The sequence below is a fragment of the Achromobacter sp. AONIH1 genome (genome assembly GCF_002902905.1).
Taxonomy (GTDB): domain Bacteria; phylum Pseudomonadota; class Gammaproteobacteria; order Burkholderiales; family Burkholderiaceae_B; genus Achromobacter.
In genome coordinates this window covers 3558230-3667987 of record NZ_CP026124.1, presented here as the reverse complement: position 1 = coordinate 3667987, position 109758 = coordinate 3558230, and the positions used below count along the sequence as shown (strand labels likewise).

The window sequence follows — 109758 nt, the reverse complement described above, 5'->3', positions numbered from 1 at the left end:
TCTTGGTGGTCTTCTTGGTCAGGATGTGACGCTTGAACGCCTGACCACGCTTGATGGATCCGCTGCCGCGAACCTGAAAGCGCTTTGCGGCGCTTTTCTTGGTCTTCATCTTGGGCATGTTGATTCCCTAAACTAAACACTGATTGTTGATTTACATGACGCCAGGTGCCTGACGGCGCCGTGAGCCAGATAAGCCAGACCGGCCTGCCCGCGACGGAATCGAATCCGAAGCCAGGCAAATCCGGGCTTGCTGCCCAGGGCGGCGCGACAAGACTTGTCGAACCTGTTGCCACTTCTGTGGTACTGCTCTGGTATCGCCTTCCAGCGATCACTGCTGCCTGCGCGCGGGGCATTAATCCCGGGGCATTAACCCCAGGGCATTAACCCCAAAGCCAGGCCATGCTCGAAAGCATGTTTCGCAGCGCTTTTCCCCCATGCGCGAAGCCCAAAGGCAGCTCGCGCGCACGCCAGATCCGGGAAAGCCTTTGATTATATGGCGATTTCCGGGCTTTTGTCGAATCGGATAAGGGATCACCCTGCAATGGCGAGCCAGATCCGGATGCCATATGTCCCTGGATTTCACCAAACCCTCCCTCTCCTCTCACTCCGCCCGGTACTGCACCGCCTGCGCGACATGCCGGGCGCCCAGCCGTTCCGCGCCCTCCAGGTCGGCGATCGTGCGCGCCACCCGCAGCGTCCGGTGCAGCACGCGGGCCGAGCCGCGCAGGCGGCGCATGGCTTGCCGCAGCAACTCCCGCCCGCTCTCGTCCAGCGCGCAATGACAGTCCAGCTCCGCGCCGGCCAAGGCCGCGTTGGGCTTGTCCTGACGTTCCAATTGCCGCCCACGGCAGGCCAGGACCCGCTCGCGCACCGCCGGCGAGGCCTCCCCCGGCGGCCCGTCCAGGTCTTCCGGGGCCACCGGCGGCAAGCGCAGATGCAGGTCGATGCGGTCCAGCAAGGGGCCGGAGACGCGGCCCGCGTAGCGCGCCACCTGATCGGGCGTGCAGGCGCAGGCCCGCGCCGGATGTCCGCGCCACCCGCAGGGGCAAGGATTCATGGCCGCGACCAGCTGGAAGCGGGCCGGAAACCGCGCCGTGCGCATGGCCCGCGAGATCAGCACCCGGCCGGTTTCCAGCGGCTCGCGCAGCGATTCCAGCGTGCGTCGGTTGAATTCGGGCAGTTCGTCCAGGAACAGCACGCCGTGATGCGCCAGGCTGATCTCTCCGGGCCGGGGATGGGTGCCGCCACCCACCAGCGCCGGTACGGACAGGGAATGATGCGGCGCCCGGAATGGCGGCTGCCCCGCGGGCGCCTGCGCATGACCGGCCAGCGCCGCCACGGCAGCGGCCTCCAGCGCCTGCGTGCGCGACAGCGGCGGCAACAGGCCCGGCAGCCGCTGCGCCAGCATGCTCTTGCCCGCCCCCGGGGGCCCCACCATCAGCAGGCTGTGACCGCCGGCGGCCGCCACCTCCAGCGCGCGCCGCGCCGCCGGCTGGCCGCGCACGTCGGACAGGCAAGGCACGGGCGGCGGCTCAGGCCAGGGCGCCGGCACCGCGTCGGGCAAGGCATGCGCGCCCGTGATGTGCGCCGCTACGTCCGCCAGGCTGCGAGCCGACAACACCCGCAGGCCGGGCACCCAGGCCGCCTGCTCCGCGCTGCCGGCGGGCAGGACGAGCGTCGCGTCGGGCTGATCGCGCGCCACGCCCAGCGCGATCAGCAGCGGCGCCGTGACAGGCGTCAGCGCGCCGGTCAGCGACAGCTCGCCCGCCAGGACCAGGCGCGCCAGTATGGACTCGGACGCCGGCATGGCGGGCGGCTTGCCGCCCGCGTCGCCTGCGGATGGCGGCCCCGGCAACTGCCCCGATGCCAGCAACAGCCCAAGCGCGATCGGCAGGTCGAAGCGGCCCGATTCCTTGGGCAGGTCGGCCGGCGACAGGTTGACGGTGATGCGGCCGGCAGGAAACTCGAAGCCGCTGTTGATGATGGCGGCGCGCACCCGTTCGCGGCTTTCCCGCACGCCAGCATCGGGCAGGCCGACCACATTGAAGCCCGGCAGTCCCGGGCCGAGATGGGTCTCGACCCGCACGACATGGGCATGAGCGCCGCTGAGCGCGCGGCTGGCGAGTACGGCAAGGGACAAGGCGGCCTCCGATCACGGTCAGCGGCAGGCCAGTATGCCCAAATGCCGACGGCCGCCCGAAGGCGGCCGTGCTGGAAATATCCCGCCCTTGCAGGGCGGACCCTGCCTGAACCTACTTGCTCAGAGCCGACAGGCGCTCTTCCAGTTGCTGCACCTGCGCCGCCAACTGGTCGACGCGGGCGCGGGTGCGCGCCAGCAGATCGGCCTGCACGTCGAATTCCTCGCGCGTGACGAGGTCCATCTTGGTGAAGGCCTGGGCCATCATCGCGCGCACGTTCTTCTCGACATCCGCGGCGGGACTGCGTGCGATCAGGTCGGAAATGTTCTTCTGGATGTCTTCCATCCATTGGGTGCGGGAATTCATGGCAGTACTCCTTGTTGTTGCCTGGCTGGCTCCAGTGTAGTGCGTCCGGACGGACTGCGCCCACCGGCGCGGGCATGGCGCAATGGGCCTCGCCGGCCCTGCGCGGATCCGACGCAAAAAAAAGGGCGGACCGCATGCGGTGACCGCCCACAAAGCACAGGAGAAAACCGGGCCGCCTCGCGGCAGCCCCCTACCAACATCGTTACGGGCAGCCCATCTGGGTGGCCGATTGCGCGAACAGGTCGCTGGCCTGCTTGCACTGGGCGGCAAGCTGGGTCTTGTCGGTGACGGCGGCCCACTGCGCCTTGGCGGCTTCCATCTGCTGCTTGAAGCTGGCCACGGCCGGATTGCCATTGCCCAGCTTGTCCATGCAAGCGTTGACCTTGGCGACGTAGGCTTCGCATTCGGCGGGCGTGGCGGCCGACGAGGAAGGCGCCGGCGTCGTGGCGGCCGGCGGCGTGGTGGAAGACGACGATGCGGGAGCCGACGTGGACGGCGCCGCAGGCGTGGCGGCCTTGTCGTCCTTCTTGTCGCAACCCGCCATCAGGACGGCGGCGGCAGCCAGCGCGAGAATGCCCAGGGTCTTGCGTTCGATATTCATGAATTCCTCTTTCTTGCTTGTTTCTTGTAGAGAGGGCCGCCACGCCGGACGCCTTGTGCGGCCCCATTCAAGCCCGTGTCAGGCACAGGCTGGATCCGATTCTTGAGCAGGCGCGTTGCGGCCACAAGCGGCTGCGTGTAAACCCTCGTATCAACGCTTGGCCCCAATTTCCATACATCGGGAATACCTGAAACCCGCCCGGCAAGGGCCCGGCCGGCGCCACGCGCGCGCCTCGCGGCGACGGGCTTTCTGCCCGCCACGCCGCGCCCGGCCTAGCGGCCGCCGTTGCATCAAAGCCCGCCCGCATGCCCACGGCGCGATGAATCGCAACAGTGGCCCGGGCATATCGTCATAACCCGTCAAGGCACCCGCGAAGCTGCAATTGGCAACAACCAGCGCGCCGGAAACACGTTTGGTTTCATCCCTCACCCCGCTCGCCGCCATGCACCACTTCGAGGCTGACAGTCGTGCGTCGACGCACTATATTGGTGCAGCCAGGCACAAGCTGCGCGCCTGCGCGCCCTCTTTCCGGGTATCTCCGGACATGGCATGGAACTTGCTTGATTGACGAGGCCAACGTGCAACCATGAGAGGAAATGCCATGAAACTCATCATCGCCATCATCAAGCCCTTCAAGCTCGACGAGGTGCGTGTGGCTCTGTCCGGAATCGGGGTCCAGGGCCTCACGGTTACCGAAGTCAAAGGTTTCGGCCGCCAGAAGGGCCATACCGAGCTCTACCGCGGCGCTGAATACGCCGTCGACTTCCTGCCCAAACTGCGCGTCGAAGCCGCCGTGCCCGACCACCTGGTCGACCAGGTGATCGAGGCCATCGAAATGGCCGCCCGCACCGGCAAGATCGGCGACGGCAAGATCTTTGCCGCCCCGCTGGAACAAGTGATCCGTATCCGCACAGGCGAAGCGGGCGAAGCCGCGCTGTAAACAACTAAAGCAAGATTCATCGGAGCCTGAAAAATGGATAAAGCAGATATCTCCTGGTTGCTCGTCTCTACCCTGCTTGTATTGATGATGGCAGTGCCCGGCCTGGCGATGTTCTATGGCGGCCTGGTACGCAGCAAGAACGTGCTCTCGGTGCTGCTGCAAGTGCTGTGTACCTTCGTGCTGGGCCTGGTGCTCTGGTTCATCTACGGCTATTCCCTCGCCTTCACCGAAGGCAATGCCTTCTTCGGCGGATTGTCGCGCGCCTTCTTCTCCGGCATGTTCACGCCCGCGGACGGCAAGTACGCCATGTCGAACTCGCTCACCGAGCTGCTGTTCGCCTCGTTCCAGGCCACCTTCGCCGGCATCACCTGCGCGCTGGTTGTGGGCAGCTTCGCCGAACGCGCCCGCTTCTCGGCGGTGCTGGTCTTCACGGTGATCTGGTTCACCTTCGCCTACGTGCCCATCGCCCACATGGTCTGGTTCGCGTCCGAAACCGCGCCCGGCCTGCTCAATGCGCGCGGCGCGCTGGACTTCGCCGGCGGCACGGTGGTGCACATCAACGCCGGCGTGGCCGGCCTGGTCGGCGCCTATGTGATCGGCAAGCGCGTGGGCTACGGCCGCGAAGCCATGCAGCCGCACAACCTGCCCATGACCTTCGTCGGCGCCGCGCTGCTGTGGGTGGGCTGGTTCGGCTTCAACGCCGGCTCGGCCCTGGCCGCCAACGAAAACGCCACGCTGGCCTTCTTCAACACCATGATCGCGACCGCCGGCGCCGTGCTGGCCTGGCTGATCACCGAATGGAGCATCAAGGGCAAGCCGTCCATGCTCGGCGCGGCCTCGGGCGCGGTGGCCGGCCTGGTCGGCATTACCCCGGCCGCCGGCCTGGTGGGTCCTGCAGGCGCGCTGGTCATCGGCGTGATCGCCGGCGTCGTCTGCGTCTGGGGCGTGAATGGCCTGAAGCGCATCCTGCGCGCCGACGACTCGCTGGACGTGTTCGGCGTGCACGGCGTGGGCGGCATCGTCGGCGCGCTGCTGACCGGCGTGTTCAATGCCCAGGCCCTGGGCGGCCCCGGCCTGGCCGAGCCCGGCATGATCGCTCATCAGCTCTGGGTGCAGCTCGAAGGCGTGCTGCTGACCATCGTCTGGTCCGGCGTGGTGGCCCTGATCGCCTACAAGATCGCCAACGCCCTGTGCGGCCTGCGCGTGCCGGAAGACCAGGAGCGCGAAGGGCTGGACGTCACCAGCCACGGCGAATCGGCGTACCACAGCTGATCCGACCCGCCCGGCGAGCGCCGGGCGTAGCGCAGACAAGAAAGCCCGGAACCTTGCGGTTCCGGGCTTTTTCATTGGGAAGGCCCCGCGCCAGGGAGGCGCCGCAGGCGCCTCCGAAACAGGATCAGCCTGGTCCGAGGGCGTCCAGGTCCACCGGCAAGGCGCGGTTCAACGCGCTGGCCACCTTGATCCGCAAGGCATTGGAATGGGCGCGGCGCACTTCGCGCTTGACGTCCAGCAACTGCTGCGGATGCATGGAGAACTCGGTCAGGCCCAGGCCCAGCAGCAGCCGGGTCATGCGCGAATCGCCCGCCATCTCGCCGCAGACCGCCACCGGCTTGCCGGCGCGCTCGCCGGCGTTGATGGTGTTCGCGACCAGGCGCAGCACCGCCGGATGCAGCGGGTCGTACAGGGACGCCACGTCGTGGTCGCCGCGGTCGATCGCCAGCGTGTACTGGATCAGGTCGTTGGTGCCGATGGAAAGAAAATCCAGCGCCTGGGCAAAAGGCTCGATGGCGATGGCGATGGCCGGCACCTCGACCATGGCGCCCACTTCCATATGGGCCGCATAGGCCTGGCCGCGCGCGTCGAGTTCGCGCCGCGCGGCCTCGATGGCGGCCTTGGTGGCGACCACTTCGTGCATATGGGCGATCATCGGGATCAGCAGCCGCACCGGCCCGTGGGCCGAGGCGCGCAGGATGGCGCGCAATTGCGTGGCGAACATCTCGGGGCGCGCCAGGCAGTAGCGGATGGCGCGCTGGCCCAGCGCGGGGTTGGTGGCCACGGTGGCCTCGCCGTCCAGCGTCTTGTCCGCGCCGATATCCAGCGTGCGGATGGTGACGGGACGGCCCGCCATCACCTTCACCACCGAGGCATAGGCTTCGTACTGCTCTTCCTCGCCCGGCAGGTCCGCGCGGCCCATGAACAGGAACTCGCTGCGGAACAGGCCGATGCCGTGCGCGCCGGACGCCAGCGCCAGCGCGGCCTCCTCGGGCAGTTCGATATTGGCGTGCAGCACCACGTCGATGCCGTCCAGCGTGACCGAGGGCACGTCGCGCAGCAGGCTAAGCTCGGCGCGCTCGTCGGCATAGGCGGACTGGCGGCGGCGGTATTCCTGCAGGATGCGCGGCGAGGGATTCACCACCACGGCGCCCGACGCGCCGTCGATGATCAGCGTGTCGCCATCGCGCACCAGCTCGCGCACATTGCCCAGGGCCACCACCGCCGGCACGCCCATGCTGCGGGCCACGATGGCGGTATGGGACGTGGGGCCGCCCAGGTCGGTGACGAAGGCGGCGAAGCGGCCGCCACGCAGGCGCAGCATGTCGGCGGGAGAAATATCGTGCGCCACGACGATCAGGGCTTCGTCGCCGTCCACATGGCCCATGTCCGGCAGCATGGCGGACGTGCCGGCCAGCACATGCAGCACGCGCTCGATGACCTGGCGCACGTCGGCGCCGCGCTCGCGCAGGTACTCGTCCTCCATGGCGTCGAACTGCTGGCCCAGGATCTGGCCCTGCGTGGTCAGCGCCCATTCGGCGTTGTAGTGCCGCTCGGCGATCAGCGCCAGCGTCTGCTCGGCCAGCAGCGGGTCGCCCAGCAGCAGGCTGTGAACGTTGAGCATGGCGCCCAGCTCGCGCGGGGCGTCGGCCGGCAGGGTGTCGGCCAGCAGCAACAGTTCCTGCTGCGCGTCGGCCAGCGCCTGGGTCAGGCGGCTGCTTTCGGCGGCGATATCTTCCGGCGCGATGCGGTAATGCGCCACTTCCAGCGCCGCGGCGCCCATGACCACGGCGCGCCCGATGGCGTAACCGCGAGCCACGCCCTTGCCGTACAGACAGACGACGGGGCTGGCAGCGCCAGCCCCGGACGGGACGTCCCCCTGGGACGTGACGGACCCGGCCCGGGCAGCACCCGAGCCGGCCGGTTCAGGGGACGTTCTATTCCTGCTCACCGAATTTGCTGTCAAACAGGGTTTCGATTTCAGCAAGCGCCAGCTCGGCGTCGGCGCCGGAGGCTTCCAGACGGACCGTCACGCCCAGACCGGCGGCCAGCATCATGACGCCCATGATGCTCTTGGCATTGACGCGCTGCGCGCCGCGCGAAATAAAGATCTCGCTGGAGAACCTGCTGGCCAGCTGCGTCAGTTTGGCGGCCGCCCGGGCATGCAGGCCCAGCTTGTTGCTGATGACGATATCGGTATTGGGCATAGGGATCTTGGTGTCTGCGGCTGTCCGGTATCAGTGTCGGTCGCGGCGGGATGGCCCGCCGCGCGCCGGCTGAAATATTACGCCCGAATGATAGGGCATATTCTTAGCCGTCAGTCTACACGCAAGACGCCCTGCACTCCCCCCGCCAGCGCTTTTTCGCGCGTCTCGGCCAGCGGCAGATTGCGATAGGTCAGCGCCAGCAGCAGCATCGGCGTGTTCAGGCCGGCCAGCACGCAGCACTGGATGCCCTGGGCCTGGGCATCGGCCACCGCGCGCTTGGCGATGTTGGCCGGGGTGGCGCCGATCAGGTCGGTCAACACCAGCACGCCGCCGCCCAACTCCTGGTCCAGGATGTCCTTGAGCACGGCCGGCGCCAGGTCATCAGGCAGGTCTTCCGGCTGGATGTCGTGGATGGCCAACATGCCGTCCAGGTTGCCCATCACGTGGCTGGCGCAATCCCGCATCGCGGCGCCGAGCGGCGCGTGGACAACGATAACAATACCCGTGGTCATGGCAGCAATCCCGCGGCCTCAGGCCGCTGCTTTCTCGAGCGCCTGCGCGAACATGCCGGCGACGTCGAAGCCGGTCTGTTCGGCGATCTCCACGAAACAGGTGGGGCTGGTGACATTGACCTCGGTGACGTAGTCGCCGATGACGTCCAGGCCGACCAGCAGCAGGCCGCGGGCGGCCAGCTTGGGCGCCACCGCCTCGGCGATCTCGCGGTCGCGCGGCGACAGCGGCTGGGCCACGCCACGTCCGCCGGCCGCCAGGTTGCCGCGCGTTTCGCCGGCCAGCGGGATGCGGGCCAGGCAGTACGGCACGGGCTCGCCGCCGATCAGCAGGATGCGCTTGTCGCCCTTGACGATCTCGGGGATGTAGCGCTGCGCCATGATGGTGCGCGCGCCGTTGTCGGTCAGCGTTTCCAGGATGGCGTTGAGGTTGGGATCCTTGGGCTGCAGCCGGAACACGCCGGTGCCACCCATGCCGTCCAGCGGCTTGACGATCACGTCCTGGTGCTTGTCGTGGAAGGCTTTCAGACGGGCCATGTTGCGGGTCACCAGCGTGGGCGCGGTGAACTCGCTGATTTCGGTGATGGCCAGCTTTTCCGGGTGGTTGCGGATGGCCGCGCCGGTGTTGAAGACCTTGGCGCCCTGCTGCTGGGCGTATTCCAGCAGATGGGTGGAATACACGTATTCCATGTCGAAGGGCGGATCCTTGCGCATGACGACCGCGCCCAGATCGGCCAGGCGCACATCCCGGGCCTCGGCTTCGCGCCACCAGTCATGGCCGTGCAGGTCCGCCCCGTCGACCAGCTCGATGGGCGTGGCCACGGCGCGGACGGCGCCTTCCTCGATATACAGGTCGCCCTGCATGGCCACGCTGAGCGTATGCCCGCGCGCGACCAGCGCGCGCATCATGGCGACCGAACTGTCCTTGTACGCCTTCAAGAGCGGCAAGGGATCCAAAACGAACAAAACGTGCATCGCGACACCCTGAACGGACGCCGCCTTCCCTCGCGGGAAGGCGGCTTGATTGCCACATCGTAGCGCAGAGCCGCCCAATAAGCGAACCCGCCGGTCGTCCTGGCGGACGCGGCGGGTTCGTGACTTGCATTCGGGGCTGCCCCGGCCGGCTCCGAGCCGGCGTGAAACGCCGGTCGGGAACGTCGACCAGAAACGCGCCGACCCGAAACGCCAGAGCCTCCCCGGAGGGAGGCTCTGTGGGACTCAGGCGGCCGATTCGGCCTTGCCCGCAGGGGCGGCCTTCTTCTTCGGCGCCAGCACCATGACCATCTGACGGCCTTCGAGCTTCGGCATGGCTTCGACCTGGGCCAGTTCGACCAGATCGTCGCGCACGCGCTCAAGTACCCGCATGCCCAGTTCCTGGTGAGCCATTTCACGGCCACGGAACCGCAGCGTCACCTTGGCCTTGTCGCCTTCCTCGAGGAAGCGGCGCAGGTTGCGCAGCTTGACCTGGTAGTCGCCCTCGTCGGTGGCAGGACGGAATTTGACTTCCTTGACCTGGATGACCTTCTGCTTCGAACGAGCTTCGGCTTGACGCTTCTGCTCTTGGTACTTGAACTTACCGTAGTCCATCAAACGGCAGACCGGCGGTTCGGCGTTCGGCGCGATTTCCACCAGATCCACGTCGCTTTGCTCGGAAAGACGGAAGGCGTCGGCGATCTTGACGATGCCCAGCTGTTCTCCGTCCAGACCTATCAGGCGCACCTCGGGGACGCGGATTTCACCGTTGATGCGATTGGCTTTTTCAGTGGCGATGTTGAAAGTTCCTATAAATGTTAAACAGCGCTGCTGTCGGGGTGAACAACGTCGCGGCGGGTGGAGACGTCCTCGGACAGGCGCGCGACGAAGTCGTCGAAGGCGATTGCGCCGAGATCCAGTCCGCCCAGGCCGCGTACGGCGACGGTGCCATTTTGCTTCTCCTTGTCGCCGACGACGAGGATGTACGGCACCTTCTGCAGGCTGTGCTCCCGGATTTTACGAGTGATTTTTTCACCGCGCAAATCCGATTCAACCCTAAAGCCTTGTTTTTTCAGGCTTTGCGCAATTTGAGCCGCATAATCAGCCGAAGGCTCGGAAATGCAGCACACCACGGCCTGCACCGGAGCCAGCCAGGGCGGCATCGCGCCGGCGTGGTTTTCGATCAGCATGCCGATGAAACGCTCGAGCGAACCCAGGATCGCGCGGTGCAGCATGACCGGCGGACGGCGCTGGTCGTTCTGGTCCACATACTCGGCGCCCAGGCGCACGGGCATGGAGAAGTCGACCTGGATCGTGCCGCACTGCCAGTGGCGGCCGATGGCGTCCTTCAGCGTGTACTCGACCTTGGGGCCGTAGAAGGCGCCCTCGCCCGGCGAGATCTCGAATTCGCAACCGGTGCGGCGCAGGCTTTCCATCAGCGCCGATTCGGCCGTGTCCCAGACCTCGTCCGAGCCGATGCGCTTCTCGGGACGCGTGGCGACCTTGTACAGCACCTCGGTGAAGCCGAAGTCGCGGTAGACCTTCTGCAGCAGGGCCGTGAAATCGGCGCACTCGTCCTGGAGCTGTTCCTCGGTACAGAAGATGTGGCCGTCGTCCTGGGTGAAGCCGCGCACGCGCATCATGCCGTGCAGCGAGCCGGACGGCTCGTTGCGGTGGCACTGGCCGAACTCGCCGTAGCGCAGCGGCAGCTCGCGGTACGAGTGCAGGCCGGCGTTGAAGATCTGCACGTGGCCGGGGCAGTTCATGGGCTTCAGGCCGTAGACGCGGTTCTCGGACTCCGTCGTGAACATGTTTTCACGGTAGTTGTCCCAGTGGCCCGTCTTCTTCCACAGCGAGATGTCGAGAATCTGCGGCGCCTTCACTTCCTGGTAGCCGTTGTCGCGATAGACGCCGCGCATGTACTGCTCGACCTGCTGCCACAGCGCCCAGCCCTTGGGGTGCCAGAAGATCAGGCCGGGGGCCTCGTCCTGGAAATGGAACAGGTCGAGTTCGCGGCCGATCTTGCGGTGATCGCGGCGCTCAGCCTCTTCCAGCATGTGCAGGTAGGCGTCCTGCTCGTCCTTGGTGGCCCAGGCCGTGCCGTAGATGCGCTGGAGCATCTCGTTCTTGCTGTCGCCGCGCCAGTAGGCGCCGGCCACCTTCATCAGCTTGAAGACCTTGAGCTTGCCCGTGGACGGCACGTGCGGGCCGCGACACAGGTCGATGAACTCGCCCTCGCGGTACAGGCTCAGCGTCTCGTTGGACGGGATCGAGGCGATGATCTCAGCCTTGTACTTTTCGCCAATGCCCTTGAAGAATTCGACGGCGTCGTCGCGCGACCATTCCTCGCGCGTCACAACTTCGTCCTTCTTGGCCAGCTCGGCCATCTTCTTCTCGATGGCGGCCAGGTCTTCCGGCGTGAAGGGGCGCTTGTACGAGAAGTCGTAGTAGAAGCCGTTGTCGATCACGGGGCCGATGGTGACCTGCGCGTCCGGGAACAGCGACTTGACCGCGTAGGCCAGCAGGTGCGCCGTGGAATGGCGGATCAGGTCCAGGCCGTCGGCGTCCTTGGCGGTGACGATGGCCAGGCTCGCATCGGACTCGATGCGGTAGCTGGTGTCGACCAGCTTGGACTCGGCGCCGTCGAACGCCACGCGGCCGCCCAAGGCGGCCTTGGCCAGGCCCGTGCCGATCGACTGCGCGACGTCGGCGACCGTGACCGGCCCCGGATACTGGCGCTGCGAACCATCGGGCAATGTGATCTGTACCATCGGGAGTGCTTCCTGGGTTCTGAAAACGAAAGAGGTATGCGGAAAACGCGGAAACGAAAAACGCGGCCTATGCCGCGTTTTCTGGATTTGTCTTGCTATGAGCTTTACCGCCGACTTGCCACGGTGAAACCCGACGCACGAAAAAACTTAACGCGACATAGGGCGAAAGTTCCAAGTAGTAGTTCGTGCCTGCGGGAAAAACATGATGTCGGGACCGCTTGGGGGCTTGGACTCGGTTTGGTGCTTGGACCCGTTTGGGGCTTGGACTCGGATTTGTCCTGCCTGGACCCATCCTGAGTAGGACGTCGCCGATTGTAGCACCGTTCGCGCGCATTTCGTGACATTTGCGCGACAGCGCCGGCGCCAAGGCCCGCCCTGCCCGCCCCTATCCCGCCCGCTTCACTTGCCCTGGCCCACCTTGCCAGCGCCCGTCTTGCGCAGCGGCGCCAGCAGGGAAGCCAGCCCGTTATGGTCCAGCTCGTGCATCAGCGCCAGCAGCCGGCCCAGCTCGCCGGGCGGAAAGCCCTTGCGCGCGAACCAGGCCAGGTACGGCCCGGGCAGGTCGGCGATCAGCCGGCCCTGGTACTTGCCGAAAGGCATGGTCCGCGTGACCAGCAGCGACAGCAGCTCCGGATCCATCAGGCCCCACCCCCGGCCGGGAAATCGATGGCGGCGGCCGGCAGCGCCTGGATCCGCACGCCGAAACTGCTGATCGCCGGCAGCGTGGCATTGTGGTGCTCGCGGATGCGGGCGCCGGGAGCATGCGGCTTGTCGTGGGTGGTGTGGGCGTCGGCCGCCAGCGTCACGGGAAAGCCCAGCCCGGCCGCGCGGCGCACGGTGGTGTCCACGCAGAACTCGGTGGCATAGCCGCAGATCACCAGGCGCGACGCGCCAGCCGCCTCCAGCTCGTCGGACAGGGTGGTGCGCAGGAACGAGTCGGGCGTGGTCTTGCGCACGCGCCGGTCGCCGGGCGCCGGCGTGAGCCGTAAATCCAGGTCCACGCCAGGCTGGCCGGCGGCCATCGCCCCGTCGCGGGTTTCGTGCTGGACGTAGATGACCGGCGCGCCGGCGGCGCGGGCGCGGTCGGCCAGCGCATTGATGCGTTCGAGCACAGCGTCGGCATCGGCCGGCGGCGGCGAGGTCTCGAACAGGGCGCGTTGCACGTCGATCACGATCAGGGCGGCAGACACGGCGGCTCCATGGGCGATAAAAAGGAAGGGGCTAGTCTACCTTGCGCCGACGCATCGGCAGGCCGGCGACGGCGATGCGCCGATGGTGCCGGCGGCGCGATACGCCAACGCCATCAGCCCTGCCAGCCCCGCCAGCCCCGCCAGCCCCGCCAGCCCCATCAGCCACAATCAGCCACGCCGCCCGCCGGCGGCCAGGTGCGCGCGTAGATCCAGAAGTGGCGCGATGCGCCGGCGACCTCGCGATAGGCGTGCAACAGCCCCTCGCGCTGGAAGCCGCAGCGTTCCAGCACCCGCAGCGAAGCCTGGTTGGTGTCGAGCACCGTGGCCTGGATGCGGGCGTAGCCCAGGTCCCGCAGGGCCCACTCGGCCAGCTTGCGGCAGGCCTCGCTGGCGACGCCCCTGCCCCAATACGTCGGCGCCAGGTCGTAGGCGATCTCGGCGCGCCGGTGCGGAATGGAGATTTCGTTCAGGCCGATCGTGCCGACCAGCCTGTCGTCCGGCCCGGCGATCGCCAGCCGCATGCTGTTGGAACGCGCCGGCTCGGCATAGGCGCGGATCAGCGCCGACAGCGTGGCCGGGCCATCGAGCCGCCAGCTGGTGTGGCGCGTCACTTCCTCCAGGCGCAGGTAGTCGTGCCAATCATCGGCATCGGCCTCGCGCATGGCGCGCAGGCGCAGCCCGGGCAGGTCCAGCGCGGGCAGGTTCAGGTCGTATCGTTCAGGGGGATAGGGGCGCATCGGGTTCGGCGGACTGGCGCGGCGCCAGGGCCGCGACATGGCGCAGCTTATCAGGGTTGCGCACCATGTAGACCGCCACGATCCGGCCATCCTGGATGTCCAGCGATATCGAGCGCGGCAGGCCGTCGGCCTCGGTGCCCAGCACGGCGGGCATGCCGTTCAGGCGCACCACGGCCGCGCCCAGCAGCTTGCCGCCCGGCTTGCCCGCGATGCCGGCGAAGAAGCGCGCCACCTTGTCGCCGCCCATGACCGGTCGCAGCGTGGCGGCCTTCTTGCCGCCGCCGTCCGAGTGCAGCACGGCGTCGTCGGCCAGCAATTGCCGCAGGGCGCCCAGGTCGCCTTCGCGCGACGCCTGCAGGAAGGCCTCGGCGATGCGCAGGCCGTCCTGCTCGGTGGCCGCGAAGCGCGGCCGCGCCTCGCGCACGCGCTCGCGCGCCCGCAACGCCAGCTGTCGGCAGGACGCCTCGTTGCGTCCCAGCGTCCGGGCGACCTCCGAGTAAGGCTGGTCAAAGACATCGTGCAGCAGGAAGGCGGCGCGTTCGGGCGCCGACAGCCGCTCCAGCGCCAGCATCAGCGCCACCGACAGATCGTGCGCCAGCGCGCCCTCGCCCAGCCCGCCGTACAGGCCGGCGTCGGGCAGCGGCTCGGGCAGCCACGGGCCGACGTATTCCTCGCGGCGCGCGCGGGCCGATTTGATGTAGTCCAGGCACAGGCGGGTCACGGTGCGCGACAGGTAGGCGCGCGGCGCGTCGACCTGCGCTCGGTCGACATCGCGCCAGCGCAGCCAGGCTTCCTGCACCATGTCCTCCGCCTCGGACCATGAGCCCAGCATGCGGTAGGCCAGTCCCTGCAAAACACGGCGATGGGGCTCGAAATCGGCGACGGCGTCGCCTGCGGTCAATGCGCTCATGCTGGGCGTCGGCCTTCAGTCTTTGGGATGCACGGAACGGAAACCGACGGCGATGCGGTTCCAGCCGTTGATCATGTTGATGACCAGCGTCAGGTTAACCCGCTCCTCTTCGCTGAAGTGGCGGGCCAGTTCGTCGTAGTCGGCGTCGGGCGCGCCGGTGTCCGCCAGCCGGGTCAGCGCTTCAGTCCAGGCCAGGGCGGCGCGCTCGCGGCCGGAATACAGCGACGACTCGCGCCAGGCCGGCAGCAGGTAGATGCGCATCTCGGTCTCGCCCAGCTTGCGGGCGTCGCTGCAATGCATGTGGATGCAATAGGCGCAGCCATTGATCTGGGAGGAACGGATCTTGACCAGCTCGATCAGGCTTTTTTCCAGGCCGCAATGCTCGGCGGCCTCGGTCAGGGCCAGCATGGCCTTCACGGCCTTGGGCGCGGCGGTATAGGGATTCAGGCGGGCGATGCTCATGATGGTCTCTCTCTGCTCATGCGGTTGGAAAAGGGATCGGGCGTCCGTTGCGAAGCGCCGTCGTGCATAAGACGAGACAGCCGGCGGCCGCGTGACAGCCGGCCGCCGGAAAATTGTAAAAGTTATCGCCGCGACGGCGCCGCCCCGCCGCCGCCATGGACGCCCGCGATACCCGGCCCTAGCCTTCCTCGACGATGCGCGGCTCGCACAGCACCGGGAAATTCACCGAATTGGCGATGTAGCAGAAGTGATGCGCGCGCTCGTGCAACGCGGCGGCCAGCGCGGTGTCCGCCCCCGGCGCCACGCCGACGACGGGACGCAGCACCACCCGCGTGAACGCCCCGCCGCGCTCGGGATCCTCGGCCATCAGGCCCTCGGCCTCGTCGCGGTACGACAGCACGCGCACGCCCTCGACGGCGCACAGGTGCAGATACCAGAGCTTGTGGCAGGCCGATAGCGACCCGACCAGCAGGTCTTCCGGATTCCAGCGCGTCCGGTCGCCGCGAAACGCGGGGTCGGATGAGCCGGGGATGTCGGGCTTGCCCTCGGCCTGGATCAGGTGGTTGCGCGAATAAGACTTGTAGTCGGACGTGCCGGAGCCGGTGTTGCCGGTCCATTCCACGCGGACGAGGTAGCGGTGTTCGCCGTTCATTGCGATGATGCGCCTGTCGGATGAAGGGCAGGACAGCGTAATGCACGCCTCCGCGCGCCGTCTCGCGTCTTACATCCGGTTTCAGCGGCCCGCGGCTTCCATCCGTATCGTGGGCCGGTTTTGCCAAACAGGAGCTCGCCATGATGATCAAGACCACCCTGACCTGCGCCCTGACGCTAGCCTTCCTGACCGCCTGCGCTCCGTCGCGCAACGCCGCCCCCGTGGACAGCCACACGGCGCGCGACTCGCTGGACTGGGCCGGCAGCTACGAAGGCGTGCTGCCCTGCGCCGACTGCCCGGGCATCCGCACGCGCGTGACCCTGTCCGACAACGGCCGCTACGAAAAGCAGACCCAGTACCTGGACCGCCAGCCCCAGCCCGAAGTCGTGGCCGGCACCTTTTCGTGGGAATCCGACGGCAGCACCATCCGCCTGGACGCCTCCGGCGACAGCCAGCGCTACTTCGTCGGCGAAAACCAGCTGACCCAGCTATACCGTGACGGCACCCGCCCCACCGGCCCGCTGGCGCCCCACTACGTACTACCCCGCATGAGATAGCCGCCCCAAAGCGCCCGCGTGCTCCTCAGGAGTGCATGCCTGCGGGCCGCAAGAATGAGCCCGCCCCGCAAGACGCTGCCCCAAAGCGGGATGCCACGGATCCGGCTCCGCCGGTCCGTAGGCATGCCCCTGGGGGAAGCGCGCAGCGCTTCGGGGGGCCTCATTCAGTGGCTGATCATCCAGGGGCGGGAGCCGGCGAAAGATTTGGCGCCGTCCGCCGCCACCCGGGTCTTGCCGGACTTGCGTCCGCCCGAGCAGCAGCCGCAGTTCATGCCGTGGCCGGCGCGCGAGCTGCGCGGCTCGTTGGCGCTGCGTTCGTTCGCCGCGCGCGCCCGGTTCACCGCCGACGACAGCGCCGAGATGGCCGGCGCGCCGCCCACGATGCGTTCCGAGGACGCGCCGCATTGCGGGCAGTCGGCGGGATCGCGCCACTGCGCCAGCGGCCGCAGCGCCGAGAACTCGCCGCAGCCGCCGCAGGCATAGTCATAGATGGGCATGATGCGGGCTCCTAGCGATCGCGCGACAGCGGCATGTCGACGCCACCCTTGATGTGCTTCACCGGCCCCGAGGCCGAGGGCTGGATGTCGAAATCGAAGATCTCGGTCGGCAGCCACAGCGTGGCGCAGGAGTTGGGAATGTCCACCACCCCGCTGATATGGCCCTGCACCGGCGCGCAGCCCAGGATGGAATAGGCCTGGGCGCCGGAATAGCCGAACTTCTTCAGGTATTCGATGGCGTTCAGGCAGGCCTGGCGATAGGCCACGTTCACGTCCAGATAGTGCTGCTTGCCCTGCTCGTCGACCGAGATGCCTTCGAAGATCAGGTAATCCTTGTAGGTCGGCGTGATCGGGCTGGGCTTGAAAATGGGATTGCGGATGGCGTACTTGTCCATGCCGCCCTTGATCAGCGACACGCGCATGTGGACCCAGCCGGCCATCTCGATGGCGCCGCAGAAGGTGATTTCGCCGTCGCCCTGCGAGAAGTGCAGGTCGCCCACCGACAGGCCGCCGCCCTTGACGTAGACCGGGAAGAACACGCGCGCGCCGCGCGAGAGGTCCTTGATGTCGCAGTTGCCGCCGTGCTCGCGCGGCGGCACCGTGCGCGCGCCCTCGGCCGCCGCGCGATCGCGGTCGGCGCCCTGCAACGCGCCCATGTGCGCGGTCTTGGGCGCGGGCGGGTTGGCCAGCGGCGGCACACGGTTCGGATTGGTGTCGATCAGCGCCTGTTCGCGCTTGTTCCAGTCGTCCAGCAGCTTCTGGTCGGGCAGGCAGCCGATCAGGCCGGGATGGATCAGGCCGGCGAAATTCACGCCCGGAACGTGGCGCGAGGACGTGAACATGCCGTGGAAATCCCAGATGGATTTCTGCGCGTGCGGAAAATGATCGGTCAGGAAGCCGCCGCCATTGTTGCGGCTGAAGAAGCCGTTGAAGCCCCACAGGCTGTCGGGCTTGGCGCCGATGTCCAGCAGGTCCACCACCAGCAGGTCGCCGGGTTCGGCGCCCTCCACGCCCACCGGCCCGGACAGGAAGTGCACGGTGGACAGGTCCACGTCGCGCACGTCGTCGGCGCTGTCGTCGTTCTTGATCGCGCCGCCGGTCCAGTCATAGGTTTCCAGGACGAAGTCGTCGCCGGGCTTGACCCAGACCGCCATCGGAATATCCGGATGCCAGCGGTTGTGGATCTGCTTGTTCTCGTAGGGGGATTGGGCCAGGTCGACCTTGATGAGCGTGTCGGTCATTCTCTTTCATCTCCAGCGTGGGCGTTGATAAAACAGAACTGTCTGTCCAGGATCATCCAGTCGGACGGCGCGGGCGCGCCGCGCGGATCCTTGACATGTAAAGCAAGGTAGACCAGTTTCGGGTGGAGGTAAACCGTGTTCGGGCCGATTTCGATCAGGGGATTCCTGGGGTTGCCTATATCGCCTGCTTGCCCACCGCAGGCAATGCGAAAAACCAGCGTGTCAAGGGATTCCCACCTATCAAGAATGAGGATGGAGCCATGTCCTTCGAGGCGGCAAGATGTAGCCGGATGACTACAAAGTTTCTTGCGCCTTCGTAGCCATATGGCTACACTTCTTTTCGTAGCCTAATGGCTACAAGAATCACGGACCAGGAAACGCACATGACAGTCATCGACTATCAAAAGGCGAGGCCAGGAACCCGTGAAAGAACTCCGCAGCACCCAAGCCTATGATGACTTCGAAGCCCGCCTGAAGGACAAGGTCGGCAAGGCGCGAATACAAGCACGCATACAGCGACTGGCCCTCGGAAACCCAGGCAGATGCCGGCATCAGGAAAAGGGAGTCTCTGAATTGAAAATTGATTTCGGTCCCGGCTATCGGGTGTATTTCACCGAACGCATCGCGGGAACCATCGTCATCCTACTTGCAGAAGGAGATAAATCGACCCAGGACGCCGATATCAGGATGGCGCTACGCCTGGTCGACAAACTGGACTGGAATTTCTGAAAACCAGACGGCTGCCGTCAACGCCGTTGAAGCTGCCAGCATCGCCCCCTTCAACTGTCGCTCCACAGGGAGCCCCCCATGCGCAAACTGACGACACGGAAATACGACATCGCGGAGCGCCTGAAAACGCCCGAGGAAATGGCGCTTTACCTGGACGCATGCATCGCCGAAGGCGATGCGGCGCTGATTGCCAAGGCGCTCGGCGATATCGCGCGCGCCAAGGGCATGACCCAGGTCGCGCGGGACACCGGGCTGTCACGCGAGAGCCTGTATAAAGCGCTGTCCGGGGAGCGCGCCCCCGACTTCAGCACCATTCTCAAGGTCTTGCGCGCGCTTGGCCTGCGCCTGCATGCCACCCTTGCCTGAGCGCTGCATGGCAGCCCAGTTATGATGCAGTCCCCGAACCCGGCGCGCCCTTTCCTGTTGCGCCCTTCCGCCTGTCCATGACCGCATCCCGCCTCCTGTCCGCCGCCCTGCTGCTCGCCGCCTTCTCCAGCTCGGCTGCCGCCGAAGACTGCGTCGCGGCCTTCGATTCCGCGCAGTCGGACTACCGGCGCGCCCAGTCGGCGCAGGACGCGCTGGAAGCGACGCGCGGCGGCAAGCTCGACGGCACGCTGTGCCAGGGACGGCTGGACCTGCTGGACCTGCGCTTCGAACTGGCCGACCGCTACGAAGTCTGCGCGCGCGATGGCGGAACCTTTCCCGCCGACACGGCGGGCGCGATGGATCGGGAAGCCGGCATGCTGGCTTCGCAGAAATCCGACTGGATCAAGGTCTGTGGCCCGCTCATGAAGTAGCCGGCGCAGGCCGCGCCGCGACCGCGACGGGCACGGACCGCCGCAGTCGATATGCGACAATGGCTGCTCCATTCACCGCCGGGAGCGCCCCCGCCATGAACCTCTAAGCCTTCCTCCGATCCGTCCTTGCCGCCGGCAGCCCGCCGCGTCCGCAAGGCCCGTTCATCGTCAGGAGCGCTTCATGGCCCACGCACCCCACGCGCCCGCGCCGGCGCGGCCCCTTTCCTCTGCCCAGCAATCCCGCGCGCCGCTCGCGGCGACTTTCCATATCAGCCTGCGCCACGTCAGCCATGCGCTGCCCGACGGCCGCATGCTGCTGGAAGACGCCAGCCACGCTTTCGGCGTGGCGCGCCACGGCCTCATCGGGCGCAACGGCGCGGGCAAGACGCTGCTGCTGCGACTGCTGCTCGGCGAACTGCCTGCGCAATCCGGCCGCATCGAGCGTCGCGGACGCATCGCCGCCGTGCCGCAGTCCCTGCCCGCCGGCCCGGGCGTCACGCTGGCGGATGTGGCGGGCATGACGCCCGCGCTGCGCGCCCTGGCGCGCATCGAGGCCGGCACCGGCAGCCAGGCCGACTTCGACCTGATGGATGGCCGCTGGCGCGTCCGCGAGGAATGGCCGCGCATGCTGGCGGACGCCGGTCTGCCGGCCTGGCCGCCGGAACGGCCGGCAAGCGCCGTCAGCGGCGGCGAACTGACCCGCGTGGCGCTGGCCGGCGCGCTGGCGCAAGGCGCCGACGGACTGCTGCTGGACGAGCCCACCAATCATCTGGACGCCCGCGCCCGGGGCTGGCTGATGGACAGGCTGACCACCTGGCGCGGCGGCCTGATCGTCGCCAGCCATGACCGGACCCTGCTGGACACGATGTCGGACATCGTGGCGCTGGAACGCGGCGCGCTGGCCGGCCACGCCGGCAACTACAGCGCCTATCGCAGGCACCATGAACAGCAGGCCGCCTCGGCCGATGCCGCGCTGACCCACGCCCGCGCCGAACGCGATGCCGGCCTGCGGGCACTGCGCCAGCGCCACGACGCCGAGCAGCGACGCGGCGCGCGCAATGCGCGGCAGGCGCGCGACGCAAATCAGGCGCCCATCCTGCTGGGCATGAAGAAGGCCAGCGCTGAACGGCACGCCGGCCGCGAGCGGCTGCGCATGCAGGCCGCCGCCCAGGCGCTGGACGCCGCCGTGCGGCAGGCGGCCGCCAAGGTCGCGCCCGCCGCCGCCATCGCGCTCGCCCTGCCCGAAACCGCCGTGCCGGCCGGCCGCCGCGTGCTGCATCTGGAGGCGGCGACCCCGCCCTGGCCCGCCGGCGCGCCAGCCCTGTCGCTGAACCTGTCCGGCCCCTTCCGGCTGGCCCTGCAAGGCCCCAATGGCTGCGGCAAGAGCACGCTGCTGGCCATGCTGGCCGGCGAACTCGCGCCCCTCGGCGGGCGCTGCGAGGTCGGCGTGCCGACGGCCATCCTGGACCAGCGTGCCTCGGCGCTAGGCGATGCCGAGACGCTGCTGCAAGCGCTGGACCGGCTCGGTGCACGGTTGCCCCAGGGCGAATTGCGCAGCCGGCTTGCCCTGCTGGGCCTGGGCCCCGCCCAGGTGGATGCGCCAGCGGCCCGGCTCAGTGGCGGCGAAAGGATCAAGGCGGCGCTGGCCTGCGCGCTGTGGCGGCGGGAGCCGGCGCAATTCCTGCTGCTGGACGAACCCACCAATCATCTGGACCTGGCGTCGGTGCAGGCGCTGGAGGAGGCGCTGTCCGGCTATCCCGGCGCGCTGGCGGTGGCCTCGCACGACGCGGCCTTCCTGGCGGCGCTGCGGCCCACGCATCGGCTCGCCTGGGAAAACGGGAGATGGACGGACGCAACGGCGGCGCCGGCATGACCCAAGCCGGCACGGCGCCGGCCTGACGCCGGGTAATCCCGAATGCCCTGACAGCAACGAATCGTTAATAATTCGCTAACGTTTTGTCATCGATCCCTTGCTGTCCGCCGTACCCCATGCCTGCTTCCCGTCGGGACGCCATCGTTTCCTCCTCCCATCTCGCTTCTTCCTCCCCCGAGCTGTCCGAGGTGGAGTTCGGCCTGATCATCGCCTCGCACGCCTTCAACCGCTGGATGGTGCGTTGCATGGCCTGTGCCGGCCTGCCCGAGCTGACCTCGCTGGACATCCTGGTCCTGAACCACGTGTTCCATCGCGGCCGCGGCAAGAAGCTGGCCGACATCTGCTTCACGCTCAATGTCGAAGACACGCACCTGGTGAACTACTCGCTCAAGAAGCTCGAGCGGCTGGGCGTGGTGCGCGGCGTCAAGACCGGCAAGGAAGTGATTTATTCCACCACCGACGAAGGCGCCGCGGCGATCCGGCGCTATGCCGAGGTGCGCGAGCAATGCCTGGTCAAGCCCTACATCGATTCGCCCGCCGCGGACGAGGCCAGCCATCAGCTGGCCAACACCCTGCGCGCGCTTTCCGGCCTGTACGACCAGGCCGCGCGCGCCGCCACCTCGCTGTGAGATTCCACGTTGTCTAGCTCCACTGCCTACCCTGCCGCCCCGCTGCTGTCCGTGCGCGGCGTATCGGTCGACTTCAATACCGACAACGGCGTGTTCCGCGCGGTCGAGAACCTGGACTTCGACGTGCGTCCCGGCAAGACGCTGGCCATCGTCGGCGAGTCCGGCTCGGGCAAGTCGGTCACGTCCATGGCCATCATGCGGCTGACCGACTACACCAACGGCCGCATCGCCTCGGGCCAGATCCTGTTCCGCGACGGCGCCGGCCAGGAGATCGACCTGGCGCGGGCGTCCGAGGAGCGCATGCGCGCGATTCGCGGCAACGACATCGCCATGATCTTCCAGGAGCCGATGACCTCGCTGAACCCGGTGTTCACGGTCGGCGACCAGATCATCGAGGCCATCATGCTGCACCAGCAGCTTTCGCGCGGCGCCGCCCGCAAGGCCGCGCGCGCGCTGCTGGAAAAAGTGCGCCTGCCCGACGCCGAGGCATTGCTGGACCGCTATCCGCACCAGCTGTCCGGCGGCATGCGTCAGCGCGTGATGATCGCCATGGCCCTGTCCTGCCAGCCGCGCCTGTTGATCGCCGACGAGCCGACCACCGCGCTGGACGTCACCATCCAGGCGCAGATCCTGAACACCGTGCGCGCGCTGCAGCGCGACCTGGGCACCGCCGTGATCTTCATCACCCACGACATGGGCGTGGTGGCCGAGATGGCCGACGACGTGGTGGTGATGCTGCGCGGCAAGAAGGTCGAACAGGGCACGGTGGAAGAGATCTTCCGCGCGCCCAAGCACCCCTATACCCGCGCCCTGCTGGCCGCCGTGCCGCGCCTGGGCAGCCTGACCGGCCGCGACCTGCCGCTGCGCACGCCGCAGACCGTGCTGGAGGACGGCGAGCTGCGCGAAGTGGGCGAGACCCGCGACCAGGACACCGCCCGCTACGACGAGCCGGTGCTGCGCGTGGAAAAGCTGACCACGCGCTTTGACGTGGGCCACAACCTGTTCGGCCGCGTCACGCACCGCGTGCACGCCGTCGAGGAAGTCAGCTTCGACGTCTATCCGGGCGAGACGCTGGCTCTGGTGGGCGAATCGGGCAGCGGCAAGTCCACCATCGGCAAGACCCTGCAGCAGCTGATCGCGCCCACCGGCGGCGCGGTGCGCTACAACGGCCAGGACATCTTCTCGATGGACAGCGCCGGCCGCCAGCGGCTGCGCCAGGAGATCCAGTACATCTTCCAGGATCCCTATGCCTCGCTGGACCCGCGCAAGACCGTGGCCTTCAGCATCGCCGAACCGATCCGCACGCACGGCCTGCTGTCGGACGAGGCCGCCATCGCGCGCCGCGTCGGCGAGCTGCTGGAACAGGTGGGCCTGAAGCCCGAGCACGCCGCCCGCTATCCGCATGAATTCTCGGGCGGCCAGCGCCAGCGCGTCTGCATCGCGCGCGCGCTGGCCAGCAACCCCAAGCTCATCATCGCCGACGAATCGGTGTCGGCGCTGGACGTGTCGATCCAGGCGCAGATCCTGAACCTGCTGATGGACCTGCAGAAGGACCGTGGCCTGTCCTACCTGTTCATCACCCACGACATGGCGGTGGTGGAGAAGGTCAGTCACCGCGTGGCGGTGCTGTACCTGGGCCAGATCGTGGAACTGGGCACGCGCCGCCAGATCTTCGAATCGCCGCAGCACGCCTACACCCGCAAGCTGCTGGCCGCCGTGCCGGTGGCCGAGCCGGGCCGCCACATCGACACCTCGCTGATCGAAGGCGAGATCCCCAGCCCGGTGCGCCGCGTCGGCGACGAGCCGGCCATCATTCCCCTGGCCGAGTTCGCGCCCGGCCACCTGGTCGCCCGCGCGGCCTGATTCCCTTACGTCAGCACATTCCCCGTCCCTGGAGGCGACCATGCATTTCCTCAGCAAGACCTTCTCCGCCACCGCGCTGGCCCTGGCCCTGGGCGCCGCCCTGCCCGCCGCGCACGCCGCCGGCACGCTCAACGTGGCCATCAACCAGGATCCGGGCAGCTGGGACCCTATCGACACCTTCGTGACCTTCTGGGGCTCGGTGGGCAGCAACCTGTACGACGGCCTGACCATGCGCGGCGCCGACCTGAAGCTGCAACCCGGCCTGGCCACCAAGTGGGAATACCTGGACGACAACAAGCGCCTGCGCTTCACGCTGCGCCAGGGCGTCAAGTTCCATAACGGCGAGCCCTTCAACGCCGATGCGGTCAAGTTCACCTTCGACCGCCTGCTGGGCGCGGAAGGCGCCAAGGGTCCACAGAAGTCCAACTACGACTCGATCGGCGAGGTGAAGGTCGTGGACGAGAACACCGTCGACTTCATCCTCAAGCAGCCGGACCCGGTGCTGCTGACCAAGCTGGCCGGCTACGGCGCCATGATCGTGCCGCCCAAGTACATCCAGGAAAAGGGCGAGGACAACTTCAACACCCACCCGGTCGGCACCGGCCCGTTCAAGTTCGAGAGCTACCAGCCCAAGGTCAACGTGACCCTGGCGCGCAACGACGAATACTGGGGCGGCAAGCCCAAGCTGGACAAGGTGGTCTATCGTTTCATCGGCGAGCCCGGCACCCAGGTCGCCGAGCTGCAGGCCGGCCGCGTCGACATCGCCACGCTGATCCCGCTGGGCCTGATCGAGACCGTGAAGAAGTCCGGCAACGCCGACGTCATCTCGACCGGCGGCCCGGTGGCTTTCGCCCTGCGCTACAACACCAAGACCGGCATCACCAGCAACCGCGACGTGCGCCGCGCGCTGATCATGGCCGTGGACCGCGACGCCATCGTCAAGCAGCTGCTGCTGGGCCAGGCCAAGACCATCGCCAGCTTCCAGGGACCGCAGTCGTTCGGCTACAACCCCGAGCAGAAGCCCCTGCCCTTCAATCCCGCCGAAGCCAAGAAGCTGCTGGCCGCCGCCGGCGTGAAGCCGGGCGCCACGGTGCAGATCGACGTGCGCGGCAGCGACTCGAACTTCCGTGAAGTGGCCCAGGCCGTGTCCGGCTACCTGCAGGCCGTGGGCGTGCGCGCCACCATCAAGCCGTATGAGACCGGCGTGCTGCTCAACGACATCATCCCCGGCGGCAAGACCGGCGAAATGTGGCAGAACCAGTGGGGCGGCTGGACCTATGACTACGACAACACGGCCTACCTGATGTATCACACGGGCCAGAAGTGGAACCCGTACGACAACGACGCCAAGCTCAACACCATGCTGGAAGCGCAGCGCACCGTCTACGACGTGAAGAAGCGCGAAGCCATGCTGCAGGAAATCGCCGGCTACGTGGCCGACCAGGCCCTGGAGCTGCCGCTGTACAGCCTGAACACCATCGTCGGCGTGAACAAGCGCGTCAAGGACCTGGAAGTGCCCGGCGACATCCGCTTCCGCTTCCTGAACACCTCGGTTGACTGAGCGCCGCCCTGGCGCTGACTTGAAGCATTAACCCCACCGACCCGCCCCGGCGCAAGCCGGGGCGGCGCCTTATGACCGGATTTCTCATCAAACGCGTGCTGCAGGCGGTCTTCGTGATCGTGGCCGTCACGCTGCTCGTTTCCTATGCCGTGCGCCTGACCGGCGACCCCGCGCTGATGCTCAGCCAGGGCTCGGGCAGCGTCACCGAGCAGGACCTGGCCAACATCCGCCAGGCGCTGGGCCTGAACCGCCCGTTCCACGAACAGTACCTGTCCTACATGCAGGGCCTGCTGCACGGCGACTTCGGCCGCAGCTTCATGGGCGGCACCCCGGTCGCCAAGCTGATCGGCGACGCGCTGCCCGCCACGCTGATGCTGGCCTTCAGCTCGCTGATCGCCTCGATCCTGATCTCGCTGCCGCTGGGCATCCAGGCCGCCATCAAGCGCGGCAAGCCCACCGACCAGGCCATCCGCATCCTGTCGCTGGTGGGACTGTCGTTCCCCAACTTCTGGCTGGCGCTGATGCTGGTGCTGCTGCTGTCCATCACCTTCCCGCTGCTGCCGCCCTCGGGCTGGAGCGGCCCGGCCAGCCTGGTGCTGCCGTCGCTGACCATGGCCATCATCCTCAGCGCCACCAACATCCGCCTGGTGCGCACCACCATGCTGGAAACGCTGTCGGCGCAGTACATCATGGTCGCGCGCAGCAAGGGTCTGAAGGAGCGCGTGGTGCTGTACAAGCACGCGCTGCGCAACTGCGCGATTCCGCTCATCACCTACCTGGGCCTGCAGTTCGGCGGCCTGATCGGCGGCATCGTGGTCATCGAGATGGTGTTCAACTGGCCCGGCCTGGGCACGCTGGCGTTCGACGCCATCTCCGGCCGCGACTACCCCGTGCTGCAGGGCACGGTCACGGTGCTGGCCGCCGTCATCGTCCTGGTCAACCTGATCGTCGACATCGCCTACGGCATCGTCGATCCCCGTATCCGCACGCGCTGAGCCCCATGCAGACCACTACCACCACCGTCGCCCCCAAGGCCGCCAAGCCGCGCAGCCGCTACCGCTCGCTGGAGTTCGTGCTGGGCGCCTGCCTGACCGGCGTCATGATCCTCCTGGTGCTGGCCTCGGGCTGGCTGTTCCCCGACGGCGGCGAATCCATGGACCTGGCCGCCCGCCTGACCGCGCCCTTCGCCAGCGCGGCCCACCCCTTCGGCACCGACCCGCTGGGCCGCGACGTGCTCGCCCGCGTCATCGTCGGCGGCAAGATTTCGCTGCTGGTCGGCTTCGCCTCGGTGCTGGGCGGCGCGCTGCTGGGCATCATCATGGGCCTGATCTCCGGCTACTACCGGGGCTTCTGGGACATGATCGTGATGCGCTTCGCCGACGTGCAGCTGGCGCTGCCCTTCATCCTGGTGGCCATCACGTTCATCGCCATCCTGGGCGGCGGCCTGTTCAACGTGATCTTCTTCATGATCATCTCGCAATGGGTGCAGTACGCGCGGCTGGTCCGCGCCCAGGTGCTGGCGCTGCGCGAACGCGAGTTCGTGCTGGCCGCGCGCGCCTTCGGCGTGCGCGACCTGGCCATGATCCGCCACCACATCGTGCCCAACCTGCTGGGCCCGCTGGTCATCCTGATGACGCTGAACGTCGCCAACAATATCCTGCTGGAAAGCAGCCTGACCTTCCTGGGCCTGGGCGTGGATCCCATGATCCCGAGCTGGGGCGGTATGCTTGCCGACGGCCGCACCTACATGCAGACCGCATGGTGGGTCAGCGTCTTCCCCGGCTTGGCCATCATGCTGACGGTGCTGGGCCTGAACCTGCTGGGCGACTGGCTGCGCGACCGCCTCGATCCCACCGGCAAGGCCTAGGCCTCCAAGGAACACACGCATGTCATTGCTGGACAAAACATTCGACCGCACGCTGGACGCCTGGACCCACGCCTACATGGCGCCGGCCTGGCGCGGCGCGCACCTCGAGGGCTGGCTGTTCGAGGACGCCCAGGCGCGCCGCGCCGCCGAGGCCCGCCTGGCCCAGGCCGGCGTGCAGGCGCGCTTTCGCAGCGCCTACAAGCCGCTGCTGCATTACTTCCTGGAAGAGGTCGAGCGCGACGGCCTGGTCGCCGCCGAGATCCGCTATCCCCTGCACGAACACGCCCAGGCCAAGCGCTTCACGCTGGAGGCCTATCCACTGGTCGCCCTGCTGGACGGCGTGCGCGTGACACTGCAGCCCGGCGCGTCCGACCTGCACTATGACGTCGACCTGCGCTACGCCGACGGCCGCGAGATCCAATCGCGCGTGTTCGCGCCCAACCAGCTCGGCCATGCGCCGGACGGCGTGGCCGAACTGTCGCCCACCGGCTGGCTGCGCGTGCGCGACGCCGCCGGCGAGACCCGCGTCGACGCCGCCCAGGCCACCGAGTACCAACTGGCGTTCCGCGCCGCCGTCGACGCGGTGCGCAACCATGCCTGGGGCGCCCACGAACCCTACTTCGAGCGCCTGGAGATCCGCGTCGACCTGCCAGGCATCGACTTCGCGCTGCCGGTCGACGAGGAAATCGTCAGCACCTACGAGGCGCTGCACGAGGACCTGTACTTCTCGCTGCTGGAACACTTCCAGCAGCATTCCGGCCGCCCGCCCGGCGACCGCGGCCTGCAGCCCGGTCAGATCATTCCCGACGTGCGCCGCCACGACGGCGCCGCGCGCGTGCGCATCTCGGTCGAAGCCTTCACGCCCATATCGGCGGTCGCGCCCGCCCTGCCCGGCTTCCCGCTGGCGCAGGCGCGCGAGCCACTATCGGCGGCGCAGATCGCCGGCTGCATGGCGGCCCTGGGCGGCGACACGTTCCAGGCCACCTCGCGCCAGGGCCGGCCGGTGCTGGGCACCTACCTGCGCGGCCCCGGTCCCGCCGTCTTCATTTCCGGCGCCCAGCACGCCAACGAAACCTCCGGCGTGGTCGGCGCGCTGCGCGCGGCGCAGGCGCTGGCCGCCAGCGGCAAGGGCCACTTCGCGCTGATCGCCGCCGAGAATCCGGACGGCTACGCCCTCTTCGCGCGCCTGCGCGAGCAGCATCCGCGCCACATGCTGCACGCCTCGCGCTACAGCGCGCTGGGCGACGACATCGCCTACCGCGAGCGCGCGCCGTTCTTCGAGCGCGACGGCCGCCACCAGGCGCACGCCATCAGCGGAGCCCAGCTGCACATCAACCTGCACGGCTATCCCGCCCATGAATGGACGCGCCCCTTGTCAGGCTACCTGCCGCGCCATTTCGAGCTGTGGACCATCCCGAAAGGCTTCTTCCTGGTGCTGCGCCACCACCCCGGCTGGGGCGAACGCGCGCGCCGGCTGATCGAGGGCGTCACGGCCCGGCTGGCCCGCAACGTGCCCGGGCTGGTGGAATTCAATGCCCGGCAGCTGGAACTGTTCCGCGCGCATGCGCTCGAAACCGGATTCGCGGTAATGAACGGCATCCCGGTGCAGGTCACGGAAACGGACCGCGAGGAATTGCCCATGGCGCTGATCTCCGAGTTTCCGGATGAAACCGTCTACGGCGACCGCTATGTTTTCGCGCATACTGTCCAGATGGAAACCGTGCTGGCGGCAACCGACATCTATCGTTCAGGGCTTTAGCGACACGCGACACGGCGCCGACCGGCCGGCGCCCGACATACAGAATCAATAAGAAAATGAACATCCGAGAACGCAACCACGGCGACGATCTGGCCCTGGTGGACATCTGGCTCAGGTCCGTCCGCGCCACCCATGCCTTCCTGACCGAAAAGGACATCCAGGCGCTGTACCCGCAGGTGCTCAACGTGCGCCTGCCCGCCGTGCGGGTCTGGGTCTGTGAGGACGAGGCCGGCGAGATCGCCGGCTTCATCGGCCTGAAGGGCAACAAGGTGGACATGCTGTTCGTGGACGCCAGCAAGCGCGGCAAGGGCGCGGGACGGCGCCTGCTGAATTTCGCGCTCTCGCTGCACGGCTCGCTGCAAGTCGACGTGAACGAGCAGAATCCGCAAGCCATCGGCTTCTACCGGCACTACGGCTTCGTCGACGTCGGCCGCTCGGAACACGACGAGGCCGGCCAGCCCTTCCCCATCATCCACATGAAACTGGCGGGCTGAAACCCGCCGGCGGTCTTGCGCCAAGACGCGCCGCTCCCTCGCGGCCCGATCAGGCTGTGCTGCCGGGCGGATGCGCCCGCAAGCCTGCGCGGGACCACACGCTAGGCCTCGGGATGACGCGCCTTCCAGGCCTTCAGCTCGTCGCGATAGCGGTCCATCGCCTCGTTGTAGAGGTCGTACACACAGGGTATGCAGCCGCTGTTGCAGCATTCCTCGGGCGCGGGCGCCTCGGGAGGAACGGGCGGCGGGTCCTGGTCGATCGGGGGTACGGCGCGGATGTTCATGACGGAATGTTAGCGCTCCGGCGCGGCGCCGCCAGGCTTGCCGCCCAGGTCCGCGCCGGTTGAGACAGACTCGCCCTCCTGCCATTGCCCCCGACCCAGTTCATAGCGCAGCTTGGGTTCACCCGTGACGGAAGACGCCTGGCCCGCGCAGCGCAAGCCGGCCTTCTCCAGCACACGGCGCGAGGCGCCGTTCGACGCCAGCACGGTCGCCGTCATGCTGGACAGTTCCAGCAAGCCGAATCCCATGGCCACGAGCGCGCGGGCGATCTCTCCGGCATAGCCCAGGCCCCAGGCCGAAGGCACGAAGGCGTAGGCGATCTCCGCCACGGACGCGCCATCACGGGCCCCGGCCTCGGACGCGACACGCTTGAGTCCGGCGCGGCCAATCAGCGCGCCGCTGCCGCGCTCATTCAGCACATACATGCCGAAACCATGCCGGGACCAATGCTCGGTGTTCTGCAACAGATAACGCCGGCTGGCCGCCGTATCGCGCGTGCCGCCCATGGTGGCCATCAACGCCGCGTCGGCGTGCATGGCGGCCACGAAAGCACCGTGCGTCCCGGTCATGCGCGTGGCGCGCAGGCGCTCGGTGACGAAGGCGTCGGGCAACCCCGTCCGCGTTGCGCCCTCAGCCATGTCCTGCGCCTTCATGACCACCTCAGCCCCAGCATGCTCCAGCGCACGTCGCCGCGATCCAGCATGTCCCCGCGCGTGCCCAGATGATGGCTGGACAGCCCGTGGCGCGCGGCCAGCGCGATGGTCTCGGCAGCCGACACGTCGAACATGCGACGGCCCGGCGGCACCGGGCCGTGGCGCAGCGTCATCAGGATCTGGCCGCCCGGCGCCAGCAGCCCGGCCAGGCTGGCCATGCCTGCGACGCGCTCGTCCTCGTCCAGATGCATCCAGACCGCCGTCAGCATGATCAGGTCATAACGCTCGCCACGCGCCCGCAGGCCGTCCAGGCCGGGCAAGGCATCATCGCTCCACGCCAGTCCCGGCACGTCATGGCGGCGCTGGCCTTCGGCGCGCAGCTCGGCGGTGGGTTCAACCGCGATCACCTGGTGGCCCATGCGCGCCAGCGCCGCGGCGTCCCGGCCCGAGCCGGCGCCGATGTCCGCGATGCGGGCCGGCGCCGGCGGGATCAGGTGGGCCACTTCGGCGTGCACGTCGGCAAAGCTGATGCTCTCGTAGCGCTCGGCCAGGGCCATGGCGTGCTCGCCATAACCCTGGGTGCCCGACACCCGGGTCATTGCTGGCCGGGCTGGCTCGGCGGCCGCGCCGGCGCGGCCAACGGCGGCCATGAGGCCTTGACCGCGTCGTAGATGCGCTTGCCCACGCGGCCGTCCTGCGGCAGGTTGCGGCGCTCCTGCTCGGCGCGCACGGCCTCGCGGGTCTTGGCGCCGGGGATGCCGTCGGGCACGCCGACGTCATGGCCGAAGTCGTACAGCATGTCCTGCAGCTCCTTGATCTGCGCGCGCGACAGGCCGGGGTCATCGGTCGGCCACGGCGTGGCCAGGCCCGGGCGGTCCTGCAGGCGGTTGAGCAGCAGCGCCACGGCCAGCGCGTAGCGGCGCGACTGGTTGTAGTGCAGGATGGCGTCGAAATTGACGGTCGCCAGGAACACCGGACCGCGCGAACCGGTCGGCGCGAACAGATAGGCCTGCTCGCCTTCGCCCGAGGACAGCTTGAGCGCGGCGCCATTGCCCTGCTTCACGCCGGCCTGGACCCACTGCGCGATCGTGCGGCTGTCTTTCGCGCCCACATATTCGGCATCCGGCTCCGGCGGGATGGTGGCGGCCAGCTCGGCGGGCAGGCGCACCTCCACCACGGCCGGCAGGCCCATGGTCCACTTGGCGCGGCGCTTGCGCAGGTGGTTGGCGGTGGACGCCAGCGCGTCAGGCAGCGAGTTGTACAGGTCGATGCGGCCATCGCCGTCGCCATCGGCGGCCAGCTCGTAGAACGAGGTCGGGATGAACTGGGTCATGCCGAAGGCGCCGCTCCAGGAGCCGACGAAGTTGTCGGCGGGCACCACGCCGTCGCGCAGCAGGCGCACCGAGGCGTAAGCGTTCTTTTCCCACAGCGGCTTGTTCTCGGTGCAGGCGCGCGTGAGCCAGGCGTTCAGCACATTTGTCTTGCCGATCTGGCGGCCGTAATTGGTCTCGATGCCGAAGATGGCGACCAGCGTGGCCGGATCGACCTGATACTGCTGGCCGATGGTGTTCAGCTGCGAGCCGACCTTCTTCATCATCATCTTGCCGTCGGCCACGCGCTCGTCGTCGACCGTCTTGGCGATGTAGTCCCACCAGCTCTCGCGGCCTTCGGGCTGGCCCTTGGCCGAGGACACCGTGGTCGGCAGCAGCTTGGCGCCGGCGGTGTACTTGTCCCAGTCGGCGAGCGTCAGCCCGTTGGCCGTGGCGCCCTTGCGCAGCTTGTCCAGGCAGGCCTTGGTGTCCTCCGCCGTCGGCATGATGACGACCGGATCGGCGGTGGCCGCCGGCGCGGCGGTGGCGGCGGGAACGGCGGTCGGCGCAGTAGCGGGAGCCGGCGCGGCGGTACGCGGCGGCAGGGAGCCGGTTCCGGCGGGAGTCGCGGACTCGGGCGCGGGCGCGGCGGCCGGCGCCGGGGTGCGCGGCGGCAGCGCGCCGGTTCCGGCCGGCGTTGCGGATTCGGGCGTGGGTGTGACGGCGGGTGTGGCGGCGGGCGTGGCGGCCGGCAGCGGCGTGTCGTCGAAGCTGCGCTTGGGTGTCAGCGCAGGCGCGGCCGGCGCCGGCGTCTGCGCGCGCGAACCGGTGGCCGAGGCGGGCTGGGCCTGCGCGGCGCCGGCGGCGGCGGTCAGCGCGGCGGCCAGCAGGATCTGGGGAAAGGCATCGATTCGAAAACGAATGGAGCGCAAGGACATGGCATTCCTAAAAATCGGACTCAGCCGCGATCGTACCGCGTGCCGATGATGAAATCTAACCGCCGGTGGCCTGTCCGGCGGCAGCCGCCGCCGGCCTGGGAGGAGGCCGGCGCAGCACGCGCCGGCACAGCGCCAGCGCCACCAGGCTGAACAGCGCGAAACTGGCCGACTGACCCAGCACCACGCCCTCGGGTCCGCCCAGGCGGGCGCCCAGCCAGACCAGCGGCAAGGTGCCCACGGTGGCGCGCAGCCAGCTGATGGCGGTGGAGTAGCCGGCGTGGCCCAGGTTGTTGAATACCGCCACGGCCACGAAGAAAAAGCTGTTCAGCACCCAGATGAAACTGGCGTAGCGACAGAAGAACACCACCAGGTCGCGGCCTGGGCCGGTGACCTTGAACAGGTCCGCGATGAACGGGGCCAGCAGCGCCAGCAGCACGGCCATGCCCAGGCCGTAAGCCAGCGCCAGCCTCGCGGTCAGCCGGGCCGTCTCGCGGATGCGGTCCCAGTTGCCCGCGCCCAGGTTCTGCCCCAGGATCGGCCCGATGGCGCCGGGCAGCACGAAGAACATCGAATAGGCCAGTTGCAGCACCCGGTCCATGACCGTGGCGCCGGCCATCACGCTGGAGCCAAAGCCGGCATAGGTGGACGCGGCGAAGATCACCGCCGCCGGCGTGGCCAGGCCGGTCAGGGCGGCGGGCGCGGCGATCCTGCCGATCGCGGCCAGCGCCGGCCGCAGCTCTCCACGGGTCGGCCAGCGCACCAGCCGGTGGCGTCCGAACACCAGCCAGCCGCCCAGCAGCATGGTGGCCAGGCGTCCCACGGCGCCGGCCCAGGCCACACCCTGCAGGCCACCCTTGAAAACGAAGATCACCAGCGGATCCAGCAGCGCGACGGTCGCGGTGCCGGCCAGCAGCACCCACATGGACTGGCGGCCCCGGCCATGGGCGCGCAGCAGGTTGGACAGCATCATGCCGATCCCGCCCGCCACCATGAACGGTGTGGAAATGAAGACGAAGGACAGCAGATGGCCGCGCACCCTCGGCTCCAGGCCGACGGCGGCGGCATACGGACCGATGAACGCCAGATACAGCACCCCCGCCACGGCCGTGGCCGCCGTCATCAGGATGAGCGAGGCGCCGCCCAGGCGGCGCGCGCCCTGCCCGTCGCCAGCCCCCAGCGCGCGCGACACCATGGCCGCGCCGCCCACGGTGACGCCAATGCTGACCGACATCACCGTGAACAGCGTCATCGACCCCAGCCCCACGGCGGCCAGGATCGCTTCCTCGCCCAGCGTGCCCAGGTACAGCAAGGACAGGAATTCGACCGCGAACACGGCCAGCAGGCTGGCCCAGCCGGTCAGCACCATTTCGACCACATGCCCGCGCAGCGGGCCGTGGACGAAGCGCGCCTGCAGCGGCGCGGCCAGAGTCTGGGCCTGGCTTGCGTCGGACAAGGCTCAGCGCCGCACGGGCTTGGCCCGCAACTGTTCCAGGCGTTCGATCGCGGCCGGATAGCCCTGGGCGGCGGCGGCCTCGTACCAGCGCAGCGCCTCCTTGCGATCGCTCTGTTCCATGATCAGGCCCATGGTGTACTGCGCGTCGACATTGCCGCGTCTGGCCTCTTCCAGCCAGGCGCGGTTGACGGCGGCGTCGTGCTGGGGAGATTCGCCATAAATATGGACGTTCTCGCCCTGGACCTGGCCGCGCAGCGACGGCGCGCGGGTGTCGAAGAGCTGGAGCCAGAACCAGGTCACGCCCAGCACGAACAACAGGAACAGCACGGCGCAGAAGGTCAGTCGTTTTACGGTCATGGGCACATCGAAGGAAATGGAAGACAGCTGGCGGCCCGCGCAGCATCGCGCGCGGCCCCGGCCGCGTTCATCAGGGTCCGGCCGGCGCGAACCAGTATTGCGACACGCGGCTGTCGTTGCTGTACCAGGGTAGCAGCATGCCGATGCTGTCGGACTCGCGCCTGACGGTCAGCAGCAGGCCGCCGCCTTCCGGCCGTAGCATCGCCACATGGCGGCGCACGCCCTGGGACTCATGCTGGCGCCAATCTTCGCGCGCGCTGATCCACAGCCGACCCTGCGCACAGCCCGAGACCAGCATGATCTGCTGGCGCGCCGGATCGACCAGGTCGCCGGCGGGCGACGCGGCACCCGGCAGCCGGCCCTCCAGCTTGCCGCCGCGTCCGTCCCGCAGCAGCGCCCGCCAGGCCTGAGCGTCGGACGCGAAGGTCACCGACGCGCCGGGCGCGGGGTTCCAGGCGCGGGAATCGCCCCCGCCCATGCCGGGCAGGTACAGCGTCCACGCCAGGAAGCGGCCCAGGTCGTCCAGCGATGCGTCGCGCTCGCCGGTCCTGAACTCACCCTGGATGCGGTACGGTCCCGTCAGGTCCGGGCATTGCGCCGGTTCGGACGGCGCCGTCGCCAGGCGCGGCTCGCGAAAGCCGGGCCAATCGACGGGCACCCCGTCCAACCGCGACGAACCACAGGCGGCCAGCGTGACGACGAGCGCGGCGCCGGCCGTCATGCGACGCGCGATTCTCGACGCTTCCCGCCTGGACATCATGGTTGCTCCCGCTGGCGCCGCCCGCGGCGGCTCATGGCGACGAACTATATCCGAATCGCCGGCGCGCGTTGCCAAGCGCCCCGGCGCGGAGAATAATCGGCGCAGGTCCGGGCCGCCCCGCGACGCGCGGCGCGGACGGGTCCGCGCCCTTGGCCGTCATCCCATACCGGATATGATCGCGGCCTTGCCTGCCGCCAACGGCGCGCACATCCCCACGCCTTACCCGAAGACCGGAGCCCCTATGTACGACTGGCTGAACGCCCTGCCCAAAGCGGAACTGCACATGCACCTGGAGGGGTCGTTGGAACCCGAGCTGCTGTTCAGCCTGGCGCAACGCAACGGCGTGGCGCTGCCCTGGCCCGACGTCGAATCGCTGCGCCAGGCCTATAACTACAACAATCTGCAGGAATTCCTGGACCTCTACTATCGCGGCGCCGACGTGCTGCGCACCGAGCAGGACTTCTACGACCTGACCTGGGCCTACCTGTTGAAGTGCCAAGAGCAGAACGTGGTGCACACCGAGCCCTTCTTCGATCCGCAGACGCATACCGACCGAGGCGTGCCCTTCGAGACCGTGCTCAACGGCATCAGCCAGGCGCTGGAAGACGGCCGCAAGCAGCTGGGCGTGAGCAGCGGCCTGATCCTGAGCTTCCTGCGCCACCTGCCCGAGGAAGCCGCCATGCGCACGCTGGAGCAGGCCCTGCCCTACCGCGACGCCTTCATCGCGGTTGGCCTGGACAGCAGCGAGAAGGGCTTTCCGCCACGGCTGTTCCAGCGCGTGTTCGACCGCGCCCGCGCCGAGGGCCTGCCGGCCGTGGCCCACGCCGGCGAGGAAGGTCCGCCCGAATACATCTGGGAAGCGCTGGACCTGCTCAAGGTGCGGCGCATCGACCACGGCGTGCGCGCGGCCGAAGACCCGCGCCTGATCGCCCGCCTGATCGATGAACAGATCCCGCTGACCGTCTGTCCGCTGTCGAACACCCGCCTGCGCGTGTTCCAGCACATGCGCGACCACAACATCCTGTCGCTGCTGGACGCGGGCGTGAAGGTCACGGTCAACTCCGACGACCCGGCCTATTTCGGCGGCTACGTCAACGAAAACTTCCACGCGCTGTACGAGCACCTGGGCATGTCGCGGGAACAGGCGCAGGCGCTGGCCGACAACAGCATGGCTGCAAAGATATAGGCCCACCCCCGAGCGCTACGCGCTTCCCCCTCAAGGGGGCGCCGCGGCGGACCGGAGGGATGGACCCACCCCCGAGCGCTACGCGCTCCCCCCTCAAGGGGGCGCCGCTGCGGACCGGCAAAGCCGGCTCCGCGCGGCCCCGCTCGCGGTGATGTGCCGCTAGGGGCGACTTTTGTAAAGTGAATAGGTGTGGATTCGCGGGGCTTGCAAGCTTCTGTTCAGGTTGATGAGAATTATTATCAAATTCATTGACCGCCGGTCAGTCGGAAAATAGAATGGGGCTTCCGCAACCCGCAGCACGCTTTCCGCCATGCACGCTTCCCGCCGCCACGCCCTGCTCGTCGCCGTCAATCTCGGCAGCTTCGTCGCCACCCTGGACATCAGCATCGTCAACGTCGCCTTGCCCGCGATGCAGGCGGCGTTGCGCACCGACATGGCCGGGCTGCAATGGGTGGTGGACGCCTACGCGCTGTGCCTGTCGGCCTTCATCCTGTCGGCGGGGCCGCTGGGGGACCGCTATGGGCGCAAGCGTTCCTGGCTGGCCGGCGTGCTGCTGTTCGTCGCCGGGTCGGCCATGTGCGGGCTGGCCGGCGGCCTGCCCATGCTGCTGGCGGGGCGCGCCGTGCAGGGCGTGGCCGGCGCGCTGTTGATACCGGGCGCGCTGTCGCTGCTGACGCAGGCCTTCCCGGATCCGCGCGAGCGGGCCCAGGCCATCGGCATCTGGGCCTCCAGCAACGCCACCGCGCTGATCGCCGGCCCGGTGCTCGGCGGCGTGCTGGTGGCGCACTTCAGCTGGCAGAGCATATTCCTCATCAACCTGCCGCTGGGCGCGCTGGCGGTGGCGCTGGGCATGTGGAGCATCCGCGAAAGCGCCCATCCCGAACACGCCGCGTTCGATCCGCTGGGCCAGGCCCTGAGCGTGGTCTGGCTGGGTGCGCTGGCCTACGGCCTGATCGCCGCGGGCGAGCATGGCTGGGACTCGCGTCCGGCCGGCCTCGCGCTGGCGCTGGCGGCGGCCGGCCTGGCGGCCTTCGTGACCGTGGAACTGCGCGCGCGGCGGCCGGTGCTGCCGCTGGGCCTGTTCCGCGACCGCGGCTACGCAGTGACCAACTTCGCATCCTTCGTGCTGGGCTTCTCCGGCTACAGCAGCCTGTTCTTCTTCTCGCTCTACCTGCAACAGGTGCAGGGCCTGTCGCCGCTGGCCGCCGGTTCGCAGCTGGCGCCGCAATTCATCGCCTCCGGCATCGCGTCCACCGTGTTCGGCAAACTCAATCCGCGCTTCGGCCTGCCCCGGCTGATGATCGCCGGCTACGCGCTGATCGGCGCGGCCATGCTGGGCATGACCGGCCTGGACGCGCATACGCCCTACGCGCTCACCTGCGCGCTGATGGTGCTGCTGGGCGTGGGCTCCGGGCTGGCGCTGCCCGCCACCAGCATGGCCGTGATGGCCACCGTGCCGCGCGAACGTTCCGGCATGGCCTCGGCCACCATGAACGCGCTGCGCCAGAGCGGCATGACCATCGGCATCGCGCTGCTCGGCGCGCTGATGAGCGCCCGCGCGGTGGATGCGCTCAACGGCGCGCTCGCGCGCCAGGGACTGCCCGATGCGCTGGCGCTGGCGCGCGCCGCCGTGCTGCGCCACGAACTGCCCTTGGCGGCGGGCGACGCGCGCGCCCTGCTGGCCGACGCGCTCGCCGGCGGCTTCAGCCTCGCGATGGCGGTGGCGGGCGCGGCCTCGCTGGCGGCCGCCGCCATGCTCGCGCTGGCGGCTCGCGGCGAGAAGCCGGCGCTGCGCGCGGCCTGAAACCGCGCCGCCGCGCCGCGGCGAAAAACCCGGCTTGCCGGCACGGCCGGCGCCTGATCGCGCACAGAGATTTCAAGGCCCGGAATTTAAGACCCCCTCTTCTTAAGCATCGGTAACAACGCGCTACGACGCGTCGCCGCTCCGGTAAGCTCGGCGGCCAATAACACGTTAACGGGCACACGTTGACGACAACAAGCGCAACCCGCAGACCGACAAAGAGGAGACCTTCATGCGCCACCGCAACATCCTGTTCCGCCTTGCCCCGCTGGCCCTGGCCGCGCACCTGGCCTGGTCCGGCCCGGCCGCCGCGCAAGGCGCGCCCGGCACCCAGGGGCCGCTGACGCCCGCGCCCGATGCGGCGCTGGCCGCGCAGATCGACCAGCGCGCCAAGGCCATCGAGGACAAGCTCATCGCCTGGCGCCGCGACATCCACCAGCATCCGGAACTGGGCAACCAGGAAACGCGCACCGCCAAGCTGGTGGCCGACCATCTGCGCGCGCTGGGCATGGAGGTGAAGACCGGCGTGGCCGTGACCGGCGTGGTCGCCGTGCTCAAGGGCGGCAAGCCCGGTCCGGTGGTGGCGCTGCGCGCCGACATGGACGCGCTGCCGGTGAAGGAACAGGTGGACCTGCCCTTCGCGTCCCAGGCCAAGGGCACCTACCTGGGCAAGGAAGTGGACGTGATGCACGCCTGCGGCCACGACACGCACACCGCCATCCTGATGGCCACGGCCGAGGTGCTGGCCGGCATGAAGGACGAGCTGCCCGGCAGCGTGAAGTTCATCTTCCAGCCCGCCGAGGAAAGCCCCGCCGACTTCGAGCCCGACGGCAAGAAGATCTGGGGCGCCAAGATGATGGTGCAGGAAGGCGTGATGGAAAATCCCAAGGTCGACGCCATCTTCGGCCTGCACGCCTCCAGCGCCTATCCGGCCGGCTGGCTGGCCTGGCGCAGCGGCCCGGCGATGTCCGCCGCCGACCAGTTCTGGATCGACGTCACCGGCAAGCAGACGCACGGCGCGCGCCCCTGGTCCGGCATCGATCCCATCGTGGTCAGCTCGCAGATCATCCTGGGCCTGCAGACCATTCCCAGCCGCCAGATCAACAGCATGCTGGAGCCGGCCGTCATCACCGTGGGCGCGATCCACGGCGGCAATCGCATGAACATCGTGCCCGACAACGTCGCCATGACCGGCACCATCCGCACCTACGACGAAGGCATGAAGAAGGACATCCACCAGCGCATCGCGCGCACCGCCGACATGATCGCGCAAAGCGCCGGCGCCAAGGCCGACGTGCGCGTGGTGGAGCTGTACAACGCCACCGTCAACCCGCCGGCCCTGACCGAGAAGATGGGCCCCACGCTGCGCCGCGTGGCCGGCGAAGGCAACTACGGCCTGCAGCCCAAATCCACCGCGTCGGAGGACTTCTCGTTCTACCAGCAGAAGGTGCCGGGCCTGTTCTTCTACCTGGGCGTCACGCCCAAGGGCACCGACGTGGACAAGGCCGCGCCCAACCACTCGCCGCGCTTCTACGTGGATGAGTCCGGCCTGATCAACGGCGTGCGCGCGCTGTCGAACCTGACCGTCGACTACATGCTGCAGGCGCGCCAGGGCAGTTGACGCCGCGCCCGGCCGCCGGTCCGCCCGGCGGCCCCGCGTCCTTGCGGGCATGCGCAAGGACGCGCGCCTTATGCCCGCGCGCGCATACGCTCATGCCCGCGACATAAGCATACGGCGACAAATTCTTTGTCTGCCCGGCGGCGCTTTCCTACAGTACGGCCCTTTGCCCCCCAAGGGCCGCCACGCAGGAAATCCGCATGCCCATCTCCCGACGCCGCTTCATGATCGCCAGCGCGCTCGCGCTGCCCCTGGCGCGTCCGCGCATCGGACGCGCCGCCACGGCCGCCTGGCCCGCGCGCCCGCTGCGACTGGTCGTCACCTTCCCGCCCGGCGGCGCCAGCGACATCGCCGCGCGGTTGATCGCGCCCGCGCTGGCCGAGCGGCTGGGCCAGCCCGTGGTCATCGAGAACAAGCCCGGCGCCGGCTCGACCATCGGCGCCGCGCTGGTGGCGCAGGCGCCCGCCGACGGCTACACGCTGCTCATGTCGAACTCGGCGCCGCTGTCGATCTCGCCCGCGCTGATGCCCGGCCACGGCTACGACGCGCTGGCCAGCTTCGATCACCTGGCCTATATCGGCGCGGTGCCCACCGCCTTCGTCATCCATCCGTCCGTGCCCGTCGCCACGTTGGCCGAGCTGACCGCCTGGATCAAGGCCCAGGACCAGCCGGTGCAGTTCGGCAGCGGCGGCCTGGCCTCGGTAGGCCAGATCGTCGGCGAACTCTATGCGCGCGCCACCGGCGCGCCGCTGCAGCACATTCCGTACAAGGGCTCGGGCGCGATGCGCAACGACCTGCTGGGCGGACAGATCCGTTTCGCCGTGGACGCGCTGCCGCAGAACCTGCCCTATCTGCGCTCCGGCCAGCTGCGGCTGCTGGCCGTCACCACCGAGCGGCGCGTGCCGCAGGCGCCGGACATTCCCGCCGTGGGCGAACTGGGCCTGCCGGGGCTGGTGGCCGAGAATTTCATCGGCCTGTCCGGCCCGGCGGGCCTGCCCGACGCGGTGCGCCAGCGGCTGCACGCCGAGTTGACGGCCGTGCTACGCGAGCCGGCCTTGCGCGAGAAACTGGAGGGCCAGGGCTTCGTGCTGGCCGACAAGTCCCCCGCCGAATTCACCGACTTCGTGCGTCGCCAGGCCCAGGCCTGGGAACCCGTGGTGCGCGCCACCGGAGCCAGCCTGTGAGCGCCCGCCGCGTGCTGGCGCTGTTTGGCCATCCGGGCCGAGGCGGCTTCAACGAAGCCGCGGTCGAGGGCGCGCGCCGCGCCGAGCGCGCCGGCCAGCCGCTGCGGATCGAATGGATCGCCGATACCGATCCGCAGGCTCGCGCCGCGCGCATCGCCACGCTGTGCGAACCGGGGCTGGACCTGCTGATCGCACATGGCGGCCAGGGCGATGCGCCCGTGGCCGAGGTGGCGCCGCGCTTTCCGCGCACGCAATTCGCCGTCACCCAGGGCAGCCTGACCGCGCCCAACGTCGCGTCCTACGAAATCCTGCAGGAACACAGCGCCTTCCTGGCCGGCGTGCTGGCCGGCCTGCGCGCGGCGGACGGTCGCGCGGCTCACCTGTCCGGCGAACGCGTGCGCCCCGGCCTGAAGGGGCGCGCCGCGTATGCCGACGGCGTGCGCCGCGCCAGCGGCCGCGATCCGCTCACCGGTTTCTGCGGCAACCAGCATGATCCCGAGCGGGCGCACGAATGGGCCCGGGCGCTTGCCGCGCGCGACGCGCGCGTGGTCTTCGCCATGATGGACGGCGGCCGCGATGGCGTGTCGCGCGCCTGCCGAGAAACCGGCATCTGGCAGATCGGCAACGTGATCGACTGGGTGGCGCGCGATCCCCGGGTCTATCTGGCCTCGGCACTGGCCGACTCCGGCCTGTGCGTGGAGCGGGCGGCGGCCGACCATGCCGCCGGCCGGCTGGCGGTCGGCGCCGTCACCCGCTACGGCCTGGAGCAAGCGGCCTCGCTGCGCCTGGCGCTGGGCGCCGGCGTCACTGCGGAAGAACGCCGCGCCCTGGACGACTGGTCGGGCAGGCTGGCCGGCGGCCTGGAGATCGACGGCGGCTACACCGGCGCCGAGTTCATGCCCTAGTGTGCAGACGCAGCGCGGCGTTGGCCGGCTCCGACCACCACCGCGCCACCAGCCAGCCGGCCGCGCAGGAAGCCGCCAGATAGACCGCCAGCAACGCGACCCGCGCGTCGCCCGACGCCAGCGCCGGCGGCGCCCAGCCCCGGATCAGGCCCAGCACCACCAGGTGGAACAGGTAGATCTCGTAGCTGAGCCGACCACAGGCGGCCAGCGCGCGCAAGGGCCGGGCATGCGCCCTTGACGCCGTGGCCCCGCCCAGCAGCAGCAAGGCCGTGCCGAACGCCATCGCGGTCGTGCCCAGCACATTGCTCTGGCCGATGGGCCAGGCCAGGTACAGCCCCGCCATGGCCGCGCCGATGATCGCGCGCACGGCCGGACGTCCAAGGACGGCGAACCGGCCGCGCCGCGCCAGCACGGCAGCGCAGCAGCCCATGGCGATGGCGTCGAAGCAGGCCGCATAGCCATACAGATACGCCCCGGCCTCGCCCTGGCTGGCCAGGCGGTACAGCGGCCCCGCGACGATGAGCCCAGCCGCCAGCGCGGCCAGCGTCCAGCCCCTGCGCAGCGCCAGGCAGACCAGCGGGAATAACAGGTAGAACGCCATCTCGACGGACAGCGACCACAGCACGCCCAGCGGATAGTTGATCCAGCCATGCTGAACGATCAGCACGTTCACCCAGGCCGTCAGCGCAGCGGCATTAACCGTCCACAGCGACACGGCCGCGTCCGCCCGGTTGCCGAAGATCGGCACGCCGGCCAGGGCCAGCGCATCGACCGTCAGCAAGGCCAGCAGCAGGCAGGGCAGGATGCGCGCCGCCCGCAGTGCGTAGAACGCCCCAGGCCGGATGCGATCCAGCCCGCCCCATCTGTCCAGCGCGTTGCGCGTGATCAGGAAGCCCGACACCACGAAGAACATCGTCACGCCATAGTTGCCGTTGCGCGCGAGCGCGTGCAGGAACGGCCAGCCCAGCAACGCGGCCAACCCCGTGTCCTTCAACGAATAGGGAATGTTGAAGTGATGCAGCAGCACCAGCAGGATGGACACGCCGCGCAGCATGTCGATCCGCGCATCGCGCGCGTGAGCGATCATCGCGGCCTCAGCGCTGTCCGGCCGCGCCCAGCCAGCCCGGCAACCCGGCCAGCAGTTGCTCGCGCGCGCGCATGCCGGCGTTCGGCCTCGCCGCCTTCTCGTCCTGGATCAGCCGGGCGAAGACCAGCTCGCGACCGTTCTTGCGGGCCCAGCCCACATACCAACCATAGGCGTGTTCGCGGTCGTAATCGCCGAAGCTGCCCGGCGATCCCGTGCCCGTCTTGCCATGGATCTTCCAGCCATCCGCATCGACCCCTGCGTCGAACAGGATCTCCGCCATGTCATAGGCCTGCGGCTTGACCGGCAGTTGCCGCCTTGCCAGCCTGCGCAGGAAATCGAGCTGTTCCAGCGGCGAGATCCGCAGCGACGATACGTGCCAGGCGCCCCGCGTGCCATTGTTCTTTCCCGGGTGGCCCGACACATCCTGGTTGCCGTAGCCAAACGCGGTCGTGTATTGCTGCAGGCGCGCCAGGCCCAGCTTCTCGCCTATCTGCTGCGAATACCAGAAAACGGAGTACTTGATCCAGTGCGTCGGATCGACAGGCTTGCGCCAGTCGTCGCCGCCCCAGTCCGGGTAGCTCGGCTGGTAATCCCAGACCGGCGCATGCGCGTCCTGCAGAATGCCGGCGTCGTAGCCCATCAGGGCGATGGCGAGCTTGAAGGTCGACGCCGGCGTATAGCGGGCCGCGCAGGCGTCCTGCGTGCCGTCCTGGAACACGATGCGTCCGTCCGCGACGTCGGCCACGACGGTGCAGAGCATGCGGGCCTGCGCGGGCAGGCAAAGGGCGGAAAGAGACAGCGCGGCGGCGAGCGCGCGCAAGGGGCTGCGTGTAGGCATGGTGAATGAAGCGTGGTTGGAAATTCTTCAGGGCAGCCCTGCGGGGCGCGGCCGGCGGTTCAGGCGGGCAATGCCCGCCCGTTCAGCAGCACCAGCGTGAGTTCGCGGCCCCCGGCCTGCACCCGCATGGCCAGGCAACGTCCGGCCTCGGCCGACGTCGCGGTCTTGGACAGGCGGATGTCCCAGCCCTGCCGTCCGACCAGCGGATTGGTGTTGCGGTACTGAATCGCGCCGGCATCCATGCCCACGGACTCGTCCAACGACGTGGTGTCCAGCGCGATCTGCGGATAGGCCGTGGCGGCGCTCACGATCCTGCCGATATCGGCAGCGCTGGCGCGATTGGACGGCGAGATCCCCATGGCGTCCTCGAAGCGGGCGTGTTCCAGCCCCAACGCGGCGACCTTGCGCCGCAGGGCCCGCGCGAAGGCCGCCTCGCCGCCCGGATAGCTGCGCGCCAGCGCATGCGCGGCGCGATTGTCCGACGACATCAAGGCCAGCTTCAGCATGGTGTCCAACGGGGCGACCGCCCCCACCGGCAACTGCCACGCCCCGCCCCGCGCCGCCTCGGCGTCGCGCTCGTCGATGCGGACCGGCTGAGACAGGTCGGGCGCCGCGTCCAGCAGCACCATCGCCGTCATCAGCTTGGTCAGCGAGGCGATGGGCACAGCCTCGTTCTCGGCCACCCCGACCAGCGTGTCGCCCGAACGCGCGTCCAGCACCAGCACATGCGACGCGCCGCTGGACTGGATCAGGGCGTCGATGCCCGGCAATTGCGCCAGCGCCCGGCGGGCCGCGTCGGCGCGGCCGTCGTCCGCCGGACCGGCCTGGACCCCGGCGCCGGCGATCGCCACGGCCAGCATGGCGGCCAGCGCCGGCATGGCCACGGCGCGGCGCGCCGGCAGGCTGTCGGGCCGGGTCAGGCGGCGTATGCGGTCCAGCAGATCGCCGTCGCGCGCGGCCGGCGCCACCGGCGCGGGCGCGGCGTCGGCATCCTGGCTCAAGGCGTTCAAGGCAAGCGCCAACCGGCGCGGTTGACCGATAAGCGCGGCGGCCATGTCGTCCGCGATGCGTTCGCGCTCGATGCGGATGCGCCGCGACAGCCACCAGACCGTGGGATGAAAGAACAACAGGATCTCGGCCGCGAACTGCAGCAGGTTCACCAGATAATCGTGCCGGCGCACATGGGCCAGCTCATGGGCCAGCAAGGCCTCCAGCAGGTCCGGCGGCATGCCGGTGACCAGGTTCGCCGGCACCAGCAGCACCGGCTTGAACCAGCCGGCCGTCATCGGCGTGCAAAGCCCCCGCACGAGACGCAGGCCCACCTCTCGCCGCAGGCGCATGCGGCGCGCCAGGCCGGCGACGCGGGCTTGCCAGGCCGCGTCCGTCCAGGGCTGGCTGGCGCGCAGCAGGCGCCGCAGCCACGCCATGCCGGCCCAGACGCGCAAGGCGGCCAGCGCCGCGCCGCCCAGCCAGGCCATGGCGCACCACAGCGGCCACGTTCCGGACCAGAGCGGCGACGCGGCGTCCGCCGGCCCCGCCGCCGGCAACGCGCGATAGGCATGCGCCACATCGGCGGCGAACATCGCCGCGCACAGCAGCAGCCCGGCGCAGCACAGCGCGTAGCGCAGCCGCGCATCCCGCGGCCGGGTCAGCGACAGCAGCGCGGCCATGGCGCAATGGATGCCCAAGGCTTGCCAGAGAAACGCCGGCAAGGCCGTGCCCAGCGCCCAGGCGCCGCCCAGCAGCAGCCCGCTCACCGCTTGTCCCCGCGCGGCTCGTCCTTGCTTTCCTCGCGCAGCAGCGCCTCGATCTCGGCCCGGTCGCGCTTGCTCACATGCCCTTCACGCAGGGCGGCCAGCACCAGCGCCTTGCCGGATCCGGCGAAGGCCTTGCGGATCAGATCCTTCAGCAAGCCGCCCTGCGTGGCCTTCTGGCTCTGCGCGGCCGCATAGACATGCGAACGCTCGCTCTCGTCGCGCGTCAGCAGGCCCTTGCCGTGCATGATCTGCATCTGCCTGAGCACGTTGGCATGGCTCAGGTCCTCGCGTTCCGCCGCCATGTGGGCGTGGACCTGCTTGACCGTGGCGGGCCCGGTTTCCCAGATGGCCTGCAATACATCGAGTTCGGCGCTGGTGGGTTTGGCGGGGGGAGGCGACTTGGCGGGCATGGCGAGGGTCCGGGGAAAGCGGGGCTTTGATCTAGAAAATTTTTTCTAGAATAACTTTTCTAGAACAGATTGTCTATGTCGAAACAGACTGTGCACTTCATCACAATGCGCAAGATCCGGCATCCGTCCGCCAGCGCGCGGGGATAATATGCGGCTCCGATAGAATTCTCCTATACGAGAAAAGGACGAACAGCAATGAGCGGCAAGACCCGGGTAGGCATCATTTTCGGCGGCAAGTCGGCGGAGCATGAGGTGTCGCTGCAATCGGCCAGGAACATCGTCGACGCGCTGGACAAGGAGCGCTACGAAGCCGTGCTGATCGGCATCGACAAACAGGGCCAGTGGCACGTCAACGACGCCTCGAACTATCTGCTGCATGCCGAGGATCCCGCCCTCATCGCGCTGAACCGAAGCAACATCGAGGTCGCGCTGGTGCCCGGCAAGCAGGAACGCCAGCTGGTGGGCGCCGGCGGCGCGGCGCCGGCCTTGGGCCAGATCGACGTGATCTTCCCCATCGTGCACGGCACGCTGGGCGAGGACGGCTCGCTGCAGGGCATGCTGCGCCTGGCCAACCTGCCTTTCGTCGGCTCGGACGTGCTGGGCTCGGCGCTGTGCATGGACAAGGCCATGACCAAGCGCGTGCTGCAGGCCGCCGGCCTGGCCGTGGCGCCGTTCGAATCCTATACCCGCGCCACCGCCGCGCGCGCCCGCTACGCCGAGCTGGCCGCCCGTCTCGGCCCGGTGCTGTTCGTCAAGCCGGCCAACATGGGATCCTCCGTGGGCGTGAGCAAGGTGCGCAACGAGGCCGAGTTCACGCAGGCCATGGCGTTGGCGCTGCAGTTCGACCACAAGGTGCTGGTGGAACAGGCCATCGTCGGCCGCGAGATCGAATGCGCCGTGCTGGGCAACGACGACCCGCAGGCCAGCGTGTGCGGCGAGATCGTGCTGCGCGATGAGTTCTATTCCTACGACACCAAGTACATCGACGAGGATGGCGCCGCCGTGGTGGTGCCGGCGGACATCAGCGCACAAGCCAGCGAGACGATCCGTGGCGTGGCGCTGGACGCCTTCCGCGCGCTGGAATGCGCGGGCCTGGCGCGGGTCGACGTGTTCCTGACGTCGGACGGCCAGGTCATCGTCAACGAGGTCAACACCCTGCCCGGCTTCACCCGCATCAGCATGTACCCCAAGCTGTGGCAGGCCAGCGGCATGAGCTACCCGGAACTGGTCACGCGGCTGATCGAGCTGGCGCGCGAGCGGCATGCGCGCGACGCCATGCTGAAGACCTCGATCCGCTGAAGCCGGCGCGACTGGCGTCCGGGGCGGCCCAAGCCGCCCTGGACGCCGCCCCTCAAGCCGCGCCGCCCTGTTGCGGCGCGCGCGCCGCGAAGGCCTCGTGATAGGCCACGTCGCCGCTGGCCGGCCGCGTGTAGACCAAGGCCATGAAGTACTCGGGCGGCACGCCCGGGTAGCGCAGGTCCGGTCGCGTCTCGAAGCCGAAGCGGCGGTAGTACGCCGGATCCCCCATCACCACGCAACCCGCCGCGCCCAGCGCCCGCAGCCGCGCCAGGCCCTCGCGGATCAGCGCCGCGCCCACGCCCCTGCCCTGCATGCCGGGCAGCACGGCCACCGGGCCCAGCCCGTACCAGTCCGCCGAACCATCGCCGATCGTCACCGGCGAGAACGCCGCGTGCCCCACCTGGCGGCCGTCTTCATGCGCCACCAGCGACAGGGTCAACGCGCCCGCGCGGCGCAGCGCGTCATTGATGTAGCCCTCGGTCTGCTCGCTGTGAGGATGGTCCGCGAAAGCGGCTTGCGTCAGCGCGAAGATCGCGTCGATGTCGGCGGGGGTTTCGGGAAGAATGCGCATGTGAGCCTCCAGTAAAGCGAAAAGCAAGTTTACGCGGCGATCCGCCTTGACCCTCGCCGGCGGGCTCGCTACATTTTGAGGCCGGCCGCGACTGCGTCCGCGCCCCACCCACACAGAACGCCCGCAGGATCCTCATGAACAGCTACCGCGTCGGCATCGCCGGCTTCGGCGCCATCGGCCAGTCCGTGGCGCAATCCCTGAACGCCGGCCTGCCCGGCCTGAGCCTGGCGGCCGTGGCCGTGCGCGACCCCAAGGCCCCGCCCGCCTTCGACTGGCGCGAGCCGCCGCGTTTCAGCACCCTGGCCGACCTGCACGCGCATTGCGACGTGGTGGTGGAGTGCGCGCCGGCCGCCGTGTTCCGCGAGCTGGCCGAGCCCGTGCTGCGGGCCGGCAAGAAGCTGGTGGTGCTGAGCTCGGGCGCGCTGCTGCGCCACGCCGACCTGATCGAACTGGCGCGCCAGCACGGCGCCCAGATCATCGTGCCGTCCGGCGCCATCCTGGGACTGGACGCGATCACCGCCGCCGCCGAAGGCGAAATCCATTCGGTCACGATGATCACGCGCAAGCCCGTGCGCGGCCTGCTGGGCGCCCCCTATCTGGCGGACAACAACATCGACCTGACCGGCATCACCGAGCCGCGCCTGGTGTTCCGCGGCTCGCCGCGAGAGGCCGCCGTCGGTTTCCCGGCCAACCTGAACGTGGCGGTCAGCGTGTCGCTGGCCGGCATCGGCCCGGACCGGACCACGCTGGAAATCTGGGCCGACCCGGCGCTGGAACGCAACATCCACCGCGTCGAGGTGGACTCGGACTCGGCCTCGTTCTCGATGGAAATCCAGAACATCCCCTCGGCCAATCCCAAGACTGGCCGCATCACCGCGCAAAGCGTCATCGCCGCGCTGCGCAAGCTGACCGGGCCGCTGCGCGTGGGCACCTGAATCCGGGCGGCGCCCGGCACGCGCCGCCGCAGCACGCCACACCGACCAGACGCCGGCGCGCCTGACGCTCGCGCCCCGCTCGTTTGCACCAGAGAAGAAAATGATCATCGGCATAGACCTGGGCACAACCAACAGCCTCGCGGCCATCTGGCAGGACGGCGCCTCGCGCCTGGTGCCCAATACGCTGGGAACGTATCTCACGCCCTCTTGCGTCAGCCTGGACCAAGACGGCTCGCTGCTAGTGGGCCAGGCCGCGCGCGAACGCCTGCAAACCCATCCGGACCGCTCCGCCGCGCTGTTCAAGCGCCATATGGGCAGCGACAAGCCGTTCCGGCTTGGCGACCGCGATTTCCGGGCCGAGGAACTGTCCTCGCTGGTGCTGCGCGCGCTGAAGGCCGACGCCGAAGCGCTGCTGGGCGCGCCGGTGCTCGAAGCCGTCATCAGCGTACCCGCGTATTTCTCCGACTCCCAGCGCCAGGCCACGCGCATCGCGGGCGAACTGGCCGGCCTGAAGGTGGAGCGCCTGATCAACGAACCCACCGCCGCCGCGCTGGCCTACGGCCTGCACCAGCAGCAGGAGGAAACCCAATTCCTGGTGTTCGACCTGGGCGGCGGCACCTTCGACGTGTCGGTGCTGGAGCTGTTCGAGGGCGTGATGGAAGTGCGCGCCACGGCTGGCGACAACTTCCTGGGCGGCGAGGACTTCGTCGCCGAGATCGTCAAGCAGTTCCTGCAACGCGCCGAGGTGCCGGCCCAGGCCCGCGACGATCCCCGCTTCATGCAACAACTGCTGGCGCAGGCGGAAATCGCCAAGATCAAGTTGTCGCAGCAGGCCGAATCGCGCCTGCGAGTCGCGTGGCGGGACACGGAGTACGCGCTCGACCTGACCCAGGACCGGCTGGCCGACTGGAGCGAGCCGCTGCTGGCCCGTCTGCGCGCGCCCGTCGAACGCGCCTTGCGCGACGCGCGCATCCGCAGCGCCGACATCGCCACCGTGGTCCTGGCCGGCGGTGCCACGCGCATGCCGCTGGTGCGCCAGCTCGTGACCCGCATGTTCGGCCGCTTTCCCAACATCGAGATGAACCCCGATGAAGTGGTGGCGGCGGGCGCGGCCGTCATGGCAGGGCTGAAGATAAAGGACCAGGCGCTGGACGAAGTGGTCATGACGGACGTGTGCCCCTACACGCTGGGTGTCGAAGTCACGCGCACCCTGCCGTCGGGCCAGCGCGTCGACGGACACTTTTCTCCGATCATCGAACGCAACAGCGTCGTGCCGATCAGCCGCGAGGAAACCTACTCGCCCGTGGACGACGACCAGCCCGAAGTGGAGCTGAACATCTACCAGGGTGAATCCCGGCTGGTGCGCGACAACATCCTGCTGGGCACGCTCAAGATGCCGCTGTCGCGCCGGCCGCGCGCCGAGTCGTCGTTCCAGGTCCGCTTCACCTACGACGTCAACGGCCTGCTGGAAGTCGAGGCCGGCATGCCCGGATCAAGCCAGCGCCAGCGCATCGTGATCCAGAGCGCCGACAGGCATATGAGCGACGCCGAGGTCCAACGCCGGCTGCAAGAACTGGCCTCGCTCAAGATCCATCCGCGCGAGCAGACTGCGAACCGCACGCTGCTGGCGCGCGCCGAGCGCGTCTATCAGGTATTGCGGGGCGACGAGCGGCACCATCTGGCCAATGAAATCCTGCTGTTCGAGCAAGTGATCGAGCAACAGAACGCGCGCCTCATTCCACCCGCGCGAGCCCGGCTGACGCAAGAGGTCGACGCACTGGAACGGTACAGCGTGTTCGATCGCGCCTACGATCCCGGCTACAGCGAATAGCCGCATGCCTGACGCACTGTTCTCGACGCTGGGCATCTCGCCCACCACCGACCAGAAAGCCATCCGCCGCGCGTATGCCGTGCTGCTCAAGCGCATGGACCAGGCCGGCGACCCGGAAGGTTTCGCCGCACTGCGCGAAGCCTACGAGCGCGCACGCGCCTGGGCCGAATGGCAGCGCGAGCAAGACGACGACGAGCCGGAACCCGGCCCCTCGCCGATGGAAACGGAAACAGCCGCGGCACCGCCCAACCTGGATCCCGCGTCGGCCCAGGACGAATCACGCCCCACCGGCACACCTCTTGCTGGCGAGGCGGCTCCCGCCTGGACGGTGTCCGAACCCGCGCCCGGCCCCACGCCCGCACAACAGGCCGAAGGCGTGATCCACTGGACGCGCACGCTGATGCAGGCGGCCGCCGACCAACACACTACGCTGTTGGGAAAGGCGATGCTGGACGAGCGCCTGTCGCGCCTGGATGCCGTCGAGCAACTGTCCGCCAGCCTGGCGCAGTCCATCCGGGACCAGCCGGATCGGCAACTGGCGCTGTTCGAGGCGGCGACCCGCCACTTCGGCTGGAACGAGGTAGGTCAGCCGTTTCCCGACGACTGGAACCTGTCTCTCTGGTTCCAGCGCATTCAGGATCAGATGGAATTCCTGGTCCGCCTGCCGCCGGAACAGCATCCCGCCATGCAAGCCGCGCTGCGCGCGGCGCGGCGGTGGCGCAAGCCCATGTTCTGGCAAGCCATCAAGCACGGCGACAGCCTGGAGACGTTGTGCCGTGAAGCCCCGGACCTCGCCGCGCTCGACATCGGCGCCGGAGCCGCGACGGCTTGGCGCGGCGCGGCGGCGCGCTGGCTCCGAGGGCGGTGGCTGCTCGCCTGGATGTCGATGCATCGGATCAAGGTCTGGGTCGCCATCGTCTGCGTGCTCGCGCTGATCTACATGTATCACGACGCGCATCGTCCATTGACCTATCCGCAGGTCGCGCCATTGCGTTCCGTGAAGATGGACGGGCACGTCACCGTCAAGTCCCTGACCATGAAGTCCTACGCCGAGCATTGCGTCAGCGGTCCGCTCGCCGACCTGGGCTGGTGCACCGTGCTCGGCGTACCCCCTGGCCGGTGGCCCGACGATCTGCCAGACGCGCTGGTCTTCGCGAAATATCCCGATCCGATTTATCCCACGGGGGAATGGCGCAACGGCATCGGCGGCGTTGTCTACATGCGCGTGCTGCTGGACGAAAAAGGCGTGGTGCGGCATGCGGTCATCCTGTCGCCCGATCCCAACCGCGCGCTGAACATCACTGCGCTCGCGGCCGCGGACCAGCTCCGCATGCAGCCCGTCGAACGCGACGGCAAGCCATCGTTCAGCCAAGCCGTACTGGTGTTCCGGTACATCCCCGATTCGCCATCGAGCCGGCAACGTTGACGGCCACGGCCGCTGGCGTATCCGCCGGACGGCATGCTAGGCCGCCTGGCGCCGCGGCGTTTCCTCCATCGGCCCCACCGACCACCTGCCCGTCCCATCCAGCTCCAGCCGGTGGCTATGGAACGCATCCAGCGTTCCTCGATGCCCCACGCTGACCAGCATCGCCTCGGGCAGGTCCGCGCGCAGCCTGCGATACAGCGCATGCTCCAGCCCCTCGTCGGTCGCCGAGGTGGCCTCGTCCAGGAACACGATGGCGGGCCGGTTGTACAGCACCCGCGCGAACGCCAGGCGCTGCTGCTCGCCGATGGACAGCACGCGCGACCAGTCGGCGGCTTCGCCCAGGCGCGGCGCCAGATGGCCCAGATTCACGCGCTCCAGCGCGTCGGCCAGGCGCGCATCATCCTGCGGGCCGGCAAGACCCGGATACGCCACCGCCCCGCGCAGCTCGCCCAGCGGCAGATAGGGCCGCTGCGACAGGAACAGCGCCCGCGCGCCCAGCGGCCGGCGCAGCCGGCCTTGCGCACAGGGCCACAAGCCGGCCAGCGCGCGCAGCAGCGTGGTCTTGCCGCTGCCGGACGGCCCCTTGATCAGCAGCGCCTGCCCCGGCAGAAGACGCAGGTCCAGGTCGCTGACCATGGGCCTGCCGTCAGGTCGCTGCACGCTCAGGCCATCCAGCGCCAGCTCGCCATGGTCCTCGGCGGTCACGGCCGGCAAGGCGCGCGCGGCCTCGTTGGCATCCAGGAAGCCGCTCAAGCGGTCCAGCGTGGCGCGGTACTGGGCGAAGGTATCGTATGAGGTGCGGAAGAAGGACAGCGCGTCCTGCACCTGCCCGAAGGCCTGCGAGGTCTGCATCATGTCGCCCAGCTTGATCGCGCCGGAAAAAAAGCGCGGCGCCTGCAGCAGGAAGGGAAACACCACCGCCACCTGGCTCACGGCCAGGTTGAAGCCGTCGAACTTCAGGCCCCGGTAGACGCGCGCCCACAGATTGGCCACGTAGGCCAGGAAGCGCTCGCGCAGCGTGGCGCGCTCCACGCCCTCGCCCTGGTAGAACGCCACGTTCTCGGCGTTCTCGCGCAGCCGCACCAACGCATAGCGGAAGTTGGCGGTCAGGCGCTCGGACAGGAAACTCAGCCGGATCAGCGGACGGCCGATGCGGAACGCGAACACGGTGGCGATGACGACGTACACATAGACCATGAACACCATGGCGCGCGGGATTTCCACGCCCGCCACAGCCAGAGCCCCCGACAAGCCCCACAGGATGGCGGTGAACTCCACCAGCGACACCACCGCGCTCAGGGCGCCGATGGCCAGCGTGCGGGTGCCGGCGACGAACAGCCCGATGTCCTGCTCGATGCGCTGGTCGGGGTTGTCGACGGGTTGGTCCAGGAAATGGCCGCGATAGTAGGCGCGGCCGTCCAGCCAGTCATGCGTCAGGCGCTCGTTGAGCCACACGCGCCAATGGATGTCGAAAGCCTGGCCGGCATAGCTGTCGACCAGCGTGCGCAGCACATGCACGGTGGCCAGCACGCTGAAGATGGCGAGGAAATGCCAGAAGGCCGTCTGGTCCAGCGCCTGCAGCGCGCTGTAGAAACCGTTGTACCAATAGGAAAACAGCACCGTCATGCGCACGGCGAACATGGCCAGGAACAGCAGCAGCGCGACGGTCAGCAGCGGCCGCCAGCTGCGCCGCGGCGTCAGGTAGGGCCAGGCCAGCCGCCAGAACTTGCGGCCCCAGCCGGTGAAACGCGCCAGCAAGGTGGCGGACACGGCCAGCGCCACGGCCGTGATGAAAAAGGCGCGCAACAGCCACCATGCGCTTTGCGCGAGCTGGTCGTTCCAGTTCAGGTCCATCGCTTGGAAACCTTGTGCGAGATTTCCAAGTTAGACGGGGCGCGCGAGCCGAGTTCCGATGCGCTCCGCCGCCTTAAGCCTGGCTTAAGTCTGCGCCGCGCCGGCGGGCCGCAAATCCAGGTTGGCGAACAGATCAGCCAGCGTCGGCACCGAGCGCGCGGGCCAGATCGCGCTCAGGTCAAAACTGGGCAGCGACTGTCCGTCGCGCACTTCGCAAAAGCGCACGCCGCTGAAATCCATCGACCGGATCCAGCTGGGCAGCAGCGCCACGCCGCAGCCGCCGGCCACGCAGGACAGCACGGTCAGCGTGCGGTTGGCCTCCTGCGCCACATGGGCGTCGTGGCCCGCCTTGCGCAGGGCGTCGAGGATATCCGCATAGAACGAAGGCAGCTGCGCCTGCGGATACATCACCAGGCCGGCCTGCGCGATGCGCGCCAGCGAGGTCTGTCCGTCCGGGTCCAATTCGAACTCGTCGGGCACCGCGGCCACCAGCCGCTCGCGCAGCAGCTGGCGTTCGCGCATGCGCCCGCCCACCGCCACCGGCGTGTGCATCAGGCCGATGTCGATGCCGCCGTCCTGCAAGGCCTGGGCCTGCTCGGCATTGCTCATCTCGCGCAGCACCACCTTCACGCCCGGCGCCTGCCGCCGTAGTTCGCGCAGCGCGCGCGGCAGCGTGTCGAACAGCGCCGAGGTCACCAGCCCCACCGTCAGCTGGCCGGCGCTGCCGCGCGCGATCTCGCGGGCGCGCTGCTCGGCGGCGTCGATGCGGGCCACGCTGACGCGCGCGTCCTCGACGATGGCCAGCGCCGCCGGCGTGGGCGCGGCGCCCAGGCGCGAACGCTCGAACAGGCGCACGCCCAGGTCCTTTTCCATGCGGCCCAACGCCTGGCTCAGCGCGGGCTGCGCGATGCCCAGCCATTCAGCGGCGCGGCTGACGCTGCCATGGTCCATCACCGCCAGGAAATAACGCAGATGCCGGGTTTCCATATCGATTCGGTATGAATAAAACATTTTCTAACAATAGAAAACTATACCCTTCCTTCCTAGAATTCCGCCATACGGAAAACAGGCGCCCGCCCCAGGCCAGCGCCACCCCGCTGGAGACTCGCTTGCAAGGCCCCGCCATCGACACTCACGCGCACGTCTTTCGCCAAGGACTGGCGCTGGCCGACACGCGCCGGCACACGCCGGACTACGACGCGACGCTGACGCAATACCTGGCCTTGCTGGGCGCGCACGGCGTGGCGCGCGGCGTGCTGGTGCAGCCCAGCTTCCTGGGCACCGACAACAGCCATCTGGTCGCGGCGCTGCGCGCCGCCGCCGGCCGGCTGCGCGGGGTCGCCGTGGTGTCGCCCGACATCGCGGCGGCGGATCTGCTGGCGCTGGCCGAGGCCGGCGTGGCCGGCATCCGGCTCAACCTGATCGGCCTGCCCCTGCCCGCGCTGGACCAGCCCGCCTGGCAGGAATTGCTGGCGCACGTCAACACGCTGGGCTGGCATGTGGAAGTGCATCTGCAGGCGAGCCGCCTGCCCGCTATCATGCCGGCCCTGCTGGCCGCCGGCTGCCGCGTGGTCATCGACCACTTCGGCCGCCCGGACCCGGCCCTGGGCATCGCCGACCCCGGCTTCGCCTATCTGCTGCGCCAGGCCGACAGCGGCCAGGTCTGGGTCAAGCTGGCGGCGCCCTATCGCAACTGGCCGGCGCCGGACTGTGCGCGGGCCGGCCGTGAAGCCGCCCGGCTGCTGCTGGACGCCTACACACCCGACCGGCTCATGTGGGGCAGCGACTGGCCCCATACCGAGCATCGCCACCTGGCGTCCTACACCGCGGCGACGCAGTGGCTGGACGCCTGGATCGACGATGCCGCTGCGCGGCAAGCAGTGCTTGCCGATACCCCGCTGCGGTTGTTTCAATTCACTGGAGAAGCACCATGACCCCTCTGTTCAAACGCGTCGCCCGCCGCGGCGCCCTGCTGCTGGCCGCCGGACTGCTGGCCGGCGGCGCCGGCGCGGCCTCGGCCGCCTACCCCGAGCGCGCGATCACGCTGGTGGTCACCTATCCGCCCGGCGGCACGGTCGACGTCGTTGCCCGCCTGATCGGCCCCAAGCTGGCCGCCGAGCTGGGCCAGCCCGTGGTGATCGAGAACCGTGGCGGCGCGGGCGGCATGATCGGCGGCGCGGTCGTCGCCAAGGCCCAGCCCGACGGCTACACGCTGATGCTGGACGCCTCGAACCACGCGCAGAACCCCGCGCTGCACTCGCGCATGCAGTTCGACACGCTGAGCGCCTTCGCGCCGGTGTCGCTGCTGCTGCGCGTGCCCAACGTGCTGGTCGTGACGCCCTCATATGAAGTCAAGACCGTGGCCGACCTGATCACGCTCGGCCAGCCGGATCAAAAGAGCCATGTCTACTTCGCCTCGGCCGGTCCCGGCTCGGCCCAGCACCTGGCCGGCGAGCTGTTCAACCTGCTGGCCAAGACCCAGCTGCAGCACGTGGCCTACAAGGGCGGCGGCCCGGCCATGATCGACGTCATGTCCGGCCAGGTGCCGGTCATGTTCGCCAGCATGGGCTCGGCCTGGCAACACGTGAAGAACGGCAAGCTGCGCGCCGTCGCGCTGGGCGGCTCGACCCGCTCGCCGGCCGCCCCGGACCTGCCCACCATCGCCGAATCCGGCGTGCCCGGCTACGAGACCTATGAATGGAACGCCGTGTTCGCGCCGGCCGGCACGCCGCCCGAGGTCGTCACGCAGCTGTCGCAGGCGCTGGCCAAGGTGCTGAAGGACCCGGCCATCGCCGAACAGCTGGCCGGCATCGGCGCCGAGCCCATCGGCTCCACGCCCGCCGAACTGGACACCTTCCGCCGCGCCGAGATCGAGAAATGGCAGCGCGTGGTCAAGGAAGCCAATCTGAAGCTGGACTGAAGTCTGGATTGAATACGGCCGGGCCGAGACAGGCCCGGCTCCCGGTTTGCCGGTTTGCGGCGCTCTTCGGAGCGCCGTTTTTTTGCGCCGTCGCGACCGGATCCTTATGCGCCGGGTTCGGATTCACAGTACCGGCCTGCCGCCTGCTTCATCGCAGGGGCGTCCGCGCCGGCCGGGGCGCTCGCCAGACCGACCATGAAATACCGGCCATCGACGGCGTCGTCCTTGCCGATCAGGTAGAGCGTGTCCGACCCGCCGCCCTGGGACTGCGCCCGCGCGCACCAGGCCCGGCCGATGCCGCGCTGCTGCTCGCGCAACAGGCGCAGGCCTTCGGCGGAGGCGCCGGTTTTCAGATGAACGTCGAAATCCGCCATGGCCTTGGCATCCAATGAAAACCCGGCATGGAAATAGTTCGTGTCGACCCGCGTATACAAGACAATCTGTCGCGCCGACGCGGGCAGGAACACCGGAAACCAGGTGTAGCTGCCCTGCCCTTCGGCCCGCATCGCATCATAGGACTCGAAGCGCCGCTCCTGGCCGTCGTCGAATCGCGCAACCAGCGAGACGCCCGCCAGCACGACGACCAAGGCGACGAGCGCGCGGATCCTCGCCGGCATGGAATTCAGGAATCGCATCAGGTCCTTTCCTTGTGTTGCGCGGCCGCATCTTCCGGTGCCGCGCGCCCTCATTGCCCGCACGCCCGCCAGGACGCCCGGCCTGGCCCATGCCCGGCGACAAGCTTTTATCACAACGCGCGGGCAAGCACGCGGCAACCCGCTTTCGCGCCATTGCCCGAAGGCGCGAAAGCCGGCGCCGGCCCCCGTCCGACAAGCGCCGGCAGCATTCTTCTCCGGGTTTGCCTGGATGAGATAAAACATCAGAAACCTTGCAGAATATTGCATACCGCGCATCCAGTTCCGGCCGGCGTGGCCCGGGACGCGACGCCATGCCTGAGCATCTTCATTCCTACACCGCTGCACCAAACCGGCATAAAAAAGATGACACCAAAGAGCAATGCGCCCGTCCCCTTCCGGCCCGAGGCCGGCCTGCCCGCGACCGACCCGGCCGCCTCCCAAGCCATGCTGGACAGCCTGAGCGATCCCTTCATCTGGCTCGATCCGGAATGGCGCGTGCGCTATCTGAACCCGGCCGCGGCGCGCCTGCTGCGGCGCGGCCTGGCCGAACTGGCCGGCCACAACGTCTGGGACAGCTATCCCGATCTGGCCGGCTCGGGCTACCACGACGCCTGCCGCGCCGTCGCCGCCACCGGCCAGCCGGCGGCCCATACCGGCTACTACGCGCCGCTGGCGTCCTGGTTCGAGGCGCGCGCCTTTCCGGCGCGTGACGGCATCGTCCTGGTGCTGCGCGATGTGTCGCACGTGCACGCCAAGATCTCGCAGCTGCGCTACCAGGCCACGCACGATTACCTGACCGGCCTGCCCAACCGCCGCCAGCTCATGGACACGCTGTCCGGCGCCATCGCGGAGGCCGCCGCCGGCCTGGGCCGCCAGCGCACGCTGCTGGCCGTGCTGTTCCTGGACCTGGACCGCTTCAAGGAAGTCAACGACACCTTCGGCCACGCCGAGGGCGACGCGCTGCTGCGCGACGTGGCCGAGCGGCTGCGCCGCTTCCAGACCCCGTCCATCTTCTGCGCGCGCGCCGGCGGCGACGAGTTCGCGCTGGTATTGCGCGACACCACCGAACGCGCCGCCGAGGCGCTGGCCAACTCCCTGCTGAACCTGCTGTCCATGCCGCACCAGATCCACGGCCGCCCGGTATCGCTGGGCGCGAGCATCGGCATCGCCACCATGAATTCGCCGGCCGATTCCGCCGACGTGCTGCTGGCCTACGCCGACGCGGCCATGTACGCGGCCAAGGCCGCCGGCCGCTCCCAGGTGCGCGTCTACCGCCACGAACTGAGTCCCGGCTTGCAGGAGCGCAACGCGCTGCGCGGCGACATCCAGGCCGCGCTGGACGGCAACCAGTTCGAGCTGCATTTCCAGCCCCAGGTCGACATGCGCAACGGCGCCATCTGTGGCGCCGAGGCGCTGCTGCGCTGGCGCCATCCGTCGCGCGGCCTGCTCGGACCGGCCTCGTTCCTGGACGTTCTGCTGGACTCGCCTCAGGAACTGGCGCTGACCGAGTGGGTGGTCGACACCACCTGCTGGCACCTGAGCGAATGGCTGACCATCGGGCTGCCCATCCCCAAGGTCTGCCTGAACCTGTCGGCCCGGCAGCTGCTGGCGCCGAACCTGGCGGCCACGCTGGTGGGCCTGTGCCAGTCGCACGGCGTGCCGCCCGAGCGGCTGGAGGTCGAGATCACCGAGCACACGCTGATGGGCGACGTGGACCAGGCCACGGCCGCGCTGCGCGAACTGCGCCAGGCCGGGATCAGCGCGTCGCTGGACGACTTCGGGTCGGGCCAGGCCAGCATGGCCTATCTGATGCAGGCGCCGATCAGCACGCTCAAGATCGACAAGTCCTTCGTCTGGGCGCTGGGCGCGGTGCCCACGGCCACCGCCGTGATCCGGGGCATCGTCCGGCTGGCTCATTCGCTGGGCATGCGCACGCTGGCCGAAGGCGTGGAGACCGAGGCGCAGCGCCAGATGCTGCAGGACGAGGGCTGCGACGCGATGCAGGGCTATCTGTTCAGCCGCCCCCTGCCCCCGGCCGCCTTCGCCGCGATGATCGCCGCCGCGACCGCCGGCGACACTCCGGACAGGGATGAGCGCGACGAAGGCGGCTTTTCGCCGCCCTGACGCAGCGTGCAGCGGTGCCCTCGCGCGGCGCCGCGAGGCGACTATTTCTTCGGCGACACCTGCTCGCCGGATGCCACGCAGGCCTTGATGTCGACCTTGGCGTTGTTCACCAGCACATCGAGCCTGCTCTGTTTTTCCTCGGCGCTGAGCGCCTGGGTTTCCATGATTCCTTTCGCATCGGGGACGGCCAGCAGGCCCTTGTACAGCGCGATCACCGCCGCCGGATTGATCGGCGGCGGCGACAACTGTCCGAGCTGGCTGCGGACCAGGAACAGGACGTCGTCGGCGCCTTGCTGCGCGGCATTGGCGACGTCCCTGCTCCGCGGATCGGTTCCGTCGGCCGCCACTCCCAGCAGTTCGGCCTGTCCGGCGAACCCCGTCGCCGTGGTGATGATGCAGGATACCTTGCGCGCGCCATCGTTGTAGATATTGCGCTGCGCCGCCAGGTCGTAGCGCGAGCCCATCAACCCGGACACGGTGGCGATGCCCGCGCCGGACGCCGCCGTCGCCACATTGCTCACGATGCCCCCGACCGCGCCGACGACAGCGCCGACCATGACGCCGTCGCCAGTCTGATAGAGCGCCTTCTGCGCCCGGTCGGCCTGATTCTGGTAGGCCGCGCGCTGCTCATAGAGTTTGGACACCGTCCTGGGCAGATCCGAGATGGCGACCACCCGCTCGGGCTTCTTGGCTGCGCCATCTTTCGCGGGCTCTTCCGGCAAGGTTTCGCGCATGACGAACGGAGATGAGGTCTTGGTATCGCTGGCCGCATCGAACACCGGATACATGGGTGGCACGGCGGCGCAGCCGCCCAGGCCTGCGAGGCCGACGGCAAGAACGGTTCTTTTCATTTTTCGTCCTATCGAGCAGGAAACAGCCAAAAGGGGAAACTGCCGGAAGTCACGCGCCTGCGCATCGCCGTGGGACGGGCGGCAGCCTGCCGCGCCGGATGGCGGCGCGCGCGATGGCATAGATTTCCCCTCCCAGGGAAGATGGCCTGTCTCGCCTCCCGCCACCGATTGCCGCGGCGGGTCCCGGACGCGGAATTATTGAGGAATCGTCGCCCAGGCGGCCACATCATCGACAAGCGCCCGGCAATAGTCAAGTGAACCTTGCATGCACAATCCAAGGCCCTGCCCGCCTGGCCGAGGGTAGACAGGCGACGGTTTATCATCTTGCCTTTCCCCGCTGCACCCCGAATTCACATGGAAAAGATCCGGCTCGACAAATGGCTGTGGGCGGCGCGCTTCTACAAGACGCGCAGCCTGGCGTCGCAGGAGATCGGCAAGGGCCGCATCCTGGTCAACGGCCAGCCGGCCAAACCGGCGCGCGAAGTCGCGCCCGGCGACCGCATCCAGGTGCGCAAGGAAGACCCCGCCATCGAGGTGCTGGTGCGCGCGGTGAGCGGCGCGCGCGGCCCCGCGCCGGTGGCGCGGCAGCTCTACGAGGAAACGCCGGAAAGCGCGCAGGCGCGCGAACGCGCCGCCGAGCAGCGGCGGCTGGCGCCCGAGCCGGCGCTGGACCTGGCCGACGGCCGGCCGACCAAGCGCGACCGCCGCCTGATCGACCGCATGCGCGGCAAGTAGGCGGCCGACCCGATCAGAGCGCGCGGCCCACGATCAGCGGATCCAGCGCCATGTCCGGATCGCCGCTCTTGCCTTCATACGGCAGGCGGTTGAGCACGTAGCGCATGGCGTTCAGGCGCGCGCGCTTCTTGCAGTCGGACTTGACCACGATCCACGGCGCATCGGCCGTGTCGGTGTGCGCGAACATGGCTTCCTTGGCGCGCGTGTAATCGTCCCACTTGTCCAGCGAGGCCAGATCGACCGGGCTGAGCTTCCACTGCTTGAGCGGATGCACCTTGCGCTGCTGGAAGCGGCGGCGCTGCTCTTCCTGGCTCACCGAGAACCAGAACTTGACCAGGTGGATGCCGCTGGACACCAGGTGCCGCTCGAAGTCAGGCACCTGACGCAGGAACTCCAGGTACTCGGCCTGATCGCAGAAGCCCATCACGCGCTCGACGCCGGCGCGGTTGTACCAGGAGCGGTCGAACATGACGATCTCGCCCGCCGTGGGCAGGTGCTGCACGTAGCGCTGGAAGTACCACTGGCCGCGTTCGGTATCGGACGGCTTCTCCAGCGCGACCACGCGCGCGCCGCGCGGGTTCAGGTGTTCCATCATGCGCTTGATGGTGCCGCCCTTGCCGGCCGCGTCGCGCCCCTCGAACAGGATCACCACGCGCTGGCCGGTGGCCTTGACCCAGGCCTGCAGCTTGAGCAACTCGACCTGCAGCGCGTACTTCTGCTTTTCGTAATTGCGCCGCAGCATGCGGTGGCGGTAGGGATAGATGCCCTCGCGCCAGTCCACGGCCAGCTCGTCGTCCGGATTGCGGCGGCCGACAGGCCCCTGCACGTTCACTTCCAGCAAGGCGCGGTGCACGGCGCGCGCGTCATCCGGCGACAGCTCCTCGATCACCGCGCGCAGCGCCTCCTGCGCCTGGCCGGGGCCGGCGGCCTGGTAGCGGCGGGCGATGTCGGCCAGCACGGCGGCCGTCTCCTGGCGGGCGGCGTCCTCGCGCTCGGCGACGCGGCGGCGCAGCTGGGCGGCGGGCTCGTCGGCCGCAGCGCGCGGGCGGGCCGCCGGCGCGGCCGCATCGGCGCCGCCCTTGCGCGCCGGCGCGCGGCGCGGCGCCGCGCTGCGACGGGAAGCGCCCGTGGCGCGCTTGCGGGTCGCGTCCGCCGTGTCCGATTCGGTGGATGGCGTGGTCTTGTCTGTCATGGTCATGGTCCTTGCTGCGCGTGGCCCGGGCCACGAGCGGCGAACAGCCGCCCGCGACCGGCGAGGAAAAAACGGCAACCCTAACCCGCTCGCCGCCGGGCCTGTTTGATCCGGATCAATGCTTGTAACATTTTTGCAATGCGTGGACCTGCTACCCTGCCCTGTCCGCCCCCTTCCATCACCCATTGCCCATGTGGTCACGCCTGAAACGCCTCTGCACCCGCCACCCCGCGCAGCCACCGGCCAGCCGCGTGCGCGTCGACGACGCAGGCATCTGGCGCGACGCCGGCGCGGCGGGCGTGACGGAATTCTGGCCCTGGGCCAACGTGCGCGAGTTCGGCTTCCGCCTGCTGCTGGCGGGCTTTCCCGATCCCTGGAGCGGCGACTATCTGGAAGCCAGCTGGTTCATCCGCGTGCCCAGCGACGGCGGCGGCTTGCTGGCCGTGGACTTCGACGCGGACGCGCTGGATCCGGACCATCTGCCGCCGGCGCTGCTGCGCCGCCTGCCCGGCCTGGACCTGGCCGCGCTGCGCCAGGGCGTGGCGGCGGCGCGGCGCGCGCCCAGGGATGGGCTGCGCGAGGGCGAATGGCTGGCCTGGCGCGGCGACGCCACGGACGCCGCGCCCTGACACCGCGCCAGCCCGGCGACCGCCGACGCGGGAACTAGGCGCGATCCAGCCCCTGCTTCAGGTCCGCGAGGATATCGTCGGGCGTCTCCAGTCCCACCGACAAACGCAGCAGTCCTTCTGACAAGCCATAGCGCTCGCGGTCCTCGGCCGAATAGCTGGCATGCGTCATCGACGCCGGATGCTGGATCAGCGTCTCGGGATCGCCCAGGCTGACCGCGATGCGCGCCAGCTTCAAGCCATTGAGCAGACGCCGGCCCGCATCCAGCCCGCCCTTCAATTCAAAGGCCACCAGCCCGCCGCCGGCCGATTGCTGGCGGCGCGCGATCTCGGCGCCGGCCGTGTCGGCCAGGCCCGGGTAGAACACATCGGCCACCGCCGGATGCTCGCGCAGCAGCCGCGCCACGCGCAGCGCCGATTCGCTGTGACGCTGCACGCGCAGCTCCAGCGTCTTCAGGCCGCGCAGCACCAGGAAGGCGGTGAAGGGCGACAGCGTCGCGCCGGTGTAGTAGCGCAGCCCTTGCAGGCGCACCGCGTCGACCAGTTCCTTGCGGCCGGCCACGGCGCCGGCCAGCAGGTCGCCATGGCCGCCCAGGTACTTGGTGGCCGAATGCAGCACCAGGTCGGCGCCCAGCGCCAAGGGACGCTGCAGCACCGGCGTGGCGAAGGTGTTGTCGACGATGGTCAGCAGGCCCTTGCCGCGCGCGATGGCCGACACCGCCTGGATGTCGACCAGCCGCAGGTTGGGATTGGCCGGCGTCTCGAAATACACGGCGCGGGTCTTGGGGCCGATGGCGGCGGCCACCGTCTCCGGGCGCGTGAAATCGGCGAACACCGCGCGCACGCCGAAACGCGCCAGGCCCTGCGTGAACAGCGTGAAGGCCGTGCCGTAAACGATCTGGTCGACCACGATCTCGTCGCCGCTTTGCAGCAGCGAGAACAGCGTGGCCGAGATCGCGGCCATGCCGGACGCGGTGACGACGGCGGCCTCGGCGCCCTCCAGAGAGGCCAGCCGCTCTTCCAGCAGGGCCTGCGTGGGATTGCGCGTGCGGCCATAGACGTAGCCGCTGCGCTCTCCCAGGCGGATCTCATCGAAGGCCTCCAGGCTTTCCTGCGTGTAGGTCGAGGTCAGGTAGAGCGGCGGCGACAGCGCGCCCTGCTCTTGCAGCGGGTCATAGCCCAGGTGGATGGCGCGCGTGGCGAAGCCTTGCTGCGAGTGATCGGTCATGACGGGACTCCTGTGTGGTCCATGTTCATCGAAGACGCGGCCATGGCCGCGCCGGAAAGTGCTGCCTGCCGCCGTGGCGCGCCGGCGCCGCATTGACGCCGCCGCGCGGCGTTGTTACATTTTGAGATCCCCCACGCATTCCCAACCGGCATCCCATGAACCCGCAATCCGGGCCCATCCAGGCTCCAAGCCAGGCGCCACTGTCCGCGGCGGCGCAGCGGCGCGCGGGCTGGCTGCTGCCCCTGCTGCTGGCCTGCGCGGTCTACATGGCCGAGGGCACGCTGCGCATGCTGCTGGCGCGCCAGCCCGCTACCAGCCTGGAAGTGCTGGGCATGTTGGCCTTGCCGCCGCTGCTGGTCTGTGCGCTGTTCTCGATCGGCAAGCGCTTCCGCGATCCCCGCCGCCAGCTGTACATCGTGCTGGTCGTGGGCCTGGTGATGCTGTTGGGTGATGCCGGCCAGGCCTGGAGCCGGATCGAGCAGAACCGCCAGCGCGAGCTGGCCAACGCCGGCATCCGCGACGCCATGGCCGTGCTGCGCCGCATGGCCGGCGGCGCGGAGAAACCCGGCGCGCTGCCCGACATCGATCCCACGCCTCGCGCCCACGGCGCCTACGGCGAGCTGGAGCGCGCGGTCAAGACCGTGGCCGGCCAGCGGCTCGCGCAGCACAAGGCCTACGTCAAGGATCTGGACGACATCGGCCTGCCGCGACTGTTCGATCCGGGCCGGCTGGCGCGCGACACGGGCCTGGTGGAAAGCCGCATGATTCTCGAACTGGCCGGCCGCCTGCTGCCGGCCTACCGCCAGCGCAACCAGCAGGCGCTGGACGACATGCCGGCGCTGATACGCGCGCTGGACATCGACGACGACGCCAGGACCCGCATGCTCGACGGCGTGGCGGCGCAACGGCCGGCGCGGCTGCGCGACGTGAACCGGGCCTGGGACCTGGAAACGCGCATCCTCGACGAATTCGGCCAGATGATCACGCTGCTCGACGACAACCGCCCCTACTGGGTCGCGCGCGGCGGACAGCTGCTGTTCGAGCGCGACGACGACCTGGCGCGCTATCGGAAGCACCAGGCCCGCGTCGACGCCCTGGTCCGCGAACAGGACCAGCTGGGCGCGCAGCAACTGGCCAGCCTGCTGCCGGCCACCCTGCCCTGACATACGCCGCCGCATCGCCGCGTCAGCGCTTGTGGTCGGCGCGGCGCGACAGCCATTCGCCGGTGAACTGCACGATCGACACCAGCGCGATCAGGATCACGATCACCTCGAACATCACGCGCGTCTCGTAGCGCTCGTAGCCGTAGCGGATCGCCAGGTCGCCCAGCCCGCCCGCGCCGACCGCGCCCGCCATGGCCGAGGCGTTGATCATCGCGATCACGCTGACCGTCATGCCGCCGATGATGCCGGGCAATGCCTCGGGCAGCAGTACGTGGCGCACGATGTGCAGGCGGCGGCAGCCCATGGCGCGCGCGGCCTCGACCAGGCCGGGGTCCACGTCGTTCAGGCTGACCTGCGCGATGCGCGCGAAGAACGGCACCAGGTTGGCCGACAGCGGCACGATGGCCGCCCAGGTGCCCAGCGTGGTGCCCACCAGCAGCCGCGTGAAGGGCAGCATGGCGATCAGCAGGATGATGAAGGGAATCGCGCGGAACGTGTTCACCGTGATCGACAGCGCGCGGTTCAGGCGCGGCTTCGGATACAGCCCGCCCGAGGCCGTCACGGTCAGCACCAGCGCCAGCGACAGGCCCAGCGCGATGGCGATCACGGCCGACACGCCCACCATCGCCAGCGTCTGCAGGAAAGCCTGCAGGTATTTATCAAGCATCGGCAGCGACATAGCCCAGCACCTCGATCTGATCCGCCGCCAACGCGGCGCGCGCGGCTTCCTGCCGCAATATGCCCGCGGGCACCGACACCAGCAGGCTGCCTTGCGCGTGGCCGCCCAGCCGGTCCAGCCCCCCATGCAGCAGCGTGGCGCCCGGTCCCAGCGCGGCCAGCGCCGCCAGGGGCACGCCCTGCGCGCGGCCGGCGCCGGTATAGCGCAGCCGCAGCACGCCGCTGGCGCCGGGCCCTTGCGGCTCGGGCGACAGGCGCGCGGCCAGGTCGGCCGGCAGGTCGTGCTGCAGCGGCCGCAGCAATGCGCGCGTGGCCTCGGCCCCGGGATCGCCGAACACGCGCCAGACCTCGCCCTGCTCGACCTTGCGGCCGCCGTCCAGCACCAGCACCTGATGGCAGATCTCCCGGATCACCGCCATGTCGTGCGTGATCAGCACCACGGTCAGGCCGAGCTTGCGGTTGATGTCGCGCAGCAGCGCCAGGATGGATTGGGTGGTCTCGGGATCCAGCGCCGACGTGGCTTCGTCGCACAGCAGGATCCGCGGCTCGTGCACCAGCGCGCGGGCGATGCCGACCCGCTGCTTCTGGCCGCCGGACAGCTTGGCCGGATAGGCATCGGCCTTGTCGCGCAGGCCCACCAGGTCCAGCAGCGCGTCGACCCGGACGCGCGCGGCGGCGGGCTTGACGCCGGCCACGCGCAGCGGCAGCGCCACGTTCTCGGCCACGGTCTTGGCCGACAGCAGGTTGAAGTGCTGGAAGATCATGCCGATGCGGCGCCGCAGCGCCACCAGCCCGTCCTCGTCCAGCTGCCCGACATCGGCGCCGTCGATCAGCACGCGGCCGGCGCCGGGGCGCTCCAGCATGTTGATGGTGCGCAGCAAGGTGGACTTGCCCGCGCCGCTGCGGCCGATGATGCCGAAGATCTCGCCGCGCGCGATGGAAAAAGACACGTCCGACAGCGCCGCCACCGGACCTTGCGGCCCCTGGTAGCGCTTCTGCAAGCTGTCGAACACGATGTGCTCGCGGTCGCGCGCCGCCTCGGGCGCGCTGGCCGGGGCCGCGCCGGCCAGCGGCTCGGCCAGGGGAAGTTCGTAGTGCTTCATGATGGATCGCGCCAGCCGGCGTCAGAACACCGGAATGACCGAACCTTCGTACTTGCTCAGAATGAACTGGCGCACTTCCTCGGAATGGTAGGCCTTGACCAGCTCCGGCACCCAGGGCGCATTCTTGTCCTGCTCGCGCACCACGATGATGTTGACGTAGGGATTGTTTTCCTTCTTCTCCACGGCGATGCCGTCGCGCGTGGCGATCAGGCCGGCCTGGTAGGCGAAGCTGTTGACGATGGCCGCCGTGTCCACGTCCGGCAGCGAACGCGCCAGCACCACCGAGGCGCTCTCGACGAACTCCAGTTTCCTGGGGTTGGACGTCACATCGGCCAGCGTGGCCGTGCCGGTGAACGGATCGAAGCCATCCTTGAGCGTGATCAGTCCCTGGTCGCGCAGCACCACCAGCGCGCGCGTCTGGTTGCTGGGATCATTGGGGATGCCGACCTTGGCGCCGGGCGGCAGGTCCTGAAGCGACTTGTACTTCTTCGAATAGAAGGCGATGGGCGAGATCAGCGTATTGGCCACCGGCACCAGCTTGTAGCCGCGCTGCTTGATCTGGTCTTTCAGGAAGGGAATGTGCTGAAAGGAGTTGGCTTCCAGGTCGCCGTTGTTCAGCGCCTCGTTGGGACTGGCGGTGCCGGTGATCACCACCGGCTCGACGGCCAGGCCGTTCTTCTTGGCAACCCGCGCCACCACTTCCCAGATCTGCTCGTCCACGCCGCCGCGCACGCCGACCTTCAAGGGCTTGGGATCGGCCGAGAAGGCCGGGCCGTGGAACATGGCGGCCGAGGCCAGGATCGCGCCCAGCAAGCGCTTGAAAAACCGCCCGCGCGCCGAGCGCGCCGCGTGCGCTTGCCGCTCTCCGACGGGCTGCGTTTCGTCCTGGGCCAGTTCGGCGATGAAAAAACGGGTAGTCATGATGGAATCGCCTCTAAGTCTGTGCAGTTATGAGAGTGAGACGATTCTAGGGACGCGCTTATCGCGGGCGAACGAATACTTGGTTGAGTCCTTATTACACGGGTGTTTCCATATGGCGCGGGCGCATATGCCGGCCCATTGCGGATTGCGGCAAGCAGCCTGGAGGCGCCACACGCGGACGCGGCCGGACCGCGCCGCTCAGAACGGCTTGACCACCGCCAGCGTGACGATGGCCGCGGCCGCCAGCACCGTGAACGGCGCATACAGATCCAGCGCCGGCGGCCGTCCGCCGGCGCCGCGCGCCATGCGGCCCAGCGCCGCGCTCTGGATGCCCAGCAGCGCCGACAGCACCGCCGCGATGCCGATCTTGACCCAGATCCAGTTCATCGCGAACCAGCCCAGGCTCATGGCCAGGTGCAGGCCGACCAGCCAGCTCAGCGCCATGGCCGGCGTGGTCACGAACAGGGTCCAGCGGCGCAGCGCGCCCAGCATCTTGCGTTCCTTGGGCGCCTCGCCTTCCTGCGGCTGGGACGTCAGCAGGAACAGCGACACGAACAGCGAGCCGCACAGCCACGCGGCCACGGCCGCGACATGAAGCATTTTCAGGAGTTGGTAGGTCATGCGCGGATTATCGCCGCAGGCGCACGCGGCGGCGCGCCGGTGGCGTCGCCCGAACCGCGACGAATTGTCGCGCCCCGGCGCCGCAGCCCGTAGCCGCTACGAGGTCGAGGCCGGCCGCGCCGTCAGCGGCGCCGCGCCATCGGACGCTTCGGCCGCGCCGGGCGCCGCCTCGGCGGCCAGGCTGCGCCGGTAGCTGCCGCAGCCCATCGCCAGCAGGACCACGCAGGCGACCGCCGCCGCGCCGATCATCGCGGACAGCGACTGCCCCACCGCCGCCGGATCGCGGAACCAGCGGTCGGTCAGCAAGGCCACCGCCGTGGTGCCCAGGCCCAGCCCGATCAGGTTGGAGATCAGCAGGAACAGCGCCGAGACCTGCGCGCGCAGCTGGTTGGGCGGCAGGATCTGCATCGCGGCCGTCGACGTGGGCATGGGAAAGGACGCGAAGAACATGGCCGGCAGGAGCAGCCCCACCGACAGCCACAGCGAATCGACCTGCGTGAACGCCACCGCCGGCACCGCCATGCAGGCCGCGCCGATCACGCCGGCCCGCAGCGGCGCGTCGGCATGGCCGCGCCGCGCCAGCGCATCCATCAGCCAGCCGCCGCAGAACACGCCGGCGGTGTTGGCCGCCAGCACCACCGCGCCCAGCATATAGCCCGCCTCGGTCGGCGACAGGCCGAACTTGCGCATATAGAAGGCCGGCGTCCAGCCCAGCAGCGCGAACAATGCCATCGCGTAGAACGAGAACCCCAGGAAGTGGCAGCAGAACGTGCGCCGGTGCCGCGCCAGGAAGCGGAAGGTGTCGCCGATGGCGGGCTTGCTGGCGCGGCCGTCGGCGCCCAGGCGCAGGCCGCGCCGGCCGGGATCTCGCACCGTCAGCAGAATCAGCAGCGCCACCAGCAGGCCCGGCAGCCCCACCACGAAGAACGTCACCTGCCAGGGCCGCAGCGCGCCCAGCAGCGGCAGCGCCACGGTGTCCACGCTTTTCAGCAGGTTGATCACATAGCCGCCGATCAGGAAGGCCAGTCCGCCGCCGATGAATGAGCCGATCGAGTACACGCCCACTGCCCGGCCCAGCCGGTCGCGCGGGAACATGTCGCTCAGCATCGAGTAGGTGGCGGGCGACAGCGCCGCCTCGCCCACGCCCACGCCAATGCGCGCCAGGAACATCTGGGCGAAGTTGCGCGACAGGCCGCAGACGGCGGTCGCCAGGCTCCAGAAGGCCACGCCGATGGCGATGATGCGCGGCCGCGAATAGCGGTCGGCCAACAGCGCGATGGGGATGCCCATGAAGGCGTAGAACAGCGAGAACGCCAGCCCGTGCAACAGGCTGAACTGCGTGTCGCTCAGGTCCAGGTCGCGCTTGATCGGCTCGATCATCAGCGCCAGGATCTGCCTGTCGACGAAGGAAAATATGTACGCTAGCATGCAGACCAGGACCACGTACCATTCGTAGGCGTAGCGGCGCGCGGGCGCGCTGTCGGGGATATCGCCAGTCATGTCTTTTCCCTTGCGTGGCGGCGCTGTCGCGCCAGCCTTGTTCCGGCCGACCGCGCATCGCCTGCTTGTGTGCGCCAGGTCCGGCCGCCGCGCGGCGCCCGTCCTGGAGTTCCCAGGCCGGCCCGGCGGGCGCGGCCTGGTCCGTCAGTTGTAGGCCTTTGCCGGGCGCGGCTCTATACGGGGCGCGCAAGCACTGTTCCCGGGGCGCAGGAAAGCATGTTCCAAGACTCGATTCCGCTGCAACGCCATTGCCTGCTCGACTCGGCCAACATGGCCGAGATCCGGGATCAGGTCAGCCATCACCTGTGGTCGCACCAGATGCGCGTGCCTCAGGGAAATCCCTTGCAGTCGCGCCTGTACGGCGTGTATTTCGGCAGCGCCGCGCTGTTCGACCTGCGCTATGGCGCCGAGGTCGAGATCGACGCCGGCGATATCGCCAGCTATTACCTGGTGCGCGCCACGCTGGCCGGCAGCGGCATGGTCGAGCTGGGTCGCCGCAGCGCCGCCATCCGCGCCGGCAGCCTGACCGTCTCCTCGCCCTCCGAGCGCAGCCTCATCCGCGTCGGCAGCGACTGCCGCAGCCTGATCCTGCGGGTGGAGCGGCCGGCGCTGGAACGCCGCCTGCAACAGCTGCTGGAGCGTCCGCTCAGGGCGCCGCTGGTGTTCGACGTGGACGTGGCCGAAGGTTCGTCGGGCATGGCGGCGGTGCGCCAGACGCTGGACTATCTGTGCCGGCTGCACCAGGACCCCGACATCGACCGGCTGGCGCCGGCGCTGGCGGCGGGCTTCCCGGACTACCTGATGTCATTGCTGCTGATGCAGCTGCCGCATAACTACAGCGACGCGCTGCGCGCCGACCGCCGGCAGCCGCTGCCGCTGCACGTCAGGCGCGCGCGCGACTACATCGAAAGCCATCTGGACGAAGCCGTCACCCTGGCGGAGCTGGCCGCGCTCTCCGGCGTGTCCACGCGCACCCTGCAGAACGGCTTCGCGCGCTTCCTGGGCCAGAGCCCCATCGACTACATCCGCGGCCTGCGGCTGGCGCGCGTGCACGCGGCGCTGGAACAGGCCGGGCCGGGCGACAACGTCACCGACATCCTGCTGCGCCACGGCGTGACCAGCTTCGGCCACTTCGCCAGCCACTACCGCAAGCGCTACGGCTGTCGACCGTCGGACACGCTGCGCGGCCGCTAGCGCCGGCACGGGCCGCCGCCCGCGCCTGGGCTCAGCCGCCGGCGCCGCGATGGCGGTATTCGCCCGGCGCGCCCAGCACCGCCTGGAACTTGCGGGCCTCGCCCGAATAGGCATGCTTGGCGGGTATGGTCAGCGTGACGCCCGACAGGCCGTTGCGCTTCGGTCCGCAGGACCAGAAGCCGTTGGAGATCTCGGCGTAAGGCACCCGGGCCACGACGCGCGGCGGCTGGCCTGACTTGGCGCCGCCGGACCTGGCATCGGCCAGCCACTCGATCCAGACGCGGCAGCTGACGTGCTCGAAACCCACGTTCTCCAGGATCACCCGGTAAGTGCCCTTCGCATCGCCGGAGCGCCAATGCCCGCCCTCCAGCGTCGCCACGAGCTCGGCCTCGTCCAGATTGGTGTCGGGACTGAGATCGGCGCTGGCATCGGCTCCGGCAACGGCGGAAGCCGCCAGGAACGAAAGGCTCAATAGCGCTGCGGCAAGGATTTTCATGATGCTGACGACCTGTTGGAAAGCGATGTCGAAAATTGGAGCATGCGCCCGCCGTGGTTTGTAGCACACCGCCAGGCCGCCCGAATCCCTTGCCGGAATGGAACGGCGCTTGCGCGTTCGGCGCAGACCGGCCTCCATCCGCGCCGCTAGGATCGTCGCATCGTCATCAAGGAGCACGATCATGCGCGTCACTGTCATCGGAGGCGGACACGGCTGCTACGCGGCCGCCGCGGACTTGCACGAAAAAGGCCACGAGGTGCGCTGGTGGCGGCGCGACGCCGAGGCCAGCGCCGCGCTGGCCAAGGCCGGCGGGCTGGAGGTCACCGACTATCGCGGCACCCGCCGCATCGCCATCGGCGACGGCCCCGGCCAGCTGCGGCTGGCGCGCGAACTGCGCGACGCGGTCCAGGGCGCCGAGCTGATCGTCATTCCGCTGCCCGCCACCACGCACGACGAGCTGGCGCCCCGGCTCGCGCCGCTGCTGGAGGACGGGCAGGTGGTGTTCCTGCCGCCCGGCACCTTCGGCTGCCAGCTGTTCGCGCGCGCCCAGCGCCAGGCCGGCAACCGCGCGCAGGTCGCCTATGCCGAGACCGGCACCCTGCCCTACCTGGCGCGCAAGCACGGCCAGCGCGTGGTCATCAGCGGCTACGCCACGCGCCTGCCCACCGGCGTCTTCCCCCTTCGGCTGGCCGATGCCGCGCTGCGGCGGCTGGCCCAGGCCTATCCCAGCGTGGAGCCGGCGGGCGACGGCCTGTCCGGCGCGCTCATGAATGCCGGCCCCATCATCCACCCGCCGCTCATCCTGATGAACGCCGGTCCCTTGCAGCATTTCGAGCGCTGGGACATCCACAACGAAGGCACCCAGCCAGCCATCCGCGCCGTGACCGATGCGCTGGACGCCGAGCGCGTGGCGCTGCGCGAGGCGCTGGGCTATGGCGCGCCGCATTTCCCGCTGGCCGACCACTACGCCAAGGAAGGCGATGAATGGATGTACGGGCGCGGCGCCCATGGCCGCCTGACCGACAGCGGCGACTGGCGCGAGACCATCGACCTGCACCGCCACCGCTACATGCTGGAGGACACGCGGCTGGGGCTGTCCTTCCTGGTGTCGACGGGCCGCTGGGCCGGCGTGCCCATGCCGGTGGCGCAGGGCCTGCTGGCCCTGGCCTCGGCGCTGACCGGGCGCGACCTGTACGCCGAGGGCCGCACGCTGGAGAACCTGGGCCTGTCCGCGCTGTCGCGCGCCGACATGCGCGCGCTGCTGCAAGAGGGCTATTGAGATGGCCGCCCCCTTGTGCGTGATCGGCGCCGGCCGCATGGGACAGGGCATCGCCGCGTCCTACCTGATCGCCGGCCTGGAGGTGTCACTGATCGACCTCAAGCCCCGCGCCGCCGATGAACAGGCGCGCGTCCACGACGCGGCCCGCGCGGCCGTGCGCGCCGAGCTGGGCATGCTCGCGCGGCTGGGCGTGCTGAGCGAGGACCAGGCCGACGCCGCGCTGGCCCGGCTGCGGCTGCGCGCGAGGGACGATGCGGCCGCCGACCTGCGCGCGGCGCGCGCGGTGTTCGAGGCCGTGCCCGAACGCCTGGACGCCAAGCGTGACGCGCTGCGCTGGCTGGACGAGGCCTGCCCGGCCGACGCCGTGGTGGCATCGACCACGTCCACCTTCCTGGTCACCGAACTGGCGGCGCTGACGGCGCATCCGGAACGCTTCCTGAACGCGCACTGGCTCAACCCGGCCAGCCTGATCCCGCTGGTGGAAGTCAGCCGGGGCCCCGCCACCCGCGACGCCGCCGCCGACCAGCTGCTGGAGCTGCTGCGCATAGCGGGCAAGACGCCGGTGATGTGCGCGCCGTCCGCCGGCTACATCGTGCCGCGCATCCAGGCGCTGGCCATGAACGAGGCGGCCCGCATGGTCGAGGAAGGCGTGGCCAGCGCCGAGGACATCGACACCGCCGTGCGCCTGGGCTTCGGTTTGCGCTTCTCGGTGCTGGGCCTGCTGGAATTCATCGACTGGGGCGGCGGCGACATCCTCTACTACGCCTCGCGCTACCTGGCCGGCGCGCTGGACCCGCGCTTCGCGGCGCCGGACGTGATCGCGCGCAACATGGAACAGGGCCGCAAGGGCTTGCGCGACGGCCAGGGCTTCTACGACTACGCCGGCGTGGACGTGGACGCGTATCGGATGCAGCGGCTGGAGCAGCTGCGCGACCGGCTGGCGCTGCTGGGCCTGCTGCCGCGCTGCGGCTCGGCGCGGGACTGGGCCGGGGCCGGGGCCGGGGCCGGCGCGGCGCCGGCCGCCTGACCGGAGACCGTCCGGCGGACCGGCCTGGGCAGCGCCCGCCGCCGCGACTGCCCCGCGCGCCTGCTCAACGGCCTCCCGTCTCCAGCGCGTCCAGCACCTCATAGGCCAGGCGCACGCGATCGGCGTTGGGATAGTTGCGGTTGGCCAGGATCACGATGCCGATCCGGCGTCCCGGCACGAAGGCGACGTAGGCGCCGAAGCCATTGGTGGCGCCGGTCTTGTTGATCCAGGCGTCGGCGCGCGGCGCCAGCGGCGGACGCAGCGCGCGCACGTCGTGCGTCTCGAAGGCGACCGTGTTGGAATTGCCTTCCAGCACGGTGTCCAGCGGCGCCGGATAGCGGTACTGCTCCCACACCAGGTCCTGCGTCATGCCGCCCAGTTCGAAGTAGCCCCGGTGCGTGTCGGCGATGGCCTGATCCAGCTTGGCGTCGCCGCTGGTGCCGCCCAGGTTCAGTTCCACGAAGCGCAGCAGGTCGCGGGCGCTGGTCTTGACGCCGTAGGCCTCGTCGGCCAGCACGCCGGGACTCACGCGCACCGGCTGGTTGCGCTTGTCGTAGCCCTGCGCGTAGCGCGCCATCTGGTCGGCCGGCACCTGCAGATAGGTGCTGGGCAGGCCCAGCTTGGGCAATAGCGTGCCCTGCATCAGCGGCACATAGGCCTGGCCCATGGCATTGGCGGTCACCACGCCCAGCATGCCGATGCTGGGATTGGCATACGTGCGGCGCGTGCCTTCCGCGTAGCTGGGCTGCCAGGCCTGCAGATAGGCCATGAGCTGGGCGCGGTCGCGCACCGTGTCAGGCACCTGCAGCGGAAAGCCGCCCGCCGTGTGCGTGGCCAGGCCCAGCAGCGAGACCTTGCCAAAAGCGCTGCCCGCCAGCTCGGGCACGTGGCGCTCGACCGGATCCGCCAGCGACAGCCGACCCAGCGCCTGCGCATAGGCGGCCAAGGTGGCCGAATAGGTCTTGCTGATCGAGCCCACTTCGAACAGCGTGTCGTTGGTGACCGGGACGCGCGTCTCCCAGGATGCCAGGCCGAAACTGTAGAAATGCTGCTCGCCCTGCCGGGTCACGGCCACCGCCATGCCGGCGATTTCATGCTGCTTCATCACCGTCAGCACGGCCGCGCGCACGCGGGCGTCGGCGTCGTAGATGGGGGACAGCGCCGACGCGGGCAGCGATGCGGCAAGGGCAACGGCCAGCAGGCAGCGGCGGAACAAGGCGGACAGGCGCATGGAGAACTCCCGGAAAACAGCGCAAGCAAGGCGGGCGGGGCCAGGCGGCGGCGACCGGCATGCCGGCGCGCGCCCCGCGCGAACCCAGGATGGTAGCGCCGCCGCGCCCATACTGGTACTAACCCTGAATTCCAGGACGCGAAATATTTGGCTATCCTGCCACGGTCGTAGCAAACACCCCGCAGAAGAGACTCGCCCCGGCCCGGCCGCGCGGCGGGCGCCGACGGAGCAACCGCCCCGGAAACTCTCAGGCAGACAGGACTGCGCGGTGTAGACGATCTGGAGAGAGGCGCATTGCGCGCCCACCGAAGGGGAACCCCGGCACGCGCCGGGCAAAGCTCTCAGGTACCGGGACAGATGGGGTGCAGCGGCCGGCCGGCCGTCGCCACGCCATCTGGAGCAATCATGCCCCGCATCGCCATCATTGGCGCCGGTATCACCGGCGTCACGTCCGCCTACGTCCTGCGCAAGCAGGGTTACGACGTTTCCGTCTACGACCGCCAGCGCTATCCCGCGATGGAAACCTCCTACGCCAACGGCGGCCAGCTGTCGGCCAGCAACGCCGAGGTCTGGAACAGCGCCGCCACCGTGCTCAAGGGTCTGCGCTGGCTGGGCCGCAGCAACGCGCCGCTGCTGCTCAATCCGCGCTTCAGCTGGCACAAGTATTCCTGGCTGCTGCAATTCATGCGCCAGATCCCCAACCACCGCCGCAACACCATCGCCACCACCCGGCTGGCGATCGAGGCGCGCCAGCACCTGTACGACATGGCCGAGGCCGAAGGCATCGACTTCGACCTGGAGCGGCGCGGCATCCTGCACATCTACCACGACGCCGCCAGCTTCGAGGCCGCGCGACGCGGCAACGAGCTGCTGCGCGAAGGCGGCCTGGAACGCTACGCGGTCACGCCCGAGGAGGCTCGCGACATCGAGCCGGCGCTGCAAACGGCCTGCCACGCCGGCTTCTACACGCCGTCCGACGCCACCGGCGACATCCACAAGTTCACGCGCGGGCTGGCCCAGGCCTGCGAGCGACTGGGCGTGCGCTTCGTGCAGGACGCCGACGTCGCCGCGATCGCGGCCGACGGCACGGGCTACGCGCTGGACCTGGCCGGCACGGACGGCGGCGACGACCGGTACCAGGCCGACGCCGTGGTGGTCTGCGCCGGCGCGGCCAGCCGACGCTTCGCGCGGCAGCTGGGCGACACGGTCAACATCTATCCGGTCAAGGGCTATTCGATCAGCGTGCACCTGGACGACGCCGCCAGCCGCGAGGCCGCGCCGCGCGTCAGCCTGCTCGACGAGGCCGCCAAGATCGTCACCAGCCGGCTGGGCGACCGCTTCCGCGTGGCCGGCACCGCCGAGTTCAACGGCTACAACCTGGACATCCGCGCCGAACGCGTGCAGCCGCTGGTGGACTGGACCCGCCGCCACTTCCCCGGCGTCAGGACGGCGCGCGTGGTGCCCTGGTGCGGGCTGCGCCCGATGACGCCGGACATGATGCCGCGCGTGGGTCCGGGCAAGCGGCCGGGCGTGTTCTACAACACCGGCCACGGCCACCTGGGCTGGACCTTGTCGGCGGCCACCGCGCAATTGCTGGCGGCTAGCGTCGGCGAACGGTTGCGGCCGCACTGAGACGACGCGGACGCGGCCGCAACCGGCGGACCGCCGTTCGCCGCCAGCGGGTGGCCGCCCGTCGCCTTGCGCTAGCGCGCCAGCCGGCGCATCGCCAGCGCGACGATCGCGGTCGAGGTCAGCTGCATGGCGGCCACCACGTACAGGCCGGCGGCCACGCCGCCGGTCCATTCCTTCATCCAGCCCATCATGAAGGGCGTGGCGAAGCCCGCCAGGTTGCCGACCGAATTGATGAAGGCGATGCCGCCGGCGGCTGCCGTGCCGGTCAAGAAGCCCGCCGGAATCGCCCAGAACACGGGAAACGCGCCCAGCACGCCGATGGCGGACACGCTCAGCGCGGCCATCGCCAGCACGGGATTGCCGATGTAGGCGGCGGTCAGCGCGAGCCCCGCCGCGCCGACCAGCGTGGCGCCGGCGCAATGCAGGCGCCGCTCGCCGGTCTTGTCGGAGTGCGCGCCGTTGAGCACCATCGCCACGGTGCCCAACGTGAAGGGGATCGCCGACAGCAGGCCGATGTCCAGCGCGCCGCGCACGCCCAGCTCGCGCACCAGCGAAGGCATCCAGAACGCCAGCGTGGCGTTGCCGCCGACGATGCAGAAGTAGGTGGCCGTGCACAGCCACAGCGCCGGCTGGCGCAGGGCCTGGGCGAAGCTGGCGTGCTTGCCGCCGTGGCGCTGCTCGGCCTCCAGCTCGGCTTCCAGCGCCGTCTGCTCGGCGGCCGACAGCCAGCGCGCCTGGCGCGGCCGGTCCGGCAGGTAGCCCAGCACCACGATGCCGGCGATCACCGAGGGTATGCCCTCCAGCACGAACAGCCATTGCCAGTTGCGCAACGGCGCCACGCCGTCCATGCCGCTCATGATGAGGCCCGCGATCGGACCGCCGACCACGCCGGCGATGCCGAAGGACGTCATGAACCAGCCGTTGATGCGGCCGCGCCGGCCGGCGGGGATCCAGTACGTCAGGTACAGCATGACGCCGGGAAAGAAGCCCGCCTCGAACACGCCCAGCAGGAAGCGCAGCAGATAGAACGAGAACGGCGTCGTGACGAAGGCCATGGCCATCGACGTTAGCCCCCACAGGATGGTGATGCGCGCCAGGGTCTTGCGCGCGCCGATGCGCTGCAGCAGCAGATTGCTCGGCACCTCGAACAGGAAATAGCCGATGAAGAAGATGCCCGCGCCCAGGCCGTACACGGCCTCGCTGAAACGCAGGTCCTGCAGCATCTGCAGCTTGGCGAAGCCGACGTTGACGCGGTCGATCCAGGCGAGCAGGAACAGGAAGATCAGGAAAGGAATCAGCCGCCACGCGACCTTGCTGTGCATGCGGGCGGAATCGACGGCCGGGGCATCGCCTCGGGAATGCTGCGGGGCCGGCTGTGCGGCGGGCTGTGCGGCGGGCTGCGGGGATACGGCATCCATGACTAGTTCCTTGGTGTACCGGACTGGGTTGGGGCCCAACCCGTTACAACCAGGCAGGGCGACGCATCAAGATTTTTAAATTTCTTATAAATATATTTTGAAGCATCGCAAAAATGCAGTAATCAGGACTTACCCGCAGTCGGACCCGCGGCGGGCCGAATCCGCCGCCGGTCCGTTCCCTCGACCCTCCGGCTTCAGGCCAGCAGATCCTTGGGCAGCGCCGCGATGAAGGACGCGAAGCTGATCGAACCCTGGCCGGGACTCATGTGCCGCGTCATCAGCGTGGCGGCGCGGCCCGCGTCCTGGGCCTGGATCGCGGCGACCAGTTCGCCGTGCTGCGCCCACGAGGAAGCCAGGTGGCCGAAGGCCGAATAGGCGTGGCGGCGGTAGGCGCCGGTGCGCGAGCGCATGCGCAGGATCTCCTGGCGCAGATAGGGATTGCGCGCGCCCTGGTAGAGCGCGTCGTGGAAGCGCCGGTTGTGGTCCTGCCAGGCTTCCGCGTCCTCGCGCCGCGCCACCGCGCCGGCGCGTTCGTGGATGGCGGCCAGTTCCTCGCGCTCGGCCGGCGTCATGCGTTCGCAGGCCAGCCGCGCGCCGATGCCCTCCAGCTCGGCCAGCAGTTCCCACATCGCCAGCAGCTGCGCCACGTCCATCTTGGCCACCACCATGCCGCCGCGCGGCAGGCTGTTGAGCAGCCCTTGCGCCTGCAATTGCAGCAAGGCCTCGCGCACCGGCGTGCGCGACACCTCGTAGGTCTGCATCAGCTGCTGCTCGTCCACGGCGTCGCCCGGCAGCAGGCTGCCGTCGCGGATGGATTCCTCGATGGACAGGCGTATGCGTTCGGCGGCCTTCATCGCGGCGCTCCCGGAATCGAAAGGTTCAGGCGTGCACGGTTCGTCATATTATTTTCTTGACTTCTATAAATATATTTATGACACTGGAATCTTATTTTAAGACCTAAGCGTAGCAGGAGACACCCGTCATGGACGAGAAACGCAAGGAAGACTGGCAGTCCTGGGTCGAGCTGGCCTTCCTGAGCCACGGACTGGCCGTGCCGCCGGACGCGCAACGGGCCGTCGCCCGCACGCTGATGCGCCTGTCGGCCGTGGCCGCCGAGATCGCGCCGCGCGAGGACGGCCATGATTGACGCCTCTGCCTTCCTCTCCGTGGCCGGCGCGCGCGCGGCCTATCGACGCGCCGCGCCGCCGCTGCGCGACGCCCACGTCGCCGCCCTGGCCGCCGGCTTCACGCGCCGCGCCGCGCCGCTGGGCTGCGTGGTCCAGCTGTTCGCCCCCGCATCGGCCCCCGCCGACGCGGACGGGCTGCTGGCCGGCGTGCCGCTGGCGCACAAGGACGCCTTCGACACCGGCCGGCACGCGCCCCGCCTGGGCGGCCCGCGAGCGACGGGCACGCCCCGTCCCGCCGCGGCGGTGCTGCGGCGACTGGCCGGGCATGGCGCGCTGAACCTGGGCGCGCTGGCCATGGCCGAACATGCCTGCGGCGCCACGGCGGAGAACCCGCACGCGCCAGCCCTGATGAACCCGCTGGACAGCGCGGCGGCGGTCGGCGGCTCTTCCAGCGGCTCGGCGGTCGCGGTGGCGGCCGGCCTGTGCCCGGCCTCGCTGGGCACGGACACCGCCGGCTCGGTCCGCATGCCGGCCGCGACCTGCGGCCTGATCGGCCTGAAGCCCACGCCGGGACGCTTGTCCGCGCAAGGCGTGGCCCCGCTCGCGCCGACGCTGGACACGGTGGGCGTGATCGCCCGCGACGCACTGGACGCCGCCAGCGTCTTCGCGGCCGCCCTGCCCGCCGGCGACGAAGATCCCGGGTTGCCCCTGCGGCTGGACGCGCTGGAGCGCGAGCTGGCGCGCCCGCGAGATTGGCGCATCGCCAATGCGCTGCATGCGCAGGGGGAAGATCCCACGGTCGCCGCCGCGCTGACCGGCTTCGAGCAGCGCCTGCGCGGCGCCGCCAGGCTGAAGCCGGCCGCGCTGCCCGACCTGGACCGCCTGAACCGGCTGGCGCAGATCGTGCTGCACGCCGAGGCCGCGCTGGCGCTGGCGGCGGCCGTGCGCGGCGACCTGGACACGCTGGCCCCGTCGACCCGCGCCATCGCGCTGCCGGGCTGGGCCATGCCGGCCGTCTGGTATCGCCACGCGCTGGCGCAGGCGGCGCCGCTGCGCGCGGCCTTCCTGGCCGGCAGCCTGGGCGACGCCGACCTGCTGCTGGCGCCCTGCTTCCCGCAAGGCGTGCCGGACCGCGACGCGGTCACGACCTCCAGCCCCGCCTTCGACCCGCGCGCGCTGGCCGCGCTGCATCGCCATCACGCCTACGTCAATTTCCTGGGCCTGCCGGCGCTGGTGCTGCCAGTGGGCCTGGACGGCCGCGGTCGCCCCGTCAGCGCGCAGCTGATCGGCGCGCCGGGCAGCGAGGCGCGAATGCTGGCCTTCGCCCGCCAGTTCGCCCTGCCTCACTCCACGTTTCTGCAACGCTGACCCATGGGAACCACCATGTCCAAGATCACCGCCTCCCCCGCCCTGTCGCGCTTTCGCGTCCTCGACCTGTCGCGCGTGCGCGCCGGCCCGACCTGCGTGCGCATCCTGGCGGACTTCGGCGCCGACGTCATCCGCATCGAACCGCCCGCCGGCGTCGATCCCAACGAAGCCATGTTCGCCGCCGACCGCCACGGCGGCGACTTCCAGAACCTGAACCGCAACAAGCGTTCGCTGACGCTGAACCTGAAGAAGCCTGAAGGCCTGGCCGTGCTGCGCAGCCTGGTCGCCACCGCCGACGTGGTGGTCGAGAACTGGCGCCCGGACGTCAAGGCGCGACTGGGCCTGGCTTATGAGGACCTGCGCGCCATCAACCCGCGCATCATCCTGGCCAGCATCTCCGGCTTCGGCCAGGCCGGCCCTTATGCGGGCCGGCCCGGCTTTGACCAGATCATCCAGGGCATGGGCGGGCTGATGTCGGTCACCGGCCATGCCGGCGGCGGGCCGCTGCGCGCGGGCCTGGCCGTGGCCGACTGCGGCACCGGCATCTACGCGGCGGTCGGTATCCTGCTGGCCTTGCTGGAGCGCGAGCGCTCGGGCGAGGGCCAGTGGGTGCACAGCTCGCTGCTGCATACCCAGATCGCGCTGATGGACTTCCAGGCGGCGCGCTACCTGAACGAAGGCGATACGCCCGCACAGGCCGGCAACGACCATCCCACCAGCAGCCCCATGGGCCTGTTCGAGGCCAGCGACGGCGCCTTCAACCTGGGCGCCTCCGGCGAGGGCAACTGGAAGCGCCTGTGCGACTGCCTGAACGCGCCGCAGTGGCTGCAAGACCCGCGCTACGCCACCGAGAAGCTGCGCGTGGCCAACCGCGCCCCGCTCAACGAGGCGCTGGCGCGGCGCTTCCGGGAAGCCAGCGTGGCCCACTGGGTCGAGCTGCTGAACCGCGCCGGCGTGCCGGCCGGCCCGGTCTACACCATTCCCCAGGTATTCGAGGACGAGCAGGTGCGGCACCTGGGCGTGGCACAGTCGGTGACCGGCGACGATGGCCAGGCCTACCGCCTGATCTCGCAGCCCGTCACGCTGACGCGCACGCCCGCCGCCATCGCCCGGCCCGCGCCGGGCTGGGGCGAGCACACCGACGAGATGCTGGCCGAAGCGGGCTACGACGCCGCCGGCATCGCGCGCCTGCGCGCGGAGGGCGTGGTATGAACGGCGCGTCCTCGCCGGCCGGCGGCCAGCCCGCCGGCCACATCCAGGAAGCGCTGCGTGACGGCATCGCCACGCTGACGATCAGCAACCCGGCTCGCCGCAACGCCATGACGCTGGCCATGTGGCGGCAGCTGGCGGCCAGCCTGGCGCGGTTGCGCGAAGCGCCGGACCTGCGGGTGCTGGCCCTGACCGGCGCGGGCTCGCAGGCCTTTGTGTCGGGCGCCGACATCAGCGAATTCGACCAGGCCCGCGACAGCGCCGAGGCGGCCGCCGTCTACAACCAGGCCGTGGCCGAGGCACAGGACGCGCTGGCGCGCTTTCCGGCGCCCACGGTGGCGCTGATCCAGGGCGCCTGCATGGGCGGCGGCATCGGCCTGGCGCTGGCCTGCGACCTGCGCTATGCCAGCGCCAGCGCGCGCTTTCGCATGCCCGCCGCGCGCCTGGGCCTGGGCTATGGCTATGCCGACATGCGCCGCGTGGTGGCGGTGACCGGCATGGCCGCGGCCTTCGAGCTGTTCTACACCGCCCGCACCCTGGACGCCGAACAGGCGCAGGCCGGCGGACTGCTGCACGAGCGTTTCGCGCTGGACGATTTCGAGCGGCTCTCCCAGGCCCGCCTGCAACGCATCGCCGCCAACGCGCCCCTGTCCTTGCGGGCGGCGAAAGCGGCGATACTGGCATCCATGCGCGAACCCTCCGCCGCCGAACTGGAGACCATCGCCGCGCTGGTGCGCCAATGCTTCGACAGCGCCGACTACGCCGAGGGCCGCCGCGCCTTCGCCGAAAGGCGCGACCCCGTTTTCACCGGCCGCTGACGCCGTCCGGACTTGCCGACAGACATCATGAACAATCCCCGCATTCCCTTCCTGATGCCGCGCCAGCGCCCGCCGCTGGCCGGCCTGGACGGACGCCCCATCCTGGTCCACCTGGTCGTCAACGTGGAACACTGGCCGTTCGACCAGCCCATGCCGCGCACCATCCTCACCCCGCCGCACGGCATCGGCAACGTGCCCGACGTGCCCAATTTCAGCTGGGCCGAATACGGCCTGCGCTGCGGCCTGCCCCGCATGATCGACGCCATCGCTGGCCGAGGCCTGCCGGCCTCGGCCAGCCTGAACGCCTCGGTCATCGACGCCTATCCGGCGGCCGCCGACGCGCTGCTGCAGGCCGGCTGGGAATTCATCGGCCACGGCATCCACCAGCGCGCGCTGTCGCAGGACGGCGGCGTCGGGCAGGCCGAGGCCATCGCCGCCGCGCTGGACCGGATCGAGCGCTTCAGCGGCGCGCGCCCGCGCGGCTGGCTCTCGCCCGGCCTGCGTGAAACCAGCGAAACGCCCGACCTGCTGGCGCAGGCTGGCGTGGACTATGTGTTCGACTGGTGCCTGGACGACCTGCCCAACTGGATGCGCGCCGCCCCGCGCCCGCTGCTGGCCCTGCCCTATGCGCTGGAGCTGAACGATTCGGTGATCCATGCCGTGGAAAAGCACGCCACCGGCGAGTTCGGCCGCCGGCTGGATCACACGCTCAACGTCTACGCGCGCGAGGCCGCCGCGTCCGGCATGCCGCGCGTGCTGACGCTGGGACTGCATCCGCACCTGATGGGCGTGCCGCATCGCTACCCCGATTTCGAGGCCATGCTGGACCGGCTCCAGCGCCATTCCATGACCCGCTTCGTCACCGGCGCCGAACTGTACGCGTGGTATGCCGGCCAGTACTCGCCGCCGCTGCGCGGCGCGCCGGGAGACCAGGCATGAGCGGCGCGCAGACCACCGCCGCGCGCGACGCGGAGCCGTCCCAGCCAGCCGCCAGCGCCATCGACGCGCTGGTCGCGCACCTGCAGCGCCTGCGCTACGAGGACCTGCCGGCCGAGGCTGTCGCCGCCGCCCGGACCTTCCTGCTGGACGCCATCGGCGTCGGGCTGTCGGGCTCGCGCCACCCGCGCATGGCGGCGCTCAAGCACGCCGCCGCCGCGCTGGGCCAGGGCGCCGAGGCCACGGTCTGGGCCAGCGGCGAACGGCTGCCGCTGGCCAGCGCGGTCATGCTCAACGCCTACCAGGTCTTCAACCAGGAATTCGACGCGATCCATGACCGCGCCGTGGTGCACGCCTTCGCCTGCATCGCGCCCGCCGCGCTGGGCTATGCCGAGCGCGAGGGCGGCGTGGACGGCAGGCGCCTGATCACCGCCGTGGCCGCAGGGCTGGACTTCGCCATCCACGTGGCGCTGGCACAGCGCGCGCCGATGCGCTTCTTCCGGCCAGCCATGTGCGGCGGGCTGGGCGCCACCGCCACCCTGTGCAAGCTCGCCGGCCTGGACGAGGCCGCCACGCGCGACGCCCTCGGCCTGGCCTACAGCCATCTGTCCGGCACCATGCAGGCGCACATCGAAGGCTCGCCCGCCGTCGGCCTGCAGGTCGGTCTGAACGCGCGCGCCGCGGTCACGGCCTTCGAGCTGGCGCGCGCCGGTTTTCCCGGCCCGCGCGACATCCTGGAGGGGCCGTTCGGCTATTTCGCGCTCTACGACGCCGGCCAGGCGCGCTGGGACGAAGTCGCCGGCGACGTCGGCCGCGTCTTCCAGATCGCGCGCATGAGCCACAAGCCCTACCCCACCGGACGCGCCACGCACAGCGGCATCGGCGCCGCGCTGCGGCTGATGCGCGAACACGCGCTGCGGCCCGGGGACATCGCCGGCATGAAGGTGTACGCGTCGTCGCTGATCGTGCGCCTGGTCGGCCGGCCCGCCCGGCCCGGCATGGACTCGGCCACCGCCCGACTGTGCATGGGCTACACCGTCGCCACGGCCATCCTGCATGGCCAGGTGGGCATCCCGGATTTCGATCCGGACGCACTGGCCGATCCGCGCCGGCTGGAGCTGGCCGCCCGCATCGAGGTGCTGGACGACGGCAATCCCGATCCCAACGCCATGTGCCCGCAGCGCGTGGAACTGCATCTGCGGGACGGCCGCTGCCTAGCGCTGGACATGCCCGAGTTTCCGGGCAGCCCGGCGCTGCCGCTGGACGAAGCCGCGCAGGACGCCAAGTTCCGCGCCTGCTGCGCCTCGGCCCAACCTCCCGTGCCGCCGGACCGGGCCGAGGCGCTGATCCGCCGCCTGCGCCGCCTGGAGGATGCGGCCGAGCTGCGCGAGATCGTCGCGCTGCTGTCGACCGCCGACTAGCGATGCCGCGCGGGGCCGCAATGGCCCCGCGCTAGCGCGCCAGCAACTGCGGCACGGCCGAAATCAGCAGGGTCACGCCCGAACAGGTCAGCAGGCCCAGCACGATGCGGCGGAACGCCAGCTCCGAGATCCCCATGTACAGGCGCGTGCCCAGCAGCGTGGGCACCAGCATGGCGGGCGCGACCACCGCGAACATCGGCAGCATGTCGCGCGTGATCATGCCCGTGCCCAGATAGGTCAGCATGGTCACCGCCAGCATCGACAGATTGAAGTTCTGGATGACGGCGCGCTGCGCGTGCTTGTCGAAGCCGCACAGCGTGCACCAGAGCGTGGGCACCACGCCGGTGAAGCCGCCGATGCCGCCCATCACGCCGCCCACCAGTCCGGCCGCGCAGTCGCCGACCCGGCTGCCCTTGATGCGCGGCAGGCGCGCGGCGAACAGCATGGTCGGACACCAGATCGCCAGGATGGCGCCCAGCACCGCCTTGAACCAGGTCATGTCCAGCATGGGCAGCAGCTGCACGCCCAGCGGCACGCCGGCCAGCCCGCCGGCCACGAAGGGCCACAGCATTTTCCAGTCGAAACCGCGCCGCACCGAGAACACCGCCAGCAGCTGGCCGGTCAGCGAGCCGAACACGGCCAGCGCGGCCGCCAGGCGCGGATCCAGCGCCCAGGCCCAGAACGACATCGACACCATGCCGAACGCGAAGCCCGACAAACCCTGCACGAATCCCGCCACGGCCGCGCCCAGCGCGACCAGCCACCAGCCATCCATGAGTCCTTCTCCCCGTGGCGCGCCGCGCCGGCTTGCGTCCGCCGTGTCCTGCGCGCCTGGATCGCTATTCTAGAGAGACGGCGCGGCCGCGCCATTCGGACTGCTGATGCCGCCATAGCCTCAAGCTGATGGCGGCCGGGCTCACCATTCCAGCAGATCGAAGAAAGCGCGGGCGGCCTCGTCGCCGCCCAGCACGGCGGCGGCGGCGCGGACGGCGGCCTCGCGGTGCCTGGGGCGCAGCTCGCCCTCGTCGTCGCACAGATCGTCGCCGGCGTCTTCATGGACACCGCCCACGGCCGCCAGCACGGCGGCCAGCGTGCGCAGGTCGGGCGCCAGCCATTGCGCATCCCAGCGGCCCGCGCCATGCAGCGCGTACAGGACGCGGCCGGTGGACATTTCCAGGATCAGCGGATCGGCGTGCTGGTCGGCGATGACCAGCCAGTCCTCGGGCCAGTCCGTAAGACGCTCGCCGCTGTTGCCGTCCCAGCGATAACCGGCCTGCCGGACCCACAGCTTGGCCAGCGGCACGAAACCCAGGGCCGTGCCGGGAATGGTCACGCCCACCGGGCCGACATGCTCATAGACCACGGGGCCCAGCGGCCCGACTTCGGCGTAGAACTCGGCCAGCGCCGGCGGCAGCGGAAACGGGCCGCGCCACTCGCCCGCGCCTTGCGGGCGCAGGTCGCCGAAACGAAGGAATTGGTCGCGGATGGGTGCGTAGCCGCTCATGCCTGCGCCGCCCGGCCGGGCGCGCCGCCGGCGGACGCGACGTCCGGCCGAGGCACGGCCGGACCATTGCCCTCGCCATGCATGGGAGAAGAAAAACCGACCAGCAACGACATGAGTGGCTTGGACATGGGAATCGTGGATCACCGGGGCCGAAGAGAATGCCGTATTGTCCCATGGCCGGGCGGGTCCACAACGGCGCGCTAGCGCGGCTTGCGCTGCTCGAACAGCCATTGGCGCCAGGCGCCGTCGGTGAACAGCTGCGGCGGCACGCGATGGTCCATGCCGACATAGGTGATGAACCGGGGCCGACCGCCGGCGGCGGCCAGTTCCTCGGCCCAGACCTGGGCGCCGACATAGGCATTCTCCTGATCGTAGTCGCCGTGGATCAGCAAGGTCGGCACATGCGCCACGGAACGCGCCAGGCTGCGCTCGGGCGGCACGCCCGACAGCGCGACCATCGCGGCGAACAGGCCGGGCCGGGCCACGGCGGCGTCCATCGCGGCGGACGCGCCCATCGAAAAGCCCAGCGCATAGACGCGGGCCGGGTCGATCGGATGGCGGCGCATCAGCTCATCCACCAGCGCCAGCACGTCGGCCAGCGGCGCCCCCGGCTGGGAAACGCGCAGGCCATGCGTGTCATTGATGTAGTTGGCGCTGCGGTCGCGCGTCTGCGGCACCACCACATAGGCCGGAAAGCTGCGTCGCACATCGGGCGCGGCCCACAGGCGCGTGAAGGCCGTCATGGGCTTGAGGTTGTCGTCGCCGATGCCGCCGGAGCTGTGAAAGAACACCACCAGCGGGTAGCGCTCGCCAGCCACCGGCCGGGCCGGCGCCAGCAGCCGGTACGGCATGTCGGTCTTGCCCGCATCGAACACCGCTTCGGAAAAGTCCTCCAGCGGCGCGCCGCGATATTGCTCCACCAGCGCCAGCTGCGCGGCCGTGGGCGCGTAGCGCTGCTGCGATTCAAGCACCTTGCCGGCCGCGGCCGCCGCGCCGCCGCCGGCGCATGCCAGGACCGCGCACAACGACGCGCCGGCCAGGCGCGCGCGCACGCGCATGCCGGCGCGCGCCACCGGCGCCGGCCGGCCGTGGGCCGATACAAGGAAGGGATCCAAGCGGTTCTCCGAGAGTTCGACGCGGACGCGATCCGCCTGCAGGCGGACGCGCGCAACCCGCGGGTAGCGCGGAAATTGTAGAAAGCCCGACCCGCCGCAATGTGAAAAACTGTGCGGATTATGTATGCCTTGTGTAGGCCGGCCGCCGCCTGCGCGGCGACGCTACTGGTAGCGTTCCCGGTAGCCCACCGGCGACATGCCGCAGTACTTGCTGAAGATGTCGCGGAACGCCTTGGTGTCGTTGTAGCCGACCTCGTACATGACCTCGGACACGCTCTTGCGCGAGTTTTCCAGCCGCTTCTTGGCCGCCTCGACGCGCACCCGCTGCACGTACTCGACGATGCTGTTGCCGGTGGCCTGGCGGAAGCGCCGCTCCAGCGTGCGCCGCCCCATCGCGTGGCGGTCGGCCAGCGCCTCGACCGTGATCTTCTCGGTATAGCGGCCCTCGATGTATTCCTGCACCGCGCGCACCGCCTGGTCGGCATGCGCCTTCTGCCCCATGAACACGGCGAAGGGCAGCTGGCTCTGCCGGCTCCAGTCCAGCTGGAAATACTTGGCGCACCAGATGGCGGTGTCGCGGTCGGCGTAGCGCTCGATCAGGTGCAGCACCAGGTGCGCGGCCGAAAAAGCCCCGCCGCTGGTGTAGATGCCCTCGCCGGCCATGACCACGCGGTCGCTGACCCACTGCACCTCGGGAAACAGCTGCGCGTACATGCCTTGCGCGGCCCAGTGCACCACTGCCTCCTGCCCGTCGAGCAGGCCGCCCGCCGCCAGCAGCGCCGCGCCCATGCACAGGCTGGCGACCTCGCCGCCGCCCCGGTGGTGGCGCGCCAGCCATTCGATCAGCGCGCGGTTGTTCAGCACCACGTCCGACACCGAACCCAGCAGGGGCGGCGCAATGCAGATGTCAACAGCGCCGGCCTCGTCCAGCACGGCATCGGCCTGGACCGTGATGCGGCCGTCATCGAGCCGGACCTCGCGCGTGACGGCCAGCGTGCGCACGCTGAATCCGGGCGGACGTCCTTGCGCCGCCAGGTATTCGTTGGCCACCAGGAAGCCCTGCCTGGCGGTCTCCAGGGAAGCGATGTTCGCGCCCGTGGGCAGCAGGAAAGCGACATTTTTCATGGCGGAATCGTCCTGTTTTCTGGCGGCGGCGCGCGGCGTCCGCTGCGCGCCGCGCGGTATCCGGCACACCCGTTTTTACCCGGCAAAGAATACGCCGGAAGCCTGTCGCAATCCACCCGCAAGATTGTCGCAATCGCCTATCGGAAGCGCGCGCGGATCCCGATAAAGTGTTTCTCACCGGCTCGATGTCCGGACGGCGGAATCAGCGGCGCGCGGGCGGCGCGCCGCGTAGAACAACACCCTGCAATGGAGTCATCGATGGAAAAGTACATAGACGGTTACCTGCTGAGCGTGGCAACGGCCGAGCTGCAGGCGTACAAGAAAATGGCCGGACTGGCGCGCACCGTATGGCTGGAACACGGCGCGCTGGACTACCGCGAATGCCGCGGCGACGAACTGGACAACGAAGCCTTCGCCTCCTTCACCAAGGCCGCCGGCGCGGGTCCCGACGAAACCGTGGTGTTCGCCTGGATCCTGTTCGCCAGCAAGGCCGAGCGCGACCGCATCAACGCGCTGGCCATGAGCGATCCGCGTCTGGCCAACATGGAATGCGGAGGCATCTTCGATCCCAAGCGCATGTGCTGGGGCGGCTTCACGTCCATGATCGGAAGCTGACCGACACCCGCCGGCCCGAACGGGGCCTGCGTCACCGGCCTTTCCGGCCAAACACCCTGCCCGTCCGGAGATCCCGGCCGGCGCCCTTGTCCCTGGAGCAAACCCATGCCCACCCCCGCCACCCACGCAATTCCCCCCGGCATGCACACGCTGACCCCGCACCTGGTCTGCGAAGGCGCATCCGACGCCATCGCCTTCTACAAGAAGGCCTTCAACGCCGAGGAGCTGGCGCGCCTGCCCGGCGCCGACGGCAAGCTGATGCACGCCATGCTGCGCATCGGCGACTCCACCATCATGCTGTGCGACGACTTCCCGCAATGGGGCAGTCTGGGGCCCAAGGCGCTCAAGGGCTCGCCGGTCTACCTGCACCTGTATGTCAAGGATGTGGACGCGGCCATGAAGCAGGCCGTGGACGCCGGCGCCCAGGTCACCATGCCGGTGGCCGACATGTTCTGGGGCGACCGTTACGGCCAGCTGGTGGATCCGTTCGGCCACCGCTGGTCCATGGCCACGCACAAGCTCGACCTGACGCCGGAGGAAATCCGCCAGAACATGGAAAAGATGGGCGGCTGCGGCGGCCCGAAGTAGCGGCCGCGCTCAGGCCGGGTTCAAGCCCGGATACGGTCCGAGAAAATCCAGCTTGCCGATCTTCACGCCCTGGTTGCGCAGGATGCCGTAGGCGGTGGCGACGTGGAAGTAGAAGTTCGGCAGCGCGAAGCTCAGCAGATAGGCGTCGCCCTGGAACTCGGGCTTGAAGTCGCCGAACGACAGCGTGACCTTGCGGCTTTCGGCGCCGTCGAAGGCCTGCGGCGCCAGGCCCTGCAGATAGGCGATGGTGTCGGCCACGCGCTGGCGCAGCTGCGCCAGCGTGGTTTCATCGTCGGGAAACTTCGGCGCCTCGATCCGCGACAGACGCTGCGCGGCGAACTTGGACGCGTCGCTGGCGCGCTGGATCTGGCCAGACAAAGGATACATGTCCGGCGCCAGCCGGGCGTTGACGAGTTCGGCGGGATCGATGCCGGCTTCGCGGGCATGCGACTCGGCTTTTTCCAGCAGCGCGGCCAGCACATTCAGGCCGCGGACGAATACAGGCACCGAAGCCTGGTAGAGAGAAAGGGACATGATGGGACGTTCCAACGGTGTGCTTGCGACCGCCCGCCGCGACGGCGGCGGGGCCTCGGGAATGCCGCGATCTTACCGTCGCCCACGCCAACCTGGCCCGCGCCCGGCCTGGACATCACCATTCCCGATCCGCGAACAATAGCCGCTTGCGCCGGTCGCGGCTACAGGGCCGGCGGCGTGCCGCGCCGCTGTGCCTGGAAGAAGCGCCAGATCAGCGCCGATGCGTCCGGCCCGCCCCTGCTGTGGTATCTCACGGCCGGATCGCCGCCGCTCCAGGCATGCTCGACATGCGTGATCTCGCACAGCCGCACCACGGCGCGGCGGTCCTTCAGCATGTCGACCCGGCGATAGGATTTGTCCGTGCCCAGCCCCAGTACGCGCTCGACCGGAACATCCTGGGGGTGCAGGCCATTGAGCAGGCGGAACTGGTCGAACAGCTGGCGCGCGTTGCGCGGCGCCACGGCGGGATCGAGCTGGCCCTGCAGGATGATGGCCGGCATGCCCAGGCGCAGCGCGGCCGGATTGGCCACGCTTTCCAGCAGCGGACGCAGGGGCTTGAGCGCGCCCCGGCGCATGGTTTGCAGGCCCGCGGCGGCGCTGTGCGCGTCGCCCGTCACCGGGCCGGAATGCATGGCCAGCGCCGCCACCAGTTGCGGATGCCGCAGCGCCACAAGAGCCGCCATGCCGGCGCCCGCCGACAGGCCGGCGATGTACACGCGCGTCGGATCCAGGCCATGACGCCCCACTTCCGAGCGGACCAGCGCGGCGATCAGGTCGGCCTCGCCGCCGCCGTGCAGCGCGTCGGGCTGGAACCAGCGCCAGCAGCGCTGCACCTGCCGGGCCATGGACTGCTGCGGGTACAGCACCATGAAACCGGCCGCGTCGGCCCACTGGTTCATGCGCGAACCCTGCGCGAACGACAGCGCGGTCTGGCGGCAGCCGTGCAGCATGACCACCAGCGGCATGCCCTGGCGCGGCACGCCGGGCGGAATGTAGCGGGCGAAGGCGAGACGCCGGCCCAGGCCGTCGGTGAACTGGCGCGAGGCCTCCCAGCGGCCCAGGCCCAGCGAGGGCGAGGCGCCGTCGCGCGAGGCATTGGCGCTGCGCCTGGCCGCCGCCCGGCGCGACGCGGCGGCGCGCTTGCCGGAGGCGCCGGGCACGGCCAGGTTCAAGGCCGCGCGCTGGATCCTGCCGAGCTTTTTCGCGGCCTTGAAAAACAGAGTGGAAAAACTGCGCGCCATTGTCAGGCCTCGGCCAGTTGAACCTTGCTTGCCCCAAGACGACGTCCCGATACCACCTGGCCGCAGCTGCACGGCCCGCCGACTGCCTCATCCGCCGGGCGACGGATGCCGGATTTGCTGCGTGTGCTCAGTAACGGCCCGCCCGGGCCGACATCGCGGCGCCGCTGGTGAACAGCTCCAGACAGGACAGCAAGGCGATCGCGATGGTGACGATGGAGAGCGCCTTGACGATCTTGTTGGTGTCCGGCCGGGTCAGCATCGCGGTCATGCGCGTGACGATGTAAGCCCCAACCATAATGCCGATGACAGGAATCATAGGTGCCCCCCGGAACATGCGATAGCGTTTGATTGAGCGGGCGCCGAGCGCGCCGCCGCCGGAAACGGAAAAATCGGCCAGCAGCGGCGCCAGTCGCCTGTCCGGGCCGATTATTTGTGCGGATCAAATGTATCACACAGTAACCGCATGGAACCCATATCCGAAACGTAACCGACGGCCCCGCTTGCCGAAAATCAAGCCGATGGAACACGCCTCGCCGTTACAGGAGGCGGCGCTTGAGCCGCCGCCGCAAAACGCCTAAGGTGGGAGCCCCGATTCCCCACACTCCGCCACGGACGCTCCACCGCATGTTCCCCAACGACCGCCCCCAGACCCTGGGCGAAGAAATCGCCAACGCCGTCAGCCACGGCCTGGGCGCCGCCTGCGCGGTGGCCGCCGCCCCCATCCTGATCGTCGCCGCCACGCGCCAGGGCGACGCGGCCTTCATCGCCGGCGCCGCCATCTTCGCCGCGACCATGGTGCTGCTGTACCTGGCGTCCACCATCTACCACGCCCTGCCGCTGAACCGCGCCAAGCGCCTGTTCAACGTGCTGGACCACTCGGCCATCTACCTGCTGATCGCCGGCACCTACACCCCCTTCGCGCTGGGCGCGCTGCGCGGGCCCTGGGGCTGGACGCTGTTCGGCCTGGTCTGGGGCCTGGCCCTGCTGGGCGTGGGACTGAAGGCCAGCAAGCGGCTGAACCGCCCCGCCATTTCCACCGGGCTGTACCTGGCCATGGGCTGGCTGGTGCTGATCGCCGTCAACCCGCTGATCGAGCGCGTGCCCGAGGGCGGGCTGTGGTGGCTGGTGGCCGGCGGCCTGGCCTACACCGGCGGCGTGGTGTTCTTCGTGTTCGATTCGCGCTGGCGCTACGCGCATTTCGTCTGGCATCTGTTCGTGCTGGCCGGCACCGCCTGCCACTTCTTCGCCGTCCTCTGGTACGCCAAGGGTTGACATCCCCCCCGAAGCGCTGACGCGCCCCCCCAGGGGCATGCCTGCGGACCGGCAAAGCCGGCTCCGCGGCATCCCGCTGAAGCAGCACCTCCTGCGTGCTATGGAGGGTCCGAGTCGGTGCGCAGGTAGGCGGAGGGCGCCGCGCCCAGCACGCGCCTGAACATCGTTGAGAACGCGGCCGGGCCCTGGTAGCCGAAATCCAGCGCGATGACGGTGACGGGATCGCCCGCCGCCAGCCGCGCCAGCGCCAGCACCACGCAGGCGCGCTGACGCCATTGGGCGTAGGACATGCCGGTGTGCTCGCGGAAATGGCGGCTGAAGCTGCGCGGGCTCATGTGCAGCCGCCCGGCCCAGTCCTGCGGCCGCGAGCGGATGTCCGGCGCCGCCATGAAGGCCTGGCACAACGCCCCCAGCCGCGCGTCGCGCGGCAGCGGGATGTGCAGCGGCAGCGCCGGCGCGCGGTCCACCTCGTGCAGCAGCAGTCGGGCCAGCGCGCCGTCGCGCCCTTCCCTGTCGTACTGCGCCGGCATGTCCACGGCCGCCAGCAGCAGCTGGCGCAACAGCGGCGACACCTCCACCACTTCGCAGGCCCGTGCGTCCGCGCGCGCCGCGCCCGGCTCGATGTAGGCGCTGCGCGTGCTGACCCCCAGCATCCGCACCTGGTGCGTGACGCCGGCCGGGATCCAGACGGCGCGCTGCGGCGGCACCACCCAGCCGCCATCCTCGCTCAGCACCAGCATGACGCCGGTGGCGCCGTACAGCAGCTGCGCGCGCCGGTGCGCGTGCGCGTCCAGCAGGTGTCCGGCCGGATAGTCGTTGCCGATGGCGACGAGCGCGCGGTCCAGGGCGTCATGCAGGTCGATATGGGTATTGCGCATGCGGGCGTCCTCCCGTCTGCCCGCAGCGGGCAGCCACGGAGGCTGTTCGGGAGTTGGCTGAAACTCGAATATTACTGTCTTCATTTCGAAAGCCGGCCAGGGCGGACGCCGCTATCGTGATCCCATCATCATTCTTCGCAGGAATCGCGGCATGTTGTATCTGGTCCTGGCCCTGTTCGGCGTCCTCAGCGGCGTCACCACCGTGTTGTTCGGCTTCGGCGGCGGCTTCGTCGCCGTACCGGTGCTGTATGCCGCCCTGCGGGCCGGCCACGCGGCCGACGATCCGGCCGCGCTGGCCGCCATGCACATCGCGGTGGCCACGTCCACCTGCGTCATGATCGTGAACGCCGCGGCCGCCACCCGGCGCCATCAGAAGGCCGGCAACATCCTGCGCGCCTATGTCTGGCCGCTGGCCGGCTACATCGCCGTGGGCGCGGCGCTGGGCGCGCTGGCGGCGATGCGGATCGACGGCGGACTGGTGCGCCTGGCCTTCATCGCCTACCTGGCCGTCACGCTGGCCGACTGCTTGCTGCGCCAGGGCTTCCTGGCGCATGACGGCGGCGGCCAGCCACGCCCGCTGGGCGGCGCGGCGACGGCGGGCGGCGGCCTGGCGATCGGCGCGGTGGCGGCCTTCCTGGGCGTGGGCGGCAGCGTGATGACGGTGCCGCTGCTGCGCCGGCGCGGACTGCCGATGGCGCAGGCCGCGGCCATGGCCAATCCGCTGACGCTGCCCGTGGCCGTGGCCGGCACGCTGGCCTATGTCGTCGCCGCCCGCGACCTGCCCGCCGGTCTGGCGCCGTGGATGGCCGGCTATGTGGACCTGCCTGCCTTCGCCCTACTGTCACTGGGATCGCTGGTGGGCATCCGGCTGGGCGCGCCGCTGATCCCGCGCATCCCCGACCGCCTGCACGCCCGCGCCTATCTGGTGCTGCTGGCGCTGGTGCTGCTGGGCATGCTGCTGGCCTAGGAACGCCGGTCTGCCACGCCCTTGCCTTTCCGGCGACCGAAAACCTGCATGGCTCGCTAGCCGGCAACGGCCGGCGACGCCGCATAGACATCCGGGCGGTGCAGTTCCATGTAGCGTTCGGGATGCTCGGGCGCGGTGAAGCCCAGCGGCGCGTAGACGCCATGCGCGCTGGTCGTCACCAGCACGATGCGCCGCAACGCCGCCACAACCGGATCGTCGAACACGTGGCGCATCAGCTCGCGCGAATAGCCCCGGCCCCGGCAGTCCGGCAGCACGAACACATCGCACAGATAGGCGAAGGTGGCCTCGTCCGTCACCAGCCGCGCGAAGGCCACCTGGCGTCCGTCCAGGTAGGCGCCGTAACAGCGCGAGCCGGCCAGCGCGCGCTCCAGCGTGTCCCGGGGCATGCCGCGCGCCCAGGGCGTCTGGTCGCGCAGGAAGGCGTGGATCATGTCAACGTCGAGTTCGGACTTGTCGGTGGAAATGCGCAGCGCGCTCATGGACGGCATGGCCTCGGTTGGAAGGGACGGCCCCAGATTATGGCGCGGCCGCACACGCAAGGAAACATGGCGGCCAGCAGCGCCTACCAAATCGCGCAAAACGTTTCCGGCGCCGTCCCAGGGCGCGCCCTGGGAGTCGCCGCGACCTTGCGGTGGCTCGCCGACACAGGAAAACACATCGGGAAACTTGAGGCCGGCCGGCGTGCTTTGCCATCATGGACCCGTATCCATCGGGATGCCCCGACGGGGCTCCCCTTTGGCCTGCCACGCTTTACGCATCACAAGGAGGTCCCCATGCAGCGATCCCCCAGCACGTTCCTGTACGCAGCCCTGCTGTCCGCCGCCCTGGCCGCGCCGGTCCTGGCGCAGCAACAACCTCCAGCCAGCCAGACGCCATCGCCGATGCAGGCGCCGGCCGTGCCGCAGCCGTCCGACCAGCAGCTGCAACGCTTTGCCTCGGCGTCGCAGAAGGTCTCGGGCGTCGTGGACGAATATCGGCCCAAGGTCGAATCGGCCAAGACCGACGAGGCCAAGCAGAAGCTGGTCAAGGAAGCCGACGAGAAAATGGTGCAGCTGGTGCGCGCCGACGGCCTGACCGTCGACGAATTCAACGGCATCAGCCGCGCCGTGCAGCAGGATCCGCAATTGCAGCAGCGCGTGTCCAAGCTCAATCCGTCCGGCAAGACGCGCTAGCCTGCTGTCCCGCCGATCCGCCATGCCGGCGGATCGGCGTAACGCGCTATCCTTGGGGTCAGGATTTCCGTCCCGCCATCGCAAGGAGCGCATCGCCTTGAATCCCGATCTCACCCTGTACGACCTGGCCGGCGCCGACGCGTCGCTGCGGTTCAGCCCGCATTGCTGGAAGATCCACATGGCCCTGGCCCACAAGGGGCTGTCGGCCGCCACGGTGCCGTGGCGTTTCACGGACAAGGAAGAGATCGCGTTCTCCGGCCAGAAGCTGGTGCCGGTGCTGCTGCACGACGGCCAGGCGGTCAGCGATTCCTGGCGGATCGCCTGCCACCTGGAAGACGCCTTTCCCGACCGCCCCTCGCTGTTCGGCGGCGAGGCCGGCCGCAAGCTGAGCCTGTTCGTCAACAGCTGGAGCGACGCCACGCTGGTGCCCATCCTGGCCCGGCTGCTGCTGCCGTCCATCCACGCGCTGATCCACGAGAAGGACCGCGACTACTTCCGCGTCACGCGCGAAAAGCGCTTCGGCCCGCTGGAGGAGCTGCCGGCCGGCTATGCGGCGCAGATCGAGGCGCTGCGCGCCGCCCTGCAGCCGCTGCGCCTGACGCTGGCGCGCCAGCCCTACCTGGCCGGCGACGCGCCGGCCTATGCTGACTACGCGGTGTTCGGGATGTTCATGTGGGCGCGCTGCGCCAGCGCGCAGGAACTGCTGGCGCCGGACGACGCCGTCCATGCCTGGCGCGAACGGCTGCTGGACGCGCACGGCGGCCTGGCCCGCGCCGCGCAGGCGGCCCCCACTCAGGCTTGAACACAAGCCGCCCGATCCCGCACCGCCCGGCTCAGGTCTTGAGCCGGTACCCGGTCTTGAAGATCCAGCGCACGCAGACCAGGCACAGCGCCAGGAAGGCCAGCGTCATGCCGGCGCTGACGCCCACGCTGACATCGGCCACTCCGTAGAACGCCCAGCGGAATCCGCTGACCAGGTAGACCACGGGGTTCAGCAGCGTGACGCTCTGCCAGAACGGCGGCAGCATCTTGATGGAATAGAAGGTGCCGCCCAGGAAGGTCAGCGGCGTGATGATCATCAGCGGGATGATCTGCAGCTTCTCGAAGCCGTCGGCCCAGATGCCGATGATGAAGCCGAACAGGCTGAACGTGACCGCCGTCAGCACCAGGAAGCCCAGCATCCAGAACGGATGCGCCACGCCGAAGGACACGAACAGCCGCGCCGTGGCCAGCATGATCAGGCCCAGCAGGATGGACTTGCTGGCGGCCGCCCCCACGTAGCCGGCCACGATCTCCACGTAGGAGATCGGCGCCGAGTGGATTTCATAGATGGTGCCGGTGAAGCGCGGCATGTAGATGCCAAACGAGGCGTTGGCGATGCTCTGCGTCAGCAGCGCCAGCATGATCATGCCGGGCACGATGAAGGCGCCGTAGCTGACGCCGTCGATCTCGACCATATGCGAGCCGATGGCCGAGCCGAACACGACGAAGTACAGCGCGGTGGAGATGACCGGCGAGGCCACGCTCTGCATCAGCGTGCGCCAGGCGCGCGCCATTTCGAACTTGTAGATGGCGAGGATGGCGTGGAAGTTCATGATTGCGCGTGCACCAGGCTGACGAAGATCTCCTCGAGCGAGCTTTCGGAGGTATTGAGGTCGGTGAATTCGACGCCGCGCTCGGCCAGGGCGCGTAGCAGCAGCGAGATATCGCCGCCGTCCTGCTTGCCGTAGGTATGGACCAGCTTGCGGCCGTCCTCGGCCAGCTCCAGCGCATAGGCCTCCAGACCGGGCGGCACGGCCGCCAGCGGCGTCTTCAGCGTCAGGGCCAGCCGGCGCTTGCCCAGTTTTTCCATCAACGCGTGCTTTTCCTCGACCAGGATGATCTCGCCCTTGCGGATCACGCCGACGCGATCGGCCATTTCCTGGGCTTCCTCGATGTAGTGCGTGGTGAGGATGATGGTCACGCCGTTCTCGCGCAGCCGCCGCACCATGTCCCACATGCCGCGCCGCAGCTCCACGTCCACGCCGGCGGTGGGCTCGTCCAGGAACAGGATCTGCGGCTCGTGCGACAGCGCCTTGGCGATCATGACGCGCCGCTTCATGCCGCCGGACAGCGCCATGATGCGGTTGTCCTTCTTGTCCCACAGCGACAGGTCGCGCAGGATCTTCTCGATAAGGGCGGGATTGGCCGGCTTGCCGAACAGCCCGCGGCTGAACGACACCGTGTTCCACACGCTCTCGAAGGCGTCGGTGGAGATTTCCTGCGGCACCAGCCCGATCTTGGCGCGGGCCTTGCGGTAGTCGGCGACGATGTCGTGGCCGTCGGCCAGCACCCGGCCCTCGGTGGCGTTGACGATGCCGCAGATGATGCTGATCAGCGTGGTCTTGCCCGCGCCGTTGGGCCCGAGCAGGGCGAAGATCTCTCCGCGCCGGATTTCCAGGTCCACGCCCTTGAGCGCCTGGAACCCGGATGCATATCGCTTGGACAAGCCCTGGACTGAAATGACCGGCTGCACGGACGCCCCGCTGGATGGTTTGGAACAGCGGGGATTTTACCTGCCGTGGGATACGACCTTGTCAGCGGGAGCGGAACGCTATGTTCGCGGCCGCTGGCCAATGGCGGGCGGCAAGGACCTGCCGGGCGGCCGCGGATCGGGCCGGCGCCGCCAGCCCGGCGCTTGCGTTCAACGCCCCCAGCGCAGCACCAGCGGGTCCAGCCTGCGCGCGATCGCCAGCAACTGCCGGCGCGTCTCGGGATGCAGCGGCGGCCAGGGCGCGCGCGGGGCGTCGCAGGCGATCACGCCGCCCTCCTTCATCAACGCCTTGGCGGCCAGGAAGCCGGCCTGGCGGTTCTCGTGGTTGATCAGCGGCAGCCAGCGCTGGTACTGCGCGTAGGCGGCCTCGACATCGCCACGGCGATGGGCTTCGATGATGGGCCGGATGCCGTCGGCATAGCCGCCGCCGGTCATGGATCCGGTCGCGCCGGCCTCCAGGTCGGCCAGCAGCGTGATGGCCTCCTCGCCGTCCCAGGGGCCCTCGACCGCCTCGCCGCCCAGCGCGATCAGCTCGCGCAGCTTGCCGGCGGCGCCGGCCGTTTCCATCTTGAAGTACGAGACCTGCTCGATCTCGCGCGCCATGCCGGCCAGGAAGGCGGGCGACAGCGGCGTGCCGGCGGCCGGCGCGTCCTGGATCATGATGGGAATGCCGATGCGGTCGGACACGCCCTGGTAGAAGGCGCGCACCTGCGCCTCGCCGAAGCGGAAGGTGGCGCCGTGGTACGGCGGCATGACCATGACCATGGCCGCGCCCATGTCCTGGGCGCGGCGGCTGCGCTCGGCGCAGACGCGGGTGCTGGCGTGCGTGGTGGTGACGATCACCGGCACGCGGCCGGCCACGTGTTCCAGCACCGCGCGGGTCAGGATCTCCCGCTCCTCGTCCGAGACCAGGAACTGCTCCGAGAAATTGGCCAGGATGCACAGCCCGTCCACGCCGGAATCGATCATGAAATCGACGCAACGCCGCTGGCTGGCGAGGTCCAGCGCGCCGTCCTCGCCGAAGGTGGTGGGAACGACGGGGAAGATGCCGCGATAGCGCGGGTTGGAAAGTCCGGGCATGGCGGCCTCACTCGGTGATGCGGAACTGGTCCAGGAACTCGGTCTTGAGCGTCAGCCCCAGGCCGGGCCTGGCGTCGTCCAGGTCGATGAAGCCGTTGCTGGCCGTGGGCTCGCCGTCAAAGATGTAATAGAACAGCTCGTTGCCGACCTCCACGTCGAACATGGGGAAATACTCGCTCATGGGCGAGGCCAGCGTGCTCATGGTCAGGTGATAGTTGTGCATCTGGCCGGCGTGCGGAATCACCGGCACGCTATGGGCCTCGCACAACGCATTGATCTTGTGCGCGGCGGTGATGCCGCCGACGCGGTTGGTGTCGTACTGCGCCACCGAGATGGCCTTGCGGTCCAGCAGCTGTTTGAAACCATAGAGCGAGAATTCGTGCTCGCCGCCCGAGATGGGAATCGAGCCCATGCGGTTCAGCTCGGCATAGCCGTCGATATCGTCCGCGATCACCGGCTCCTCCAGCCAGCGCGGCTCGAACTTCTCCAGCTTGGGCAGCATGCGCTTGGCGTATTCCAGGTTCCAGCCCATGTAGCACTCCAGCATCAGGTCGGTGTCGTAGCCGATCACCTCGCGCACGGCCTCGACCGATTTCAGGTTCTCGGCCACGCCGTGCTGCAGATGCGCCGGACCGTAGCCGAAGCGCATCTTGAAGGCGCGAAAGCCCTGGTCCAGATAGGTCTGCGCCTCGCGCTGCATGGCGTCGAGATCGCCGCGATAGAGCTTGGAGTAGTAGCAGGGAATCTTCTCCTTGGTGCGCCCGCCCAGCAGCTTGAACACCGGCTTGCCCACGGACTTGCCCAGGATGTCCCAGATGGCCAGATCCACCGCCGAGATCGCCGCCATGGCCACGCCCTTGCGGCCCCAGGCGTGGGTGGCGCGGTACATGCGCTGCCACAGGTATTCGTAGTCCCAGGGATCGTGGCCGATGACCAGCGGCGCCAGGTACTGGTCGACGATAGCCTTGGCGATGCGCGGCGCCAGCGCCACGTTGCCGAGGCCCACGATGCCGTCGTCGGTCTCGATCTCGACCACGGTCCAGCCGTGGAAGCGGAAGGTGCTCATGGTTTCCTGCGGCGAATACAGCAGGTCCATGGCGTTGGAGCAGAAATTGCCTTGCGGCGGCACGGTCTTGCCGGTCCATTCGTAGACGCGGGCGCGCACGGATTTGATTTTCATGAGGGGATTCCTGAGGCGTGGGGAACGGCGCGCGGACCGCGCCGGAATGTCTGGATACCGGTTCAGGCCCGGGCGGCGCGCGCCGCGCGGTGCGAACGACCCATGCGGCAGGCCACGTTGAAGGCCTGCCATGTGGCCGCGTCGCTCGCCCTGCCCTGGCCGGCGATGTCGTAGGCGGTGCCATGCGCGGGCGTGGTGATGGGAATGGGCAGCCCGCCCTGCACCGTCACGCCGCGCGAGAAGCCCAGCAGCTTGATCGCGATCTGGCCCTGGTCGTGATACATGGTGACGATGGCCTGGAACTCGCCGGCCTGGGCCTTCAGGAAGATGGTGTCGGCCGGAAACGGCCCCTGCACCGGCAAGCCTTCCTGGTTCAGTTCGCGCACCGCCGGCGCGATGATGTCGACTTCCTCGCGGCCGCAGGTGCCGCCGTCGCCGCCATGCGGGTTGAAGGCGGCCACGGCCACGCGCGGCTCGGGCACGCCGCTGGCCTGCAAGGCGCGGTGGATCAGCCGGGCGGCGTCCTTGATGCCGGCCACGCTCAGCGCGGCGGCCGCGTCCTTCAGCGGGATGTGCGAGGACACGCGCGAGGTCCACAGATCGCCGAGCGTGTTGAACTCGCAGAAGTAACCGGTCACGCCCAGGTATTGGGCGAAATGATGCAGTTCATCGTCGTGGCGCAGGCCGCCCAGCTTCATGGCGTGCTTGTTCAGCGGCGCGAAGCAGATGGCGTCGACGTGGCCGGCCAGCGCCGCGTCCATGCAGGCGTCCAGCGCGCGCAGCACCGATGCGCCGCCGGCCGCGCCGGCCTGGCCCGGGCTGACGTCGCCGGGCCGCACCGTGTCCATCGCCAGCCAGGCGGCGCGGCCGGTGGCGGGCCGGCCGCGCACGGCGGCGAAGCTGTCCACCGGATCGAGCGCCACGCGCACGCCGGCGATCCGCTGTCCCGCTTCCCACAGCCAGGGGTCGCCGGCCAACACGATGTTGGCCAGCTGCGCGGCCTGCGGCCGCGCCAGCAGGCGGGCGATCAGTTCCGGGCCGATGCCAGCCGGGTCGCCCAGCGTCAGGGCGACGACGGGCAGGTCCTGCGCCGGCTGGCCGGCGGTTCGATGCTGCGGATGCATGATGGTCTTCACTCGACGGAAATGTGGTTCTTCTTGATGATCGCGGCGTAGCGCTGGTTCTCGGCCTGATGGAAGCGGGCGAACTGTTCCTGGCTCATCGGGCTGACGTCGGCGCCGATGGCCTGCAGGCGCGCGCGGGTGTCGGACAGCGCCAGGATGGCGTTGACCTCGTCGTGCACGCGGCGCTGGATCGCGGCGGGCGTGCCGCTGGGCATGTAGATGCCATACCAGGCGCTCATCTCCACGCCGGGCACGCCGGCCTCGGCCATGGTGGGCACGTCGGGCAGCTGCGGATTGCGGGCGGCGCTCAAGACCGCCAGCGCCCGCACCTTGCCGCTCTTGATGTGCGGAATCACCGAGGACGCGGTCTCGAAGGCGATCTGCACCTGGCCGCCCATCAGGTCGACCATGGCCGGGCCGCTGCCGCGATAGGGAATGTGCGTGATCTGCACGCCGGTGGCGTCCTTGAACAGCTCGGCCGCGATGTGCTGGGTGCTGCCGGCGCCGCTGCTGGCGAAGTTGTACTCGCCCGGCTTGCCCTTGAGCAGCGCGATCAGTTCCTGCACCGTGCGCGCCGGCACCTGGTTGTTGACGACCAGGATGTTGGGCACCGCGCCCACGAACACCACCGGCGTCAGGTCGCGGTCGTTGTCATAGCCCAGCTTGAGCAGGTGCGGGGCGATGGCATGGGCGGTGGACACGCCCATCACCATGGTGTGCGCGTCTCCGGATTTGGCCGCGAGGTCGGCGGCCAGCGTGTTCGAGGCGCCCGGCTTGTTCTCCACCACCACGGTCTGGCCCAGCCTCGGACCCAGCTTGTCGGCCACCGCGCGCGCCATGGCGTCGGTGCCGCCGCCGGGGGCCGATCCCACCAGCAGCCGCAGCGGCTTGACGGGCCAGTTGGCGTCCTGCGCCAGGGATGGGCCCGATGCCGCCAGGCACAGGGCGCCCGCCGCGATCGCGGCCAGCAAACGGGTCTTCATGCTTGTCTCCTTGGGGGCTTTGCGCCATTCCGGGTTCGTGCCCGGCGGCTTGTTTTGATGCAGCCATCTTAGGGAGCCGATTCGTTTCCGTAAAATGAAACTTTGGCACCAACCGTTCACTCCAGGCGATCAATCATGGAACGAGCCCTGAATGCCCCCGCCCTGCTGGCGCGCCTGCGCATGCGGCAGATCGTGCTGCTGCTGGCCATCGAGGAACGCGGCACGCTGCGCGCGGCGGCGGCGGCGCTGAACATGACCCAGTCGGCCGCCAGCAAGATGCTGCACGAGCTGGAGCAGGCCATCGGCCAGCCGCTGTTCGAGCGGGTAGGCCGCGGCCTGGCGCTGACGGCGGCGGGCGATTGCGTGATGGGTTATTTCCGCGGCATGCGCGGCACGGTGTCCTCGCTGGCGCGCGAGCTGGAAGAGCTGCGGCTCGGCAGCGCGGGCAAGCTGTTCATCGGCAGCATCATGGCCGCCTCGCCCGGGCCGCTGACCGACGCACTGCTGCGGCTCAAGCAGACCTATCCGCTGCTGGCGGTGGAGATTTCGACGGGCACCAGCGACCTGCTGATCGGACGGCTGAACGAGGGCCGGCTGGATGTGGTGATCGGCCGCATGCTGACGCTGCCGCCGCGCGACTATGTGTTCCGCCCCATCGGCGACGAGGCGCTGTCGGTGATCGCGGCCGTCGACCACCCCCTGGCCGGACGCGCGCGCGTCAGTTTCGAGGCCTTGCGGGAGTATCCGTGGATCCTGCAGCCGCAGGGCAGCCCGATGCGTGACGTGATCGAGCAGGAATTCCGCTCCCATGACGCGGCCACGCCGCCGGGCCTGATCGAGTCGGCCTCCATCCTGACGACCACCAACCTGGCGATGAAGTCGACCATGCTGGGCGTGATTCCGGAGTCCGTGGCCAGCCGCTACGCGGCCCACGGCCTGCTGGCCATCCTGCCGTACCAGATCCGGCACGCGCTGACGGCGTTCGGCAGCATCGTACCGCGCGACCGGCCGCTGAGCGCGCCGGCGCGTCATTTCGTCGAGCTGCTGCACGAGGCGGGCGCGGCGGCCTAGGCCGGCCCTGGAGCGTGTTCAGACCGGAAATGGAGCCTGGGCCGCCCGCCCCGCCGCCATTACAGCTCGTCGTCTTCCCTGGGCTTGGGCATCAGATAGGCCGTGAGCGCGCTGGACAGCCCGGCCATCACCCACAGCACGAAGAAGGACACGGTGTAGAAGCCGGTGCGCCCGGTGGGCACGTGCCCGAATATGGCCACGTCCAGCGGGTCGATCAGCGCGAAGATCAGCGCGCTACAGGCTGCCGCCGCCAGGAACGACGGCCACAGGATCCACATCAACGATCTCAGGCCCATGCGTGCCCCTCCTTTGTCTTACGGGTTGGACCGGACGGCCGCCTAACGCGCCGCCCCCGCTCCCTGGTGCTCGATGACCAGCCCGCGCTTGACCAGCCCTTCTTCCTGGATGGGCTGGTTGCTGAACTGGGTGAAGGCGAAATACATGGTGATGAAGCAGCCCAGCATCGCCAGGAACGGGCCGGCCATCAGGAACCAGGGCCAGAATTCACGGTACCAGGGCTTGGCGATCGTGGCGGTAGTCATAGCGTGTCCTTTGATCCTTGCGCGGGTCCATGCCGCGCTCAGTTGGGAATGTAGAAGCTGGCGGGTTCGTCGGTCTCGATGCCGCGATTCTCGCCGTCCTGGGCGCGGGCGTGCAAGGTGATCGGATGCGCGCCGGGCTTGCCGCCCGCGGGTACGCGGATCACCATCGGCACCAGCTTGTTGGCGGCGGCCTCGACCTCCACCACGTCCGACGCTTCCTGGCCGGCCAGCACCGCCAGTCCGGGCAGGCCCTCGGCCGACAGACGCAGGCGCAGCGGCGAGTCCGACGTATTGATGATCTGCAGGCGGTACACGTTCTCGATCAGTCCGCCGGCCACTTCGCGGCCCAGCACGCCACGATCGCGGATCACGTCCACGCGCAGGGGATTGCGCATGGCCAGCGAGGCGATGAAGGCGATGACCAGGATCAGGATCAGCGTGCCGTAGACCAGCACGCGCGGACGCAGCAGGTGCGAGCGGGCGCTCTTGGTCGACAGGCCGTCCAGCATGGCGCGCTCGGACGTATAGCGGATCAGGCCCGGCTCGTACTGCATCTTGTCCATCACCTGCTCGCAGGCGTCGATACAGGCGCCGCAGCCGATGCACATGTATTGCAGCCCTTCGCGGATGTCGATGCCGGTCGGACAGACCTGCACGCACAGGCTGCAATCGACGCAGTCGCCCAGGCCGGCGGCCTTGTGGTCGACCTTGCGCGAGCGACCGCCTCTCGGATCGCCGCGACGCTTGTCATAGGTGACCACGAAGGTGTCCGGATCGACCATCACGCTCTGGAAACGGGCGTAGGGACACATGTACTTGCAGACCGACTCGCGCATGAAGCCGGCGTTGCCCCAGGTGGCGAATCCGTAGAACACCATCCAGAACCACTGCCAGGGACCAAGCTGCAAGGTGAACAGTTCATGTCCCAGTTCGCGGATGGGCGCGAAGTAGCCGATGAAGGTCGAGCCGGTCCACCAGGCCAGCGCGATCCACAGGAAATGCTTGGTGATCTTCAACCGCGCCTTGTGCCAGGACCAGGGCGACTCGTCCAGGCGGATGCGGGCCACGCGGTCGCCTTCGACCTTGCGCTCGATCCACATGAAGATCTCGGTGTAGACGGTCTGCGGACAGGCGTAGCCGCAGAACAGCCGGCCGGCCACGGCGGTGAACAGGAACAGCGCCAGCGCCGAGATCACCAGCAGCACCGCCAGGTAGACCACGTCCTGCGGCCACAGCACCAGGCCGAACAGGTAGAACTTGCGCGCGCCCAGGTCGAACAGCACGGCCTGGCGGCCATTCCATTGCAGCCAGGGCAGGCCGTAGAAGATGAGCTGGGTCAGAAAGACGAAGGCGATGCGCCAGCGCGCGAACAGGCCGCTGACGGATCGCGGGTAGATCTTGCTGCGCACGCCGGCCAGGGCCTGTTCCAGCGTTTCCTGGCCGGGACGCGGCGGCCGCACATGCGGCCGCCAGGGCGGCGGATCGCCGCCGGGCGGCGTGCTGACGGTTGCGGTTGACCCATCGTTTTTCATCGCAGGGCCGCCCCAAGATGAAACGCGCCCCCCTCGGGGGGGCAGCAAGCGCACAACGCGCGCGCGGCGTGGGGGGTCATCTTCATTTGCTGCTCCGTACTCATCAAGTCCACGTCGCCTGAGAGAAACGCCGTTTCTCTCAGGCTCTATGCCACATACAGGTCCGCGATCAGCGGGCCGCCGTCTTCTCGGCCGCCTGCGGCTTGGCGTCCGGCTTGTTGGACAGGCCCCACACCCAGGCCGTCAGGATCTTGATCTGGTCGGGCGTCAGCACGTCCTCATGCGCGGGCATGCGGTTCTGGCGTCCTTCCAGGATGGTCTGCACGATGGTCGCTTCCGAGCTGCCATAGAGCCAGACTTCGTCCGTCAGGTTCGGCGCGCCCAGCGACTGATTGCCCTTGCCGTCGACACCGTGACAGGCCACGCAGTAGTTGGCGAACTCGCGCTTGCCGCGGAACACGCGCACCGGATCGGCGGTCAGGCCCGACAGCGAGCGCACGTATTGCGCGATATCGCCGGCCGTCTTGGGATCGATCACGCCCTTCCACGGGGGCATCACGCCGATGCGGCCCTTGGTGATGGTCTGCATGATGGCTTCGGGAGAGCCGCCGTGCAGCCAGTCGCCATCGGCCAGGTTGGGGAAGCTGGGGCCGCCCTTGGCGTCCGAGCCGTGGCACTGTGCGCAGGTGTTCAGGAACAGGCGCTGGCCGATCTCACGCGCGCCGGGGTCGGCGGCGATCTGCGGCACGGTCATGGTCTCGAAACGCGCATAGATGGGGCGCACCGCCTCGGCCAGCTTGGCCTGGTTGCGCGCCACTTCCTCGGCGCTGCTGTAGCCCAGCGAGCCCTTGTATTCGCCCAGGCCCGGCATGAAGAACAGGTAGCCCAGCGCGAACACGCAAGCCAGCAGGTACATCCAGGTCCACCAGCTGGGGACCGGGTTGTTCAGCTCGGTCAGGTCGCCGTCCCAGACATGGCCGGTGTCCTCGACCTGGCCGTTGGCCGGCTTGGTGCTGAGCCAGCGACGCTGCGTGTACAGCAGCCACACGCACCAGACCACGCCGCCCACGGCGACGACGGAGATGAAATACCCCCAGAAGCCATTGACGAAATCGCTCATGACCGATTCGCTCCATCTTGTTGTGCCGGCCCGAATTCATCGGGCAGCGCGAACGGCAGCATCGCCGATTCGCTGTTGGCGCTCTGGCGGCCGCGCGAGCAGGCCCACCAGACGATGCCGAAAAAGGTTGCCATCGAGATGGCGGTGACGATTGCGCTGATGTAGGCCATGATCAGCCTCCCGAGGCCGGCTGGGCGGCCGGCTGCCTGGCGGCGTCGACGGCCTTCTTGGCGGCTTCCTCGGCGGCGGCGGCCTTCTTGGCCTGCTGCGCCTTGCGCACGCCCACGCCCAGCCCTTGCAGGTAGGCCACCAGCGCGTCCTCTTCCGTCTTGCCCTCGATGGCCTTGGGCGCGGCGGCGATTTCCTCGTCGCTGTACGGCACGCCCACCAGGCGCAGGGCGCGCATGCGGTCCTGCACGTTCTGGCCGGTGATCGAGGTCTTCTCCAGCCACGGATAGGCCGGCATGTTGGACTCCGGCACCACCATGCGCGGGTTGCGCAGGTGGATGCGGTGCCACTCGTCGGAATAGCGCTCGCCCAGGCGCGCCAGGTCGGGACCCGTGCGCTTGGAACCCCACAGGAACGGATGGTCGAACACCGATTCCGAGGCCAGCGAGTACGAACCGTAGCGCTGCACTTCGGCCGCCAGCAGGCGCACCTGCTGGGAATGGCAGCCGACGCAGCCCTCGCGGATGTAGATGTCGCGGCCCATCAGGCGCAGGGGGCTGTAGGGCTCGACGCCCTCGGCCGCCTGCGTGGTGCTGTGCTGGAAGAACAGCGGGATGATCTGCACCAGGCCGGCGAAGGACACCACCAGGATGCTGGCGATGATCATCCAGCCGATGTTCTTCTCGAGCGTCTGGTGGGAAAAGAAGCCGTGTTGCTTGTTGGCCATGATGTCCTCGTCAAACGGTAGCCGGAGCGGCGGCGGTGACCGGCGTGCGCGCGGCTTGCGGATCGTCCTGGGGAATGGCGGGGTTGACCGCGGTCGCGCCGCGCACCGTCATCCAGACGTTCCACGCCATCACGAACACGCCCGACAGGAACAGGGTGCCGCCCAACAGACGAATCAGGTAGTACGGAACGCGCGTCTTCAGTTCCTCGACGAAGCTGTAGACCAGGGTGCCGTCGGCGGCGGTGTCGCGCCACATCAGGCCCTGCTGCACGCCGGCGATCCACATGGCGGCGATGTACAGCACCACGCCGATGGTCGCGATCCAGAAGTGCAGTTCGATGGCCTTGACGCTGTGCATCTTCTCGCGGCCATAGAGGCGCGGGATCAGGTAGTACAGCGAGCCGAACGAGATCATGGCGACCCAGCCCAGCGCGCCGGAGTGCACGTGGCCGATGGTCCAGTCCGTGTAGTGCGACAACGCGTTGACCGTGCGGATCGACATCATCGAGCCTTCGAAGGTCGACATGCCGTAGAACGACAGCGCCGTGACCATGAACTTCAGGATCGGATCGGTGCGCAGCTTGTACCAGGCGCCCTGCAGCGTCATGATGCCGTTGATCATGCCGCCCCACGAAGGCGCCAGCAGGATCAGCGAGAAGGTCATGCCCAGCGACTGGGTCCAGTCCGGCAGCGAGGTGTACAGCAGATGGTGCGGGCCCGCCCACATGTACGTGAAGGCCAGCGCCCAGAAGTGGACGATGGACAGGCGGTACGAGTAGATCGGACGGCCGGCCTGCTTGGGCACGAAGTAGTACATCATGCCCAGGAAGCTGGTGGTCAGGAAGAAGCCCACGGCGTTATGGCCGTACCACCACTGCACCATGGCGTCCTGCACCCCGGCGTAGGCGGAGTACGACTTCCACATCGACACCGGCACTTCAAGGTTGTTGAAGATGTGCAGGATGGCGATGGTCAGGATGTACGAGCCGAAGAACCAGTTGGCCACGTAGATGTGCTTGGAGCGGCGCTTGATGATGGTGCCGAAGAACACGATGGCGTAGGCCACCCAGACCAGCGTGATCAGGATGTCGATGGGCCATTCGAGTTCCGCGTATTCCTTGCTGCTGGTGTAGCCCAGCGGCAGGGTGATCGCGGCGGCGACGA

At 69.2% G+C, this 109758-nt stretch carries 114 protein-coding genes and 2 riboswitches (2 of these 116 only partly in view); of the genes, 46 read left to right on the top strand and 68 right to left on the bottom strand.

Features of this window, described 5'->3' with window-relative positions; genetic code table 11:
• The 4 genes from rpmI to C2U31_RS16860 all read right to left on the bottom strand — a co-directional run.
• Positions 1 to 118 carry the 5' portion of a 50S ribosomal protein L35 gene (gene rpmI / locus C2U31_RS16875; protein WP_006387997.1) on the bottom strand. Its footprint begins 80 nt before the window's first position, so 118 of the gene's 198 nt are visible here — the first part of the coding sequence; it begins with the start codon at positions 116 to 118; its stop codon lies beyond the left edge, outside the window.
• A 483-nt stretch (positions 119 to 601) separates the two neighbouring features.
• Positions 602 to 2140 (bottom strand): YifB family Mg chelatase-like AAA ATPase, encoded by a 1539-nt coding sequence (locus C2U31_RS16870; RefSeq protein ID WP_103273811.1) that lies wholly within the window; start codon positions 2138 to 2140, stop codon positions 602 to 604.
• Positions 2141 to 2252: 112 nt separating this feature from the next.
• The gene (locus C2U31_RS16865; protein ID WP_103273810.1) at positions 2253 to 2504 is read right to left on the bottom strand and encodes an accessory factor UbiK family protein; all 252 of its coding nucleotides are present in this window, start codon (positions 2502 to 2504) and stop codon (positions 2253 to 2255) included.
• 202 nt (positions 2505 to 2706) lie between these two features.
• On the bottom strand, positions 2707 to 3105 hold the full coding sequence (locus C2U31_RS16860) for a DUF5339 family protein (RefSeq protein ID WP_103273809.1): 399 nt from the start codon (positions 3103 to 3105) through the stop codon (positions 2707 to 2709).
• 601 nt (positions 3106 to 3706) lie between these two features.
• On the opposite strand from C2U31_RS16860, the gene C2U31_RS16855 reads away from it, so the two are divergent.
• Positions 3707 to 4045 carry a P-II family nitrogen regulator gene (locus tag C2U31_RS16855; RefSeq protein WP_043545226.1) on the top strand — a complete coding sequence of 113 codons (339 nt, stop codon included), beginning with the start codon at positions 3707 to 3709 and terminating at the stop codon, positions 4043 to 4045.
• A gap of 33 nt (positions 4046 to 4078) precedes the next feature.
• Positions 4079 to 5317 (top strand): ammonium transporter, encoded by a 1239-nt coding sequence (gene amt, locus C2U31_RS16850; RefSeq protein WP_103273808.1) that lies wholly within the window; start codon positions 4079 to 4081, stop codon positions 5315 to 5317.
• A gap of 124 nt (positions 5318 to 5441) precedes the next feature.
• On the opposite strand, the gene ptsP is transcribed toward amt, so the two are convergent.
• The 12 genes from ptsP to C2U31_RS16790 all read right to left on the bottom strand — a co-directional run bounded on the left by ptsP (position 5442) and on the right by C2U31_RS16790 (position 15727).
• The gene (gene ptsP / locus C2U31_RS16845) at positions 5442 to 7136 is read right to left on the bottom strand and encodes a phosphoenolpyruvate--protein phosphotransferase (RefSeq protein WP_103273807.1); all 1695 of its coding nucleotides are present in this window, start codon (positions 7134 to 7136) and stop codon (positions 5442 to 5444) included.
• A 118-nt stretch (positions 7137 to 7254) separates the two neighbouring features.
• A complete protein-coding gene (locus C2U31_RS16840) occupies positions 7255 to 7524 on the bottom strand; it encodes an HPr family phosphocarrier protein (protein WP_103273806.1) in 270 nt (89 codons plus the stop codon).
• Between the two features lie 110 nt (positions 7525 to 7634).
• A complete protein-coding gene (locus tag C2U31_RS16835; RefSeq protein ID WP_103273805.1) occupies positions 7635 to 8036 on the bottom strand; it encodes a PTS sugar transporter subunit IIA in 402 nt (133 codons plus the stop codon).
• A gap of 18 nt (positions 8037 to 8054) precedes the next feature.
• Positions 8055 to 9008: a glutathione synthase gene (gene gshB, locus C2U31_RS16830; protein WP_103273804.1), complete on the bottom strand. Its 954-nt coding sequence runs from the start codon at positions 9006 to 9008 to the stop codon at positions 8055 to 8057.
• 243 nt (positions 9009 to 9251) lie between these two features.
• Positions 9252 to 9818, bottom strand: coding sequence for a translation initiation factor IF-3 (infC, locus tag C2U31_RS16825; protein WP_199771040.1), 567 nt, complete (start codon positions 9816 to 9818; stop codon positions 9252 to 9254).
• Between the two features lie 5 nt (positions 9819 to 9823).
• Positions 9824 to 11776, bottom strand: coding sequence for a threonine--tRNA ligase (thrS, locus tag C2U31_RS16820; protein WP_103273802.1), 1953 nt, complete (start codon positions 11774 to 11776; stop codon positions 9824 to 9826).
• Positions 11777 to 12175: 399 nt separating this feature from the next.
• A complete protein-coding gene (locus C2U31_RS16815) occupies positions 12176 to 12415 on the bottom strand; it encodes a DUF3820 family protein (RefSeq protein WP_103273801.1) in 240 nt (79 codons plus the stop codon).
• Positions 12415 to 12966 carry a cysteine hydrolase family protein gene (locus C2U31_RS16810; protein ID WP_103273800.1) on the bottom strand — a complete coding sequence of 184 codons (552 nt, stop codon included), beginning with the start codon at positions 12964 to 12966 and terminating at the stop codon, positions 12415 to 12417. Before C2U31_RS16810 ends, C2U31_RS16815 begins: the two co-directional genes overlap by 1 nt.
• A gap of 158 nt (positions 12967 to 13124) precedes the next feature.
• Entirely contained in the window at positions 13125 to 13703 is a 579-nt protein-coding gene (locus C2U31_RS16805) for a GNAT family N-acetyltransferase (protein WP_103276418.1), read from the bottom strand.
• Complete coding sequence (locus tag C2U31_RS16800) at positions 13684 to 14613, bottom strand: sigma-70 family RNA polymerase sigma factor (RefSeq protein WP_103273799.1); 930 nt, start codon at positions 14611 to 14613, stop codon at positions 13684 to 13686. The genes C2U31_RS16805 and C2U31_RS16800 overlap by 20 nt, the downstream gene beginning before the upstream one ends.
• Positions 14614 to 14628: 15 nt before the next feature.
• Positions 14629 to 15075 carry a carboxymuconolactone decarboxylase family protein gene (locus tag C2U31_RS16795; protein ID WP_103273798.1) on the bottom strand — a complete coding sequence of 149 codons (447 nt, stop codon included), beginning with the start codon at positions 15073 to 15075 and terminating at the stop codon, positions 14629 to 14631.
• A gap of 178 nt (positions 15076 to 15253) precedes the next feature.
• A complete protein-coding gene (locus C2U31_RS16790; RefSeq protein WP_103273797.1) occupies positions 15254 to 15727 on the bottom strand; it encodes an OsmC family protein in 474 nt (157 codons plus the stop codon).
• A 143-nt stretch (positions 15728 to 15870) separates the two neighbouring features.
• Here C2U31_RS16790 and C2U31_RS16785 point away from each other — a divergent pair, with 143 nt between their 5' ends.
• Positions 15871 to 16284 carry a copper resistance protein NlpE gene (locus tag C2U31_RS16785; RefSeq protein ID WP_103276417.1) on the top strand — a complete coding sequence of 138 codons (414 nt, stop codon included), beginning with the start codon at positions 15871 to 15873 and terminating at the stop codon, positions 16282 to 16284.
• A gap of 164 nt (positions 16285 to 16448) precedes the next feature.
• Here the strand turns inward: C2U31_RS16785 and C2U31_RS16780 are convergent, their stop codons facing one another.
• Positions 16449 to 16781, bottom strand: a complete 333-nt coding sequence (locus C2U31_RS16780; protein WP_103273796.1) for a zinc ribbon domain-containing protein — start codon at positions 16779 to 16781, stop codon at positions 16449 to 16451.
• An 11-nt stretch (positions 16782 to 16792) separates the two neighbouring features.
• Positions 16793 to 18022, bottom strand: a complete 1230-nt coding sequence (fmdA, locus tag C2U31_RS16775; RefSeq protein WP_103273795.1) for a formamidase — start codon at positions 18020 to 18022, stop codon at positions 16793 to 16795.
• A gap of 423 nt (positions 18023 to 18445) precedes the next feature.
• Between fmdA and C2U31_RS16770 the strand changes: the two genes are divergently transcribed.
• The 11 genes from C2U31_RS16770 (at position 18446) to C2U31_RS16720 (ending at position 29594) form a co-directional block, all read left to right on the top strand.
• On the top strand, positions 18446 to 18751 hold the full coding sequence (locus C2U31_RS16770) for a type II toxin-antitoxin system RelE/ParE family toxin (protein ID WP_103273794.1): 306 nt from the start codon (positions 18446 to 18448) through the stop codon (positions 18749 to 18751).
• A gap of 78 nt (positions 18752 to 18829) precedes the next feature.
• On the top strand, positions 18830 to 19117 hold the full coding sequence (locus C2U31_RS16765) for an addiction module antidote protein (RefSeq protein WP_103273793.1): 288 nt from the start codon (positions 18830 to 18832) through the stop codon (positions 19115 to 19117).
• A 77-nt stretch (positions 19118 to 19194) separates the two neighbouring features.
• Positions 19195 to 19548: a hypothetical protein gene (locus C2U31_RS16760; protein WP_103273792.1), complete on the top strand. Its 354-nt coding sequence runs from the start codon at positions 19195 to 19197 to the stop codon at positions 19546 to 19548.
• 181 nt (positions 19549 to 19729) lie between these two features.
• The gene (locus tag C2U31_RS16755) at positions 19730 to 21421 is read left to right on the top strand and encodes an ATP-binding cassette domain-containing protein (protein ID WP_103273791.1); all 1692 of its coding nucleotides are present in this window, start codon (positions 19730 to 19732) and stop codon (positions 21419 to 21421) included.
• Positions 21422 to 21537: 116 nt separating this feature from the next.
• Entirely contained in the window at positions 21538 to 22050 is a 513-nt protein-coding gene (locus tag C2U31_RS16750; RefSeq protein WP_103273790.1) for a winged helix DNA-binding protein, read from the top strand.
• 9 nt (positions 22051 to 22059) lie between these two features.
• Entirely contained in the window at positions 22060 to 23913 is a 1854-nt protein-coding gene (locus C2U31_RS16745) for a dipeptide ABC transporter ATP-binding protein (protein WP_103273789.1), read from the top strand.
• A 40-nt stretch (positions 23914 to 23953) separates the two neighbouring features.
• Positions 23954 to 25474: an ABC transporter substrate-binding protein gene (locus tag C2U31_RS16740; RefSeq protein ID WP_103273788.1), complete on the top strand. Its 1521-nt coding sequence runs from the start codon at positions 23954 to 23956 to the stop codon at positions 25472 to 25474.
• A gap of 71 nt (positions 25475 to 25545) precedes the next feature.
• Positions 25546 to 26469: an ABC transporter permease gene (locus C2U31_RS16735; protein ID WP_103273787.1), complete on the top strand. Its 924-nt coding sequence runs from the start codon at positions 25546 to 25548 to the stop codon at positions 26467 to 26469.
• A 5-nt stretch (positions 26470 to 26474) separates the two neighbouring features.
• Positions 26475 to 27341, top strand: coding sequence for an ABC transporter permease (locus C2U31_RS16730; protein WP_103273786.1), 867 nt, complete (start codon positions 26475 to 26477; stop codon positions 27339 to 27341).
• A gap of 19 nt (positions 27342 to 27360) precedes the next feature.
• On the top strand, positions 27361 to 29100 hold the full coding sequence (locus tag C2U31_RS16725) for a peptidase M14 (RefSeq protein ID WP_103273785.1): 1740 nt from the start codon (positions 27361 to 27363) through the stop codon (positions 29098 to 29100).
• Positions 29101 to 29156: 56 nt separating this feature from the next.
• On the top strand, positions 29157 to 29594 hold the full coding sequence (locus tag C2U31_RS16720; RefSeq protein ID WP_103273784.1) for an acetyltransferase: 438 nt from the start codon (positions 29157 to 29159) through the stop codon (positions 29592 to 29594).
• Between the two features lie 101 nt (positions 29595 to 29695).
• Here the strand turns inward: C2U31_RS16720 and C2U31_RS16715 are convergent, their stop codons facing one another.
• From C2U31_RS16715 to C2U31_RS16685, 7 genes are all read right to left on the bottom strand, one after another.
• Positions 29696 to 29878, bottom strand: coding sequence for an oxidoreductase-like domain-containing protein (locus C2U31_RS16715; protein WP_103273783.1), 183 nt, complete (start codon positions 29876 to 29878; stop codon positions 29696 to 29698).
• Positions 29879 to 29887: 9 nt separating this feature from the next.
• Complete coding sequence (locus C2U31_RS16710) at positions 29888 to 30514, bottom strand: GNAT family N-acetyltransferase (protein ID WP_103276416.1); 627 nt, start codon at positions 30512 to 30514, stop codon at positions 29888 to 29890.
• Positions 30515 to 30525: 11 nt separating this feature from the next.
• Complete coding sequence (locus C2U31_RS16705) at positions 30526 to 31128, bottom strand: bifunctional 2-polyprenyl-6-hydroxyphenol methylase/3-demethylubiquinol 3-O-methyltransferase UbiG (RefSeq protein WP_103276415.1); 603 nt, start codon at positions 31126 to 31128, stop codon at positions 30526 to 30528.
• Positions 31125 to 32777: a lytic murein transglycosylase gene (locus C2U31_RS16700; RefSeq protein WP_103273782.1), complete on the bottom strand. Its 1653-nt coding sequence runs from the start codon at positions 32775 to 32777 to the stop codon at positions 31125 to 31127. The genes C2U31_RS16705 and C2U31_RS16700 overlap by 4 nt, the downstream gene beginning before the upstream one ends.
• 55 nt (positions 32778 to 32832) lie before the next feature.
• Entirely contained in the window at positions 32833 to 34230 is a 1398-nt protein-coding gene (locus tag C2U31_RS16695; protein ID WP_233772405.1) for an MATE family efflux transporter, read from the bottom strand.
• A gap of 3 nt (positions 34231 to 34233) precedes the next feature.
• Positions 34234 to 34587 (bottom strand): hypothetical protein, encoded by a 354-nt coding sequence (locus C2U31_RS16690; protein WP_103273781.1) that lies wholly within the window; start codon positions 34585 to 34587, stop codon positions 34234 to 34236.
• 70 nt (positions 34588 to 34657) lie between these two features.
• Positions 34658 to 35347: a hypothetical protein gene (locus C2U31_RS16685; RefSeq protein ID WP_233772404.1), complete on the bottom strand. Its 690-nt coding sequence runs from the start codon at positions 35345 to 35347 to the stop codon at positions 34658 to 34660.
• A 241-nt stretch (positions 35348 to 35588) separates the two neighbouring features.
• Here C2U31_RS16685 and C2U31_RS16680 point away from each other — a divergent pair, with 241 nt between their 5' ends.
• The 5 genes from C2U31_RS16680 to C2U31_RS16660 all read left to right on the top strand — a co-directional run bounded on the left by C2U31_RS16680 (position 35589) and on the right by C2U31_RS16660 (position 42041).
• On the top strand, positions 35589 to 36533 hold the full coding sequence (locus tag C2U31_RS16680; protein WP_103273779.1) for an adenosine deaminase: 945 nt from the start codon (positions 35589 to 35591) through the stop codon (positions 36531 to 36533).
• A 310-nt stretch (positions 36534 to 36843) separates the two neighbouring features.
• Positions 36844 to 38337, top strand: coding sequence for an MFS transporter (locus C2U31_RS16675; protein WP_103273778.1), 1494 nt, complete (start codon positions 36844 to 36846; stop codon positions 38335 to 38337).
• A gap of 229 nt (positions 38338 to 38566) precedes the next feature.
• Positions 38567 to 39955: an amidohydrolase gene (locus C2U31_RS16670; protein WP_103273777.1), complete on the top strand. Its 1389-nt coding sequence runs from the start codon at positions 38567 to 38569 to the stop codon at positions 39953 to 39955.
• 197 nt (positions 39956 to 40152) lie between these two features.
• A complete protein-coding gene (locus C2U31_RS16665) occupies positions 40153 to 41136 on the top strand; it encodes a tripartite tricarboxylate transporter substrate binding protein (RefSeq protein WP_103273776.1) in 984 nt (327 codons plus the stop codon).
• Positions 41133 to 42041 (top strand): BMP family ABC transporter substrate-binding protein, encoded by a 909-nt coding sequence (locus tag C2U31_RS16660; RefSeq protein WP_103273775.1) that lies wholly within the window; start codon positions 41133 to 41135, stop codon positions 42039 to 42041. Before C2U31_RS16665 ends, C2U31_RS16660 begins: the two co-directional genes overlap by 4 nt.
• Here the strand turns inward: C2U31_RS16660 and C2U31_RS16655 are convergent.
• Genes C2U31_RS16655 through C2U31_RS16640 form a run of 4 tightly spaced genes read right to left on the bottom strand, consistent with a single transcriptional unit; the run spans position 42031 to position 46133 of the window.
• A complete protein-coding gene (locus C2U31_RS16655) occupies positions 42031 to 43128 on the bottom strand; it encodes an acyltransferase (RefSeq protein ID WP_103273774.1) in 1098 nt (365 codons plus the stop codon). The genes C2U31_RS16660 and C2U31_RS16655 overlap by 11 nt on opposite strands.
• A 7-nt stretch (positions 43129 to 43135) precedes the next feature.
• The gene (blaOXA, locus tag C2U31_RS16650; RefSeq protein ID WP_103273773.1) at positions 43136 to 43966 is read right to left on the bottom strand and encodes an OXA-1238 family class D beta-lactamase; all 831 of its coding nucleotides are present in this window, start codon (positions 43964 to 43966) and stop codon (positions 43136 to 43138) included.
• A gap of 59 nt (positions 43967 to 44025) precedes the next feature.
• The gene (locus C2U31_RS16645; protein ID WP_103273772.1) at positions 44026 to 45723 is read right to left on the bottom strand and encodes a M56 family metallopeptidase; all 1698 of its coding nucleotides are present in this window, start codon (positions 45721 to 45723) and stop codon (positions 44026 to 44028) included.
• Complete coding sequence (locus C2U31_RS16640) at positions 45720 to 46133, bottom strand: BlaI/MecI/CopY family transcriptional regulator (RefSeq protein ID WP_103273771.1); 414 nt, start codon at positions 46131 to 46133, stop codon at positions 45720 to 45722. Before C2U31_RS16640 ends, C2U31_RS16645 begins: the two co-directional genes overlap by 4 nt.
• 195 nt (positions 46134 to 46328) lie before the next feature.
• Here C2U31_RS16640 and ddlA point away from each other — a divergent pair, with 195 nt between their 5' ends.
• Positions 46329 to 47432 carry a D-alanine--D-alanine ligase gene (gene ddlA, locus C2U31_RS16635; RefSeq protein ID WP_103273770.1) on the top strand — a complete coding sequence of 368 codons (1104 nt, stop codon included), beginning with the start codon at positions 46329 to 46331 and terminating at the stop codon, positions 47430 to 47432.
• Positions 47433 to 47484: 52 nt separating this feature from the next.
• Here the strand turns inward: ddlA and C2U31_RS16630 are convergent, their stop codons facing one another.
• Positions 47485 to 48003: a GNAT family N-acetyltransferase gene (locus tag C2U31_RS16630; RefSeq protein WP_103273769.1), complete on the bottom strand. Its 519-nt coding sequence runs from the start codon at positions 48001 to 48003 to the stop codon at positions 47485 to 47487.
• A gap of 134 nt (positions 48004 to 48137) precedes the next feature.
• Here C2U31_RS16630 and C2U31_RS16625 point away from each other — a divergent pair, with 134 nt between their 5' ends.
• The 3 genes from C2U31_RS16625 to C2U31_RS16615 all read left to right on the top strand — a co-directional run bounded on the left by C2U31_RS16625 (position 48138) and on the right by C2U31_RS16615 (position 52195).
• Positions 48138 to 48938: an aspartate dehydrogenase gene (locus C2U31_RS16625; RefSeq protein WP_103273768.1), complete on the top strand. Its 801-nt coding sequence runs from the start codon at positions 48138 to 48140 to the stop codon at positions 48936 to 48938.
• A 100-nt stretch (positions 48939 to 49038) separates the two neighbouring features.
• Positions 49039 to 50769, top strand: coding sequence for a molecular chaperone HscC (locus C2U31_RS16620; RefSeq protein WP_103273767.1), 1731 nt, complete (start codon positions 49039 to 49041; stop codon positions 50767 to 50769).
• Positions 50770 to 50773: 4 nt separating this feature from the next.
• Positions 50774 to 52195 carry a TonB family protein gene (locus tag C2U31_RS16615; RefSeq protein WP_103273766.1) on the top strand — a complete coding sequence of 474 codons (1422 nt, stop codon included), beginning with the start codon at positions 50774 to 50776 and terminating at the stop codon, positions 52193 to 52195.
• 36 nt (positions 52196 to 52231) lie between these two features.
• Here C2U31_RS16615 and C2U31_RS16610 read toward each other — a convergent pair whose 3' ends face one another.
• A complete protein-coding gene (locus C2U31_RS16610; RefSeq protein ID WP_103273765.1) occupies positions 52232 to 54049 on the bottom strand; it encodes an ABC transporter ATP-binding protein/permease in 1818 nt (605 codons plus the stop codon).
• Between the two features lie 84 nt (positions 54050 to 54133).
• Entirely contained in the window at positions 54134 to 55036 is a 903-nt protein-coding gene (locus tag C2U31_RS16605; RefSeq protein ID WP_103273764.1) for a LysR family transcriptional regulator, read from the bottom strand.
• Positions 55037 to 55158: 122 nt separating this feature from the next.
• Here C2U31_RS16605 and C2U31_RS16600 point away from each other — a divergent pair, with 122 nt between their 5' ends.
• Positions 55159 to 55983, top strand: a complete 825-nt coding sequence (locus C2U31_RS16600) for an amidohydrolase (RefSeq protein ID WP_233772403.1) — start codon at positions 55159 to 55161, stop codon at positions 55981 to 55983.
• Positions 55980 to 56969 (top strand): tripartite tricarboxylate transporter substrate binding protein, encoded by a 990-nt coding sequence (locus C2U31_RS16595; RefSeq protein ID WP_103273762.1) that lies wholly within the window; start codon positions 55980 to 55982, stop codon positions 56967 to 56969. Before C2U31_RS16600 ends, C2U31_RS16595 begins: the two co-directional genes overlap by 4 nt.
• Positions 56970 to 57073: 104 nt before the next feature.
• Here C2U31_RS16595 and C2U31_RS16590 read toward each other — a convergent pair whose 3' ends face one another.
• Positions 57074 to 57604 carry a hypothetical protein gene (locus tag C2U31_RS16590; protein ID WP_103273761.1) on the bottom strand — a complete coding sequence of 177 codons (531 nt, stop codon included), beginning with the start codon at positions 57602 to 57604 and terminating at the stop codon, positions 57074 to 57076.
• A 363-nt stretch (positions 57605 to 57967) separates the two neighbouring features.
• Between C2U31_RS16590 and C2U31_RS16585 the strand changes: the two genes are divergently transcribed.
• Positions 57968 to 59728, top strand: a complete 1761-nt coding sequence (locus tag C2U31_RS16585; RefSeq protein WP_233772402.1) for a bifunctional diguanylate cyclase/phosphodiesterase — start codon at positions 57968 to 57970, stop codon at positions 59726 to 59728.
• Between the two features lie 41 nt (positions 59729 to 59769).
• Here the strand turns inward: C2U31_RS16585 and C2U31_RS16580 are convergent, their stop codons facing one another.
• Entirely contained in the window at positions 59770 to 60699 is a 930-nt protein-coding gene (locus tag C2U31_RS16580) for a hypothetical protein (RefSeq protein WP_158658395.1), read from the bottom strand.
• A 234-nt stretch (positions 60700 to 60933) separates the two neighbouring features.
• Here C2U31_RS16580 and C2U31_RS16575 point away from each other — a divergent pair, with 234 nt between their 5' ends.
• Positions 60934 to 61314, top strand: a complete 381-nt coding sequence (locus tag C2U31_RS16575) for an RNA-binding S4 domain-containing protein (protein WP_103273759.1) — start codon at positions 60934 to 60936, stop codon at positions 61312 to 61314.
• A 13-nt stretch (positions 61315 to 61327) separates the two neighbouring features.
• Here the strand turns inward: C2U31_RS16575 and ppk2 are convergent, their stop codons facing one another.
• A complete protein-coding gene (ppk2, locus tag C2U31_RS16570; protein WP_199770835.1) occupies positions 61328 to 62506 on the bottom strand; it encodes a polyphosphate kinase 2 in 1179 nt (392 codons plus the stop codon).
• Between the two features lie 191 nt (positions 62507 to 62697).
• Here ppk2 and C2U31_RS16565 point away from each other — a divergent pair, with 191 nt between their 5' ends.
• A complete protein-coding gene (locus C2U31_RS16565) occupies positions 62698 to 63135 on the top strand; it encodes a hypothetical protein (RefSeq protein ID WP_103273757.1) in 438 nt (145 codons plus the stop codon).
• A gap of 34 nt (positions 63136 to 63169) precedes the next feature.
• Here the strand turns inward: C2U31_RS16565 and C2U31_RS16560 are convergent, their stop codons facing one another.
• The gene (locus C2U31_RS16560) at positions 63170 to 64360 is read right to left on the bottom strand and encodes a PLP-dependent aspartate aminotransferase family protein (protein WP_103273756.1); all 1191 of its coding nucleotides are present in this window, start codon (positions 64358 to 64360) and stop codon (positions 63170 to 63172) included.
• 155 nt (positions 64361 to 64515) lie between these two features.
• On the opposite strand from C2U31_RS16560, the gene C2U31_RS16555 reads away from it, so the two are divergent.
• On the top strand, positions 64516 to 65523 hold the full coding sequence (locus tag C2U31_RS16555) for a hypothetical protein (RefSeq protein WP_103273755.1): 1008 nt from the start codon (positions 64516 to 64518) through the stop codon (positions 65521 to 65523).
• A gap of 22 nt (positions 65524 to 65545) precedes the next feature.
• Here the strand turns inward: C2U31_RS16555 and C2U31_RS16550 are convergent, their stop codons facing one another.
• The 5 genes from C2U31_RS16550 to C2U31_RS16530 form a co-directional block, all read right to left on the bottom strand.
• Entirely contained in the window at positions 65546 to 66202 is a 657-nt protein-coding gene (locus C2U31_RS16550; RefSeq protein ID WP_103273754.1) for a methionine ABC transporter permease, read from the bottom strand.
• Positions 66183 to 67304: a methionine ABC transporter ATP-binding protein gene (locus tag C2U31_RS16545; RefSeq protein WP_103273753.1), complete on the bottom strand. Its 1122-nt coding sequence runs from the start codon at positions 67302 to 67304 to the stop codon at positions 66183 to 66185. The genes C2U31_RS16550 and C2U31_RS16545 overlap by 20 nt, the downstream gene beginning before the upstream one ends.
• 21 nt (positions 67305 to 67325) lie before the next feature.
• Positions 67326 to 68087, bottom strand: coding sequence for a MetQ/NlpA family ABC transporter substrate-binding protein (locus C2U31_RS16540; protein WP_233772873.1), 762 nt, complete (start codon positions 68085 to 68087; stop codon positions 67326 to 67328).
• Positions 68088 to 68423: 336 nt separating this feature from the next.
• A complete protein-coding gene (locus C2U31_RS16535) occupies positions 68424 to 68846 on the bottom strand; it encodes a CopD family protein (protein WP_103273752.1) in 423 nt (140 codons plus the stop codon).
• Positions 68847 to 68942: 96 nt separating this feature from the next.
• On the bottom strand, positions 68943 to 70346 hold the full coding sequence (locus C2U31_RS16530) for an MFS transporter (protein ID WP_103273751.1): 1404 nt from the start codon (positions 70344 to 70346) through the stop codon (positions 68943 to 68945).
• A gap of 216 nt (positions 70347 to 70562) precedes the next feature.
• On the opposite strand from C2U31_RS16530, the gene C2U31_RS16525 reads away from it, so the two are divergent.
• On the top strand, positions 70563 to 71540 hold the full coding sequence (locus C2U31_RS16525; protein ID WP_103273750.1) for an AraC family transcriptional regulator: 978 nt from the start codon (positions 70563 to 70565) through the stop codon (positions 71538 to 71540).
• A 31-nt stretch (positions 71541 to 71571) separates the two neighbouring features.
• Here the strand turns inward: C2U31_RS16525 and C2U31_RS16520 are convergent, their stop codons facing one another.
• Positions 71572 to 72219 (bottom strand): hypothetical protein, encoded by a 648-nt coding sequence (locus C2U31_RS16520; protein WP_158658394.1) that lies wholly within the window; start codon positions 72217 to 72219, stop codon positions 71572 to 71574.
• On the opposite strand from C2U31_RS16520, the gene C2U31_RS16515 reads away from it, so the two are divergent.
• Positions 72218 to 73315 (top strand): NAD/NADP-dependent octopine/nopaline dehydrogenase family protein, encoded by a 1098-nt coding sequence (locus C2U31_RS16515; protein ID WP_103273748.1) that lies wholly within the window; start codon positions 72218 to 72220, stop codon positions 73313 to 73315. The two genes, C2U31_RS16520 and C2U31_RS16515, sit on opposite strands and share 2 nt — an antisense overlap.
• A gap of 1 nt (position 73316) precedes the next feature.
• Positions 73317 to 74342: a 3-hydroxybutyryl-CoA dehydrogenase gene (locus C2U31_RS16510; protein ID WP_103273747.1), complete on the top strand. Its 1026-nt coding sequence runs from the start codon at positions 73317 to 73319 to the stop codon at positions 74340 to 74342.
• A gap of 64 nt (positions 74343 to 74406) precedes the next feature.
• Here C2U31_RS16510 and ampC read toward each other — a convergent pair whose 3' ends face one another.
• A complete protein-coding gene (gene ampC, locus C2U31_RS16505) occupies positions 74407 to 75573 on the bottom strand; it encodes a class C beta-lactamase (RefSeq protein ID WP_103273746.1) in 1167 nt (388 codons plus the stop codon).
• Positions 75574 to 75745: 172 nt separating this feature from the next.
• Positions 75746 to 75847, top strand: a riboswitch (glycine riboswitch).
• A 3-nt stretch (positions 75848 to 75850) separates the two neighbouring features.
• Positions 75851 to 75932: riboswitch (glycine riboswitch) on the top strand.
• Positions 75933 to 75978: 46 nt separating this feature from the next.
• Here ampC and C2U31_RS16500 point away from each other — a divergent pair.
• Positions 75979 to 77205: a D-amino acid dehydrogenase gene (locus C2U31_RS16500; RefSeq protein ID WP_103273745.1), complete on the top strand. Its 1227-nt coding sequence runs from the start codon at positions 75979 to 75981 to the stop codon at positions 77203 to 77205.
• 71 nt (positions 77206 to 77276) lie between these two features.
• Here C2U31_RS16500 and C2U31_RS16495 read toward each other — a convergent pair whose 3' ends face one another.
• The gene (locus tag C2U31_RS16495; RefSeq protein ID WP_103273744.1) at positions 77277 to 78623 is read right to left on the bottom strand and encodes an MFS transporter; all 1347 of its coding nucleotides are present in this window, start codon (positions 78621 to 78623) and stop codon (positions 77277 to 77279) included.
• A 194-nt stretch (positions 78624 to 78817) separates the two neighbouring features.
• Positions 78818 to 79477 carry a GntR family transcriptional regulator gene (locus C2U31_RS16490; protein ID WP_103273743.1) on the bottom strand — a complete coding sequence of 220 codons (660 nt, stop codon included), beginning with the start codon at positions 79475 to 79477 and terminating at the stop codon, positions 78818 to 78820.
• 128 nt (positions 79478 to 79605) lie between these two features.
• Between C2U31_RS16490 and C2U31_RS30580 the strand changes: the two genes are divergently transcribed.
• The 6 genes from C2U31_RS30580 to C2U31_RS16465 are packed head-to-tail and all read left to right on the top strand — an operon-like array spanning position 79606 to position 85502.
• Positions 79606 to 79770, top strand: a complete 165-nt coding sequence (locus C2U31_RS30580) for a hypothetical protein (protein ID WP_158658393.1) — start codon at positions 79606 to 79608, stop codon at positions 79768 to 79770.
• Complete coding sequence (locus C2U31_RS16485) at positions 79763 to 81118, top strand: amidase (protein ID WP_103273742.1); 1356 nt, start codon at positions 79763 to 79765, stop codon at positions 81116 to 81118. Before C2U31_RS30580 ends, C2U31_RS16485 begins: the two co-directional genes overlap by 8 nt.
• A 15-nt stretch (positions 81119 to 81133) precedes the next feature.
• Positions 81134 to 82330 carry a CaiB/BaiF CoA-transferase family protein gene (locus C2U31_RS16480; protein WP_103276411.1) on the top strand — a complete coding sequence of 399 codons (1197 nt, stop codon included), beginning with the start codon at positions 81134 to 81136 and terminating at the stop codon, positions 82328 to 82330.
• Positions 82327 to 83145 (top strand): enoyl-CoA hydratase, encoded by an 819-nt coding sequence (locus C2U31_RS16475; protein WP_103273741.1) that lies wholly within the window; start codon positions 82327 to 82329, stop codon positions 83143 to 83145. Before C2U31_RS16480 ends, C2U31_RS16475 begins: the two co-directional genes overlap by 4 nt.
• A 27-nt stretch (positions 83146 to 83172) precedes the next feature.
• Positions 83173 to 84084, top strand: a complete 912-nt coding sequence (locus tag C2U31_RS16470; protein ID WP_103273740.1) for a polysaccharide deacetylase family protein — start codon at positions 83173 to 83175, stop codon at positions 84082 to 84084.
• Positions 84081 to 85502, top strand: a complete 1422-nt coding sequence (locus C2U31_RS16465; protein WP_103273739.1) for an MmgE/PrpD family protein — start codon at positions 84081 to 84083, stop codon at positions 85500 to 85502. Before C2U31_RS16470 ends, C2U31_RS16465 begins: the two co-directional genes overlap by 4 nt.
• Before the next feature lie 31 nt (positions 85503 to 85533).
• Here C2U31_RS16465 and C2U31_RS16460 read toward each other — a convergent pair whose 3' ends face one another.
• From C2U31_RS16460 to C2U31_RS16445, 5 genes are all read right to left on the bottom strand, one after another.
• The gene (locus tag C2U31_RS16460) at positions 85534 to 86277 is read right to left on the bottom strand and encodes a sulfite exporter TauE/SafE family protein (RefSeq protein ID WP_103273738.1); all 744 of its coding nucleotides are present in this window, start codon (positions 86275 to 86277) and stop codon (positions 85534 to 85536) included.
• Between the two features lie 141 nt (positions 86278 to 86418).
• Complete coding sequence (locus C2U31_RS16455; RefSeq protein WP_199770834.1) at positions 86419 to 87006, bottom strand: hypothetical protein; 588 nt, start codon at positions 87004 to 87006, stop codon at positions 86419 to 86421.
• Entirely contained in the window at positions 87003 to 87134 is a 132-nt protein-coding gene (locus tag C2U31_RS31135) for a hypothetical protein (protein WP_255414582.1), read from the bottom strand. The genes C2U31_RS16455 and C2U31_RS31135 overlap by 4 nt, the downstream gene beginning before the upstream one ends.
• 72 nt (positions 87135 to 87206) lie before the next feature.
• Positions 87207 to 88121 carry a PHB depolymerase family esterase gene (locus tag C2U31_RS16450; RefSeq protein WP_103273737.1) on the bottom strand — a complete coding sequence of 305 codons (915 nt, stop codon included), beginning with the start codon at positions 88119 to 88121 and terminating at the stop codon, positions 87207 to 87209.
• Positions 88122 to 88283: 162 nt separating this feature from the next.
• Entirely contained in the window at positions 88284 to 89246 is a 963-nt protein-coding gene (locus tag C2U31_RS16445; RefSeq protein ID WP_103273736.1) for a GlxA family transcriptional regulator, read from the bottom strand.
• A gap of 258 nt (positions 89247 to 89504) precedes the next feature.
• Between C2U31_RS16445 and C2U31_RS16440 the strand changes: the two genes are divergently transcribed.
• Positions 89505 to 89861, top strand: a complete 357-nt coding sequence (locus C2U31_RS16440) for a DUF1428 domain-containing protein (RefSeq protein WP_103273735.1) — start codon at positions 89505 to 89507, stop codon at positions 89859 to 89861.
• Between the two features lie 105 nt (positions 89862 to 89966).
• Entirely contained in the window at positions 89967 to 90449 is a 483-nt protein-coding gene (locus C2U31_RS16435; protein WP_103273734.1) for a VOC family protein, read from the top strand.
• Between the two features lie 9 nt (positions 90450 to 90458).
• On the opposite strand, the gene C2U31_RS16430 is transcribed toward C2U31_RS16435, so the two are convergent.
• The 3 genes from C2U31_RS16430 to C2U31_RS16420 form a co-directional block, all read right to left on the bottom strand.
• Entirely contained in the window at positions 90459 to 90983 is a 525-nt protein-coding gene (locus C2U31_RS16430; RefSeq protein ID WP_103273733.1) for a DUF1993 family protein, read from the bottom strand.
• Between the two features lie 161 nt (positions 90984 to 91144).
• The gene (locus tag C2U31_RS16425; RefSeq protein WP_103273732.1) at positions 91145 to 92224 is read right to left on the bottom strand and encodes a PHB depolymerase family esterase; all 1080 of its coding nucleotides are present in this window, start codon (positions 92222 to 92224) and stop codon (positions 91145 to 91147) included.
• Between the two features lie 127 nt (positions 92225 to 92351).
• Positions 92352 to 92540 carry a hypothetical protein gene (locus C2U31_RS16420; protein WP_103273731.1) on the bottom strand — a complete coding sequence of 63 codons (189 nt, stop codon included), beginning with the start codon at positions 92538 to 92540 and terminating at the stop codon, positions 92352 to 92354.
• A 308-nt stretch (positions 92541 to 92848) separates the two neighbouring features.
• Here C2U31_RS16420 and C2U31_RS16415 point away from each other — a divergent pair, with 308 nt between their 5' ends.
• Complete coding sequence (locus C2U31_RS16415; RefSeq protein WP_103273730.1) at positions 92849 to 93496, top strand: hemolysin III family protein; 648 nt, start codon at positions 92849 to 92851, stop codon at positions 93494 to 93496.
• A 98-nt stretch (positions 93497 to 93594) separates the two neighbouring features.
• On the opposite strand, the gene C2U31_RS16410 is transcribed toward C2U31_RS16415, so the two are convergent.
• Positions 93595 to 94374, bottom strand: coding sequence for a helix-turn-helix domain-containing protein (locus tag C2U31_RS16410; RefSeq protein WP_103273729.1), 780 nt, complete (start codon positions 94372 to 94374; stop codon positions 93595 to 93597).
• A 151-nt stretch (positions 94375 to 94525) separates the two neighbouring features.
• Between C2U31_RS16410 and C2U31_RS16405 the strand changes: the two genes are divergently transcribed.
• Positions 94526 to 95341 (top strand): sulfite exporter TauE/SafE family protein, encoded by an 816-nt coding sequence (locus C2U31_RS16405; RefSeq protein WP_103273728.1) that lies wholly within the window; start codon positions 94526 to 94528, stop codon positions 95339 to 95341.
• Between the two features lie 56 nt (positions 95342 to 95397).
• Here C2U31_RS16405 and C2U31_RS16400 read toward each other — a convergent pair whose 3' ends face one another.
• Positions 95398 to 95841, bottom strand: coding sequence for a GNAT family N-acetyltransferase (locus C2U31_RS16400; RefSeq protein WP_103276409.1), 444 nt, complete (start codon positions 95839 to 95841; stop codon positions 95398 to 95400).
• A 294-nt stretch (positions 95842 to 96135) separates the two neighbouring features.
• Here C2U31_RS16400 and C2U31_RS16395 point away from each other — a divergent pair, with 294 nt between their 5' ends.
• Positions 96136 to 96534, top strand: a complete 399-nt coding sequence (locus C2U31_RS16395; protein WP_103273727.1) for a DUF4168 domain-containing protein — start codon at positions 96136 to 96138, stop codon at positions 96532 to 96534.
• A 97-nt stretch (positions 96535 to 96631) separates the two neighbouring features.
• Positions 96632 to 97336: a glutathione S-transferase family protein gene (locus C2U31_RS16390; RefSeq protein WP_199770833.1), complete on the top strand. Its 705-nt coding sequence runs from the start codon at positions 96632 to 96634 to the stop codon at positions 97334 to 97336.
• 31 nt (positions 97337 to 97367) lie between these two features.
• Here the strand turns inward: C2U31_RS16390 and C2U31_RS16385 are convergent, their stop codons facing one another.
• From C2U31_RS16385 to C2U31_RS16360, 6 genes are all read right to left on the bottom strand, one after another.
• On the bottom strand, positions 97368 to 98129 hold the full coding sequence (locus C2U31_RS16385) for an ABC transporter permease (RefSeq protein WP_103273725.1): 762 nt from the start codon (positions 98127 to 98129) through the stop codon (positions 97368 to 97370).
• Positions 98126 to 99049: an ABC transporter ATP-binding protein gene (locus C2U31_RS16380; protein ID WP_103273724.1), complete on the bottom strand. Its 924-nt coding sequence runs from the start codon at positions 99047 to 99049 to the stop codon at positions 98126 to 98128. Before C2U31_RS16380 ends, C2U31_RS16385 begins: the two co-directional genes overlap by 4 nt.
• Before the next feature lie 168 nt (positions 99050 to 99217).
• Positions 99218 to 100147, bottom strand: coding sequence for a dihydrodipicolinate synthase family protein (locus C2U31_RS16375; protein ID WP_103273723.1), 930 nt, complete (start codon positions 100145 to 100147; stop codon positions 99218 to 99220).
• Positions 100148 to 100154: 7 nt separating this feature from the next.
• Positions 100155 to 101327, bottom strand: coding sequence for an L-rhamnonate dehydratase (locus C2U31_RS16370; protein ID WP_103273722.1), 1173 nt, complete (start codon positions 101325 to 101327; stop codon positions 100155 to 100157).
• A gap of 62 nt (positions 101328 to 101389) precedes the next feature.
• Positions 101390 to 102451, bottom strand: a complete 1062-nt coding sequence (locus tag C2U31_RS16365; RefSeq protein ID WP_103276408.1) for a 4-hydroxythreonine-4-phosphate dehydrogenase PdxA — start codon at positions 102449 to 102451, stop codon at positions 101390 to 101392.
• An 8-nt stretch (positions 102452 to 102459) separates the two neighbouring features.
• Positions 102460 to 103434 carry a tripartite tricarboxylate transporter substrate binding protein gene (locus C2U31_RS16360; RefSeq protein ID WP_103273721.1) on the bottom strand — a complete coding sequence of 325 codons (975 nt, stop codon included), beginning with the start codon at positions 103432 to 103434 and terminating at the stop codon, positions 102460 to 102462.
• Positions 103435 to 103569: 135 nt separating this feature from the next.
• Between C2U31_RS16360 and C2U31_RS16355 the strand changes: the two genes are divergently transcribed.
• Positions 103570 to 104505: a LysR family transcriptional regulator gene (locus tag C2U31_RS16355; protein ID WP_103273720.1), complete on the top strand. Its 936-nt coding sequence runs from the start codon at positions 103570 to 103572 to the stop codon at positions 104503 to 104505.
• A 59-nt stretch (positions 104506 to 104564) separates the two neighbouring features.
• Here the strand turns inward: C2U31_RS16355 and C2U31_RS16350 are convergent, their stop codons facing one another.
• The 7 genes from C2U31_RS16350 to ccoN form a co-directional block, all read right to left on the bottom strand.
• Positions 104565 to 104801 (bottom strand): hypothetical protein, encoded by a 237-nt coding sequence (locus C2U31_RS16350; RefSeq protein WP_103273719.1) that lies wholly within the window; start codon positions 104799 to 104801, stop codon positions 104565 to 104567.
• Positions 104802 to 104843: 42 nt separating this feature from the next.
• On the bottom strand, positions 104844 to 105047 hold the full coding sequence (locus C2U31_RS16345; protein ID WP_103273718.1) for a FixH family protein: 204 nt from the start codon (positions 105045 to 105047) through the stop codon (positions 104844 to 104846).
• 38 nt (positions 105048 to 105085) lie between these two features.
• On the bottom strand, positions 105086 to 106579 hold the full coding sequence (ccoG, locus tag C2U31_RS16340; protein ID WP_103273717.1) for a cytochrome c oxidase accessory protein CcoG: 1494 nt from the start codon (positions 106577 to 106579) through the stop codon (positions 105086 to 105088).
• A 169-nt stretch (positions 106580 to 106748) separates the two neighbouring features.
• Positions 106749 to 107699, bottom strand: a complete 951-nt coding sequence (ccoP, locus tag C2U31_RS16335) for a cytochrome-c oxidase, cbb3-type subunit III (protein ID WP_103273716.1) — start codon at positions 107697 to 107699, stop codon at positions 106749 to 106751.
• A complete protein-coding gene (locus C2U31_RS16330) occupies positions 107696 to 107872 on the bottom strand; it encodes a CcoQ/FixQ family Cbb3-type cytochrome c oxidase assembly chaperone (protein WP_103276407.1) in 177 nt (58 codons plus the stop codon). The genes ccoP and C2U31_RS16330 overlap by 4 nt, the downstream gene beginning before the upstream one ends.
• Entirely contained in the window at positions 107872 to 108594 is a 723-nt protein-coding gene (gene ccoO, locus C2U31_RS16325; protein ID WP_103273715.1) for a cytochrome-c oxidase, cbb3-type subunit II, read from the bottom strand. The genes C2U31_RS16330 and ccoO overlap by 1 nt, the downstream gene beginning before the upstream one ends.
• A gap of 10 nt (positions 108595 to 108604) precedes the next feature.
• Positions 108605 to 109758: the 3' portion of a cytochrome-c oxidase, cbb3-type subunit I gene (ccoN, locus tag C2U31_RS16320; protein ID WP_103273714.1), read on the bottom strand. It continues 331 nt past the right edge of the window; the window shows 1154 of its 1485 coding nt (coding positions 332-1485); its start codon lies beyond the right edge, outside the window; its stop codon occupies positions 108605 to 108607.

Bases quoted from the DNA above. Each gene is read 5' to 3' on its own strand.
- ppk2 (WP_199770835.1), bottom strand. From the start codon at position 62,506: ATGACAGACAAGACCACGCCATCCACCGAATCGGACACGGCGGACGCG.
- blaOXA (WP_103273773.1), bottom strand. From the start codon at position 43,966: ATGCCTACACGCAGCCCCTTGCGCGCGCTCGCCGCCGCGCTGTCTCTT.
- C2U31_RS16680 (WP_103273779.1), top strand. From the start codon at position 35,589: ATGTACGACTGGCTGAACGCCCTGCCCAAAGCGGAACTGCACATGCAC.
- thrS (WP_103273802.1), bottom strand. From the start codon at position 11,776: ATGGTACAGATCACATTGCCCGATGGTTCGCAGCGCCAGTATCCGGGG.
- C2U31_RS16555 (WP_103273755.1), top strand. From the start codon at position 64,516: ATGAACCCGCAATCCGGGCCCATCCAGGCTCCAAGCCAGGCGCCACTG.
- C2U31_RS16535 (WP_103273752.1), bottom strand. From the start codon at position 68,846: ATGACCTACCAACTCCTGAAAATGCTTCATGTCGCGGCCGTGGCCGCG.
- C2U31_RS16720 (WP_103273784.1), top strand. From the start codon at position 29,157: ATGAACATCCGAGAACGCAACCACGGCGACGATCTGGCCCTGGTGGAC.
- C2U31_RS16405 (WP_103273728.1), top strand. From the start codon at position 94,526: ATGTTGTATCTGGTCCTGGCCCTGTTCGGCGTCCTCAGCGGCGTCACC.
- C2U31_RS16835 (WP_103273805.1), bottom strand. From the start codon at position 8,036: ATGACCACGGGTATTGTTATCGTTGTCCACGCGCCGCTCGGCGCCGCG.
- C2U31_RS16755 (WP_103273791.1), top strand. From the start codon at position 19,730: ATGGCCCACGCACCCCACGCGCCCGCGCCGGCGCGGCCCCTTTCCTCT.
- C2U31_RS16690 (WP_103273781.1), bottom strand. From the start codon at position 34,587: ATGACCGTAAAACGACTGACCTTCTGCGCCGTGCTGTTCCTGTTGTTC.
- ccoO (WP_103273715.1), bottom strand. From the start codon at position 108,594: ATGGCCAACAAGCAACACGGCTTCTTTTCCCACCAGACGCTCGAGAAG.
- C2U31_RS16560 (WP_103273756.1), bottom strand. From the start codon at position 64,360: ATGACCGATCACTCGCAGCAAGGCTTCGCCACGCGCGCCATCCACCTG.
- C2U31_RS16465 (WP_103273739.1), top strand. From the start codon at position 84,081: ATGAGCGGCGCGCAGACCACCGCCGCGCGCGACGCGGAGCCGTCCCAG.
- C2U31_RS16425 (WP_103273732.1), bottom strand. From the start codon at position 92,224: ATGGCGCGCAGTTTTTCCACTCTGTTTTTCAAGGCCGCGAAAAAGCTC.
- C2U31_RS16365 (WP_103276408.1), bottom strand. From the start codon at position 102,451: ATGCATCCGCAGCATCGAACCGCCGGCCAGCCGGCGCAGGACCTGCCC.
- C2U31_RS16705 (WP_103276415.1), bottom strand. From the start codon at position 31,128: ATGACCCGGGTGTCGGGCACCCAGGGTTATGGCGAGCACGCCATGGCC.
- C2U31_RS16495 (WP_103273744.1), bottom strand. From the start codon at position 78,623: ATGGATGCCGTATCCCCGCAGCCCGCCGCACAGCCCGCCGCACAGCCG.
- C2U31_RS16640 (WP_103273771.1), bottom strand. From the start codon at position 46,133: ATGCCCGCCAAGTCGCCTCCCCCCGCCAAACCCACCAGCGCCGAACTC.
- C2U31_RS16605 (WP_103273764.1), bottom strand. From the start codon at position 55,036: ATGGAAACCCGGCATCTGCGTTATTTCCTGGCGGTGATGGACCATGGC.
- amt (WP_103273808.1), top strand. From the start codon at position 4,079: ATGGATAAAGCAGATATCTCCTGGTTGCTCGTCTCTACCCTGCTTGTA.
- C2U31_RS16375 (WP_103273723.1), bottom strand. From the start codon at position 100,147: ATGCCCGGACTTTCCAACCCGCGCTATCGCGGCATCTTCCCCGTCGTT.
- C2U31_RS16360 (WP_103273721.1), bottom strand. From the start codon at position 103,434: ATGAAGACCCGTTTGCTGGCCGCGATCGCGGCGGGCGCCCTGTGCCTG.
- C2U31_RS31135 (WP_255414582.1), bottom strand. From the start codon at position 87,134: ATGTCCAAGCCACTCATGTCGTTGCTGGTCGGTTTTTCTTCTCCCATG.
- C2U31_RS16475 (WP_103273741.1), top strand. From the start codon at position 82,327: ATGAACGGCGCGTCCTCGCCGGCCGGCGGCCAGCCCGCCGGCCACATC.
- C2U31_RS16595 (WP_103273762.1), top strand. From the start codon at position 55,980: ATGACCCCTCTGTTCAAACGCGTCGCCCGCCGCGGCGCCCTGCTGCTG.
- C2U31_RS16860 (WP_103273809.1), bottom strand. From the start codon at position 3,105: ATGAATATCGAACGCAAGACCCTGGGCATTCTCGCGCTGGCTGCCGCC.
- C2U31_RS16685 (WP_233772404.1), bottom strand. From the start codon at position 35,347: ATGATGTCCAGGCGGGAAGCGTCGAGAATCGCGCGTCGCATGACGGCC.
- C2U31_RS16500 (WP_103273745.1), top strand. From the start codon at position 75,979: ATGCCCCGCATCGCCATCATTGGCGCCGGTATCACCGGCGTCACGTCC.
- C2U31_RS16625 (WP_103273768.1), top strand. From the start codon at position 48,138: ATGAACAGCTACCGCGTCGGCATCGCCGGCTTCGGCGCCATCGGCCAG.
- C2U31_RS16590 (WP_103273761.1), bottom strand. From the start codon at position 57,604: ATGCGATTCCTGAATTCCATGCCGGCGAGGATCCGCGCGCTCGTCGCC.
- C2U31_RS16615 (WP_103273766.1), top strand. From the start codon at position 50,774: ATGCCTGACGCACTGTTCTCGACGCTGGGCATCTCGCCCACCACCGAC.
- C2U31_RS16565 (WP_103273757.1), top strand. From the start codon at position 62,698: ATGTGGTCACGCCTGAAACGCCTCTGCACCCGCCACCCCGCGCAGCCA.
- C2U31_RS16455 (WP_199770834.1), bottom strand. From the start codon at position 87,006: ATGAGCGGCTACGCACCCATCCGCGACCAATTCCTTCGTTTCGGCGAC.
- C2U31_RS16805 (WP_103276418.1), bottom strand. From the start codon at position 13,703: ATGCGCCCCTATCCCCCTGAACGATACGACCTGAACCTGCCCGCGCTG.
- C2U31_RS16520 (WP_158658394.1), bottom strand. From the start codon at position 72,219: ATGATCGTGCTCCTTGATGACGATGCGACGATCCTAGCGGCGCGGATG.
- C2U31_RS16855 (WP_043545226.1), top strand. From the start codon at position 3,707: ATGAAACTCATCATCGCCATCATCAAGCCCTTCAAGCTCGACGAGGTG.
- C2U31_RS16525 (WP_103273750.1), top strand. From the start codon at position 70,563: ATGTTCCAAGACTCGATTCCGCTGCAACGCCATTGCCTGCTCGACTCG.
- C2U31_RS16385 (WP_103273725.1), bottom strand. From the start codon at position 98,129: ATGAACTTCCACGCCATCCTCGCCATCTACAAGTTCGAAATGGCGCGC.
- C2U31_RS16370 (WP_103273722.1), bottom strand. From the start codon at position 101,327: ATGAAAATCAAATCCGTGCGCGCCCGCGTCTACGAATGGACCGGCAAG.
- C2U31_RS16400 (WP_103276409.1), bottom strand. From the start codon at position 95,841: ATGAGCGCGCTGCGCATTTCCACCGACAAGTCCGAACTCGACGTTGAC.
- C2U31_RS16510 (WP_103273747.1), top strand. From the start codon at position 73,317: ATGGCCGCCCCCTTGTGCGTGATCGGCGCCGGCCGCATGGGACAGGGC.
- C2U31_RS16800 (WP_103273799.1), bottom strand. From the start codon at position 14,613: ATGAGCGCATTGACCGCAGGCGACGCCGTCGCCGATTTCGAGCCCCAT.
- C2U31_RS16395 (WP_103273727.1), top strand. From the start codon at position 96,136: ATGCAGCGATCCCCCAGCACGTTCCTGTACGCAGCCCTGCTGTCCGCC.
- C2U31_RS30580 (WP_158658393.1), top strand. From the start codon at position 79,606: ATGGACGAGAAACGCAAGGAAGACTGGCAGTCCTGGGTCGAGCTGGCC.
- C2U31_RS16725 (WP_103273785.1), top strand. From the start codon at position 27,361: ATGTCATTGCTGGACAAAACATTCGACCGCACGCTGGACGCCTGGACC.
- C2U31_RS16415 (WP_103273730.1), top strand. From the start codon at position 92,849: ATGTTCCCCAACGACCGCCCCCAGACCCTGGGCGAAGAAATCGCCAAC.
- C2U31_RS16865 (WP_103273810.1), bottom strand. From the start codon at position 2,504: ATGAATTCCCGCACCCAATGGATGGAAGACATCCAGAAGAACATTTCC.
- C2U31_RS16665 (WP_103273776.1), top strand. From the start codon at position 40,153: ATGCCCATCTCCCGACGCCGCTTCATGATCGCCAGCGCGCTCGCGCTG.
- C2U31_RS16530 (WP_103273751.1), bottom strand. From the start codon at position 70,346: ATGACTGGCGATATCCCCGACAGCGCGCCCGCGCGCCGCTACGCCTAC.
- fmdA (WP_103273795.1), bottom strand. From the start codon at position 18,022: ATGACCGACACGCTCATCAAGGTCGACCTGGCCCAATCCCCCTACGAG.
- C2U31_RS16430 (WP_103273733.1), bottom strand. From the start codon at position 90,983: ATGTCCCTTTCTCTCTACCAGGCTTCGGTGCCTGTATTCGTCCGCGGC.
- C2U31_RS16460 (WP_103273738.1), bottom strand. From the start codon at position 86,277: ATGGATGGCTGGTGGCTGGTCGCGCTGGGCGCGGCCGTGGCGGGATTC.
- ampC (WP_103273746.1), bottom strand. From the start codon at position 75,573: ATGCGCCTGTCCGCCTTGTTCCGCCGCTGCCTGCTGGCCGTTGCCCTT.
- C2U31_RS16435 (WP_103273734.1), top strand. From the start codon at position 89,967: ATGCCCACCCCCGCCACCCACGCAATTCCCCCCGGCATGCACACGCTG.
- C2U31_RS16730 (WP_103273786.1), top strand. From the start codon at position 26,475: ATGCAGACCACTACCACCACCGTCGCCCCCAAGGCCGCCAAGCCGCGC.
- C2U31_RS16610 (WP_103273765.1), bottom strand. From the start codon at position 54,049: ATGGACCTGAACTGGAACGACCAGCTCGCGCAAAGCGCATGGTGGCTG.
- ccoG (WP_103273717.1), bottom strand. From the start codon at position 106,579: ATGAAAAACGATGGGTCAACCGCAACCGTCAGCACGCCGCCCGGCGGC.
- C2U31_RS16765 (WP_103273793.1), top strand. From the start codon at position 18,830: ATGCGCAAACTGACGACACGGAAATACGACATCGCGGAGCGCCTGAAA.
- C2U31_RS16485 (WP_103273742.1), top strand. From the start codon at position 79,763: ATGATTGACGCCTCTGCCTTCCTCTCCGTGGCCGGCGCGCGCGCGGCC.
- ccoP (WP_103273716.1), bottom strand. From the start codon at position 107,699: ATGAGCGATTTCGTCAATGGCTTCTGGGGGTATTTCATCTCCGTCGTC.
- C2U31_RS16815 (WP_103273801.1), bottom strand. From the start codon at position 12,415: ATGGATCCGGAGCTGCTGTCGCTGCTGGTCACGCGGACCATGCCTTTC.
- C2U31_RS16740 (WP_103273788.1), top strand. From the start codon at position 23,954: ATGCATTTCCTCAGCAAGACCTTCTCCGCCACCGCGCTGGCCCTGGCC.
- C2U31_RS16440 (WP_103273735.1), top strand. From the start codon at position 89,505: ATGGAAAAGTACATAGACGGTTACCTGCTGAGCGTGGCAACGGCCGAG.
- C2U31_RS16710 (WP_103276416.1), bottom strand. From the start codon at position 30,514: ATGGCTGAGGGCGCAACGCGGACGGGGTTGCCCGACGCCTTCGTCACC.
- C2U31_RS16410 (WP_103273729.1), bottom strand. From the start codon at position 94,374: ATGCGCAATACCCATATCGACCTGCATGACGCCCTGGACCGCGCGCTC.
- C2U31_RS16575 (WP_103273759.1), top strand. From the start codon at position 60,934: ATGGAAAAGATCCGGCTCGACAAATGGCTGTGGGCGGCGCGCTTCTAC.
- C2U31_RS16470 (WP_103273740.1), top strand. From the start codon at position 83,173: ATGAACAATCCCCGCATTCCCTTCCTGATGCCGCGCCAGCGCCCGCCG.
- gshB (WP_103273804.1), bottom strand. From the start codon at position 9,008: ATGCACGTTTTGTTCGTTTTGGATCCCTTGCCGCTCTTGAAGGCGTAC.
- C2U31_RS16795 (WP_103273798.1), bottom strand. From the start codon at position 15,075: ATGAGCATCGCCCGCCTGAATCCCTATACCGCCGCGCCCAAGGCCGTG.
- C2U31_RS16670 (WP_103273777.1), top strand. From the start codon at position 38,567: ATGCGCCACCGCAACATCCTGTTCCGCCTTGCCCCGCTGGCCCTGGCC.
- C2U31_RS16345 (WP_103273718.1), bottom strand. From the start codon at position 105,047: ATGACTACCGCCACGATCGCCAAGCCCTGGTACCGTGAATTCTGGCCC.
- C2U31_RS16540 (WP_233772873.1), bottom strand. From the start codon at position 68,087: ATGTTCCACGGCCCGGCCTTCTCGGCCGATCCCAAGCCCTTGAAGGTC.
- C2U31_RS16715 (WP_103273783.1), bottom strand. From the start codon at position 29,878: ATGAACATCCGCGCCGTACCCCCGATCGACCAGGACCCGCCGCCCGTT.
- C2U31_RS16840 (WP_103273806.1), bottom strand. From the start codon at position 7,524: ATGCCCAATACCGATATCGTCATCAGCAACAAGCTGGGCCTGCATGCC.
- C2U31_RS16545 (WP_103273753.1), bottom strand. From the start codon at position 67,304: ATGAAGCACTACGAACTTCCCCTGGCCGAGCCGCTGGCCGGCGCGGCC.
- C2U31_RS16490 (WP_103273743.1), bottom strand. From the start codon at position 79,477: ATGAAGGCCGCCGAACGCATACGCCTGTCCATCGAGGAATCCATCCGC.
- C2U31_RS16790 (WP_103273797.1), bottom strand. From the start codon at position 15,727: ATGAACGGCGAACACCGCTACCTCGTCCGCGTGGAATGGACCGGCAAC.
- C2U31_RS16585 (WP_233772402.1), top strand. From the start codon at position 57,968: ATGACACCAAAGAGCAATGCGCCCGTCCCCTTCCGGCCCGAGGCCGGC.
- C2U31_RS16515 (WP_103273748.1), top strand. From the start codon at position 72,218: ATGCGCGTCACTGTCATCGGAGGCGGACACGGCTGCTACGCGGCCGCC.
- ddlA (WP_103273770.1), top strand. From the start codon at position 46,329: ATGAGCGGCAAGACCCGGGTAGGCATCATTTTCGGCGGCAAGTCGGCG.
- C2U31_RS16735 (WP_103273787.1), top strand. From the start codon at position 25,546: ATGACCGGATTTCTCATCAAACGCGTGCTGCAGGCGGTCTTCGTGATC.
- C2U31_RS16750 (WP_103273790.1), top strand. From the start codon at position 21,538: ATGCCTGCTTCCCGTCGGGACGCCATCGTTTCCTCCTCCCATCTCGCT.
- C2U31_RS16580 (WP_158658395.1), bottom strand. From the start codon at position 60,699: ATGCCATCGCGCGCGCCGCCATCCGGCGCGGCAGGCTGCCGCCCGTCC.
- C2U31_RS16550 (WP_103273754.1), bottom strand. From the start codon at position 66,202: ATGTCGCTGCCGATGCTTGATAAATACCTGCAGGCTTTCCTGCAGACG.
- C2U31_RS16350 (WP_103273719.1), bottom strand. From the start codon at position 104,801: ATGGGCCTGAGATCGTTGATGTGGATCCTGTGGCCGTCGTTCCTGGCG.
- C2U31_RS16760 (WP_103273792.1), top strand. From the start codon at position 19,195: ATGACCGCATCCCGCCTCCTGTCCGCCGCCCTGCTGCTCGCCGCCTTC.
- C2U31_RS16620 (WP_103273767.1), top strand. From the start codon at position 49,039: ATGATCATCGGCATAGACCTGGGCACAACCAACAGCCTCGCGGCCATC.
- C2U31_RS16785 (WP_103276417.1), top strand. From the start codon at position 15,871: ATGATCAAGACCACCCTGACCTGCGCCCTGACGCTAGCCTTCCTGACC.
- C2U31_RS16780 (WP_103273796.1), bottom strand. From the start codon at position 16,781: ATGCCCATCTATGACTATGCCTGCGGCGGCTGCGGCGAGTTCTCGGCG.
- C2U31_RS16420 (WP_103273731.1), bottom strand. From the start codon at position 92,540: ATGATTCCTGTCATCGGCATTATGGTTGGGGCTTACATCGTCACGCGC.
- C2U31_RS16445 (WP_103273736.1), bottom strand. From the start codon at position 89,246: ATGAAAAATGTCGCTTTCCTGCTGCCCACGGGCGCGAACATCGCTTCC.
- C2U31_RS16655 (WP_103273774.1), bottom strand. From the start codon at position 43,128: ATGATCGCTCACGCGCGCGATGCGCGGATCGACATGCTGCGCGGCGTG.
- C2U31_RS16630 (WP_103273769.1), bottom strand. From the start codon at position 48,003: ATGCGCATTCTTCCCGAAACCCCCGCCGACATCGACGCGATCTTCGCG.
- C2U31_RS16675 (WP_103273778.1), top strand. From the start codon at position 36,844: ATGCACGCTTCCCGCCGCCACGCCCTGCTCGTCGCCGTCAATCTCGGC.
- C2U31_RS16700 (WP_103273782.1), bottom strand. From the start codon at position 32,777: ATGTCCTTGCGCTCCATTCGTTTTCGAATCGATGCCTTTCCCCAGATC.
- C2U31_RS16355 (WP_103273720.1), top strand. From the start codon at position 103,570: ATGGAACGAGCCCTGAATGCCCCCGCCCTGCTGGCGCGCCTGCGCATG.
- C2U31_RS16480 (WP_103276411.1), top strand. From the start codon at position 81,134: ATGTCCAAGATCACCGCCTCCCCCGCCCTGTCGCGCTTTCGCGTCCTC.